Source organism: Pseudoflavonifractor sp. HNCC25GI2 (assembly GCF_058136395.1).
Window position 1 is genome coordinate 1 of the sequence record NZ_JBYUOW010000002.1, and the last position, 112,650, is coordinate 112,650.

Annotated in this window: 113 protein-coding genes, 1 other RNA gene and 1 riboswitch; of the genes, 95 read left to right on the forward strand and 19 right to left on the reverse strand. The window is 57.9% G+C overall.

Annotation, left to right across the window (positions count from 1 at the left end; all coding sequences use genetic code 11):
• Positions 1-606: 606 nt before the first annotated feature.
• From metA to AC3YUO_RS02645, 15 genes are all read left to right on the forward strand, one after another.
• Positions 607-1,521, forward strand: a complete 915-nt coding sequence (gene metA, locus AC3YUO_RS02575; RefSeq protein WP_489961498.1) for a homoserine O-acetyltransferase MetA — start codon at positions 607-609, stop codon at positions 1,519-1,521.
• A gap of 21 nt (positions 1,522-1,542) precedes the next feature.
• Positions 1,543-2,205, forward strand: coding sequence for an HD domain-containing protein (locus tag AC3YUO_RS02580; RefSeq protein ID WP_489961499.1), 663 nt, complete (start codon positions 1,543-1,545; stop codon positions 2,203-2,205).
• A gap of 147 nt (positions 2,206-2,352) precedes the next feature.
• A complete protein-coding gene (locus AC3YUO_RS02585; protein ID WP_118643692.1) occupies positions 2,353-2,730 on the forward strand; it encodes a BlaI/MecI/CopY family transcriptional regulator in 378 nt (125 codons plus the stop codon).
• Entirely contained in the window at positions 2,723-3,679 is a 957-nt protein-coding gene (locus AC3YUO_RS02590; RefSeq protein WP_489961500.1) for a M56 family metallopeptidase, read from the forward strand. The genes AC3YUO_RS02585 and AC3YUO_RS02590 overlap by 8 nt, the downstream gene beginning before the upstream one ends.
• A 41-nt stretch (positions 3,680-3,720) precedes the next feature.
• Positions 3,721-5,469, forward strand: coding sequence for a hypothetical protein (locus AC3YUO_RS02595; protein ID WP_489961501.1), 1,749 nt, complete (start codon positions 3,721-3,723; stop codon positions 5,467-5,469).
• A 35-nt stretch (positions 5,470-5,504) separates the two neighbouring features.
• Positions 5,505-6,368 (forward strand): hypothetical protein, encoded by an 864-nt coding sequence (locus AC3YUO_RS02600; RefSeq protein ID WP_489961502.1) that lies wholly within the window; start codon positions 5,505-5,507, stop codon positions 6,366-6,368.
• A gap of 53 nt (positions 6,369-6,421) precedes the next feature.
• A complete protein-coding gene (locus AC3YUO_RS02605; protein ID WP_489961503.1) occupies positions 6,422-6,733 on the forward strand; it encodes a hypothetical protein in 312 nt (103 codons plus the stop codon).
• Between the two features lie 21 nt (positions 6,734-6,754).
• On the forward strand, positions 6,755-9,070 hold the full coding sequence (locus AC3YUO_RS02610; protein ID WP_489961504.1) for a hypothetical protein: 2,316 nt from the start codon (positions 6,755-6,757) through the stop codon (positions 9,068-9,070).
• 35 nt (positions 9,071-9,105) lie between these two features.
• Positions 9,106-11,280 carry a hypothetical protein gene (locus AC3YUO_RS02615; protein WP_489961505.1) on the forward strand — a complete coding sequence of 725 codons (2,175 nt, stop codon included), beginning with the start codon at positions 9,106-9,108 and terminating at the stop codon, positions 11,278-11,280.
• A gap of 182 nt (positions 11,281-11,462) precedes the next feature.
• On the forward strand, positions 11,463-12,302 hold the full coding sequence (locus AC3YUO_RS02620; RefSeq protein ID WP_489961506.1) for a 3-hydroxyacyl-CoA dehydrogenase family protein: 840 nt from the start codon (positions 11,463-11,465) through the stop codon (positions 12,300-12,302).
• A 443-nt stretch (positions 12,303-12,745) separates the two neighbouring features.
• Positions 12,746-13,888, forward strand: a complete 1,143-nt coding sequence (locus tag AC3YUO_RS02625) for an acyl-CoA dehydrogenase (RefSeq protein ID WP_489961507.1) — start codon at positions 12,746-12,748, stop codon at positions 13,886-13,888.
• A gap of 18 nt (positions 13,889-13,906) precedes the next feature.
• Positions 13,907-14,707, forward strand: coding sequence for an acryloyl-CoA reductase electron transfer subunit gamma (acrB, locus tag AC3YUO_RS02630; protein WP_489961508.1), 801 nt, complete (start codon positions 13,907-13,909; stop codon positions 14,705-14,707).
• Between the two features lie 21 nt (positions 14,708-14,728).
• Positions 14,729-15,841 (forward strand): acryloyl-CoA reductase electron transfer subunit beta, encoded by a 1,113-nt coding sequence (acrA, locus tag AC3YUO_RS02635; protein ID WP_489961509.1) that lies wholly within the window; start codon positions 14,729-14,731, stop codon positions 15,839-15,841.
• A 128-nt stretch (positions 15,842-15,969) separates the two neighbouring features.
• Complete coding sequence (gene dpsA / locus AC3YUO_RS02640) at positions 15,970-16,887, forward strand: dipicolinate synthase subunit DpsA (RefSeq protein WP_489961510.1); 918 nt, start codon at positions 15,970-15,972, stop codon at positions 16,885-16,887.
• The gene (locus tag AC3YUO_RS02645; protein ID WP_489961511.1) at positions 16,871-17,488 is read left to right on the forward strand and encodes a dipicolinate synthase subunit B; all 618 of its coding nucleotides are present in this window, start codon (positions 16,871-16,873) and stop codon (positions 17,486-17,488) included. Before dpsA ends, AC3YUO_RS02645 begins: the two co-directional genes overlap by 17 nt.
• A gap of 45 nt (positions 17,489-17,533) precedes the next feature.
• Here AC3YUO_RS02645 and AC3YUO_RS02650 read toward each other — a convergent pair whose 3' ends face one another.
• From AC3YUO_RS02650 to AC3YUO_RS02680, 7 genes are all read right to left on the reverse strand, one after another.
• Positions 17,534-18,478: a transketolase family protein gene (locus tag AC3YUO_RS02650; protein ID WP_489961512.1), complete on the reverse strand. Its 945-nt coding sequence runs from the start codon at positions 18,476-18,478 to the stop codon at positions 17,534-17,536.
• 1 nt (position 18,479) lies between these two features.
• Entirely contained in the window at positions 18,480-19,325 is an 846-nt protein-coding gene (locus tag AC3YUO_RS02655) for a transketolase (protein ID WP_489961513.1), read from the reverse strand.
• A 171-nt stretch (positions 19,326-19,496) separates the two neighbouring features.
• The gene (gene dnaJ / locus AC3YUO_RS02660) at positions 19,497-20,648 is read right to left on the reverse strand and encodes a molecular chaperone DnaJ (RefSeq protein ID WP_489961514.1); all 1,152 of its coding nucleotides are present in this window, start codon (positions 20,646-20,648) and stop codon (positions 19,497-19,499) included.
• A gap of 151 nt (positions 20,649-20,799) precedes the next feature.
• Entirely contained in the window at positions 20,800-22,653 is a 1,854-nt protein-coding gene (dnaK, locus tag AC3YUO_RS02665) for a molecular chaperone DnaK (RefSeq protein ID WP_118643718.1), read from the reverse strand.
• Positions 22,654-22,907: 254 nt separating this feature from the next.
• A complete protein-coding gene (gene grpE, locus AC3YUO_RS02670; RefSeq protein ID WP_489961515.1) occupies positions 22,908-23,477 on the reverse strand; it encodes a nucleotide exchange factor GrpE in 570 nt (189 codons plus the stop codon).
• Between the two features lie 21 nt (positions 23,478-23,498).
• A complete protein-coding gene (hrcA, locus tag AC3YUO_RS02675; protein WP_489961516.1) occupies positions 23,499-24,563 on the reverse strand; it encodes a heat-inducible transcriptional repressor HrcA in 1,065 nt (354 codons plus the stop codon).
• 206 nt (positions 24,564-24,769) lie between these two features.
• On the reverse strand, positions 24,770-24,982 hold the full coding sequence (locus AC3YUO_RS02680; RefSeq protein WP_489961517.1) for a hypothetical protein: 213 nt from the start codon (positions 24,980-24,982) through the stop codon (positions 24,770-24,772).
• Positions 24,983-25,085: 103 nt separating this feature from the next.
• Here AC3YUO_RS02680 and AC3YUO_RS02685 point away from each other — a divergent pair, with 103 nt between their 5' ends.
• Positions 25,086-25,244 (forward strand): DUF6364 family protein, encoded by a 159-nt coding sequence (locus tag AC3YUO_RS02685; protein WP_489961518.1) that lies wholly within the window; start codon positions 25,086-25,088, stop codon positions 25,242-25,244.
• A 41-nt stretch (positions 25,245-25,285) separates the two neighbouring features.
• Here AC3YUO_RS02685 and AC3YUO_RS02690 read toward each other — a convergent pair whose 3' ends face one another.
• Both AC3YUO_RS02690 and AC3YUO_RS02695 read right to left on the reverse strand, forming a co-directional pair.
• Positions 25,286-26,653, reverse strand: coding sequence for an MATE family efflux transporter (locus AC3YUO_RS02690; protein WP_489961519.1), 1,368 nt, complete (start codon positions 26,651-26,653; stop codon positions 25,286-25,288).
• Positions 26,654-26,764: 111 nt separating this feature from the next.
• Positions 26,765-27,904: a cysteine desulfurase family protein gene (locus AC3YUO_RS02695; RefSeq protein WP_489961520.1), complete on the reverse strand. Its 1,140-nt coding sequence runs from the start codon at positions 27,902-27,904 to the stop codon at positions 26,765-26,767.
• A 187-nt stretch (positions 27,905-28,091) separates the two neighbouring features.
• On the opposite strand from AC3YUO_RS02695, the gene AC3YUO_RS02700 reads away from it, so the two are divergent.
• Genes AC3YUO_RS02700 through AC3YUO_RS02715 form a run of 4 tightly spaced genes read left to right on the forward strand, consistent with a single transcriptional unit; the run spans position 28,092 to position 31,879 of the window.
• Positions 28,092-29,627 carry a hypothetical protein gene (locus tag AC3YUO_RS02700; protein ID WP_489961521.1) on the forward strand — a complete coding sequence of 512 codons (1,536 nt, stop codon included), beginning with the start codon at positions 28,092-28,094 and terminating at the stop codon, positions 29,625-29,627.
• A gap of 22 nt (positions 29,628-29,649) precedes the next feature.
• On the forward strand, positions 29,650-30,315 hold the full coding sequence (locus AC3YUO_RS02705; RefSeq protein ID WP_489961522.1) for a thiamine diphosphokinase: 666 nt from the start codon (positions 29,650-29,652) through the stop codon (positions 30,313-30,315).
• Between the two features lie 30 nt (positions 30,316-30,345).
• Positions 30,346-31,095, forward strand: coding sequence for an NTP transferase domain-containing protein (locus AC3YUO_RS02710; RefSeq protein WP_489961523.1), 750 nt, complete (start codon positions 30,346-30,348; stop codon positions 31,093-31,095).
• Positions 31,088-31,879, forward strand: a complete 792-nt coding sequence (locus AC3YUO_RS02715; protein WP_489961524.1) for an NYN domain-containing protein — start codon at positions 31,088-31,090, stop codon at positions 31,877-31,879. Before AC3YUO_RS02710 ends, AC3YUO_RS02715 begins: the two co-directional genes overlap by 8 nt.
• A gap of 45 nt (positions 31,880-31,924) precedes the next feature.
• Here the strand turns inward: AC3YUO_RS02715 and AC3YUO_RS02720 are convergent, their stop codons facing one another.
• Positions 31,925-33,256, reverse strand: a complete 1,332-nt coding sequence (locus AC3YUO_RS02720; RefSeq protein ID WP_489961525.1) for an MATE family efflux transporter — start codon at positions 33,254-33,256, stop codon at positions 31,925-31,927.
• A gap of 17 nt (positions 33,257-33,273) precedes the next feature.
• Complete coding sequence (locus AC3YUO_RS02725; RefSeq protein WP_489961526.1) at positions 33,274-33,744, reverse strand: MarR family winged helix-turn-helix transcriptional regulator; 471 nt, start codon at positions 33,742-33,744, stop codon at positions 33,274-33,276.
• 176 nt (positions 33,745-33,920) lie between these two features.
• Here AC3YUO_RS02725 and smpB point away from each other — a divergent pair, with 176 nt between their 5' ends.
• The 32 genes from smpB (at position 33,921) to AC3YUO_RS02885 (ending at position 65,875) form a co-directional block, all read left to right on the forward strand.
• On the forward strand, positions 33,921-34,382 hold the full coding sequence (smpB, locus tag AC3YUO_RS02730) for an SsrA-binding protein SmpB (RefSeq protein ID WP_118643744.1): 462 nt from the start codon (positions 33,921-33,923) through the stop codon (positions 34,380-34,382).
• 27 nt (positions 34,383-34,409) lie between these two features.
• On the forward strand, positions 34,410-34,931 hold the full coding sequence (locus tag AC3YUO_RS02735) for a peptidylprolyl isomerase (RefSeq protein ID WP_489961527.1): 522 nt from the start codon (positions 34,410-34,412) through the stop codon (positions 34,929-34,931).
• 248 nt (positions 34,932-35,179) lie between these two features.
• Positions 35,180-35,547, forward strand: a transfer-messenger RNA (tmRNA) gene (gene ssrA / locus AC3YUO_RS02740).
• Between the two features lie 344 nt (positions 35,548-35,891).
• Positions 35,892-36,086 (forward strand): helix-turn-helix domain-containing protein, encoded by a 195-nt coding sequence (locus tag AC3YUO_RS02745; RefSeq protein ID WP_419511484.1) that lies wholly within the window; start codon positions 35,892-35,894, stop codon positions 36,084-36,086.
• A gap of 49 nt (positions 36,087-36,135) precedes the next feature.
• Complete coding sequence (locus AC3YUO_RS02750; protein WP_489961528.1) at positions 36,136-38,826, forward strand: N-6 DNA methylase; 2,691 nt, start codon at positions 36,136-36,138, stop codon at positions 38,824-38,826.
• Entirely contained in the window at positions 38,820-40,043 is a 1,224-nt protein-coding gene (locus AC3YUO_RS02755) for a restriction endonuclease subunit S (RefSeq protein ID WP_489961529.1), read from the forward strand. Before AC3YUO_RS02750 ends, AC3YUO_RS02755 begins: the two co-directional genes overlap by 7 nt.
• 11 nt (positions 40,044-40,054) lie before the next feature.
• Positions 40,055-43,165 carry a type I restriction endonuclease subunit R gene (locus AC3YUO_RS02760; protein WP_489961530.1) on the forward strand — a complete coding sequence of 1,037 codons (3,111 nt, stop codon included), beginning with the start codon at positions 40,055-40,057 and terminating at the stop codon, positions 43,163-43,165.
• On the forward strand, positions 43,158-43,922 hold the full coding sequence (locus tag AC3YUO_RS02765) for a M48 family metallopeptidase (protein ID WP_489961531.1): 765 nt from the start codon (positions 43,158-43,160) through the stop codon (positions 43,920-43,922). The genes AC3YUO_RS02760 and AC3YUO_RS02765 overlap by 8 nt, the downstream gene beginning before the upstream one ends.
• The gene (locus AC3YUO_RS02770) at positions 43,888-45,483 is read left to right on the forward strand and encodes a hypothetical protein (RefSeq protein ID WP_489961532.1); all 1,596 of its coding nucleotides are present in this window, start codon (positions 43,888-43,890) and stop codon (positions 45,481-45,483) included. The genes AC3YUO_RS02765 and AC3YUO_RS02770 overlap by 35 nt, the downstream gene beginning before the upstream one ends.
• Before the next feature lie 377 nt (positions 45,484-45,860).
• Positions 45,861-46,256 carry a sigma factor-like helix-turn-helix DNA-binding protein gene (locus tag AC3YUO_RS02775; RefSeq protein WP_489961533.1) on the forward strand — a complete coding sequence of 132 codons (396 nt, stop codon included), beginning with the start codon at positions 45,861-45,863 and terminating at the stop codon, positions 46,254-46,256.
• A gap of 76 nt (positions 46,257-46,332) precedes the next feature.
• Complete coding sequence (locus AC3YUO_RS02780) at positions 46,333-46,533, forward strand: hypothetical protein (RefSeq protein ID WP_117142106.1); 201 nt, start codon at positions 46,333-46,335, stop codon at positions 46,531-46,533.
• Positions 46,526-46,837: an rRNA biogenesis protein rrp5 gene (locus tag AC3YUO_RS02785; protein WP_489961534.1), complete on the forward strand. Its 312-nt coding sequence runs from the start codon at positions 46,526-46,528 to the stop codon at positions 46,835-46,837. Before AC3YUO_RS02780 ends, AC3YUO_RS02785 begins: the two co-directional genes overlap by 8 nt.
• Positions 46,837-47,979 (forward strand): DUF2800 domain-containing protein, encoded by a 1,143-nt coding sequence (locus AC3YUO_RS02790; protein ID WP_489961535.1) that lies wholly within the window; start codon positions 46,837-46,839, stop codon positions 47,977-47,979. The genes AC3YUO_RS02785 and AC3YUO_RS02790 overlap by 1 nt, the downstream gene beginning before the upstream one ends.
• A gap of 4 nt (positions 47,980-47,983) precedes the next feature.
• Entirely contained in the window at positions 47,984-48,535 is a 552-nt protein-coding gene (locus tag AC3YUO_RS02795; RefSeq protein ID WP_489961536.1) for a DUF2815 family protein, read from the forward strand.
• Between the two features lie 66 nt (positions 48,536-48,601).
• Positions 48,602-50,542, forward strand: a complete 1,941-nt coding sequence (locus AC3YUO_RS02800; protein ID WP_489961537.1) for a DNA polymerase — start codon at positions 48,602-48,604, stop codon at positions 50,540-50,542.
• 10 nt (positions 50,543-50,552) lie between these two features.
• Positions 50,553-50,978, forward strand: a complete 426-nt coding sequence (locus tag AC3YUO_RS02805; RefSeq protein WP_489961538.1) for a DUF7768 domain-containing protein — start codon at positions 50,553-50,555, stop codon at positions 50,976-50,978.
• Positions 50,975-53,326, forward strand: a complete 2,352-nt coding sequence (locus AC3YUO_RS02810; protein WP_489961539.1) for a virulence-associated E family protein — start codon at positions 50,975-50,977, stop codon at positions 53,324-53,326. The genes AC3YUO_RS02805 and AC3YUO_RS02810 overlap by 4 nt, the downstream gene beginning before the upstream one ends.
• Before the next feature lie 249 nt (positions 53,327-53,575).
• Positions 53,576-53,857, forward strand: coding sequence for a VRR-NUC domain-containing protein (locus AC3YUO_RS02815; RefSeq protein WP_489961540.1), 282 nt, complete (start codon positions 53,576-53,578; stop codon positions 53,855-53,857).
• Positions 53,838-55,193 carry an SNF2-related protein gene (locus tag AC3YUO_RS02820; RefSeq protein WP_489961541.1) on the forward strand — a complete coding sequence of 452 codons (1,356 nt, stop codon included), beginning with the start codon at positions 53,838-53,840 and terminating at the stop codon, positions 55,191-55,193. Before AC3YUO_RS02815 ends, AC3YUO_RS02820 begins: the two co-directional genes overlap by 20 nt.
• A complete protein-coding gene (locus AC3YUO_RS02825) occupies positions 55,190-55,603 on the forward strand; it encodes a DUF1492 domain-containing protein (RefSeq protein ID WP_489961542.1) in 414 nt (137 codons plus the stop codon). Before AC3YUO_RS02820 ends, AC3YUO_RS02825 begins: the two co-directional genes overlap by 4 nt.
• Positions 55,604-55,729: 126 nt before the next feature.
• The gene (locus AC3YUO_RS02830; protein ID WP_022189879.1) at positions 55,730-56,089 is read left to right on the forward strand and encodes an HNH endonuclease; all 360 of its coding nucleotides are present in this window, start codon (positions 55,730-55,732) and stop codon (positions 56,087-56,089) included.
• A gap of 119 nt (positions 56,090-56,208) precedes the next feature.
• The gene (locus tag AC3YUO_RS02835) at positions 56,209-56,760 is read left to right on the forward strand and encodes a P27 family phage terminase small subunit (protein ID WP_489961543.1); all 552 of its coding nucleotides are present in this window, start codon (positions 56,209-56,211) and stop codon (positions 56,758-56,760) included.
• A gap of 2 nt (positions 56,761-56,762) precedes the next feature.
• Positions 56,763-57,929 carry a methionine adenosyltransferase gene (metK, locus tag AC3YUO_RS02840; RefSeq protein WP_489961544.1) on the forward strand — a complete coding sequence of 389 codons (1,167 nt, stop codon included), beginning with the start codon at positions 56,763-56,765 and terminating at the stop codon, positions 57,927-57,929.
• Positions 57,919-59,172 carry a site-specific DNA-methyltransferase gene (locus AC3YUO_RS02845; RefSeq protein WP_489961545.1) on the forward strand — a complete coding sequence of 418 codons (1,254 nt, stop codon included), beginning with the start codon at positions 57,919-57,921 and terminating at the stop codon, positions 59,170-59,172. The genes metK and AC3YUO_RS02845 overlap by 11 nt, the downstream gene beginning before the upstream one ends.
• Before the next feature lie 10 nt (positions 59,173-59,182).
• A complete protein-coding gene (locus AC3YUO_RS02850; protein WP_489961546.1) occupies positions 59,183-60,889 on the forward strand; it encodes a DNA cytosine methyltransferase in 1,707 nt (568 codons plus the stop codon).
• Positions 60,890-60,976: 87 nt separating this feature from the next.
• On the forward strand, positions 60,977-61,687 hold the full coding sequence (locus AC3YUO_RS02855) for a virulence protein (RefSeq protein ID WP_489961547.1): 711 nt from the start codon (positions 60,977-60,979) through the stop codon (positions 61,685-61,687).
• Positions 61,671-61,895, forward strand: a complete 225-nt coding sequence (locus AC3YUO_RS02860; protein ID WP_489961548.1) for a DUF4314 domain-containing protein — start codon at positions 61,671-61,673, stop codon at positions 61,893-61,895. The genes AC3YUO_RS02855 and AC3YUO_RS02860 overlap by 17 nt, the downstream gene beginning before the upstream one ends.
• Positions 61,896-62,030: 135 nt before the next feature.
• Positions 62,031-62,981, forward strand: a complete 951-nt coding sequence (locus AC3YUO_RS02865) for an amidoligase family protein (protein WP_489961549.1) — start codon at positions 62,031-62,033, stop codon at positions 62,979-62,981.
• Between the two features lie 87 nt (positions 62,982-63,068).
• Positions 63,069-63,545 carry a gamma-glutamylcyclotransferase family protein gene (locus AC3YUO_RS02870; protein ID WP_489961550.1) on the forward strand — a complete coding sequence of 159 codons (477 nt, stop codon included), beginning with the start codon at positions 63,069-63,071 and terminating at the stop codon, positions 63,543-63,545.
• Positions 63,532-63,738 carry a hypothetical protein gene (locus AC3YUO_RS02875; protein ID WP_489961551.1) on the forward strand — a complete coding sequence of 69 codons (207 nt, stop codon included), beginning with the start codon at positions 63,532-63,534 and terminating at the stop codon, positions 63,736-63,738. Before AC3YUO_RS02870 ends, AC3YUO_RS02875 begins: the two co-directional genes overlap by 14 nt.
• Positions 63,739-63,871: 133 nt before the next feature.
• Positions 63,872-64,168, forward strand: a complete 297-nt coding sequence (locus AC3YUO_RS02880; protein WP_489961552.1) for an Nmad4 family putative nucleotide modification protein — start codon at positions 63,872-63,874, stop codon at positions 64,166-64,168.
• Between the two features lie 105 nt (positions 64,169-64,273).
• Complete coding sequence (locus tag AC3YUO_RS02885) at positions 64,274-65,875, forward strand: terminase large subunit (RefSeq protein ID WP_489961919.1); 1,602 nt, start codon at positions 64,274-64,276, stop codon at positions 65,873-65,875.
• Positions 65,876-66,060: 185 nt separating this feature from the next.
• Here the strand turns inward: AC3YUO_RS02885 and AC3YUO_RS02890 are convergent, their stop codons facing one another.
• Entirely contained in the window at positions 66,061-66,987 is a 927-nt protein-coding gene (locus AC3YUO_RS02890; protein WP_489961553.1) for a hypothetical protein, read from the reverse strand.
• A gap of 121 nt (positions 66,988-67,108) precedes the next feature.
• Here AC3YUO_RS02890 and AC3YUO_RS02895 point away from each other — a divergent pair, with 121 nt between their 5' ends.
• The 22 genes from AC3YUO_RS02895 to AC3YUO_RS03000 all read left to right on the forward strand — a co-directional run bounded on the left by AC3YUO_RS02895 (position 67,109) and on the right by AC3YUO_RS03000 (position 87,245).
• Positions 67,109-68,476, forward strand: coding sequence for a phage portal protein (locus AC3YUO_RS02895; protein ID WP_489961554.1), 1,368 nt, complete (start codon positions 67,109-67,111; stop codon positions 68,474-68,476).
• Complete coding sequence (locus tag AC3YUO_RS02900; RefSeq protein WP_489961555.1) at positions 68,373-69,110, forward strand: head maturation protease, ClpP-related; 738 nt, start codon at positions 68,373-68,375, stop codon at positions 69,108-69,110. Before AC3YUO_RS02895 ends, AC3YUO_RS02900 begins: the two co-directional genes overlap by 104 nt.
• Positions 69,111-69,125: 15 nt before the next feature.
• Complete coding sequence (locus AC3YUO_RS02905) at positions 69,126-70,325, forward strand: phage major capsid protein (protein WP_489961556.1); 1,200 nt, start codon at positions 69,126-69,128, stop codon at positions 70,323-70,325.
• A gap of 57 nt (positions 70,326-70,382) precedes the next feature.
• A complete protein-coding gene (locus AC3YUO_RS02910) occupies positions 70,383-70,661 on the forward strand; it encodes a head-tail connector protein (protein WP_489961557.1) in 279 nt (92 codons plus the stop codon).
• The gene (locus tag AC3YUO_RS02915; protein ID WP_489961558.1) at positions 70,661-70,993 is read left to right on the forward strand and encodes a phage head closure protein; all 333 of its coding nucleotides are present in this window, start codon (positions 70,661-70,663) and stop codon (positions 70,991-70,993) included. The genes AC3YUO_RS02910 and AC3YUO_RS02915 overlap by 1 nt, the downstream gene beginning before the upstream one ends.
• A gap of 2 nt (positions 70,994-70,995) precedes the next feature.
• The gene (locus AC3YUO_RS02920; RefSeq protein WP_489961559.1) at positions 70,996-71,379 is read left to right on the forward strand and encodes an HK97 gp10 family phage protein; all 384 of its coding nucleotides are present in this window, start codon (positions 70,996-70,998) and stop codon (positions 71,377-71,379) included.
• 2 nt (positions 71,380-71,381) lie between these two features.
• Complete coding sequence (locus AC3YUO_RS02925; protein ID WP_489961560.1) at positions 71,382-71,720, forward strand: hypothetical protein; 339 nt, start codon at positions 71,382-71,384, stop codon at positions 71,718-71,720.
• Entirely contained in the window at positions 71,704-72,318 is a 615-nt protein-coding gene (locus AC3YUO_RS02930; protein WP_489961561.1) for a major tail protein, read from the forward strand. Before AC3YUO_RS02925 ends, AC3YUO_RS02930 begins: the two co-directional genes overlap by 17 nt.
• Positions 72,315-72,692, forward strand: a complete 378-nt coding sequence (locus tag AC3YUO_RS02935; protein ID WP_489961562.1) for a hypothetical protein — start codon at positions 72,315-72,317, stop codon at positions 72,690-72,692. The genes AC3YUO_RS02930 and AC3YUO_RS02935 overlap by 4 nt, the downstream gene beginning before the upstream one ends.
• Entirely contained in the window at positions 72,689-72,853 is a 165-nt protein-coding gene (locus AC3YUO_RS02940) for a hypothetical protein (protein WP_489961563.1), read from the forward strand. Before AC3YUO_RS02935 ends, AC3YUO_RS02940 begins: the two co-directional genes overlap by 4 nt.
• A 59-nt stretch (positions 72,854-72,912) precedes the next feature.
• Positions 72,913-76,383, forward strand: coding sequence for a phage tail tape measure protein (locus AC3YUO_RS02945; RefSeq protein WP_489961564.1), 3,471 nt, complete (start codon positions 72,913-72,915; stop codon positions 76,381-76,383).
• Positions 76,380-77,216, forward strand: coding sequence for a phage distal tail protein domain-containing protein (locus AC3YUO_RS02950; protein ID WP_489961565.1), 837 nt, complete (start codon positions 76,380-76,382; stop codon positions 77,214-77,216). The genes AC3YUO_RS02945 and AC3YUO_RS02950 overlap by 4 nt, the downstream gene beginning before the upstream one ends.
• Position 77,217: 1 nt before the next feature.
• Positions 77,218-78,270: a hypothetical protein gene (locus AC3YUO_RS02955; protein WP_489961566.1), complete on the forward strand. Its 1,053-nt coding sequence runs from the start codon at positions 77,218-77,220 to the stop codon at positions 78,268-78,270.
• Position 78,271: 1 nt separating this feature from the next.
• Positions 78,272-80,425 (forward strand): hypothetical protein, encoded by a 2,154-nt coding sequence (locus tag AC3YUO_RS02960; protein ID WP_489961567.1) that lies wholly within the window; start codon positions 78,272-78,274, stop codon positions 80,423-80,425.
• Positions 80,426-80,497: 72 nt separating this feature from the next.
• A complete protein-coding gene (locus tag AC3YUO_RS02965) occupies positions 80,498-80,914 on the forward strand; it encodes a phage holin family protein (protein WP_489961568.1) in 417 nt (138 codons plus the stop codon).
• An 80-nt stretch (positions 80,915-80,994) separates the two neighbouring features.
• Entirely contained in the window at positions 80,995-81,459 is a 465-nt protein-coding gene (locus AC3YUO_RS02970; RefSeq protein ID WP_489961569.1) for a hypothetical protein, read from the forward strand.
• 78 nt (positions 81,460-81,537) lie between these two features.
• Positions 81,538-82,503, forward strand: a complete 966-nt coding sequence (locus AC3YUO_RS02975) for an N-acetylmuramoyl-L-alanine amidase (protein ID WP_489961570.1) — start codon at positions 81,538-81,540, stop codon at positions 82,501-82,503.
• A 134-nt stretch (positions 82,504-82,637) separates the two neighbouring features.
• Positions 82,638-83,036, forward strand: coding sequence for an RNA polymerase subunit sigma-70 (locus AC3YUO_RS02980; protein WP_489961571.1), 399 nt, complete (start codon positions 82,638-82,640; stop codon positions 83,034-83,036).
• Entirely contained in the window at positions 83,029-83,223 is a 195-nt protein-coding gene (locus tag AC3YUO_RS02985; RefSeq protein WP_489961572.1) for an SHOCT domain-containing protein, read from the forward strand. Before AC3YUO_RS02980 ends, AC3YUO_RS02985 begins: the two co-directional genes overlap by 8 nt.
• A 32-nt stretch (positions 83,224-83,255) precedes the next feature.
• On the forward strand, positions 83,256-84,572 hold the full coding sequence (locus AC3YUO_RS02990; protein ID WP_489961573.1) for a recombinase family protein: 1,317 nt from the start codon (positions 83,256-83,258) through the stop codon (positions 84,570-84,572).
• On the forward strand, positions 84,557-86,134 hold the full coding sequence (locus AC3YUO_RS02995) for a recombinase family protein (RefSeq protein ID WP_489961574.1): 1,578 nt from the start codon (positions 84,557-84,559) through the stop codon (positions 86,132-86,134). Before AC3YUO_RS02990 ends, AC3YUO_RS02995 begins: the two co-directional genes overlap by 16 nt.
• Before the next feature lie 292 nt (positions 86,135-86,426).
• Entirely contained in the window at positions 86,427-87,245 is an 819-nt protein-coding gene (locus AC3YUO_RS03000) for a restriction endonuclease (RefSeq protein WP_331904183.1), read from the forward strand.
• 289 nt (positions 87,246-87,534) lie between these two features.
• Here the strand turns inward: AC3YUO_RS03000 and AC3YUO_RS03005 are convergent, their stop codons facing one another.
• The 3 genes from AC3YUO_RS03005 to AC3YUO_RS03015 all read right to left on the reverse strand — a co-directional run bounded on the left by AC3YUO_RS03005 (position 87,535) and on the right by AC3YUO_RS03015 (position 90,286).
• Positions 87,535-87,744, reverse strand: a complete 210-nt coding sequence (locus AC3YUO_RS03005; RefSeq protein WP_489961575.1) for a hypothetical protein — start codon at positions 87,742-87,744, stop codon at positions 87,535-87,537.
• Positions 87,745-88,386: 642 nt separating this feature from the next.
• Positions 88,387-90,054, reverse strand: a complete 1,668-nt coding sequence (locus tag AC3YUO_RS03010) for a putative manganese-dependent inorganic diphosphatase (RefSeq protein WP_489961576.1) — start codon at positions 90,052-90,054, stop codon at positions 88,387-88,389.
• Between the two features lie 25 nt (positions 90,055-90,079).
• Positions 90,080-90,286, reverse strand: coding sequence for a hypothetical protein (locus tag AC3YUO_RS03015; RefSeq protein WP_489961577.1), 207 nt, complete (start codon positions 90,284-90,286; stop codon positions 90,080-90,082).
• 115 nt (positions 90,287-90,401) lie between these two features.
• Between AC3YUO_RS03015 and AC3YUO_RS03020 the strand changes: the two genes are divergently transcribed.
• A complete protein-coding gene (locus tag AC3YUO_RS03020; RefSeq protein ID WP_489961578.1) occupies positions 90,402-90,884 on the forward strand; it encodes a DUF2798 domain-containing protein in 483 nt (160 codons plus the stop codon).
• A 62-nt stretch (positions 90,885-90,946) separates the two neighbouring features.
• Here the strand turns inward: AC3YUO_RS03020 and AC3YUO_RS03025 are convergent, their stop codons facing one another.
• On the reverse strand, positions 90,947-91,888 hold the full coding sequence (locus AC3YUO_RS03025; RefSeq protein WP_489961579.1) for an alpha/beta hydrolase: 942 nt from the start codon (positions 91,886-91,888) through the stop codon (positions 90,947-90,949).
• A 29-nt stretch (positions 91,889-91,917) separates the two neighbouring features.
• Complete coding sequence (locus AC3YUO_RS03030) at positions 91,918-92,547, reverse strand: hypothetical protein (RefSeq protein WP_489961580.1); 630 nt, start codon at positions 92,545-92,547, stop codon at positions 91,918-91,920.
• 136 nt (positions 92,548-92,683) lie between these two features.
• Between AC3YUO_RS03030 and AC3YUO_RS03035 the strand changes: the two genes are divergently transcribed.
• From AC3YUO_RS03035 to mtnA, 19 genes are all read left to right on the forward strand, one after another.
• A complete protein-coding gene (locus AC3YUO_RS03035) occupies positions 92,684-93,106 on the forward strand; it encodes a PaaI family thioesterase (RefSeq protein WP_489961581.1) in 423 nt (140 codons plus the stop codon).
• A gap of 73 nt (positions 93,107-93,179) precedes the next feature.
• Positions 93,180-93,353, forward strand: a riboswitch (Lysine riboswitch).
• Between the two features lie 120 nt (positions 93,354-93,473).
• Positions 93,474-95,198 carry a Na+/H+ antiporter NhaC family protein gene (locus tag AC3YUO_RS03040; protein ID WP_489961582.1) on the forward strand — a complete coding sequence of 575 codons (1,725 nt, stop codon included), beginning with the start codon at positions 93,474-93,476 and terminating at the stop codon, positions 95,196-95,198.
• 120 nt (positions 95,199-95,318) lie between these two features.
• Complete coding sequence (locus AC3YUO_RS03045) at positions 95,319-96,320, forward strand: pyruvate kinase (protein ID WP_489961583.1); 1,002 nt, start codon at positions 95,319-95,321, stop codon at positions 96,318-96,320.
• Between the two features lie 22 nt (positions 96,321-96,342).
• The gene (locus AC3YUO_RS03050; RefSeq protein ID WP_489961920.1) at positions 96,343-96,906 is read left to right on the forward strand and encodes an NAD(P)H-dependent oxidoreductase; all 564 of its coding nucleotides are present in this window, start codon (positions 96,343-96,345) and stop codon (positions 96,904-96,906) included.
• Between the two features lie 96 nt (positions 96,907-97,002).
• On the forward strand, positions 97,003-99,687 hold the full coding sequence (gene polA / locus AC3YUO_RS03055) for a DNA polymerase I (RefSeq protein WP_489961584.1): 2,685 nt from the start codon (positions 97,003-97,005) through the stop codon (positions 99,685-99,687).
• Positions 99,688-99,976: 289 nt separating this feature from the next.
• Positions 99,977-100,279 (forward strand): permease of phosphate ABC transporter, encoded by a 303-nt coding sequence (locus AC3YUO_RS03060; RefSeq protein ID WP_489961585.1) that lies wholly within the window; start codon positions 99,977-99,979, stop codon positions 100,277-100,279.
• A 154-nt stretch (positions 100,280-100,433) separates the two neighbouring features.
• Positions 100,434-101,336, forward strand: coding sequence for a radical SAM protein (locus tag AC3YUO_RS03065; RefSeq protein WP_489961586.1), 903 nt, complete (start codon positions 100,434-100,436; stop codon positions 101,334-101,336).
• 13 nt (positions 101,337-101,349) lie between these two features.
• The gene (locus AC3YUO_RS03070; RefSeq protein WP_489961587.1) at positions 101,350-102,603 is read left to right on the forward strand and encodes a coproporphyrinogen-III oxidase family protein; all 1,254 of its coding nucleotides are present in this window, start codon (positions 101,350-101,352) and stop codon (positions 102,601-102,603) included.
• Positions 102,604-102,613: 10 nt separating this feature from the next.
• Entirely contained in the window at positions 102,614-103,069 is a 456-nt protein-coding gene (gene rimI / locus AC3YUO_RS03075; protein WP_489961588.1) for a ribosomal protein S18-alanine N-acetyltransferase, read from the forward strand.
• Positions 103,056-103,664: a GNAT family N-acetyltransferase gene (locus AC3YUO_RS03080; protein ID WP_489961589.1), complete on the forward strand. Its 609-nt coding sequence runs from the start codon at positions 103,056-103,058 to the stop codon at positions 103,662-103,664. Before rimI ends, AC3YUO_RS03080 begins: the two co-directional genes overlap by 14 nt.
• 4 nt (positions 103,665-103,668) lie before the next feature.
• On the forward strand, positions 103,669-104,679 hold the full coding sequence (gene tsaD / locus AC3YUO_RS03085) for a tRNA (adenosine(37)-N6)-threonylcarbamoyltransferase complex transferase subunit TsaD (protein WP_489961590.1): 1,011 nt from the start codon (positions 103,669-103,671) through the stop codon (positions 104,677-104,679).
• A gap of 754 nt (positions 104,680-105,433) precedes the next feature.
• On the forward strand, positions 105,434-106,021 hold the full coding sequence (infC, locus tag AC3YUO_RS03090) for a translation initiation factor IF-3 (protein WP_118643878.1): 588 nt from the start codon (positions 105,434-105,436) through the stop codon (positions 106,019-106,021).
• Positions 106,022-106,039: 18 nt separating this feature from the next.
• A complete protein-coding gene (gene rpmI / locus AC3YUO_RS03095) occupies positions 106,040-106,249 on the forward strand; it encodes a 50S ribosomal protein L35 (protein WP_050625289.1) in 210 nt (69 codons plus the stop codon).
• Positions 106,250-106,269: 20 nt separating this feature from the next.
• Complete coding sequence (gene rplT / locus AC3YUO_RS03100) at positions 106,270-106,626, forward strand: 50S ribosomal protein L20 (RefSeq protein ID WP_118643880.1); 357 nt, start codon at positions 106,270-106,272, stop codon at positions 106,624-106,626.
• Positions 106,627-106,746: 120 nt separating this feature from the next.
• The gene (gene ruvX / locus AC3YUO_RS03105; protein WP_489961591.1) at positions 106,747-107,166 is read left to right on the forward strand and encodes a Holliday junction resolvase RuvX; all 420 of its coding nucleotides are present in this window, start codon (positions 106,747-106,749) and stop codon (positions 107,164-107,166) included.
• A gap of 14 nt (positions 107,167-107,180) precedes the next feature.
• On the forward strand, positions 107,181-107,465 hold the full coding sequence (locus AC3YUO_RS03110) for a putative quinol monooxygenase (protein ID WP_489961592.1): 285 nt from the start codon (positions 107,181-107,183) through the stop codon (positions 107,463-107,465).
• Positions 107,466-107,510: 45 nt separating this feature from the next.
• Positions 107,511-108,344 carry an EFR1 family ferrodoxin gene (locus AC3YUO_RS03115; RefSeq protein ID WP_489961593.1) on the forward strand — a complete coding sequence of 278 codons (834 nt, stop codon included), beginning with the start codon at positions 107,511-107,513 and terminating at the stop codon, positions 108,342-108,344.
• 5 nt (positions 108,345-108,349) lie between these two features.
• Entirely contained in the window at positions 108,350-109,033 is a 684-nt protein-coding gene (locus AC3YUO_RS03120) for a class II aldolase/adducin family protein (protein WP_489961594.1), read from the forward strand.
• On the forward strand, positions 109,026-110,096 hold the full coding sequence (mtnA, locus tag AC3YUO_RS03125) for an S-methyl-5-thioribose-1-phosphate isomerase (protein WP_489961595.1): 1,071 nt from the start codon (positions 109,026-109,028) through the stop codon (positions 110,094-110,096). Before AC3YUO_RS03120 ends, mtnA begins: the two co-directional genes overlap by 8 nt.
• Positions 110,097-110,210: 114 nt before the next feature.
• Here the strand turns inward: mtnA and AC3YUO_RS03130 are convergent, their stop codons facing one another.
• Positions 110,211-110,690 carry an OB-fold protein gene (locus tag AC3YUO_RS03130; RefSeq protein WP_489961596.1) on the reverse strand — a complete coding sequence of 160 codons (480 nt, stop codon included), beginning with the start codon at positions 110,688-110,690 and terminating at the stop codon, positions 110,211-110,213.
• A gap of 163 nt (positions 110,691-110,853) precedes the next feature.
• On the opposite strand from AC3YUO_RS03130, the gene AC3YUO_RS03135 reads away from it, so the two are divergent.
• Positions 110,854-111,195 (forward strand): helix-turn-helix domain-containing protein, encoded by a 342-nt coding sequence (locus tag AC3YUO_RS03135; RefSeq protein ID WP_489961597.1) that lies wholly within the window; start codon positions 110,854-110,856, stop codon positions 111,193-111,195.
• Positions 111,196-111,304: 109 nt separating this feature from the next.
• Here the strand turns inward: AC3YUO_RS03135 and AC3YUO_RS03140 are convergent, their stop codons facing one another.
• Positions 111,305-112,615 (reverse strand): alpha-amylase family glycosyl hydrolase, encoded by a 1,311-nt coding sequence (locus AC3YUO_RS03140; protein WP_489961598.1) that lies wholly within the window; start codon positions 112,613-112,615, stop codon positions 111,305-111,307.
• Between the last annotated feature and the right edge of the window lie 35 nt (positions 112,616-112,650).

The window sequence follows — 112,650 nt, forward strand, 5'->3', positions numbered from 1 at the left end:
ATTCAAAGCTTTAAAACAACCATCACCTTCTGGTGCTTTTCGTGTTTGTCACGTTGTTTAATTTACAAGGTGCACACCGCTCATCGCGGCGGGTTTTTATTGTAGCACTCGGTTTTTCCTTTGTCAAGAGCTTTTTTCAAGTTTTTTCAAACTTTTTTGAGCTCTTTCATTCGCCGGTCGTCCGGGGCTATCGCATGTCGCTCTCACAAGCGACCTGCTTATTTTACCACAGCTTGTTTCGCTTGTCAAGAACTTTTTTCAAGTTTTTCAAAACTTTTTGAAGTTCTTTCAGCAGAAACTTTGCTGTGCTGCGCGCCGCTCTCGCGAGCAGCTTAACTAGGTTACCACATTCGATTCCGCTTGTCAAGCACTTTTTTCGAGCTTTTTCAAACTCTTTTGTGCTGACCGGTCTCGGTGGGGCCCCTCGTTGGAGCGCTTGCCTATACTACCAGAACATTCCTCCTTTGTCAACACCTTTTTTCAAATTTTTCATTTTTTCTTCGTCCACATCAGGCGGACACTCATCTGCCAAAATCTCGCTTGCGGAAAGACACCTTTTGTGCTACTCTCTATATACATATTATATAATAAGTAGGAGTGGCTGCCATGCCCATTAAAATCCCTGATTCACTGCCCGCCCGCGCCACCTTGGAGGGCGAGAACATCTTCGTTATGACCGAATACCGGGCCATCCACCAGGATATGCGTCCGTTGAACCTGCTCATTTTAAATCTGATGCCCACCAAGATTGTGACGGAGACCCAGCTGCTGCGCAAGCTGTCCAATACCCCTCTCCAGATTCAGGTGGAGCTGCTGCACACCTCCAGCCACGTCTCCCAGAACACCGACGCGGACCACCTCTCTTCCTTCTATACCACCTTCGACCAGATTCGGGACCGGAAGTATGACGGCATGATCATCACCGGAGCTCCGGTGGAGAATCTGGATTTCACCGATGTGGACTACTGGGATGAGCTGTGTGAGATTATGGAGTGGACCAAAACCCATGTTCATTCCACCCTGCACATCTGCTGGGGCGCTCAGGCCGGTCTCTACTATCATTATGGGATCCCCAAGTACTCCCTGCCCAAGAAGCTGTTTGGTGTCTTCCCTCACACGATTATAAAGAAGCAGTCCCCCCTGTTCCGGGGCTTTGACGACGAGTTCTATGTGCCCCATTCCCGCTACACCGAGAACCGGCTGGAGGACGTGCTGGCCCGGCCGGAGCTGGAGCTGCTGGCCGTATCCAAGGAAGCCGGCGTCTTTGCGGTAAAGAGTGAGGACAACCGCCGCTTCTTCATCACCGGACACCCGGAGTACGACCCGGACACTCTGGCCAACGAATACTTCCGGGACGTGAAGAAGGGGCTGCGCATCGACGTGCCCGCCCACTACTTCCCCAATGACGACCCCTATCAGGCTCCCATTGTCCGCTGGCGTTCCGCCGCCCAGCTCTTCTACACCAACTGGCTCAACTACTACGTCTACCAGACCACGCCCTACGACATCACCCAGATCTAAGCTGACATCACGGAGGTCACCATGAACGTCACCTTTCAGGATGTGAAAAACTCCCCGGAGATCCGCACCTATATTACACAGGCGGACGCCTCCCTGCTGGCCCTGGGCTTTACGGAGCACTCCTTTGCCCATGTGAGCAAATGTGCCGACGTGGCCGCCCGGATTCTCACCGCTCTGGGCTATGACGCCAGAGAGGTGGAGCTGGCCCGCATTGCCGCCTACATGCACGACATCGGCAATGTGGTCAACCGCCACGACCACGCCATCAGCGGAGCCACCATGGCCTTCCGGATTCTGGACAACATGGGCATGGAGCCCTCCGACGTGGCCGCTGTCATTACCGCCATCGGCCACCACGACGACTCCACCGCCTTCCCCGTCAACGCCATTGCCGCCGCCCTGATTCTGGCGGACAAGACCGACGTGCGCCGCAGCCGGGTACGCAACGCCGACATCACCAGCTTTGACATCCACGACCGGGTCAACTACGCCGTGGAGCGCTCCGAGGTACTGCTGGACCTGACCGCCAAGACGGTCACTCTCTCCCTGTCCATCAACACCCAGGTGTGCGCCGTGATGGATTATTTCGAAATCTTCCTCCAACGCATGGTGCTATGCCGGAAGGCGGCGGAGTTCTTCCACCTGCGGTTCCATCTGGACATTAACGGTCAGATTTTGCTCTAATTCCATACGTTTTCCCGCCGGACAGCCGTTTGGGCTGTCCGGCTTTTTTGCTGCGATCTGTAACCACACTGTAACTTGCTTTGTATCTACTTCAAGTGTAGTATATAATTAACAACTACAATTGTAGAGGATAAGGAGCATCCCGCTATGAAACGACTGCCTGACACCGAACTGGAGGTCATGAAGGCCCTGTGGGCCTCAGGGCCGGACACCCCCCGGGCTCAGCTGGAACAGAGCCTGGAGCCCTTTCACTGGGCGCCCAACACCATCAACACCTACCTGACCCGACTGGCGGAGAAGGGCTTTGTGTCCGTGCGCCGGGAGGGACGGGGCAACCTCTATTCTCCGCTGGTGAAGCTGGAGGACTATCAGTCCTTCGAGAGCCGCAGCGTGCTCTCCCGGCTGTACGGCAGCTCCCCCAAGAATTTCGTGGCCGCTCTGGCCCGGGAGGGGCTGGCCCGCCGGGATCTAGAGGAGTTGAAGCAACTGGTGGACGAGCTGAGTGGAGGAGAGAACGATGCCTGATTTTCTGCCCGAGCTGGGCGCGCTGACGTTGGGCGGCAGCGCCGTGGTTCTGATTCTCTCCCTGGTGTCCCGCTCCACCCGCTCCCGGTATGGGGCCCGGTGGCGCTGCTGGGCCTGGCTGCTGCTGTGCCTGCGTCTGGCCATCCCCCTGCCCCTGCTGCCCCAGGGGGAGCAGGAGACCAAGGCCCCCATTCAGCTGACCGTCCCCTCCGACCCCATTCTTTTCCAGGGCCGCCCCGCCCGTCCCAATCCGGACGGTGGCCCATCTTCCTCCGGCGATATCTCCGTTCCGGCGGATCCCAATCAGGGGGAGCAGGGTTCCTCCACCGCCGTCTCATCTCCGGGGCAGGGCCAGACAACGTCCCCCGGTGCCTCCGTCCAGTCCCCCGCCTCCTCCGGGTTTTCCCTCTCTCTGTCCCAGGTGGTGACGGCGGTGTGGCTGGCGGGGGCCGCGGCAACGCTCATTTGGGCCTTTGTCTCCCATCTTCGCTTTTTGCTTTATCTGCGGCGGTGGGCCACCCCGGTGACCAATCCCGCCACCATCCAGCTGTTCAATGAGCTGGGCAACCAGCTGCACCTGGACCGCCGCCCCCGGCTCATGACCTGCCAGGGACTGCGGGTGCCCATGCTGGCCGGCCTCATCCGTCCCGTACTGCTGCTGCCCGAGTACGTCCCATCCGACTCCGCTCTGCGGTACTCCATGCTCCATGAGCTGACCCACTTCCGCCGCAAGGACATCGGACTGAAAACCCTGGCCCTGCTGGCCAATGCCCTGCACTGGTTTAACCCCCTCATGTGGTACATGACCCGACTGGTGGAACGGGACACGGAGCTGGCCTGCGACGAGGCCGCTCTGCGGACCTTGCCCGCCCAGGAGCATCGGGCCTACGGTCAGACCATTCTGGACGCGGTGGCCCAGCTGAAGGGCACCTGCTCCACTTCATCCTGATTTTTATCATTTTGCAGCCGTTACAGAAAAAGGAGGCCGCTATGAACTCCCCTGTTCCCACTCCGCCCCGCTCCCCCCTGAGCACCCGCCTGTCCGGCTCAGCCAGGGAGACCGAGCTGCGCATCCGCAGCATCTTCCAGTGGAAAAAGAAGCGCCCGCCGCTTCTGCTCATGGCCCTGATGGGGGCGCTCATTCTTCTGTGCGGCTCCCTGGTGTCCTGCCAGGTGAAGGCCGCCGCCCCGCCCGCCGGGCCGGAATTTACCCTCACCCAGCGGGGCACGGAGGCCGTCCCCTTTGAGCACCTGCTGGGGTACAGCGGCACGGTCTCCCACACCGTCTTTGACGAGGGCCCGGATCAGTATGTCTATGAAATTACTCTTCCCGATGGAACCGCGTTCACGCTGGCGGAGCACAGCGGCGACGTATCCCACCTGGATCTGGACGGCGACGGAGAACTGGAGCTGATCTGCAGCAATCCGTCCGGTTCACTTACCGTCTTCCGGCGCTGGTCCGATGGCTCCATCCGCTCTCAGGAGCTCTCCCAGGCGGCGGCGAATCTGCTGGGTCTGGAGGGGGAGGGCTTGCAGCTGGTCACCCTCACCTTCCACCCGGAGGACCAAACCGTGACCGTTCAGCCCACCTCCGGCCAGGAGGCGGCCGTTTTCCCCCTGTCTCAGCTTCTGGAGGCGGCCCACACCGGCGACATCGTTCTCCCGGCCGACCAGCAGCCCCTGGAAGAGAGCGCAAGCATCGTGTTCTGCGACCGGGTCAATCTGGACGGCCAGGGCGGCGAGGATGACAGCGTGGTGGTCACCTCCTGCCGCGTGGACAACGCCTATGGCGGCCGGACTGACCTGGAGGTCACCCTGGGCAGCGGGGAAACTCTGAACTGGAGTCTGGATCTGGGCGCCTACTGGCCGATTCTCTCCCCCGCTTTTCTCACCTCCGCCGAGCACCAGTGTCTGGTGCTGGAGCTGGATGACCGCACCTCCAACTACGGAGGAGCCATTTACTTCGTCCTGGAGGTGGTGGACGGCCAGCTGGAGGAGCGGTTCTCGCTGGATTGGGAAAACCAGGAGGACATTACCTCTATATATGGCGCCTATGTGCGGTCCGGCCCGGATGGCCTGCAGGAGCTGCGCCTGCCCCACTTGGAGGACAAGTGGCATAATCCGGTGTGGAACACCCTGTCCTGGTCTCAGGAGAAGCAGCAGTTCCAGCTGAGCTCTGACGGCTACTTCACCGACACACTGGAGATTACCGTGGAAGAAACCCGCACTCTTACCCTGGCGCTCCGTGGGCGGCGATTCGTGGATCACAACAGCCTCTACGAGTCCAGTTATCTCTACTATGACCAGATCGAGGTGTGGGACAGGGGGCGGCTCCTTCAGACCATTCTCCCGGAGTTTCCCCTCCCGGCCTCCAATGTCTTTGACGCGGACACCCTGGCCCGGACCACTATTCCGTCGGAATGTTATCCTCCCTCTGGATTCTCCGCAGAGTCCTACAAGGAGGTCTATGTCCAGGACATCAACTTTGACGGCGCGGAGGATCTTGGCCTGCCCTGCGACACCACCAATCGGGATATGCACGCCTGGTACCTGTGGAATCCCATCACCGAGCAGTTTGAGTATTCCTTTGCTCTGGCGGGAGCGATCACTGCGGACGAAGAAAACCAGCAGCTGATTGAGCGCCCCTTTGACTCTGAACACCCCGAGGGCTCCCCCGCCGCCTACTCCTACAATGCCCGTGGGCAGCTGGTGTGGTCGGGCGCCCCGGAACAGGAATGACAATCAAAGCCTCGAATTTTAAAAAGGAGACTGTTATGACCCGGAATCCCCCTTCCCCGCCCCGTTCCCCCTTTGCCACCCGGCTGTCCGGGCGCGCCAGCGAGACGGAGCTTCGCATCCGCAGCATCGTTCACTGGAAAAAGAAACGCCCGCCGGTGTGGAGCATGGTTCTGGCGGGACTGCTGATTCTCTCCTGCGGCTCTCTGGTGTCCTGCCAGGTTCGCCGGGAGGTCCCGTCCGACACTTCCGTCTCTGCTCCTGCGTCCGACCCCGCGCCCACCACCCACCAGGAGACGGGGCGCACCGTCCGCACCCTTCGAACTGCCTCGGGCCGGGAACTCACCGTAGCGCTGGAGGAGCAAAAAATGGAGGGGGAATACCTGGAAAACTGGTATCAGGTAACCGGCATCCAGGTCTATGACGGAGAGTCTCTCATTCAGACTATCGATCCCGCCTCCCTGGAGTGGCCCCAGCCCGCCTCCCCGGACGACGGCCTGTACGTCATGGGGGAGCACGACTATATGGAGCCCCAGGTGCTGGACCTGAACGCTGACGGCTCAGAGGACCTGGGAGTCATGGCGGAGCTTCTGCCCCCCAAGTCCCCCAGTTTTGCCTGGTTTCTCTGGGACGAGGACCGGGAGCAGCTGGTTCTCTCCGCCTGGCTCAGCGACTTTCTCATCACCGCCCGGCGCGGCACATACAGCCTCTCCCCCGATCTGGAATTCTACTGCAATTTCTACACCTATAACGCCGACGGGACCTGGGAAACGGTACAGGAGAGGCAGCCCTACCGCCCTCTCATTCCCGACGATTCCTGCCCCTTTGCCTGGGCCGAGCTTTACCAGGTAACCGGGGGCAAGGAAGTTTACTTCGGCCAGGTACTCCAGCCCACGGACTGATCCCCTTCGTCTCTCCCCCACTCTTTTCTCTTCATTTGCCAAAGGAGGCCTTTATGAAACGCCTGTCCCAAACACCACCCCGCTCCCCCTTCGCCACCCACCTGTCCGGCTCGGCCAGGGAGACGGAGCTGCGCATCCGAAACATCTTCCAGTGGAAAAAGAAACGTCCGCCCCTGTGGCTCATGGTCCTGGTGGGAGCCGTCATCCTGCTGTGCGGCTCTCTGGTCTCCTGCCAGAGCCAGACGCAAACCGTGTCCCTATCCATGGACACGCAGTACTACGACGCCAAGGAAAACTACATTGAAATCCCCGTCCTCACTGGCTCCGACGAAGGGGTAACCGCCATCAACGAGGCCCTGACCTAGCTGAAGGCGAACTACCAGCCGGTGCTGGACGGCTCCGACCAGACGCCCGGAGAGAACCAATGCCTCCTCTACCCCTCGGAAACGGAGCGCTATCTCAGCCTGGTGTTCTTCCGGACGGAATACCGCACCGACCTGGTCACCGGCCACGTCACCACCCTGGTCTGCGACAAAAAAACCGGGCAGCAGGTGACCCTGGCCCAGGCGCTGGAGCTGGCCGGGCAAACGGAGGAGGGGCTGTGCCAGGCCCTGGCCCAGCAGTTTGACCCCATTGTGCAAAAGGACAACCCTGACGCCGACGTGTGCATCCAGAACCAGGCGCTGGAGGGCTTCCGCATGGGGTCGGACGGCCAACCCGTCTTCTACCTCACCGCCCGGACGGACGACCGGGACGACAGCGTCCAGGACATGGTCAGCGGATGCGAGGACCTCTACATCTGGCAGGGCGGGAGCTTTACCCGCTACGACCAATACAATGTAACCCAGCCCCAGCCCCTGGTGTCGGCAGAGGAGTGTCTCGATCTGGAGCCTCCCCTGTGGCGGCAGTGGTACTTTGCAGGCGGTCAGCCGGAGGGTGGGTTCTCCTCCGCCTCCGGTCTCAGCAACGCAAACCGCCCCCTTCTTCAGGCGCTGTATGATGCTTTAAATGGCAATATCGCCGCCGACACCATGGACGAAGCCGCGCCTACCCTGCTCCAGTCTGCCAGTCTGGACGGCTACACCTTGGCCGCCGCCTCCTTCCGGGATGACTATTCCGTCTATCTGGTCATTGGCTCCTATGAAGAGGCCTCCGGCAAACTCACCGACCCCACCCTTGTGGCTTCTACCCGGGGTGGAGCCCCTCACACCCGTCTCTTTCTCCAAGACGGGACACCCAGTCTCCTCTATACTCTGAACGGCATATCCCAGGGCCTTCTTTACGGAGACTCAGGCGCGGTCCAGCTCCAGGACGGAAAGCTCTCCTGGATTTGGCCCGTGGAGGGCAATATCATGCAGCTGGGCACTCAGGCTCAGGCCGACTATTTTTCCTACTGGGGTGATCATCTGGCCCTCATGTCTCCCGGTGGGGTGGATGTGTTCGTCCACACCAACAACGCTGTGGTCAACGGGGACGGCCCCCAGTGGGTCCCTGACCACAACGAGCAGTTCTACGCCGTTCCGGAGGACCGGCTGACCACAGGCATCTACTACCAGGTCCGGGCGTGGCTGGAGGAGTATACCCGCAGCCAATATAACCCCTGGGACAGTCAAAACGCCTCCGCCGTGTGGCAGATTGTCTCCCTCACCCCAGAAGACGGAGTGTACCGGGAGCGGAATTTTGAGGGCCAGGTCTACTACAACCTGGTGGCCCGGGCGGACAACGGCGAGGACCTGTACCTCAACGCCTCGGTCCTCTATGACCACGGCAGCGGCAGGGTCGTGGATGTCAGCCGCTGTGTCATGGGCACCGGCCCGGAGCTGGGAACGGCGGAATTCTCCGGCCTGACGGCCGATAACGCCTCCCGGGACATCCTGATCCGCACCTACCTGGAGGCCTGCCTGGACGTACCTCAGTGGTACTATCTGGAGGATCTCCCTGACAACAGCGTGGAGGGAGCCATGAGTGTGGATGCGGTAACCCCGATCAACTCCGGAGAGACAGATGGACAGCGCTGGACTGTCTTTGAGCTGGATTTCGGCATCTACTATTTTGACGGTGCTCCTCTTCGCCTGGGCTGGCACGGCGGCATCAACCACACATACATCAGCCTGGCACAGGACCAGAACGGAAGCTACACCCGGGTGCTGGGCTTTGGGAGTGACATCGGCGATCAGCCGGCGTCCCAGCCGGCCAGTTCCCTGCTGAACGAGCAGGTCTGCCTCTACCGGGACGGCTTTGATCTCCCGGTGGGTCCTGGCCTGTCCCTGTCCTTCTCCTGCCTGGACACCATGTCCATTGAGGAGGAAACGCTGGCGGACTACGAGCCCATCTACAATTCCGGCGATTACTGGTTCCGCAGCAGCGGCCAGGTGGGGGGCAAGACCTTTACCGCCCTGAGCTACCACGACAGCACCACCAATCAGGACACCATCAACACCCTGGACACCACCATGACCGACCTCCACACGCCCCAGGGCATCCAGGTGGGGGACAGCCGGGCAGAGGTGCTGGAAGCCTACCCCACCGCCGTGGCCGGGAACTACTGGGGCCGGTACCCGGACAAGGACCTGCTCTACTACATTCCCGGCCTGGCCCCGGAACAATCCGATGGCTTTTATGACGAATTGGGCCCCGCCATTCTGTTCTTCTTCGAGGGGGACACTCTGTCCCAAATCACCCTGACCAATATGTTTAACTGAAGCCTTAACTGCCCCTGATAGGAAAGGAGAGCCCTATGAACCGCACCTCCCCTACGCCGCCCCGCTCCCCCTTTGCCACCCACCTGTCCGGCTCGGCCCGAGAGACGGAGCTGCGCATCCGAAACATTTTTCAATGGAAAAAGAAGCGTCCGCCGGTGTGGCTCATGGCTCTGGTGGGGGCAATTATCCTGCTGTGCGGTTCCCTGGTCTCCTGCCAGAACCAGACCAAACAGACGTCCGCAGTTGAGCTCCAGCTTCAATACTACGACCAGCTGGGCAACTATGTGGAGGTGCCCACCCTGGCGGTACCCGAAACAGAGGATTCCCGGGCCGTCAACGGGGCACTGTCCGCCCTGGCGGAGGAGTACCGCGCCGCCATCGACCAGATCTCCCAGGGCCAGCCTGGGGACTGGTTCCGCTGTCTGTGCTACCCCACCCGGACGGACCGCTACCTCAGTCTGGTGCTCTACCAGTACGATCAGGGGGCAGCCGCAGGGCTTGCCGGCTTCTCCCCCACCCTGTCCACCTGGGTATACGACCTGCAGGAGGGCAGGCTCGTCCCGGAGGACGAGGCCTGGAGGATGGCGGGCACCAATTTGGAGGAGCTGCGTGCCCAGTTAGAGGAGGAGACCGCAGCCGCTCCCACTGACGGTCAGGCTCTGGAGGAGGTCACTCTGGCCGGTTTCCGGATTGGCGCAGAGAACCAGGTCACTTTTTATCTCTCCTCCGTCCACACCGGGGAGGACGTGGAGTTTGACCGGCTCTACCAGTGGCAGGGCGGAACACTGGAGCGCTGCCCGTCTCCTGGCGTCACCCCTCAGGCCGAAGAATATCTGGTCCCGGCGGAGGAGACCATGGAGTTCTCTCCCGCTCTGTGGTGCCGGTGGAGCGCCGACGGCGGAGAGCCGGAGGATGGCTGGGACCCAGTCCCCATGAGCCAGTCGGTACAGAACCATCAGCTGGCCCGACGGACCATCCAGTCCTATGAGTATCTCTACGGCACAAGTGAGTATCGGCTGTTCTCCCACACCCAGGGCTCCCGCACCCTGATGCTGGTGGAAAGCACGGGCGCCCCCCACGTTGCCGGTCTGGACAATCTGGTCCTGGGCGTGTGGGATGAGAATGCCCAGGATTTCACAGGAGAAAGCTATCTCATCGGCGGCGACAACGGCCTCTGGTCCACCTGGGCGGAGGACGGGGACCTGTGGCTGCTGTGCTCCAACTCCACCACCTACCAGGGGGATGAGACCTGCAGCGGTCTCGGCCTGTTCCGCTTCGCAGACGGCGAACTGGAGCGGGTGCTGGAGCTGCCCCAGGCTGCCCTGGACAGCGGCATTCTCCCCGACACCGAGGAGGCCCGATATCTTCTGCACCCCCAGGGCGACTCAGAGACGGGCTCCCTCTCCTACAACTTCTGGTTTGGCCGTCTGGCCATTCCCGGGGAGGGCGGCTTTGATCTCTACGAGAAGAATCCCGCCTGGTCTTCCCTCCAGTCCGACCAGAACCAGTGGCTGTACCGGGGCTTTGTCCCCCTTTCCGACCAAAAAGCCGCGGCCTTACCCGGGGGCGATCCCCAGGCGCGGAGCTACTACGCCTCTCTTCTGGAGGACGTGCTGACCGGTCAGCCTCTCCCGGATGCTCTCTACGACTTTTCCGCTGAAAGCCCCGCCTCCCCGTCCCAGTATATCGAGAACCGGTTTGGGGTCTATGATGTGGACGGGGACGGCCGTGAGGAGCTTTTGCTGTCCCTCTACACCACCATTGTCGCCGGGCAGGGCACCTATGTACTGGACTACCGGGCGGACACGGACACCCTCCTGCTCCAGAGCCCGGACCGGTTTGGATTGGAGCCCAGCTTTTATCAAAACGGTGCGGTATGCTCCCCCTGGAGTCACAACCAGGGCTGGGGCGGACGGTTCTGGCCCTATACGGTGTACCGGTATGAGCCCGGGAGTGACAGCTACTCCTACGCAGGCTCGGCAGACGCCTGGGACCGGGAGATTTCCGACCAAAATGCGGACTTCCCCGCCTTTCCGGAGGATCTGGACGTGAGCGGCAGCGGTTTTCTCTACTATCTGGACGGAGACGAAACACCGGTGGATGAATCAGTCTATCTCCAGTGGCTGGAGGGGCACACGGGGGGCTCCGATCCCATGCCGGTGCAGTGGTTCGCTCTCACCGAGCAGAACATTGCCCGGCTGTCCGGCTGAGCAAGTGCAGGCTCCGTTCCCTTTGCCCTATCATCTCACTAAAACATTACCGCACTTTCCTCTTGCACCGCGGCAAAAAAACAGGTATACTGTGTTTCAAGAGAGCGGGACCGGTTTATCCGGTCAGACCCTGCCAGAAGGATGCTGGCAACCATTTTACATTATTTTAGGAGGAACACAGTATGAAAGTCGCACTTTTCGGCGCCGGCACCATGGGCCGCGGTATCGCACAGGTCTTTGCCGCCAAGGGTCACACCGTCCTGATGTACGCCAGCAGCCCCGCGTCCGCCCAGCGTCATAAGGATACCTTGGGTAAGTCCCTGCAGAAGCGGGTGGAGAAGGGCAAGATGGCTCAGGAGGCCGTGGACGCCCTGATGGCCAACGTCCTCATTCCCCAGACTCACGAGGAGGCCGCTGACGTCGATCTGGTGATTGAGTGCGTCAAGGAAGAGATGGCCACCAAGAAGGAGCTGCTCCATGAGCTGGACGGCTTCTGCAAGGAGGGCACTATCTTCGCCTCCAACACCTCCTCCCTGTCCATCACCGAGATGGGCAACGGCCTGAAGCACCCCGTCATCGGCATGCACTTCTTCAATCCCGTCCCCTCCATGAAGCTCATCGAGATCATCCGCGGTGCCAACACCACCCAGGAGACCTTCGACTTCATCTATAACCTCTCCAAGGAGATCGGCAAGGAGCCCGTTGAGGTGGCCGAGGCCCCCGGCTTCGTGGTCAACAAGATCCTCATCCCCATGATCAATGAGGCCATCGGCCTGGTGGAGACCGGCGTGGCCAGCGTGGAAGACATCGACAAGGCCATGATGCTGGGCGCCAACCACCCCATGGGCCCCCTGGCTCTGGGCGACTTCGTCGGCCTGGACGTGTGTCTGGCCATCATGGACACCCTGTATACCGAGACCGGCGATCCCAAGTACCGTCCCGCCCTTCTGCTGAAGAAGATGGTCCGCGGCGGTCTGCTGGGCCGCAAGTCTGGCAAGGGCTTCTACGACTATTCCAAGTAAGGTGCTATGCTTCGAGGCCCCGGTCCACAGGACCGGGGCCTCGTTTTTCTCTCCGTTCTTTTGACGCTATTTTACGGAAATTTCACCATTTTTTGTGCCTTTTGATGCCTCTTTCTGTTTTTGCCAAAACATTTCCACAAAAACTGTGCATTTTACCAGACATCTCCCCCTTGCACTCCCCCGGGAAAACCGTTATAATTTTAACAGTAAAATTCCTTTGCCGCGCGTACATACTTTAACGCAACAGCGGGGGCTGCCCGTGTTGCGGTTTTTTCGGGCTTTCTTTGTTAAAAATATAACAATATTCCCGGCCGCGCGGTACCAAACCTCATATCGTCTGCTCCCTCGTCCAGCGCCGTCCGTCCCGGTCAGACGGGCCCCGCTTCGGCAAAGAGCGTCTACGATGATGTCAGTTAAGTATTAAAAACTAGGAGGACTGAAAAATGGATTTTCACCTGTCTAAGGAACAAGAGATGGTCCGCAAGATGTACCGCGAGTTCGCCGAGAACGAGGTCAAGCCTCTGGCCGAGGAGATCGACGAAGAAGAGCGCTTCCCCATGGAGACCGTGGAGAAGATGGGCAAGCTGGGCATGATGGGCATCTACTTCCCCAAGCAGTACGGCGGCGCCGGCGGCGATGTGCTGTCCTACGCCATGTGCGTGGAGGAGCTGGCCAAGGTGTGCGGCACCACCGCCGTTATCGTTTCCGCTCACACCTCTCTGTGCTGCGCCCCCATCTTTGAGCACGGCACCGAGGAGCAGAAGATGAAGTACCTGCCTGACCTCCTGTCCGGCAAGAAGATCGGCGCCTTCGGCCTGACCGAGCCCAACGCCGGTACCGACGCCTCCGGCCAGCAGACCACTGCCGTGCTGGAGGGTGACCACTACGTCCTCAACGGCTCCAAGTGCTTCATCACCAACGGCACTGTGGCCGAGACCTTCGTGGTCTTCGCTATGACCGATCCCAAGGCCGGCAACCACGGCATCTCCGCCTTCATCGTGGAGAAGAGCTTCCCCGGCTTCTCCGTGGGCAAGCACGAGAAGAAGATGGGTATCCGCGGCTCCTCCACCTGCGATCTGATCTTCGAGGACTGCATCGTGCCCAAGGAGAACCTGCTGGGCAAGGAAGGCCAGGGCTTCAAGATCGCCATGCAGACTCTGGACGGCGGCCGTATCGGCATCGCTGCTCAGGCTCTGGGTCTGGGCGAGGGCGCTGTGAACGAGGCCGTCAAGTACACCCAGGAGCGTATCCAGTTCAAGAAGCGTCTGAGCCAGTTCCAGAACACCCAGTTCCAGCTGGCCGACATGCACACCCGGATGCAGGCCGCTCAGTACCTGGTGTACGCCGCCGCTACCAAGAAGCAGAACCACGAGCCCTACGGCATGGACTCTGCCATGGCCAAGCTGTTCGCCGCTGAGGCCGCTAACGACGTGACCCGCAAGGCCGTGCAGCTGTTCGGCGGCTACGGCTACACCCGTGAGTATCCCGTGGAGCGCATGATGCGCGACGCCAAGATCACCGAGATCTACGAGGGTACTTCCGAGGTTCAGCGCATGGTTATCTCCCGCGCGCTGGGTGTGAAATAAGTTAGGAGGCAGATGGAAATGAAAATCATTGTTTGTGTTAAGCAGGTCCCCGATACCTCTGGTAAGGTGGCCGTGAACCCCGACGGCACCCTGAACCGTGCCTCCATGGCTACCATCACCAACCCCGATGACCTGAACGCTGTTGAGGCCGCCCTGACCCTGAAGGAGCAGACCGGCGCCGAGGTCGTTGTGGTTTCCATGGGTCCCCCGCCCGCAGAGGGAATGCTGCGTGAGATTATGGCCCGCGGCGTGGACCGCGCCGTGCTGGTGTCCGGCCGTGAGTTCGGCGGCTCCGATACCTACGCCACCTCTCAGATCCTGGCCGCTGCCATCAACAAGATCGGCGTGGAGAAGGAAGACATCGTGATGTGCGGCCGTCAGGCCATCGACGGCGACACCGCTCAGGTCGGTCCTCAGATCGCCGAGAAGCTGGGCCTGCCCCAGGTCTCCTACGCCGCCGACATCAAGAAGGACGGCGACACCCTGACCATCAAGCGCATGCTGGAGGACGGCTACATGACCATCAAGGTCAAGACCCCCTGCCTGGTCACCTGCATCAAGGAGCTCAACGAGCCCCGTTACATGAGCGTGGACGGCATCTTTGAATGCTACTCCAAGCCCTACGAGGTCTTCGATTACAACACTCTGAAGGACGATCCCCTCATCGATCCCTCCACCATCGGTCTGAAGGGCTCCCCCACCAACATCTTTAAGTCCTTTACTCCCCCCCAGAAGGGCGTGGGCATGATGCTGGAGGGCGCCGACAAGGCCACCTGCGAGAAGCTGGCCGGCATCCTTGCCGCCAAGCACCTGATCTGATAGAAGGGAGAATTGAAGAATATGTCTACTTACAACAGTGCTGCTATCGAGGAATTCAACGGCGGCGTTTGGGTATTTTGTGAGCAGCGCCAGGGCAAGATGATGCCCACCTCCTTCGAGCTGATCTCCGAGGGCCGCAAGCTGGCCGACGAGCTGGGCTCCAAGCTGTACGGCATCCTGCTGGGCCACAACATCGAGGGCATTGCCAAGGAGCTGGGCGGCTACGGCGCTGACGGCGTGTACGTCTGCGACCACCCTCTGCTGGAGAACTACACCACCGACGGCTACACCAAGGTCATCTGCGACGTGATCCATGAGTACAAGCCCGAGGTGATGCTCATCGGCGCCACTAACATTGGCCGTGACCTGGGCCCCCGCTGCGCCGCCCGTCTGCACACCGGTCTGTGCGCCGACTGCACCCACCTGGACATCGATGTGCCCAAGTACAAGGAGTTCCTGCGTTCCGCTTCCACTCTGGCTCCTGCCATGATCGACAACATCCCCGAGGATGACCGGAACCTGAAGATGACCCGTCCCGCCTTCGGCGGCCACCTGATGGCCACCATCATCTGCCCCCGCTTCCGTCCCGCCATGGCCACCGTCCGTCCCGGCGTTATGAAGAAGAACGCCTTCGACCAGGCCAAGGCTGACGCCTGCGAGATCATCAAGCCCAACTTCTCCCTCACCGAGGCCGACATGGAGACCCAGGTTGTCGAGGTGGTCAAGGCCGCCAAGAAGCTGGTGGACCTCATCGGTGCCGACGTGGTCGTCTCCGTGGGCCGTGGTATCTCCAAGGACGTGGAGGGCGGCATCAAGCTGGCTGAGGAGCTGGCTGAGGTTCTGGGCGGCGTCGTGGGCGCCTCCCGTGCCGTGGTGGACTCCGGCTGGATGTCTGCCGACCACCAGGTTGGCCAGACCGGCAAGACCGTTCACCCCAAGATCTATGTGGCTCTGGGTATCTCCGGTGCTATCCAGCACAAGGCCGGCATGCAGGATTCCGAGTGCATCATTGCCGTGAACAAGAACGAGAATGCCCCCATCTTCGAGATTGCCGACTACGGCATCTGCGGCGACCTGTTCAAGGTTGCCCCCATGCTCATTGAAGCCATCAAGGCTGCCAAGGCTGCCAAGTAAGATTTCCTTCGCATATAAAAAGCGCTCTGCCCAAAAGGCAGAGCGCTTTTTTGTTTCCGCACCTCCGTTCCTCCGGCGGCATACAGTGAAATAGAAACACATCGCCCCAAGCGCGGACCGGCACATGCTTGCCCGTCCGTCCCTCGGCGGCGAGCGGAGGTGATATCATCAAACAGGAACTAAGCTTTTGGGTGGTGGGCGGCGACATGCGCCAGGCAAAGCTGGCCCAGCTGCTGGCCGAGGATGGCCACACCGTCCACCTCTATGCGCTCCACGCAGATCCGCCTGACGACCACCCAGGCCTTATCCATACAGACCGTCTGGACCACATCGGAAACGCCGACTGCGTCATTCTGCCCCTGCCGGTCAGCGGAGAACCGGGTATGCTCAGCGCTCCCTTTTCCGCGGAGCCCCAGCCCCTGGAGCCCATTCTGGACCGGCTCTCCCCCTCTCAATTTCTCTGCGGCGGGCGGCTGGACCCGGAGCTGCTGGCCATGGCCGGTACCCGGGGGCTGATGGTCCGGGACTACTTTGCCCGGGAGGAACTGGCCGTGGCCAACGCAGTCCCCACGGCCGAAGGCGCCCTTCAGCTGGCCATGGAGCATTTGCCCATCACCATCCACGGCGCGCGGGTGCTGGTCCTGGGCTTTGGACGGGTGGGGAGGCTTACCGCCCAGCGTTTTGCCGCCCTGGGGGCCAGGGTCAGCGTGGCCGCCCGAAAGTACGAGCAGCTGGCCTGGGCCCAGGCCATGGGCTTCGGCACCGAGCATCTGGAGCAGCTGGCGGGCTGGCTGTGCAGCTACAACCTGGTGATCAATACGGTTCCCGCCCAGGTACTGGGCCAAAAGGAACTGGAGGATCTGCGCCGGGACTGCCTGGTGCTGGATCTGGCCTCCAAGCCGGGCGGCGTGGATCTGGCAGCGGCAGGGGAGCTGGGGCTGACGGTCATCTGGGCCCTCTCCCTGCCGGGCAAGGTGGCCCCGGTGACCGCCGGCGCGGCCATCAAGACCACAATCTATAATATGCTCCATGAATTGGGCCGCTGACGGCCCGGAAAGGAAGGTTCTCTTGGACAACATCACTGTGGGATTCGCCGTGTGCGGCTCCTTCTGCACCCACGCCAAGGCTATGGCTGCCCTGGAGCAGGTGCGGGCCCGCTGGCAAAATGTCATTCCCATCGTCTCCGAGTGCACCGCGGAAACGGACACCCGCTTTGGAAAGGCCCACGACCTGATGCGGGAAATGGAGCGCATCTGCGACCACCGGGTCATTGCCTCGGTGAAGGCCGCCGAGCCCATTGGCCCCCAGCATCTGCTGGACCTGCTCATCATCTGCCCCTGTACCGGCAATACGCTGGGCAAGCTGGCCTCCGGCGTAACCGACTCCAGCGTTACCATGGCCGCCAAGGCCCACCTGCGCAACAGCCGCCCTCTGCTTATTGCCCCCTCCACCAACGACGGGCTCTCCGGCTCCGCGGCCAGCATCGGCGCTCTTCTGAACCGGAAGTACATCTATTTTGTCCCCTTCGGGCAGGACGATCCCGCCAAAAAACCCACCTCCCTGGTGGCGGACTTCTCCCAGGTGGCCGACGCCGCCCAGGCCGCCCTGGAGGGCCGGCAGCTTCAGCCTCTGCTTCTAAGAACGTAAAAAAATGCCTGTGCCGACGGCACAGGCATTTTTTTATGGAATGGTTTACTTGCCGCAGAAGTCCTTGGCCACTTCCACAATGTGGTCGGCGCACAGACCGAACTGCTTGAGCAGCGCGGCGGCGGGGCCGGAGTGACCGAACTCGTCGTTGACGCCGATGCGGCGCACGGGGGTGGGGCACTTCTCGGAGAGCACACCGCACACGGCCTCACCCAGGCCACCCAGAATGTTGTGCTCCTCGCAGGTGATGATCTTGCCGCAGTTCTGAGCGGCCTTCAGCACCAGCTCCTCATCCAGAGGCTTGATGGTGGCCATATTGATGACCCGGGCCTGGATGCCCAGCTCAGCCAGGGCCTTGCCGGCCTCGATGGCCTCGGCCACCAGCAGGCCGTTGGCGATGATGGCCACGTCGGTGCCGTCCCGCAGCACCTCGCCCTTGCCAATCTGGAAGGAGTAGCCCTCCTTCTCATGGAAGACGGGAACAGCGGAGCGGCCAAAGCGCATATACACGGGGCCCACGTGCTCGTAGGCGGCCTTCACCATGGCCCGGGCCTCCACATCATCGGCGGGGGACATGACCACCATGCCGGGGATGGAGCGCATGGTGGCAAAGTCCTCGCAGCACTGGTGGGACGCGCCGTCCTCGCCCACGGAGATACCGCCGTGGGTGGCACCGATCTTCACGTTCAGGTGGGGATAGCCGATGGAGTTGCGAATCTGCTCAAAGGCCCGTCCGGCGGCGAACATGGCAAAGGTGGAGGCAAAGGGCACCAGGCCCATGGCCGCCGCGCCGGCGGCCACCGTCATCATATTCCCCTCGGCAATGCCGCAGTCAAAGTGGCGGTCAGGGAAGGCCTTCTTAAAGGTTCCGGTCTTAGTGGCGCCGGCCAGGTCGGCGTCAAAGACGATCAGGTTGTCATGCTGCTGTCCCAGCTCCACCAGGGCATTTCCGTAGCTGTCCCGGGTGGCAATTTTCTTCACGTCGGCCATCTTACTTCCCCTCCACTTCTGCCAGCTGAGCCGAGAGCTCCTTCATGGCAATCTCAAATTCCTCGTCGTTGGGGGCCTTGCCGTGCCAGCCGGCGTTGTTCTCCATGTAGGAGACGCCCTTGCCCTTCACCGTCTTCATCACGATGGCAAAGGGAACGCCCTTGGTGGCTCTGGCCTGGGCAAAGGCGGCCTCAATCTGGTCAAAGTCGTGGCCGTCGATCTCAGTCACTTCAAAGCCGAAGGCGCGCAGCTTTTCGGGGATGGGGTAGGGGCTCATAACATCGGCCACGTTGCCGTCAATCTGCAGGCCGTTGTTGTCGATGATGACGCACAGGTTGTCCAGCTTGTAGTGGTGGGCAAACATAAAGGCCTCCCACACCTGGCCCTCCTGAATCTCACCATCGCCCAACAGGGTATACACCCGGCAGTCCTTGCCCTGATACTTGGCGGCCAGCGCCATGCCGGCGGCGGCGGAAACGCCCTGGCCCAGGGAACCGGTGGACATGTCCACGCCGGGGGTCTCGTTCATGTTGGGGTGACCCTGGAGGTGGCTGCCAATGTGGCGCAGGGTGAGCAGGTCCTCCTCAGGGAAGAAGCCCCGCAGCGCCAGGGCCGCGTACAGGCCGGGGGCGGTGTGGCCCTTGGAAAGGACAAACCGGTCCCGATCCGCCCATTTGGGGTTCTTGGGGTCCACATTCATCTCTTTAAAATAGAGGTAAGTAAAGAGATCGGCGGCGGACAGACTTCCGCCGGGATGTCCGGCCTTTGCGCTGTGGACGCCGCGAATGGCACCCATACGCACCTTGCAGGCCATGGCCATCAACTGCTTTTTCTCTTGCTCTGTCATGGCATTTCCTTCTTCCTTAAAAAGTCCGGACCTCCTTCCATGCGGTCCGGCCGATGGGCTTCATCGCTCCTATTATAGCGGACGGGCCTGCAAAGCGCAAGGGTGCAAATTCCCCTTCCGGGCGCAAAAAGCGGCTTCGGGAACACACTCCCGAAGCCGCAGGCACTGCTCTTATTTCTTCTTTTTGTGCTTATCGAAGAAGGTCTTGATGGGGCGCTCCCCGGTGGTCTCGCCCATGGTCTCACCAAAGGCGCGCAGGGCGTCCCGCTGCTCGGTGGTCAGGTTGGTGGGCACCTGCACCTTGACGGTGACATACTGGTCGCCACGGCCCCGGCCGCGCAGCTCGGGAATGCCCTTGCCCCGCAGGCGGAAGGTGGTACCCGGCTGGGTTCCGGCGGGCAGGGTCCACTTCACCTTGCCGTCGATGGTGGGAATTTCCAGCTCAGCGCCCATGGCCGCCTGGTAGAAGGAGACGGGCTGCTCATAGAGCACCGTGGTGCCCTCCCGCTGGAAGTGGGGATGGGGCTTGATGCGCACGCCCACAATGAGGTCACCGGCGGGGCCGCCGTTCTTGCCGGCGTTGCCCTGGCCACGGAGGGAGACAGCCTGGCCGTCGTCGATACCGGCGGGGATGGTGACGGTGATGCGCTTCTTCTTTCTCACGCTGCCCGTTCCACCGCAGCTCTTACAGGGACTATGGATAATCTTGCCGGTGCCGCGGCAGCGGGAACAGGGGGCAGTGGAGGAGAAGGCAAAGCCGCCCGCCCCACGCTGGATGCGGATGACGCCGGTGCCCCGACAGTCGGGACAGGTCTCCGCCGTGGTGCCCGGCTGGCAGCCGGAGCCCTGACAGTCGTCACAGGGCTCGGTGCGGTTGAGCTCAATCTCCTTCTCGCAGCCGAAGGCGGCCTCCTCAAAGGAGAGTGTCAGGTTGGCCCGCAGGCTCTCGCCCTTCTGGGGGGCGTTGGCCCGCTGGCTGCTTCCGCCGCCGAACCCACCGAAACCGCCGCCGAAGAACGACCCAAAGATATCCCCCAGGTCGATGTCGCCCATATCAAATCCGCCGTAGCCGCCGCCGGCGCCGAAGTTGGGATCCACACCCGCGTGGCCGAACTGGTCGTACTTGGCCCGCTTCTCCTTGTCGGAGAGGACCTCATAGGCCTCGTTGACCTCCTTGAACTTGGCCTCGGCGGTCTTGTCTCCGGGGTTCATATCCGGGTGGTATTTTTTGGCCAGCTTCCGGTAGGCCTTTTTTAATTCATCCTCCGAGGCGCCCTTGCTGACGCCCAGCACCTCGTAATAATCTCGTTTCTGTTCTGGCATATCCTTGCTCACCTCGATCATGAAAACGCAGAAACGCAGAATGCAGAGTGGTAACCGGGGAGATTCCGCCGGAGGCGGCGTGACATTGGCCCCGTCCGCCCCCGGCGAATCTCAGAATGTCAATTCTGCATTCTGCATTCTTAATTCTGCATTACTTCTTGTCGTCGTCCACGACTTCGTAGTCGGCATCCACCACGTCGGGGCCGTCATTGCCGCCCTGCTGGCCGCCACCGAAGTTGCCGCCCATGTCGGGGCCGGGGCCGGCCTGGCCGCCCTGCTGCTGATAGAGCTTCTCGCTGACGGCGTAGAAGGCCTTGGTCAGCTCCTCGGTGGCGTTCTTGATGGCCTGGGTGTCATTGCCCTTCAGGGTCTCCTTCAGCTTGCCCAGAGCAGACTCCACATTGGCCTTGTCAGCGGCGGGAATCTTGTCGCCCATCTCCTCCAGGGTCTTCTCGGTCTGATAGACCATCTGGTCGCCCTGGTTGCGGACGTCAACCTCTTCCTTGCGCTTGGCGTCCTCGGCGGCAAACTGCTCGGCCTCCTTGACGGCCTTGTCGATGTCCTCCTTGGACATGTTGGTGGAGGAGGTGATGGTGATGTGCTGCTCCTTGCCGGTGCCCAGGTCCTTGGCGGAGACGTTCACGATGCCGTTGGCGTCGATGTCGAAGGTCACCTCAATCTGAGGCACACCGCGGCGTGCGGGAGCGATGCCGTCCAGGTGGAACTTGCCCAGAGTCTTGTTGTACTGAGCCATCTCACGCTCGCCCTGGAGCACGTGGACCTCAACGGAGGTCTGGTTGTCGGCGGCGGTGGTGAAGGTCTGGCTCTTCTTCACGGGGATGGTGGTGTTGCGGTCGATGAGCTTGGTCATCACGCCGCCCATGGTCTCAATGCCCAGGGACAGGGGGGTGACGTCCAGCAGCAGCAGGTCCTTCACGTCGCCGGTGAACACGCCGCCCTGCAGGGCCGCGCCCAGAGCCACGCACTCGTCGGGGTTGATGCCCTTGAAGCCTTCCTTACCGGTGAGCTTCTTGACCATCTCCTGAACCGCGGGGATACGGCTGGAGCCGCCCACCATCAGGACCTTGGAGATGTCGCTGCCGGTGAGGCCGGCGTCGCCCATGGCCTGACGGACGGGGCCAGCAGTGGCCTCCACCAGGTGAGCGGTGAGCTGGTCGAACTTGGCACGGGTCAGGGTCAGATCAAGGTGCTTGGGGCCGGTGGCATCGGCGGTGATATAGGGCAGGTTGATGTTGGTGGAGGTGACGCCGGACAGCTCAATCTTGGCCTTCTCGGCAGCCTCCTTCAGGCGCTGCATAGCCACCTTGTCGCCGGTGAGGTCCACGCCCTCGGTCTTCTTGAACTCGGCAGCCATCCAGTCCATGACGCACTTATCGAAGTCGTCGCCGCCCAGGCGGTTGTTGCCGGCGGTAGCCAGAACCTCGATGACACCGTCATCGATGTCCAGGATGGACACATCGAAGGTGCCGCCGCCCAGGTCATACACCATGACCTTCTGAGCGGTCTCCTTGTCCACGCCGTAGGCCAGAGCCGCGGCGGTGGGCTCATTGATGATACGCTTGACCTCCAGGCCGGCGATCTTGCCGGCATCCTTGGTGGCCTGACGCTGAGCGTCGGTGAAGTAAGCGGGAACGGTGATCACGGCCTCGGTGACAGGCTGGCCCAGATAGGCCTCGGCGTCCGCCTTCAGCTTCTGAAGGATCATGGCGCTGATCTCCTGGGGGGTGTACTTCTTGCCGTCGATGGACACCTTGTAGTCGGAGCCCATCTCACGCTTGATGGAAATCACGGTGCGGTCGGGGTTGGTGATGGCCTGGCGCTTAGCCACCTGGCCCACCATACGCTCGCCGTCCTTGGAGAACGCGACCACAGAGGGGGTAGTACGGTTGCCTTCCGCGTTTGGGATGACAACGGCGTCGCCGCCTTCCATGACGGCCACACAGCTATTGGTTGTACCTAAGTCGATACCGATAATCTTGGACATAATGTTTTCCTCCTAAATATATGAAAGATTGTTATTTACAAAATGAATTGGGAAATTAGATTGTTGCGCCGCGGTGCCTCCGCGCTTCGGGTTGTCACGCTGCAGCGGCTGCGCGCTTCGGCTTGTCACGCTGCGGCGGCTGCGCGACGCGCGGCTTCCCTTCGTCTCGGGCTGGTCTTCAGACCGCTATGCGGTCCTCCGCTCGCCCTCGCTCCGGTCCATCCTCGCTGCTCCGCACGCCTCCGCGCTTCGTTTTAATTGGCCACCTTGACCATGGCGAACCGAATGACCTTTTCGCCGCACTGGAAGCCGGCCTGAAAGACCTCAGCCACGGTGTTTTCACCCAGGGTCTCATCCTCCACATGCATCACGGCGTTGTGCTTCTGGGGGTCAAAGGCCTCGCCCAAGGCAGGAATCTCGGTGATGCCCAGCTTGGAGAGAACCTCCTTGAGCTGGTTCATGGTCATCTCCACGCCCTTCTTGTAGGCCTCGTCGGCGGTCTCCTGCTTCAGGGCCCGCTCCAGATTGTCGTACACCGGCAGGAAGGCCGCGGCGGTCTCCGCCTTGGCATCGGTCCAGATGGTTTCCTTCTCCTTGGCGGTGCGCTTGCGGTAGTTGTCGTACTCAGCGGCCAGACGGAGGTATTTGTCCTCCTGCTGGGCGTTCTGGTCCTTGAGGGCCTCCAGCTCACGGAGCAGCGGGTCCTCCTCAGGGGGTGCGGTCTGCTCGCCCTGAGGCTGCACGGTCTCCTCCTGCTGGGGAGCCGCCTGGTCCTGAGGCGTTTCCTGAACGGGATCCTGCTTTTTTGTTTCCTTTTTGCTCACGTCTGCGCGCTCCTTTTTTCTTTATTCCTTGTCCTCACTGTCCTCGCCGGGGGGCAGCTCGCCCTTGCCGAACATTCGGGTCAGGCTGTCGGCGAAGTAGGACAGACGGGCGGTCACCTTGGCGTAGTCCATCCGGGTGGGACCAACCACACCGATGACGCCCCGCATATTATCTCCAATGTCATAGCTGGCCATGACCACGCTGGTGTCTTTCAAGGCGTCGCTGACATTCTCCGGTCCAATGAGTATGTTCATGTTGGTGCCCCGGGCCAGGCTGACGGGCAGCTTCGAGCCCTCCTGCTCCTCAGCCAGATAGGTCATCAGGGGTTTGGCCTTATCCAGGCTGTGGTACTCCGGGTGCTCCAGCAGATGGGTGATGCCCGAGGTGTGAATCTTTTTCTGGCTCTGGTCGGCCAGGACCTCCACCGCGAAGTCCACCACCAGCGAGATAAGCTCAAAGGCGGCGGGAGCGGTACGGGCCTCCATCTTGTCCAGCGTCTGCTCCATCTCCTCCCGGGTCAGGCCCACGAAGGAGCTGTTGAGCACCGCCGACAGCAGCTGCAGCTGGGTGTCGGACAGGGCGTCGGGCATGCGGATGAGCTTGTTCTTCACCACGGAGTTGTCCGTCATCACCACGGCGATGAAGGCGTTTTCCTCCACCATGAGGAGGTCAAACCGCTTGACGGTAATCCGGGTCTTGGCCTCGGCCATGGTGAACACCGGATAGTCGCTGATCTGGGAGAGCACCTTGCCCGCCCGGTCAATGACCCGGTCCAGCTCCTCCATCTTCAGGTTCAGCGCCTGATTGATGCGCTCGGTCTCCTGAAGGGTGAGCTGGTGCTGATCCATCAGCTCGTTGACATACAGCCGGTAGCCCGCCGGGGAGGGAATCCGTCCCGCGGAGGTGTGGGGCTGCTCCAGAAGGCCCAGGTCGGTGAGGTCCGCCATCTCATTTCGGATGGTGGCGGAGGACACATCCAGTCCCGCCCGCTCGGCCACGGCCTTGGAGCCTACCGGCTCGGCGGTGGCGATATAGGTCTCCACAATGGCGCGTAAAATTCGTTTTTTCCGGTCACTGAGCTCCATGCTTCCACCGCCCTTTCTTTGGTTTATGGTTTTAGCACTCATTATCCCCGAGTGCTAAAGATAATGTACCACCGGGTACAAAAATTGTCAATAGGCACTTTATGAATTTATTTTAAACAAATCGGCCGGACCTTTCTTTGCAGAAAAGCCCGGCCATTGCTAAAATTAAACGCCAGAAATGGACGTGTTTCCTGGGGCAGGCGCACCTACCGCTCCTGCTCCCTCCGACGGGCCGCCCAGTCCTCCAGGCGGCCGTATATCCCCCGGAACCACTCGGTCAGCGGATTGCCCCGAAAGCCCACCACCACCGGCTTCCACTCCCCGCAGCCCTCGCACAGATCCTCCTCCAGCACCACCTGCTCCGGAGTATAGTGGGTCCCGTTCATCTCGTTCCAGCAATCCAAACAGAATTCTGCCACGGAAATCGCCTCCTTTTAAAATATTACATTATAACACAATATAATGCAATACAATATTTGAACATTGTATTACATTTCCATACAATAAAGATAAGGTGATAATATGGGAATTGAAAAAAAGACTTACAGCTTTCGTCTGGAAGAAGACTTGGTGGAACAGCTCCGGGTCTATGCCAAGGAGGAAAACCGTAACTTATCTAATATGATAGAGACAATCCTTCTGCAGTACGTGTCGAATCGTGTCGATGAGGACAAAAAATAACAGCTCGTTTGAAAAACGAGCTGTTATTTTTTCGTATTCGATTATCCCACCACAGTGAGGTCCCGGACCCACCGGCCGGACCGCAGCCGCCAGACGCCTACGGCAAATTTTCCAATCTGCTCCACGCCGAAGGCCAGATAGACCCAGAACACCGAGGTTCTCAGCAGCACGCCGCACACCACGGCATAGGGGATGGCCACCAGCCACAGGTTGCCCACATCAATAAGGGTGGCCGCCCGCACATCTCCGCCGCCCCGCAGCACGCCCACAATATTGACCGTGTTGAAGTTCCGCAGGGGCATGACACAGGCCATGACGGTAATCATCATGGTAGCCACGGAGCTGGCACCCGCAGAGAGCTTGAACAGGGGGAACACCCACTGGGGCGCCACAAACCGCACAAAGCACAGCAGAAGCCCGCACAGGACGAGGCCGCACATTACCGCAAGGGTATCCATGGTCAGGCCCACGTTCTTCAGGTTCTTGGTGCGTCCCGCGCCGATTTCCCGTCCGATGATGACCGCTGCGGTGGCGGCCAGGCCGAAGGAAAACACGGTACACATCTTTTCCACGTTGCCCGCCACGGTATAGGCGGCCAGAATCTCCGTACTGCCCTCCATGTGGCCCATAATGGTGGGCATAACCGACGTGCCCAGACCCCACATGGTCTCGTTCAGCACCACCAGGCCGCCGTAGCGGAGGAACCGGCGCACCATGGAGCCTCCGGGCCGGACCAGCAGCCCCGCCCGCACCCGGAAGAACCGGGTTTTTACCATATGGGTGACCACAATGACCACCTCCAGGCACCGGGCAATGAGGGTGGCCAGAGCCGCTCCCTGTACCCCCAGGGCCGGGGCGCCCAGGTTGCCGAAGATGAACACCCAGTTCAGGCAGGTGTTCACCGTCATGGAGGCCGCCAGGATATACATGCCCAGGGCGGGATGCTCCATGCTGCGGTAAGCCGCCACATAAATCATAGTGAATGCGTTGCACACATAGGATATACCGGCGATGCTGCCGTATTCAGCGGCCATGGCCACCACGTCCGGCTGGTTGCCGAACAGGCTGAGGAACTCCCGGGGACAAATCAAAAGCACCGCGGCAAAGGCGGAGGATACCAGCAGCACCACCCAGAGTGCCACGCCGATAACCCGGTTGATGGCCTCCATGTCCTGCTTTCCCCAGTACTGGCTAATCAGCACCGAGGCTCCGCTCTGGACACCAAAAATAAACAGCTGCACCACAAAAAGCGGAATATTGGCCAGGGTCACCGCCGCCATGGGCGCCTCGCCCAGCATACCCACCATAAAGGTATCCGCCATACTCAGGGTGCTGGTAATCAGATTCTGCAATACAATCGGGGCGGCCAGCGCCACCACCTGGCGGTAAAAGCCAGGCTCCCGCCTCATGTAAGAAAACACACGTCCACTCCTTTTTCACATTCCTTCCGCGCCCCTCCCGGGGCCCCGGGCCGCCGCCCTTCCCGCGTCGGCCCTCCACTCCTTCCAACAAACGCCCCGTCAGGACAGGGCAGTAAACAGCTGCCGGCCCGCCCGCTCCAGGCCCTGGGCCAGGGCGTCCACATCCTCCCGGGTGGTATCATAGGAGAAGCTCACCCGCAGCACCCCGTCCCGCTCCTTCTTGGGCAGGTTCAGGGCGGCAAAGACATGGCTGGGCTTGCCCTTGTGGCAGGCCGAGCCCGAGGAGACATAGATGCCCAGGTCGCTCAAAAAGCGCACCACCACCTCGCTCTTGTAGCCGGGCAGGGTGATGGGCAGAATGTGGGGCGCGCCCCCCTCGGTCAGCACCCGCAGTCCGGGCACGCTGGCGGTGAGCCGCTCCACAGCGCAGGCCTTCAGATCGGCCATGTGCCGGAGATCCGCCTCCAGCGTCTCCCGGCCCGCCTTCACCGCGGCGGCCAGGGCTGCAATCTGACTGGTGGGTTCGGTGCCCGAGCGCAGGCCGCTCTCCTGCCCTCCGCCCCGAATCATGGGCTGAATGTTCAGCCCCTTGCGCACGTACATGGCTCCAATGCCCTTGGGGGCGTGAATCTTGTGGCCGCTGATACTCAGAAAGTCCACGCCCAGCTCCTTGGGAGTAAAGGGTACCTTTAAAAAGCCCTGCACCGCGTCGCAGTGGAGCAGAGCCGGACAGCCCGCCGCCCGGATGGCCCGGGCCGCCTCCGCCACGGGCAGAATGGTGCCCAGCTCGTTGTTCACCAGCATCATGGACACCAGCACCGTGTCCTCCCGCAGGGCGGCAGCCACCGCCTCCGGGGAAATGGTTCCGTCCCGGCCGGGCTGGAGGTAGGTCACCTCGTACCCCTGCCGCTCCAGCGCCCGGCAGGGCTCCAGCACGGCGGAGTGCTCAATGGCGGTGGTGACAATGTGCTTGCCCTTCCGTTTGTTCAGCTCCACTGCCGCCTGGATGGCCCAGTTATCGCTCTCCGTGCCGCAGGAGGTGAAACAGACCTCCTCAGGCAGACAGCCCAGGCCCAGGGCCACCTCCGCCCGCCACTCCTTCAGCCGCTCTGCCGCCCGGGTGCCCAGGGCGTACCGGGCCGAGGGGTTGCCCCAGCCCTCTGTCATGGCCTCCAGGGCCGCCCGGGCCGCCTCCTGCCGCACCGGCGTGGTGGCTGCGTTGTCCAAATAGTGCGCCATAGTCTCTCTCCTTCCCCAAATTGGGGGTCTTTTGTACTCATACCATCGATATTCTATTCTCTGGCAAATGGAAAGTCAAGGACGGTTTCCCACCTCAACTTTCTGCCGCGGGCCTTGCCAAAAAAAGCGCGGGTGTATATAATGAAACCGTGTTACTTTGCGCGATTATGTGGAAGGAGCGAGGATCATGTCCTCTCCGAAGTGCTGGTCCCGCCAGGCCGCTCTTCTGATTTTTTTCCTCTGCTGTCTCTTTATCGCCTGGAATGTGCCCTATACCCACGATGACTGGGACTGGGGACTGGAAGAAAGCTGGGCTCTCTGGCGCTCCGGCGCCATGAACAGCCGCTATGCCGGTACATTTTTTGTCCTGATTATGACCCGCTCTCCCCTGGTCAAAACCCTGGTGATGGGCTCGGTCATGTTTCTCCTGCCTCTGCTGTCCGTCCGGCTGACCGCTCCTGAGACAGGCAGGGATCGGCTTCCCCTGGTCGGGCTGGCCGGCGGAGTTCTGTTCGCCATGCCCCTCTTCTGCTGGCGGCAGGTCTTTGGCTGGGTGTCCGCATTTGCCAATTTTGTACTGGGCGGTTTGTTCCTGCTGCTGGTCCTGCTGCTGTGGCAGCGGGCCTTTTCCTCCCGGAAGGGCAGCGTTGCACTGCTGTCCCTGGCCCTGTTTTTCTGCTGTCTGGTCACACAGCTTTTTGCGGAAAACATCTCCGTGATGCTGCTGGTGGCCTCTCTGGTGGTGGCAGGCTACGCTCTGGTTACCCGCCGCGCCCGGCTGCCCGCCCTGGCCTCTCTGGCCGCCTGCGCTCTGGGCACCTGGCTGATGTTTCACAACGCCCTGTACTCCGACCTGATGTCCAACGGCCAGGCTCTGGACGGCATCCGCAGGCTGGCCTTTTCCCCGGACGCCCCCCTCCCGGAAATTGTTTCCACGGTTACGACACGCTACTTTACCACATACGAAGCCCTTCCGGGGTTGTTTGAAAACTTCCCTGCCGTCTCTGGTCTGCTGGCAGCGGGCTGTGTATGGCGGCTGTCCCGGCAGGGTGCGCCCAAATGGGCGGTGGCGGCAACGGGCGTCTGGATGGGCGGATACAGCCTCTTCTGCGCCTGGATGATGCACCACCTGATTCTGAATTCCCAGTGGGTCCACCCCTGGCCCCTTCTGCGGGCCGCCGCTCCCCTTCTTCAGCTCGGCCTGACTGCTGTGATCGTGGTGCGGGACCGTCCGGGAACCCGAGCTCCCCGGCTTCTGCTGCTGGCCGCGGCGGCGGGCATGGTGGTTCCCTTTGCCCTCATTCAGGAGGGCGGTCCCAGGTGCCTGTTCCCCTCCGCTTTGTGTCTGCTGCTGTGCGGGCTGTCCCTACTCTCCGACTTCCCCTGGCCCCGCCCGTGCCGCCTGCTGGCCGGGCTGGCTCTGGCTGCCGCGGTGGGCTTTCATGTGTGGGTCTATGCCCTCATCGGAGAAAATGAGGCGGTGCGGATGGAGCAGATTGACCTGGCTGTCCGGGGCGAACGCTCCTCCGCGGTATTCCCCACGGAATCCGAATCCCTCTTCTACTTCTGGGGCCGCAACCCCGGCAACCCGGATCGGGTCCAAAGTTTCCGGCGTTTTTATGGCCTGCCGGAGCATGTTGAACTGGTATTTCTCCCCTATGGCTCCGCCCGGTATTGGCCGGACATTCCGGAAGACATGTGGGAGCAAGCTTCTCGCTTTTAAATTTGGAAAGGAAGTATGCGCTGTGGCAAATTCGTCCGGCATCTGTTATGTGGTGGGGGCCATGTCCCTGACCCCCGCTCTGCGTCCTTACCCCGCCCCCGGCGACTATGTGATCGCCGCCGACCGGGGCTACGACTCCCTCATGGCCTACGGCGTCACCCCCGACCTGGTGGTGGGGGACTTTGACTCCCTGGGCTACACCCCCTCCCACCCCAACCTCATCCAGCTGCCGGTGGAGAAGGACGACACCGACGTGGCCTTTGCCCTGCGCAAGGGGCTGGATCTGGGCTACCGCCGCTTCATTCTGCTGGGCGGCGTGGGCGGACGGCTGGAGCACACTCTGGGCAACCTCCAGATTCTGGACTGGCTGACCACTCAGGGCGCCCAGGGCTTCCTGGCGGGAGAAAAGACGGTGGCCACCGCCCTGCGAAACGGCACCCTCACCTTCCCCGCCTCCATGAGCGGCTACCTGTCCATTTTCTGCAACAGCGGCACTGCCAAGGGGGTCACCCTCAAGGGGCTGAAGTTCCCCCTGGAGGACTACACCCTGCTGGGCAGCTTCCCCATCGGAGTGAGCAATCAATTCCAGGGTCAGGAGGCCACGGTGTCCGTGGAGGACGGTTCCCTGCTGCTGCTGTGGGAGGAGAAGGGCGACTTCTACTCCCTGCTGCCCCGTCTGTGGGTGTAATTTCACTGTGTTACAAAGGAGCGTTTTGATATGACCAACATGAAAGCTCTGGTGCTGGCCGCGGGCAAGGGCACCCGCCTGCAGACGGAGGGCATCGACCTGCCCAAGGTGATGCGCCTGGCCGACGGCAAGCCCCTGCTGCACTATGTAGTGGAGAGTCTGTCCTTCCTGCCCCCCGAGGACATCATCCTGGTGGTGGGCTGGAAGAAAGAGGCGGTGCTGGCCGCCTTCCCCCAGTATCCCCACGCCGTTCAGGAGCAATTAAACGGCACCGGCGGTGCCGTGCAGTATGCCGCCCCCCTGCTGGAGGGCTATGAGGGCCACCTCATCGTCTGCTGCGGGGACACCCCCCTCATGAGCCGGGCCACCTTCCAGGCCCTGGCCAAGACCCACCTGGAGGAGGGCAATTCCTGCACCATGCTCTCCGCCCGCCTCCCCGAGGGCGGGAGCTACGGCCGGGTGCTGCGGGAGGCCGACGGCTCCTTCCAGCGCATTGTGGAGGCCCGGGACTGTACCCCCGAACAGGCCGCAGTCACCGAGGTCAACACCGGCACCTATGTCTTCCGCGTCCCCGCCCTGCTGTCCGTGCTCAATGAGCTCAACCAGGACAACGCCCAGGGCGAGCTGTACCTCACCGACGTGCCTGCCCTGCTGAAGGCTCGGGGCCTGCGGGTAGGCCTGTGCGACACCTGCTCCCCCGACGAGATGCTGGGCGTCAACACCGTGGAGCAGCTGCAGCAGGTAGAGGACCTGCTGCGCCGGGAGGCCAGCCATGGCTGAGGCGGTCAACGACAAGGACCTCCGCCTGGCCGTACTCATTGACGCGGACAACGCCTCCCGCACCGCCATGAAGGACGTGATGGCGGAGGTGGCTGTCTACGGCACCCCCACCATCAAGCGGATCTACGGGGACTGGACCTCCCCCAACATGGCCTCCTGGAAGTCCATCCTGCTGGAGTGCGCCATCACCCCCATCCAGCAGTACGGCTACACCACCGGAAAAAATTCCACCGACTCGGCCATGATCATCGATGCCATGGACATCCTCTACTCGGGCAACTGCGATGGCTTTGTGCTGGTGAGCAGCGACTCCGACTTCACCCGCCTGGCGGTTCGCCTGCGGGAGGCGGGGATGAAGGTGTACGGCATGGGGGAGAAAAAGACCCCCAAGCCCTTCATTGTGGCCTGCGACAAATTCGTGTATATCGAGGTCATCCGGGCCGCCGCCAAGCAGGCCGCCGAGGCAGCCAAAAAGCAGGAGGCTCCCGCCGTCCGGCCCGCCCGGAAGGAAAACCGGAAGGCCCAGAACAATGCTCCCGCTCCGGCGGAAATTGTGGAGCTCATTGCGGAATCGGTGGAGGACCTGTGCGAGGAGGACGGCCTGGCCCACATGGGCAAGCTGGGCAACCTGCTGCTGAAAAAGCAGCCCGACTTCGACCCCCGGAACTACGGCTTCTCCAAGCTGTCCAAGCTCATCCGGGCCCTGGACCGCTTTGAGCTGGTTCCCCTTGGGGATGAAAACATCGAATTTTACGTCCGGGACACCTGCCCCGAGGACAAATAACCGAACACCGGCGACCTCCCGTTGCGGAGGCCGCCGGTCTTTTTCTTACCAGTAGTGGTACTGCTTCCGGCGGGTGACCAAAAAGCCCAGGGATACCAGGACCCCCAGCCCTTCGGCGAAGACCACCGCCCACCAGATGCCGTCCAGGTCCCAGATAAGGGGCAGCAGCAGCACCATGCCGCCCCGGAACACCAGGGAACGGGCAAAGGAGATGAGGGCGGACACCACGCCGTTGCAGAGGGCGGTAAAGAAGGCGGAGGCGTAGATGTTAATCCCGCAGAAGAGATAGCTCAGCGCAAACAGGCGGAAACCGTGGACCGTCATCTCCAGAAGCTCCGGGTTGTAGCCCACAAAGGCGGAGGCCAGGGGGTAGCTCAGGGTCTCCGAGGCCAGCACCATAATGACCGAGGTGACGGCAATCACCCGTACGCTGGTGCGGAACACATTCCGCAGCTCCGGTCGGTTGTCCGCTCCGTAGTGGTAGCTGACAATGGGGGCACTGCCGATGGAGAAGCCCAAAAATGCCGCCACAAAGACAAAGTCTACGTACATCATCACGGAGTAGGCGGCCACACCGGTCTCCCCGATGAGGCGCATGAGCTGAATGTTATAGAGAATGCCCACCACCGAGGCCGAGATATTGCTCATGAGCTCCGAGGAGCCGTTTCCGCAGGCCTGAAGCAGCTGCCGCCCGTAAAACCGGGTGGCGGTGAGCCGCAGCCCCGCCCGCTCTCCGGTGGCAAAGTACAAAAGGGGAATAAGCCCGCCCACGCAGTAGCCCGCCACCGTGGCCCAGGCCGCCCCGGCGATGCCCATGTCCAGCACCGCAATGAACACATAGTCCAGTCCCATGTTGGTCAGCCCCGCGGCCACCGAAAAGCCCAGGCCCATTCCCGGCCGCTCCGCCACCACAAAAAAGCTCTGGAAGGTGGTCTGGAGCATAAAAATGACGCTGCCCGCCAGCATCACCCGCCCGTAGGCCACGCAGTCCGCCATTAACAGGTCGCTGGCTCCCGCCAGCCGGGCAATGGGACCCGCCAGCAGGGCACAAGCTACGGACATCACACCGCCCAGGGCGATGACGCTATACACAATCAGGGAGAAGTACCGCTGTGCCAGCTCCCGGTCCCCCTCCCCCATGGTCCGGGCCACAATGGCGCTGCCTCCGGTGCCCAGCATAAACCCGAAGGCACCGATGATCATGGTCACCGGGAACATAATGTTCACGGCAGACAGGGCCATGTCTCCCACCAGGTTGGAGACAAACAGGCCGTCCACCACACTGTAAATAGAGGCCACCACCATCATGACAATGGACGGCAGGGTAAACCGCAGCAGCCGTCTCCAGGTGAAGTGGTCCGATAACTTGATTCGCATAAAAACCTCTCAGAACATCACATACTTAGTTTCTCATCCCTGAGGAGGCGCTCCGCCTCCTCCCGCAGCAGGTCCAGATTCCGCCGCCCCAGGCGCAGAATGGCCTCCCGCTCTTCCACGGTCAGACGCTGAAAAGCCCGCTCCTCCATGGCAAACACCGGGTCAACCGTCCGCCGCATCAGCTCCTCGCCCGAAGGCGTCAGACAAATTTCCTTGCTCTTCCGGTTGTCCGGAGGGCTCTCCAGCCGGAGATAGCCCGCCCCCTCCAGGTTCTTCAGGGCGGAATTCACCGTCTGCTTGCTGAGATACAGCTCGTCGCACAGCTGCTTCTGGCTCACCGGCCCTTCCGCCTCCCGCAGGGTATATAAAATCCAAAAGGCGCTGTCCGACAGGCCGCAGTGCCGGGCCAACCGGTGATAAACTTCATTGCTCGCCTTGTACTGACCGTTATAAATCCGGATAAATTCCTCGAAGCTCATATCCGCCATGGTATCGCCTCCAAATAGTCCGATTTCGGACTTTATGCCGCTCCAATAGTATAGTCCGGTTTCGGACCTTTGTCAAGTCCTCAGCAATCTGCGCAATTCCCCCTTGCTTTTTCCCCTGAAACATGGTATATTTATTTACCATTCATCCGACCTGCTCGGAAGAAGGGAGGTGCCCTATGGCAGAATCGGTCAAGGTGGTGGCCAAAAACAGCAAGGCCTATCACGACTACTTTATCGAAGAAAAATACGAGGCCGGCATTGAGCTTGCGGGCACCGAGGTCAAGTCCATCCGGATGGGCAATGTGAATCTGAAGGATTCCTTCTGCATCATCAAGGACGGACAGCTTGCCGTTCACGGCATGCACATCAGCCCCTACGAGAAGGGCAACATCTTCAACAAGGACCCCCGCCGTCCCCGCCGGCTGCTGATGCACAAGCGGGAGATCATGCGCCTGTTCGGGCGCCTGAAGCAGGACGGTCTGGCTCTCATCCCCCTGTCCATCTACTTCAAGGGGCCGCGGGTCAAGCTGGAGCTGGGGTTGGCCCGGGGCAAAAAGCTCTACGACAAGCGGGAATCCGCCGCCCGGCGGGACGCCAAGCGCGAAATTGACCGGACGATGAAAACCCGGAACCGATAAAATCTCACATCAGAAAGGACGATTGACATGGCTCAGAACCCCATTGTCACCATCGAGATGGAGGACGGCGGCATCATCAAGGCCGAGCTCTACCCCGATGTGGCTCCCAACAGCGTGAACAACTTCATCAGCCTCATCCAGAAGGGCTTCTATGACGGCCTCATCTTCCACCGGGTCATTCCCGGCTTCATGATTCAGGGCGGCTGCCCCGACGGCACCGGCATGGGCGGCCCCGGATACTCCATCAAGGGCGAGTTCACCCAGAACGGCTTTGCCAACAACCTGGCCCACGACCGGGGCGTGCTGTCCATGGCCCGGGCCATGAACCCCAACTCCGCGGGCAGCCAGTTCTTCATCATGGTGGAGAAGGCTCCCCACCTGGACGGCCAGTACGCTGCTTTCGGCAAGGTCATCGAGGGCATGGAGGTGGCCGACGCCATCGTGTCCACCAAGACCGACTGGAACGACCGGCCCCGCCAAGATCAGCGCATGAAGAAGGTCACTGTGGATACCTTCGGCGTGGACTATCCCGAGCCTGAGAAGGTCTAACGTTTCAAATGGAATCTTCTCCTCCCCGCGCGGGGAGGAGAAGTTCCCACCTTATTCTCCCGTAACGGCGGCGCAGCCGCCAACCAAATCGAAGCCCGCCGGAAACCGCCGGCCGCTTGTCCCCGTACCAAACCAAATCGAAGCCCAGCTGAAAGCGGGTTCGATTTGGAGAGGAGAGGCAAGGGAGCGGCGTGAGGAATAGCCGCCTTTGGCGGATGTTCCGAATGGAGCGGACTTTGCCTCGACGAGGGGGCGTACCGGTTTCGACGGGGACGTTGAAGTGGGAATAGCGGGCGGTGGCGCCTGGCCACCTTAAAACGGGCATTCTTTATAAATTAAAGAACAACAACGAATACGCTTACGCTGCCTAATTAAAGGCGGCCGTCCGACCCGGAAGGACCACGAGCCGGGATCGGGCGTCGATTAGTGGTGCACGTGCGTACGCTAAGCTTTGCGCGTACCATGAACCATGAAGCTTACCCAACCCCTGGGCGTGACGGCTTGCCTGGGGCGCGGGGAACAGGGAGAGCAAGACTCCCGCAATAACCGTCTGCGCCCGGAGAAGTTCCCATGGATGCGTTTTCGGACGGGGGTTCAACTCCCCCCGCCTCCACCAAAGAAGCACCGCAATTTTGATACAAAGCGTATCAGGATTGCGGTGCTTTCTTTTTGCCCAAAAGCCCTGATTGCAAGTGCTTTTGGGCTTTTGAGGATTCTGCTGATGCCCAGTAGATTGATAGCCCACTGGTAATCCGCTCCTCGAAGGTATCGGATGACAGCGGGCTATCGTTTGTTTTTAGGGCTACCGTTTAATTTGTGGGCTATCGTTTGTTTGCCGAATGCCAATGATTTAAATAGCATGAAACACATTAAAATAACAGGAAACATATTGAAAACCGCATCCAAATCCGCTATAATTAAAATGGTTTTTTATACTTTGTAGTATCCGGAGGTGTAGAGATGGCGGATATCGCTAACGATAAATGGATAAACATTGACGAAGCTGCGGAATATCTGGGAGTCAAGCCCGGAACCATTCGTGATTGGATAAGAAAAGACAAAGGCATTCCTGCCCACAAGATAGGAAAGCAATGGAAATTCAAATGCTCTGAATTAGACGAGTGGGTAGCAAGCGGAAAAAGCGCAATGCAATGAAACTTGTTTCGATAATAATGACTAAAAAGAATGGAGATCAAAGAGGGCTATGGCAGTGAAAAAAACAGAATTATATTCTCTCTTATGGGAGGCTTGCAATAAGCTGAGAGGCGGCGTGGAACCGGCAAGGTACAAGGATTATGTGCTTGTCCTGCTGTTCTTCAAATATGTATCGGACAGATACAAGGGTCAGCCTTTTGCCGAATTTACCGTCAGCAAGGGGGCGTCCTTTGATGACTTGATTCTCGCGAAAGGAAAGCCAGATGTCGGGGAGCGCGTGGATAAGATTATCCAGAAGTTCCTTGAGGACAACAGACTCCAAGGCTCCCTTCCCGATGTCAGTTTCAACAATCCAGACGAACTTGGCTCCGGCAAAGAACTGGTCGATAAAGTGTCCGGCTTAATCGCCGTATTTCAGAATCCGGCGATTGACTTCAAAAACAACCGTGCCAGCGGCGATGACATCATCGGCGATGCTTACGAGTATTTCATGATGAAGTTTGCGCAGGAGTCCGGCAAGAGCAAAGGGCAATTCTATACGCCGAGTGAGGTGTCCCGTATTATCGCACGGCTTATCGGCATTGGCAACATCCGTCAGATGCCGACCAAGAAGTGGACTCTGTACGATCCGGCCGCAGGCAGCGGAAGCCTTCTCATCAGGGCAGCGGACGAGGCTCCAGTGGATGAGAACGGCGATTCTATCGTGACCATCTTCGGTCAGGAAAAAGACCATGCCACGGCAGGCTTGGCAAAGATGAACCTTATCCTCCACCAGAAAGGTACAGGCGAAATCAAGCGCGGAAACACACTGGTAGATCCCGCCTTTACGGACGATTTCGGCGAATTGAAGAAATTTGATTTCATCGTCATGAATCCGCCTTTCTCCGATAAATCCTGGAGCGATGGCATCAAGACATCTGAAGACAAGTATAAGCGTTTTGACGGCTATGGCATTCCTCCCGAAAAGAACGGAGACTATGCCTGGTTCCTCCATGTCCTGAAATCCCTGGATAGTAACGGCAAGGCGGGCATCATTATGCCGCATGGCATTCTGTTCAGAGGCAATGCAGAAGAAGCCATCCGTATCGAAGTGCTGAAGAAGAGATACATTAAAGGCATTGTGAGCCTCCCCGCAAACCTGTTTTACGGAACGGGTATTCCCGCCTGCATCATTATCATAGACAAAGAGGATTCCGAAACCAGGGAGGGCATCTTCCTGATTGATGCAAGTCGCGGATTCAAGAAGGACGGCAACAAGAACAGACTCCGCGAGCAGGATATTGAGAAAATCGTCCAGACATTTACTAGCCACCTGGAAATACCAGGCTATTCCCGCTTTGTAAAATATACAGATATCCTGGAGCAGAACGCAGGCAATCTGAATGTCCCCCGCTACATACAAAAAATTGATGATACGTTGCCGCAGAATATCGCGGCGCATCTGAAGGGCGGCATTCCGGGAACGGACATTGAGTCGCTGAAGAGGCTGTGGGATATCTCCCCGGCTCTAAAGCAGGAAATCTTTACCTGCGTGGATGAGGCACACGATGTATATAACCTTGCTCTCCCGTCAGGCGAGATCGAGGGTGTGATCGGTCAGGACGCCAGCATCCTTGCCGAGAAGCAGAAAGAAACCGATGCGATATTCGCGCAGTGGCGTGATTCAGTAAAAGACATCCTGCTCGGTATCGAGTCCGAGACCAATCCGAAGGAACTGATCCGCATGATTGCGGTCATGCTCCTCAATGCTTATGGATCCGCACGGCTTCTCGACAACTATGATGTTTACGACTGCCTGCTGAATTACTGGAACGCAAAGCTGCAGGATGATGTTTACGCCATCAAAGCCAGCGGTTATGAAGTTGGTCGGGAAATCGAATACGAGTACGCGCAGAAGAAAGCGAAGGATGAAAACGGCGAGACGATCTCCGTGGACGATACTTCAAAGGTAAAGTCCTTCGAGGGCGCACTCATTCCGAGAGAGATTATCGAGGCGGTCTATTTTGCTGACGAGCTTGCCGCTATCAATGAACTGATGGAACAGTCTGCGGCTCTTGAGGCGGAACTTGACGAGATGCGCGAAGAGGAATCCGGCGATGAGGGCTTGCTGAAGGATGTGCTGAACGATAAGGGTGACAGCATTCCGAAGGCAAATCTCAATAAGCGGCTCAAAGAACTGGACGCTAAAAAGACGTCCGCTGTCATGGACGCCATGACGCGCCTTGTCACGCTCTTTGACGAGGGCAAGACCGATGAGATGGAGACGCTCATCCGCGAGATGCCGGAACTGGCCGAGTTTGATATCCGCAACAAGAACGGCACATTCGGAAAAGCAAAGCTGAAGGCGGCGCTAAAGGCGACAGCTGATTCCGCAGTTGTGCCGGAGATTTACAAAGACGAGTACGATGCACTTACTGCTTATGCTGCCAAATCTGCCGAAAAAGATGAAGCGGACAAGGCGTGGAAAGAGGCCCGCAAAGCCCTGGATGATAAGGTCGAATCAAAATACGGTGAACTGACTGTAGATGAGATTAAACATCTCCTCTTTGACATGAAGTGGATGGCAAAGCTGGAAGCAGATATCCGAGACGAAATCGAACAGGTGTTGAACAGTCTGTCCTCCAAGGTCCTTCTGATTGCCAAGCGATATGAGCATACGCTTGGTGAAATCGAGGATAGAACCGCAAAATCAAGAGCGGCGGTAGTGGAGGCTCTGGAAAGGATGGGATACAAATGGTAACTTATCCGCTGGAATGGACGGAGAAGCCGTTTAATGACTTTATGAAAATAAAGCGTGGCGCTTCCCCACGTCCGATTGAACGGTATCTTACAAAAAGTACAGATGGTGTGAACTGGATAAAAATCGGCGATGCTCCGCGTTTTGGGAAAAATATCACATCCACGGCAGAAAAGATCACGCCACATGGTGCTGTGCAGTCCGTGAGTGTATATCCAGGAGATTTTATCCTTTCCAACTCGATGAGTTTTGGAAGACCGTATATTTTGAATATTGGCGGATGCATTCATGACGGATGGCTTCGCTTATATGATTTTCAAGCAGAGGCAAATGACGAGTTCCTATATTATCTGCTGTCTTCATCATATGTGAAAAAACAGTACGAGGCTTTTGCAGCTGGAAGCGGAGTTCAGAATCTGAACAAAGAAGTGGTAAAGAAAGTGACGGTACATCTTCCTTCTTTGCCTGAACAAGAAGAAATCGCCAGGACTCTTTCGCAGTTCGACACCTACATCGATGACCTTGCCGAGTTGATTGAGAAGAAGCGCGGCATCCGCGATGGTGCTTTGGAAGACTTGATTCGTCATCAGACACGAATTGAAGGCTTTAATGACGAGTGGACAACGGTATCATTTAATCAGGTTATTACTCCGAAGGCTCGAATTGGCTGGCAGGGATTGAAAAAGCACGAATACTTGAGGTCTGGATACAGTTATTTGATTGGCGGTACGGATTTCTCTCATGGAACCGTCATCCTTGATAATATTTGGTATGTCTCTAAAGATCGCTATGATATGGATGCAAATATCCAGGTGTCGGAGAATGATGTGCTTGTGACGAAAGACGGCACTATCGGAAAAGTGGCACTTGTTCCAGAACTTGAAAAGCCGGCAACGCTGAACAGCGGTGTGTTCGTATTTAGAACGAACAATAGATTATTACCAACATTTTTATTCAGAGTTTTGTCCTCTTCTGTATTCAGAGAATTTATCGATACTCTTTCTGCAGGGTCGACGATAAAACATCTGTATCAAAAGGATTTGAAGAACTTTGAATTTGAAATTCCTGTGGACAAGAAGGAGCAGGAGGCAATCGCAGATACGCTGACTGCAATGGACGAAGAAATTGAAGCATTGGAAATCGAACGGGATAAGATAATTCAAATCAGAGAAGGCGCAATGGATGATCTGCTAACAGGTCGTGTCCGCCTGAGTATATAAGGAGGCGCAAGATGGCAACGGTAGATGCTGAAAAGAAATTACAGAACAGGGTCCTGCATTGGCTCGTTGACGATCTGGGCTATACCTACCTTGGCAACCTGGAGGATATCGATAATACGCCTGTCAAAGAAGAACTGTTGAAGGCGAATCTCAAAAAGCGCGGATACACCGATGACCAGATCAAGACCGCTATCAGCGAGCTTGTGGGCAAGGTCAACAACCAGTCCGATACGCTCTATCAGATTAACCGCAGCGTGTACTCCCTGCTCCGTTACGGCAGACAGGGAGCGAAGGACGCGAACGGACATCGCCAGACCGTCCATTACATTGATTGGGATGATATCGGCAAGAACGACTTTTTCGTAGCGGAGGAGATATCCGTCCTGCGCTTCGACAAGGTAACAAGGAAGCGTCCCGATGTGGTGCTTTACATCAACGGAATCGCTCTCGGCGTGTTTGAACTGAAGAGTTCCTATGTCAGCGCAGGTAAGGGTATCCGTCAGCTTTTGCAAAATCAGAAGCGTGAAAATATCCTGAACTTTTTCAGCACAGCGCAGTTCCTCTTCGCAGGCAATGAGGCGGAGGGGCTGTTCTACGGCACAATCAATACGCCGGAGAAATACTATCTGAAATGGAAAGAGGACAAGAAAGCCACCGATGACCTTTCAGCTAAAGTCAAGCTGCTGCAAGTTAAGGAAGTCAACCGTCTGCGTGACGGCGTGGTGTCTCTCTGCCAGAAAGAGAGGTTTCTTTCTCTCGTACACGACTTTGTGATTTATGATGCGGGAATCAAGAAGGTCTGTCGCCATAACCAGTATTTTGCGAACATCGCCGCCCGCAAGCGTATTCAGGACGGCGAGGGAGGCATCATCTGGAACACGCAAGGTTCCGGCAAATCGCTCATAATGGTTTGGCTCACCAAGTGGATCATCGAGAACATTAACGACAGCCGCGTGGTCATCATTACTGACCGTGACGAACTGGACGATCAGATTGAGAGCCTCTTTATCGATGTGGAAGAAAAGGTGCGCAGGGCGAAAAGCTGTGCCGATCTCCGTTCTATCCTGGATAAAAACGAGGATACCATCGTCTGTTCTCTTATTCACAAGTACGGCCATAACGCCGGAAGCCAGTCTGATATCGACCAGTACCGAAAAGAACTGCTGAAAGACCTGCCGAAGGACTTCAAGGCGAAAGGCAACATCATCGCCTTTATTGATGAATGCCACCGTACCAATTCCGGCAAACTTCATGAGGCGGTAAAGGTGCTGATGCCGGACGCTATCCTGATTGGCTTTACCGGGACTCCGCTGCTGAAGACTGACAAGAAGTCCAGCATTGAAACCTTCGGCACATACATCCACACCTATAAATTTGATGAGGGTGTGGCTGACGGCGTAGTTCTCGACCTGCGCTATGAAGCGAGGGATGTTGACCAGGATTTGTCCAGCCAGGATAAAGTCGATTTGTGGTTTGAGCAGAAAACGCGGGGCTTGACCGAGCGGGCAAAACTCCAATTGAAGCAGAGCTGGACATCCATCAATAAGCTATACAGTTCCAAGCAGCGTTTGGAGAAAATCGCATCCGATATCGTGTTTGACATGAGCCTGAAACCGAGGCTTAAGGATGACCGCGGTACGGCTATGCTTGTGGCGGGCAGCATCTATGAAGCCTGCAAGTATTGGGAAATATTCATGAGCATGGGCTTCACCAAATGCGCCATCGTGACTTCCTACGAGCCGACTACGCAGAGCGTCAGAACGGCTACCTCCGATCTGTCGCAGGAAAGCGAAGAAGAATACAAAAAGAAAATATACGAGCGGATGCTCGGGGATGAAAAACTCGCCGAGTTTGAAAAGCGTGTCAAAGAGCAATTCAAGGATGAGCCGGCGCAGATGAAGCTGCTGATTGTGGTGGACAAACTGCTGACTGGCTTTGACGCTCCGAGCGCGTCCTATCTGTATATCGACAAATCCATGCGCGACCATGATCTGTTCCAAGCTATCTGCCGCGTCAACAGACCGGACGGCGAGGATAAGGATTACGGATACATTGTGGATTACATGGACTTGTTCCGCAATGTTCAGCTTGCCGTTGCCGACTACACATCCGAGGCGTTTGACGGCTACGACAAAGAAGATGTCGAGGGCCTTATCAAAAACCGCTATGACGAGGCGAAATCCGAACTGGAAGGTACACTTGCCTCTCTTGAGGCGTTGATTGAAAATGTACCCGCTCCACAGGCGGATACCGACTTCATCGAATACTTCTGCGGCGAGGACAGCGAGGATGATGAAAAGACTGCACGGAGAGATACTCTCTATGCGCTTACGGCATCTCTTTCTCGTTCCTTTGCGAACTGCTGCGACCGTCTTGTAGCGGATTATGGGTATACCGAGGATGATGTCAACCATCTCCGCGGCGAGATTTCCGGGTACAATAAAATCAAGGAAATGATCAAGCTGGCAAGCTGCGACTATATCGACCTTAAGCCATATGAAGTGGATATGCGCTATATCCTCGACACATACATCCGTGCCGAGGACACCAGGGTTGTCAGCGAACTTGGCAATATGTCTATCGTTGAACTGCTCCTCCAAGGCAAGACTACCACGCCTGTTGACCTGGTAAAAGACCTGCCGGGTAACGATGAGGCGAAGGCGGAGACGATTGACAACAACCTGCAGCATGAGATCGTAAAAAAGATGAGTTCCAACAGCGTGTATTACGGCAAGCTGTCCGAGATGCTCAAGAAGATCATCATGCAGCGTAAGGTTGAAGCGATGAGCTACGAGGAATATCTGCGACAGGTTGTGGAACTGGCTGAAGCAATCCTTCATCCCGAAACGAACGGCAGTTATCCCGATGAAATCAAGGACAGTGCGGCAAGACGCGCTCTCTACGACTATTTTGAAGAAAATGTCGAATTGACGATTGATGTGGACGGTGCGATCCGTGTTTCTATCCAGCCTGACTGGAAGCGGAATTTCCAGAAACAGCAGAAAATAAGGCTTGCTATTTACCGGAAGTTATTGCTTCATATGTATACCGAAGACAGAGCCACCGAGGAAACCAACAATGTCTTCGATATTGTACAAAGGCAGGAAGAATACGATGCGTAATGATGAAATGCTTATCGGCGGATTGTTGATAGAGGTAATCAGGAAGAAGAACCTGAAAAACCTCTATGTCAGGGTCAATCCGCCGGAAGGAAATGTAACTGTAAGCACACCAATGGAGCTATCAAACGAGGATATAAAACTCTTTGTCCTTAAGAAGCTCCCGGAAATTACGAAGGTCAGGGACAGGATGCTCTCGCAGGAGAGACAGAGCAAGCGGGAATATGTTTCCGGCGAATCCCACTATCTTTGGGGAAAGCCCTACCGCCTGCAGGTCGTTTACGAAGGAACACAGCATAAGATCGTAAAGTCCCCTACCAAAATCATTATGACTGTGCCGGAGGGAACGGATGCCGATGCAAGAGAAAGGCTGTTCGCCGAATGGTACAGACAGGAATTAAAGCGTGTGCTTGAGTCCGTAATAATCGGATGCGAAAAAAAGACGGGCGTTTATGCGGATGAGTTCCGCATAAAGAACATGAAGACCAGATGGGGAACCTGCAACATTGAAAAACGCAGGATATGGATCAATCTCCAGCTTGCCAAAAAACCGATGGAATGCCTCGAATATGTGGTGATACACGAACTGGTGCATCTGCTGGAAAAAAATCACACTCACAGATTCCATGCGCTTGTTGAGGAGTATTGCCCGACATGGCGAGAGGCAAAGAAGATGCTTGCCACCATGCCTCTGGATTACATGGAAAAAGGAGAGTCGGATACGGATGACGAACAAACCGACATCGAGCGATATCTTTGATATAAATAAGAAAACGGGAGCCTTGATTCTTGGTAAGAATCGCCTTGATGATTATGCGACTAAGTATCTGACAAGGCATTGCAAAAAGGCTCTTGAAACGCCGATGCCGTTGCCTGTTGATGAAATATTGCAGAAAGCAAATCTCACGGTCAAGGAAGTCTCTCTGTCCCGCAATCTGGACATTTTCGGGTGCTGTCTGCTTCTCGATGGTGAAGTTGAAATTTACGATCACGAGCAAGGCACATCCAAAACCGTATCTTTTCCGGCGGGAACAGTTCTGATCGATCCGGATTCCGAGGCAATGTACGGGGAAGGCGCAAAACGAAACACGCTCATCCATGAGGCTCTTCATTGGGAAAAGGATAAAACATATTTTGAAATATTGGCGGTGAAGAATGCGGCGGCATCCGAAAAACTGTATCCGATTATGTGCCGCCTGTCCGAAACATTCTACGAGCCGCCGGAAGGGAAAAAGACCAAAGAAAACGAAGTAAAGTGGCTTGAGTGGCAGGCGCACCGACTGGCTCCGCGAGTGCTGATGCCGTTTGAGATGTTCAAGAATAAAGCGCTTGAACTGATCGACAGCTATCAGAATCCGCAGAACGACATTATTCCGTCCTGCGACACATTGATTGAGGATTTGAGCACCTTCTTCATTGTGTCTCGCGTGTCTGTCAAATACCGCTTGATTGAGGTCGGGCTGCTTGGTCGCATATCCGGCTTCGAGGATTTTGATGCTGTTTTTGCAGAGATCAATAACAGCAAGGAACTTGTCGCGCTGACTCCTGTGGAGGCGTATCAGCTATTGAGTCTGGACTCCTCCCTTCGGGAATGGGTCAGCGGCGGTCAGTTTGTTTTTGCTGACGGATACTTTGTGCTGGCGGATAAGAAATACATAACCGCAAAAGAAGACGGTCTGCATCTGACGGCGAAAGCCAAAAAGAACTTGGCGCAGTGTGTTATCAATATCCGTGAGCATAAATATACGACCTACCGAAATATACAGAAGGACTTCGTAGGATTTGCCGTTCTTTATCATGGGGAAGGAATAGATCAGCGTATGCTGACATTCCATCCAAAATACCAGGCAAATTTCAAGTACGAAGAAGATGATGTGTATTCAGCATTCCGAGATCATATTCTCACTTACGATGAGAACGAAGAAATCGAACTGGTTAAGCGGCTGGGTGATCCGACCACTACGCTCTGTCAATGCCTGTGGTACCTGATGGAAAACAGAAAGTGGAACTACCCGGAAACATTTAACGACAGAACAGGTCTGCATAAGAATTATCACGGCAAAATAAAGAACGACAAGTACAATAATATGGGGACAGAGGTTCTGATGGCCATCTGTGTCGGCTTGCGGCTGAACCTCCGCATCGTGGAGAAGATATTCGACAAGTCCGATAACAAACTGAATTATTATCAGGACCCCGACAAGACATATATCCGTATTTTAGAGAATATGCCCGGATTATCCTTGCAGGATTTCAACGGCGTTTTGAAACAGGCAGGCATCAAAGAACTGGGCAGCACAATAAAAGATGATCCCGATTAAAAATCCGATAACTCACTGAGTTGGTTTTGGACCCCGAAAGGGGTCCTTTTTTTATGCCTTGAAATGGGAAAGCGGCTTAGTTTCTGAGCTTTATGACCAACTCGATGAGTTGCTCTTCAAAAAATAAAAACTGCGATAATAGAGCCAGGCAATTGAATGATCGGTTGCCTATATCAATCTCAATAGTCCGAGATGGCCATTAGGACGATGGGATGCATAAGACCTTGGAACACAGTGATATAAACTGCGTTCCGAGTGAAGATGCCCCACCGTTGACTTTTGGCGTTCATTTTCGGATTGGCAGAGTCTGTGGGTGTCTTCAGCCACAGGCTCTTTTGTGTCCCACCGTCCTTTGACCCGGACGGAAAGGACACAAAATGAAGATTACCTACAAATTTGTCACTGGGGAAGTCGCGGAGGTCGAGGTTTCTGAGGAAATCGGTGCCGTGATTGTCGACCTGGATCGCCAGGAGTACAACAACGACCACAAGGAGACCCGCCGGCATTATTCGCTGGAGGGCAAGGTCTACGAAGGTATGGACTACGCCGCAGAGGATTCCGGCCTGGAAGCCCTCTTTGCCGGCCCCACCGATGAGGAGCGGCTTCATGCCGCCATCCGGCAGCTCTCCCCTGACCAGCAGGAAATGGTACGGGCTATCTATTTTGAAAACGTAAGCGTCAACGACTACGCCGCCCGGATGGGCGTGACGCAGTCCGCCATTTCCCACCGTTTGCAGACTGTGAAGAAAAAATTGAAAAAACTTTTGGGCTGACCCTCATATTCAGCCCTTCTCCTGGCTGTACTTCGGAAGGAGCAAGAAAAGCAGCCTTCCAGAAAGGATGAACGCCATGAGGCACAAGCTGAAGATCAGCGTGTCCAAGGAGCCGCAGAACGGCGGGGTGGTCAGATGCCGCAGTGTGACGCTGCGGGAGAAGATGCTCACCCGGCTCCTGGGCCGCAAAGAGCGTGTGATGATCCTCATTCCCGGCAACACCGTGGAATCCCTGGACATCACCGAGCTGTCGGAGGGAGGTGCGGCCTGTGAGTAAGATCAAGCTCCTCCTGGATGTGGTGGAGGATATGCGCTCCCTCGCTGACAGTCTCCAGTCATTGGCGGACGCCATGATCCAGGGAGAAGCCCCGGAAGCCGAGCCTGTACAGAAGGCCGCTCCGCCCCATCCAAAGGAGCCGGTGGTCACGCTGGAGCAGGTTCGGGCAGTACTGGCTGAAAAAAGCCATGACGGGAAAACCGAAGCGGTTCGGGAGCTGCTGCAGAAGTACGGCGCTCCGAAGCTGTCGGCGGTAGACCCCAAGCACTACCCGGCGCTGCTGAAGGATGCGGAGGTGCTCTGATGCCGCCCTCCAAACACGCCGTTCTCTCTGCCAGCGGCGCCCATCGATGGCTCCACTGTAACCCTTCGGCACGACTGGAGCTGGAGTTCGCCGACCGGGAGACGGAAGCCGCAGCCGAAGGCACCGCTGCTCACGCTCTGGCTGAGCACAAGCTCAAAAAGGCGCTGAAGCTGCGTTCCCGGAAGCCCGTCAGCCCATATGACTGCGATGAAATGGACGCCTATACCGATGGGTATGTGGAGTTTGTGCTGGAACAGCTGGAGGAAACAAAGGCGCTCTGCGCCGACCCTCTCGTCCTCATCGAGCAGCGGCTGGACTTCTCCTGCTATGTGCCGGACGGCTTCGGCACTGGCGACTGCCTGATCGTGGCGGACAAGCTCCTGCACATCATTGATTTCAAGTATGGGCAGGGCGTCCTGGTGGACGCGGAGGAGAATCCCCAGATGATGCTGTACGCCCTGGGCGCCCTCCGGCAGTTCGACCACCTCTACGACATTGCCCAGGTCGCCATGAGCATCTACCAGCCCCGCCGGGAGAATGTGTCCACCTGGACAATCTCCGTGGAGCAGCTCATGGAGTGGGCGGAACAAACCCTCAAGCCCAAGGCGGAAATGGCCTACAAGGGTGAAGGGGACTATGTCCCTGGCCCCTGGTGTACCTTCTGCAAAGCGGCGGTGAAGTGCCGCGCCAGAGCGGAAGCCAAGCTCCAGCTCGCCAAGTACGAGTTCGCCATGCCGCCGCTCCTCACCGATGCGGAGATCGAGGACATACTCTCCCGTCTGCCCGGCCTGACCAAGTGGGCCGGCGAAATCGAAGCCTACGCCCAGGACGCTGCCGTTCATCACGGCAAGGTGTGGCAAGGCTTCAAACTGGTGGAGAGCCGCACCAACCGCAAATACACAGACGAGGAAGCCGTGATCCGCGCTGCCAACGCCGCCGGGTACCACGACATCTTCAAGAAGACCCTCATCCCCATCACCGAGATGGAGAAGCTCATGGGTAAAAAGGCCTTTGCTGAGATCCTCGGCAGCCTGGTCGAAAAGCCCAAGGGCAAGCCGACCCTGGTTCCGGTATCCGACCGGCGTCCGGCCATCACCACGATGGATGCCGCCCAAGAATTTACTGAAATTACGGAGGTATAACGATATGTCTATCAATCACAAGAACCCGACCAAGGTGGTCACCGGTGTTGTCCGCCTGTCCTACGCCAACGTCTGGGAGCCGGCTTCCATCAACGGAAGCAACCCCAAGTACAGCGTTTCCCTCATCGTCCCCAAGACCGACACCAAGACCATCGATGCCATCAACGCCGCCGTGGACGCCGCCATCAAGGACGGAGCCGCCAAGTTCGGCGGTAAGATCCCCAACAAGGCTGCGTTGAAGCTCCCCCTGCGGGATGGTGATCTGGAACGGGACGATGAAGCCTATAAAGGCGCCTACTTCGTCAACGCCAACAGCACCACCGCGCCCCAGATCGTGGACCGCTCCGTGCAGCCCATCCTGGACCGCGCCGAGGTCTACTCCGGCTGCTACGCCCGTGTGTCCGTCAACTTCTACGCCTTCAACTCCAACGGCAATCGCGGCATCGCCTGCGGTCTGGGCAATATCCAGAAGGTGCGGGACGGTGAACCTCTGGGCGGTCGTTCTTCCGCCGCGGATGACTTCGCCACCGATTTCGATGACGATTTCCTTTCCTAACAACAATTCGGCAAGGGTGGTGGAGGGCAACCTCTGCCGCCCTTATGCCGCAGGAAAGGAGACCTTATGAAAACCTTATCTATCGACATTGAAACCTTTTCCCCGGAGCCGCTGGCCAAGTGCGGCGTGTACCGCTACTCCCAGGCACCGGAGTTTGAAGTGCTGCTGTTCGGCTATTCCGTGGACAGCGGCCCTGTCCGGGTGGTGGATCTCACCGCCGGCGAATGCATCCCCGCCGATGTGCTGGCGGCGCTGACAGACCCTGCGGTGTCCAAGTGGGCCTTCAATGCCCAGTTCGAGCGGGTCTGTCTCTCCCGGTACCTGGGATACCCTGTCGGACAATACCTGGCTCCTGACTCCTGGTACTGCACCATGGTGTGGTCTGCGACCCTGGGTCTGCCCCTCTCTCTGGAGGGGGCCGGCGCCGTGCTGGGTCTGGAGAAGCAGAAGCTCAAGGAGGGCAAAGACCTGGTGCGCTATTTCTGCACGCCGGCAAAGGCCAGGGATGGCTCCGCCTTCCGCCGCCTTCCTACAGATGCGCCGGAGAAGTGGGCCGCCTTCAAAGCCTACAACCTCCGGGATGTGGAGACAGAGATGTCCATCCAACAGAAGTTATCCCGTTTCCCAGTCTCCCAGGAGGAGTGGGAGAACTACCATCTCGACCAGCGCATCAACGACCGGGGCATTCTGCTGGACCGTACCCTGGTGGTCCAGGCCATCCGCTGTGACGAGCGGTTCAAGCGCACCCATCTGGAACAGGCCCGCTCGGTCACCGGGCTGGAGAACCCCAACAGCCCCGCCCAGCTCAAAGCGTGGCTGGCGGAAAAGGGCGTGGAAGCCGAGTCCCTCTCCAAAGCATCCGTACTGGAACTTCTGTCCCATGCGGAGGGCGAGGTGGAGCTGGCCCTGTCCCTGCGGCAGGAGCTGGCCAAGAGCAGCGTCAAGAAATACACCGCCATGGAGTCAGTGGTCTGTCCGGATGACCGCGCCCGTGGGCTGATCCAGTTTTACGGAGCCAATCGGACCGGCAGATTTGCCGGGCGGCTCATCCAGGTGCAGAACCTTCCTCAGAACCATCTGCCTGATCTGAAACAGGCCAGGACACTGGTGCGGGATGGGAGCTTTGACGCCGTGGAGCTGCTCTACGACTCCGTCCCGCTGGTGCTTTCCGAACTAATCCGCACCGCCTTTATCCCCAAGCCGGGATGCCGCTTCTTCGTGGCGGACTTTTCGGCCATCGAAGCGCGGGTCATCGCCTGGATCGCTGGGGAGCAGTGGCGGCAGGAGGTGTTCGCCCAGGGCGGTGACATCTACTGCGCTTCGGCCAGCCAGATGTTCCATGTCCCCGTGGTCAAACATGGGGTCAACGGCCATCTCCGGCAGAAGGGCAAGATCGCAGAGCTGGCCCTGGGCTACGGCGGCTCGGTGGGGGCGCTGAAAGCCATGGGTGCGCTGAACTACGGCCTGACCGAGGAGGAGCTGAAGCCCCTGGTGGACGCATGGCGGCAGTCCAACCCCCGCATCGTGAAGTTCTGGTGGGATGTAGACCGTGCCGCCGCCGCCTGCGTCCGGGACAGAGTCCCCGCCGAGACGCACGGCATCCGCTTCTTCTACCAAAGCGGCATGATGTTCATCGTGCTCCCCTCCGGCAGAAAGCTGGTGTATGTGAAGCCCAAGATGGGCGTCAACCGCTATGGCAGCGAGTCCGTCACCTACGAGGGTGTGGGCGAACAGAAAAAGTGGCTGCGGCTGGAGAGTTACGGTCCCAAATTCGTGGAGAACATCGTCCAGGCCACCGCCCGCGACATCCTGGTGGAAGCCATGCGCCGGCTGGAAGCGGCGGGGTACCCAATCGTCATGCACGTCCATGACGAAGCGGTCATCGAAGCCCCGGCGGACACATCCCTGGATGACATCTGCGCCATCATGGGCCAGACCCCCTCCTGGGCGGAGGGACTGCTGCTCCGGGCAGACGGTTATGTCTGCGACTTTTATCAGAAAGACTGAGGTGACCCTTATGGGAATCAACAAATTCAACTGTGAGGGCTACTACGACCCTACGGCCTATGAAGCCCTGACCCGGATCGAGAACGAGGCGCGCAAGCTCCGCTCCTTCCGTCCGGTCGTGTATATCTGCTCACCGCTCTCCGGGGATCTGGAGGGCAACCAGGAAAAGGCGGCGCGCTACTGCCGCTTCGCCGTGGACGCCGGGTATATCCCCATTGCGCCTCATCTGTACTTTCCCCGGTTCATGGATGACGCCAACCCCAGGGAGCGGGATCTGGCCCTGTTCATGGACATCGTCCTGCTCACCAAATGCGCCGAGCTGTGGGTGTTTGGGGACACCATCTCCAAGGGCATGAGCATCGAGATCGAGAAGGCCAGGCGGAAGGGCCAGCCAATCCGCTATTTCACGGAGAACTGCCAGGAGGTGGCCATATGAAAATCGCTGTCGGCAACAGCCGCATGGACAAGAAATGGAAGAACCGGGACATCTCCTGGGAAGACCTGTGCGCCAGGGTCGGCTCCACCATCCGCACCACGGAGACCGTGGAGGAGTACCGCAAGCTGAAGAAGGGCGCCCAGGACAACATCAAGGACGTGGGCGGCTTCGTGGGCGGTCAGCTCCGGGAGGGCCGGCGCAAGAACGGCATGGTGCTCTGCCGCTCCATGCTCACCCTGGACATGGACTACGGCAAGCCTGGGGTCTGGGACGAGATCGACCTGCTCCACGACTTTCAGTGCTGCGTCTACTCCACCCATAAACACACGCCGGAGCATCCTCGGCTGCGGATGATCATCCCCCTTGCCCGCGACATCACCGAGGAGGAGTACCCGGCGGTGGCCCGGATGGTGGCCAAGGAGATCGGCATTGACCTGTTTGACGATACCACCTATGAAGCCTGCCGCCTGATGTACTGGCCCTCCACCTCCGCAAACGGCGAGTTCTTCTACAAAACCAAGGAAGGCCCGTTGCTGGACCCGGACGCCTATCTCGCCAAGTACGCCGATTGGCATGACGCTTCCACCTGGCCGGTTTCCTCCCGCCAGTCCGAAGCGGTGCGCCGGAACATCACTCAGCAGGCCGACCCTCTGAAAAAGCCCGGCATCGTAGGCGCTTTCTGCCGCGCCTACACCATTGAGGAAGCCATCGAAGCCTTCCTCTCCGATGTCTACGAACCGTCCGCCATGAACGGGCGCTACGACTACATCCCCGCGGACTCCGCCGCCGGCGTAGTGGTGTACGATGGGAAGTTCGCCTACAGCCATCACGCCACCGACCCGGTCTGCGGCAAGCTGTTAAACGCCTTCGACCTGGTGCGGCTCCACAAATTCCGGGAGCTGGACGAGAACGCAGGGCTGGACACCCCGCCGGGCAAGCTGCCCTCCTTCAAAGCCATGAGCGACCTCGTCCTGGGAGATGATAAGGTCAAAGCAGTCTTCGCCGAAGAGCGCATCGCCCAGGCCAGCGCCGAGTTTTCCGATGAGGACTGGCAAAACGGCCTGGAACTGGACAAGTCCGGCCATGTGAAGAACACCCTGCACAACCTGACCCTCATTCTGGAGAACGACCCCAACCTCAAGGGCGTGGTGTTCAACCAGCTCCTGGACGGGATGGAGATCAAGGGCGAGGTACCCTGGAAGCACCCATCCAAGTTCTGGCGGGACGCCGATGACGCCCAGCTCATCAGTTATGTGGACGCCCACTACGGCACCTTCTCCGCTCGGAACTACGATATTGCCGTGACCAAGGTGGCGGATGACCGGGCCTATCATCCCATCCGGGAGTTCATCGAGAGCCTGCCGGAATGGGATAAGGTCCCCCGCGTGGACACCTTGCTGGTGGACTATCTGGGCGCCGCCGACACCGCATACGTTCGGGCGGTGACCCGGAAGACCCTCTGCGCCGCCATCAGCCGGGTACTGCGTCCGGGCTGCAAGTTCGACTCCATGCTGGTGCTCAACGGCCCCCAGGGTGTGGGTAAGAGCACCCTCATCGCAAAGCTGGCCGGAGAGTGGTTTTCGGACAGTTTGAACCTGGGTGACACCAAGGACAAGACCGCCGCCGAGAAGCTCCAGGGGTACTGGATCTTGGAGATCGGCGAGCTGGCCGGGCTGAAGAAGGCCGAGGTGGAGACCCTGCGTTCCTTTCTCTCCCGGCAGAACGACATCTACCGAGCTGCGTTCGGCAAACGGGCCACGCCCCATCTGCGCCAGTGCGTGTTCTTTGGCACCACCAACGCCGAGTCCGGCTATCTGCGCGACACCACCGGCAACCGCCGCTTCTGGCCGGTCAAGACCCCCGGCAGCGGAAAGAAGCAGTCCTGGAATCTGACCCACGAGGAGATCCTACAGATCTGGGCGGAAGCCCTCGTGTATGTGCGGCAGGGTGAGAAGCTCTACCTCTCTCCCGAAATGGACGCGCTGGCCAAGGACGAGCAGCGGGAAGCCATGGAGTCCGATGAGCGCGAAGGGCTGGTGCGGGAGTATCTGGACACCCTGCTGCCGGAACGCTGGGCGGAGATGGACCTCTTTGAACGCCGCAACTTCCTCACCGGCTCCGACTTCGGCGGTCTGCAGGAGAAGGGGACGGTGAAGCGCACCAACGTGTCCAATATGGAGATCTGGTGCGAGTGCTTCGGCAAGGAACGGGCCAACCTGCGCCGCACCGACAGCAATGAGCTGACGGGCATCCTGGCGCGGCTGGGCTGGAAACGGGAGGAGAGCAAGGTGCGCATCCCCCTCTATGGGCCGCAGTACGTCTTTGTTCCGAAGGGGTGTTCCCAATGAAGATATGCTCAGGCACAAAATCCGGGAACAAGTTCCCAGGGGCAGCTCCGCACTTTGGAACCCCCGCCGGAACACCCCATGGGAACGGTGGAAGCCCCATAAGCGGCAAGGAAAACCGGCTTCCTTGTTCCTGTGTTCCCAACATTTCTTATATATCGAAAGATGTAAGAAATAGAGGTCATCAGCACGCGAAACACGCATATACGCGCATAAGGGGATTTTTCGGTTCCCGGAACACAGGAGGCCGATATGCGGGAGAAAGCCATTGAAGCCAAGCTGGTGAAGGCCGTCCGAATCATGGGCGGTCTCGCACCCAAGTTTATAAGCCCTGGGTTTGATGGAGTGCCAGACCGCCTGGTGCTCCTCCCCAAGGGGAAAATCGCCTTCATTGAGCTGAAAGCGCCCGGCAAGGCGCTCCGGCCTTTGCAGATAAGGCGGAAACAGCAGTTGGAAGCCCTGGGCTTTCCGGTGCATCGCATCGACAGCCCAGAGCAGATTGGAGGGATACTGGATGAAATACAGTCCTCATAAATACCAGACCTACGCCACGGACTTCATCCTGGAGCATCCCGTTTCGGCGGTCTTCCTCGACATGGGTCTCGGCAAAAGTGTCATCACCCTGACCGCCATCTTCGACCTGTGCCTGGACAGCTTCCTGGTCCGCAAGGTGCTGGTCATCGCCCCGCTCCGCGTGGCTGCGGACACATGGCCCGGTGAGATCGAGAAGTGGGATCACCTGCGAGGGCTTACCTACTCGGTTGCGGTCGGCAGCGAAGCCCAGCGCAAGGCGGCGCTCCTGCAGAGGGCCAGCGTGTACATCATCAACCGGGAGAACGTCCAGTGGCTGGTGGAGGACAGCGGGCTACCTTTCGACTACGACATGGTGGTCATCGATGAGCTGTCCTCTTTCAAAAGCTACCAGGCCAAGCGGTTCCGCGCTCTGCTGAAGGTGCGGCCCGGCGTCAAACGCATCGTGGGCCTGACCGGCACGCCCTCCTCAAACGGACTCATGGATTTATGGGCGGAGTTCCGGGTGCTGGACATGGGCAGACGCCTGGGTCGGTTCATCACCCGGTACCGCAGCGCCTACTTTCAGCCGGACAAGCGCAATGCCCAGGTGGTGTTCTCCTACAAGCCCCTGCCGGGAGCCGAGGACGCCATCTATGAGAAGATCTCCGACATCACTATCTCCATGCGGGCCGGCGACTATCTGGATATGCCGGAATGCGTGGTCAACGAGGTCAAGGTCGACCTCTCCGAAAAGGAACGGCAAGCCTATGACACCATGAGGGCGGAGCTGGTGCTCTCCCTGAACGGTGAAGAGGTGGACGCCGGGAACGCGGCGGCTCTGGCGAACAAGCTCTCCCAGATGGCCAATGGCGCGGTGTACGGGGAGGACAAACGGGTGCTCCGTCTGCACGACCGCAAGCTGGACGCTCTGGAGGACCTCATCGAAGCCGCCAACGGCAAGCCCGTCCTGGTGGCCTACTGGTTTAAACACGATCTGGAGCGTATCCGGGAGCGGTTCATCGTCCGGGAGATCAAGACCAGCCGGGACATCGCCGATTGGAACCAGGGCAAGATCCCGGTGGCGGTCATCCACCCGGCGTCCGCCGGCCATGGGCTGAACCTGCAGTCCGGCGGTTCCACCCTCGTCTGGTTCGGACTGACCTGGTCGCTGGAGCTTTACCAGCAGACCAACGCCCGGCTCTGGCGGCAGGGGCAGAAAGACACAACTGTGGTCATCCACCACATTATCACGAAGAACACCATTGACGAGCGGATCATGTCCGCCCTTCAAAAGAAGGAACGGGCGCAGTCGGCTCTGATCAACGCAGTCAAAGCGGATCTGGAGGTGCGAAAATGACAGCGAAAGAATATTTATCCCAAGCCCGGCTGCTGGATGCCCGGATCAACGCCAAAATCCAGCAGGTTTCGACTCTGAACGATTTAGCGACCCACGCAACTGCCACCCTGACGGGGATGCCCCACAATCCCAACCGGTCCGAGTCCCGCATGGCGGAAGCGGTGGTCAAAATCATCGACCTGCAGAATGAAATCAACCACGACATCGATGAGTTGGTGGACTTGAAGCGGGAGATCACCCGCCGGGTGAAATCCATCCCCAACGACGAGTATCAGCTCCTGTTGGAGAAGCGGTATCTGTGCTTCATGCCCTGGGAGAAGATCGCCGTGGACATGGGCTATTCCATCCAGCACATCTACCGTCTCCACGATTGGGCGCTGCGGGAATTTCCCGTCCCCCAGGAAACATGATAGTTCGATGTATTGAATGAGAGTAGCTCCGTAGTGTATCATTAAAATTGCCAAGAGAATCAAGCGAAGCCATCGTGGGGCCACCCCCTGCGGTGGCTTTTCTTATGCCCGGAAGGAGGTGGAACGGTGCCTACAAAGCCCAAGCGCCCCTGTTCGTACCCCGGCTGTCCCAAGCTGACGGACGGCAGGTTCTGCGAGGAGCACGCTAAAGCGGAAGCCAAACGCTATGAGAAGTACGACCGTGACCCGGCTGTACGCCGCAGGTATGGCCGCGCCTGGAAGCGCATCCGCGACCGGTACATCCAGGAGCATCCGCTGTGTGAGCTGTGCCAGCGGGATGGCAGGCTGACCCCCGCCGAAGAGGTGCATCACAAGGTACCTCTCTCTGAGGGCGGCACACACGCACGGGACAACCTCGTTGCCCTCTGTAAATCCTGCCACGCCAGAATCCACGCCCAGTGCGGGGACCGCTGGCACAAGCACTGACCCGGTAGGGGGATAAAAATCTCTACAGCCTGTGGGCCGTGCAACGGGCCGGGGGTCTCGCGCACAAAATCGCGGTTTCAAAGGGGGTATATACCCCAGGCCGAGAAAGGAGGTAGCCTGTGGCCAAAGACGGTACCAACCGCGGCGGCGCCCGTGCTGGTGCCGGCGCAAAGAAGAAGCCCCTCGCAGACAAAATTGCCGAGGGCAATCCCGGCAGAAGGAAGCTGACTGTCATCGACTTTCAGGACACAGCCGATTTAGAAGGTCAGCCCATGCCGAAACCGTCAGCCATGCTGTCCGCCACCCAGAAGGATGGCAAGACACTGGTCGCCGCCGAGATCTATGAAAAGACCTGGACCTGGCTGGCGGAGCGGGGCTGCGCCGCTCTCGTTTCCCCGCAGCTTTTAGAGCGATACGCCATGAGCGTGGCCCGCTGGATACAGTGCGAGGAGGCCATCACCGAGTACGGCTTCCTCGCCAAGCACCCCACCACGGGGAACGCCATTCAAAGCCCCTATGTGGCGATGAGTCAGAACTTCATGTCCCAGACCAACCGCCTGTGGATGGAGATCTACCAGATCGTCAAGGAGAACTGTTCCAGCGAGTACGGCGGGGCCACGCCCCAGGACGATGTGATGGAGCGGCTGCTGTCCGCTCGGAAAGGAAAATGAGTATGACCAAATATAAAACAGCTGAAAGCGTCCGGCGCGGTCACCCGGATAAGCTGTGCGACCTGATCGCCGACAGCATTCTGGACGAGTGTCTGCGGCACGACCGCTATTCCCGCTGCGCCTGCGAGGTTATGGCCACCAAGGGGAAAATCTTTGTCTGCGGGGAGATCACCTGCGCGGCAAAAATCAACATCCGCTCGGTGGTTCGGGAAGTCCTCCGTAAGGTGGGCTACAACCCCATGAAATTCATTGTGTTCGTCTATGTCCACCGGCAGAGTTCCGACATCGCCGGCGGCGTGGATTCCGCGCTGGAAGTGCGAGATAGCGGGAGTGGTGATGTGTTCGCCACCACCGGCGCCGGCGACCAGGGCACCGTGTACGGTTACGCCACCAAGGAGACCTGGACCCGTCTGCCCGTCCCGGTGGTCTTCGCGAATGAAGTCTGCAAAGGGCTGGACGAAGCAATGCAGGATGGAACCATTCGTGGCATCGGTCCCGATGGCAAAGCCCAGGTGACCGTGGTGTATGAGGACGGGAAGCCTGTGGGTGTGAAGAACATTGTGGTGTCTGTCCAGCACGATGCGGACAAGGATTTGGAGGAGCTTCGCCGGGAGATTATCTCCGAGGTGCTGTATCCCATTCTGGACCGTTTCGGTTTCCCCAAGGATGTGGAGATTCTCATCAACCCCTCTGGCAGATTTGTGGAGGGCGGTCCCGCCGCCGATACCGGGCTGACCGGCAGGAAGCTGATGGTGGATACCTATGGCGGTCTTGCCGCCCATGGCGGCGGAGCCTTCTCCGGGAAGGACCCCACTAAGGTGGACCGCAGCGCCGCTTACATGGCCAGAGCCATCGCCCGGAACGTGGTGGGCGCGTGGCTGGCGGAGGAATGCCAGGTGTCCATCTCCTACGCTATCGGTAAGGCGGAACCCACCGCTGTGGAGATCGACACCTTCGGCACCGCCAGGGTGGACGAGGATGTGATTCGGCTGGCGGTGCTGGATGTGTTCGACCTGCGGCCCGCTGCCATCATGTCCCTGCTGCATCTTCGCGCTCCCATCTATGCTGACACCGCCGCCTACGGCCACTTCAACGGCTACAAGTTCAACTGGGAGAACCTCGACAAGACCGAGGAGCTGAGAAAGGCGGTGGAAAAGTATGCTGATTGAGCGCAAACACACCGCCGACCTTATCCCCGCCGACTACAATCCCCGCAAGGACTTAAAGCCCGGCGACCCGGAGTACGATAAGCTGAAACGCTCCATGGAGCAGTTCGGCTATGTGGAGCCGGTGATCTGGAACAAGGCCACCGGTCGGGTGGTGGGCGGTCACCAGCGGCTGAAGGTGCTTATGGACATGGGCGTCACCGAGGTGGAGTGCGTGGTGGTGGAGATGGATGAGGAGCGGGAAAAAGCCCTCAACATCGCCCTCAACAAAATCTCCGGCGATTGGGACAAGGACAAGCTGATGCTTCTCATCTCCGACCTGCAGGGCGCCGACTTTGATGTGTCCCTCACCGGCTTTGACCCCGCCGAGATCGATGACCTCTTCAAAGGCAGCCTGAAAGATGGGGTCAAGGATGATGAGTTCGATGTGGACGCCGAGCTGCAGAAGCCTACTATCACCAAGGCCGGGGATGTGTGGACGCTGGGGCGGCACCGGCTTGTCTGCGGGGACAGCACCAAGCCGGAAACCTTCTCTCTGCTGATGGACGGTCTGAAGGCCAACCTGGTCATCACCGACCCGCCCTACAATGTCAACTATGAGGGCGGCGCCGGGAAGATCAAGAACGACAACATGGAGAACGCCGCCTTCTATGACTTCCTGCTGGCGGCGTTTCAGAATACCGAGGAAGCCATGGCGGACGATGCCTCCATTTATGTGTTCCACGCGGACACCGAGGGACTGAACTTCCGAAAGGCGTTCTCAGACGCCGGCTTCTACCTCTCCGGGACGTGCATCTGGAAGAAGCAGTCCCTGGTGCTGGGCCGCTCTCCCTACCAGTGGCAGCATGAGCCGATTCTCTTCGGCTGGAAGAAGAAAGGCAGACACCAGTGGTATACCGGGCGGAAGGAGTCCACCATCTGGGAGTTCGACAAGCCTAAGAAGAACAAGGATCACCCCACCATGAAGCCTATCCCACTCCTGGCCTATCCTATTCTGAACTCCTCCATGAGCAACGCCATCGTGCTGGACCCCTTCGGCGGTTCCGGCAGCACCCTCATCGCCTGTGAGCAAACCGACCGCGTCTGCCGCACCATCGAACTGGACGAAAAGTTCTGCGATGTCATTGTGAAGCGGTACATCGAGCAGGTGGGCAAAGCGGACGGTGTATCCCTCCAGCGGAACGGCCTGACCTACCGCTATGAAGAGGTGGCCGGGGACGATGCGGAAGATATCCCACTGTTCTGAGGAGGTGCCCATGGAATCGAATACGACTTTGACCCTCGGCAGCCTCTTCGATGGCTCCGGGGGTTTTCCTTTGGGCGGTCTGCTCTGCGGGATCACCCCGGTGTGGGCTTCGGAGATTGAGCCGTTCCCCATCCGGGTGACCGCCAAGCGGCTTCCCTTTATGAAGCACTACGGCGACATCTCCCAGATGGATGGCGGGAAGATCGAGCCGGTGGACATCATCACCTTCGGCTCCCCCTGCACCGACATGAGCATCGCCGGGCGGAGGGCCGGTCTGGATGGAAAACAGTCCGTCCTTTTCTACCAGGCCATCCGCATTATTCAGGAAATGAGGGATGCCACCCATGGCAAATATCCAAGATACATCGTATGGGAGAACGTCCCCGGCGCGTTCAGCTCCAACCACGGAGAGGACTTCAAGGCCGTCCTCGAAGCGGTCATCGGGATCAAGGAACCGGGCGCCCAGGTGCCTATGCCTGAGAAAAACCTCTGGCCCTACGCCGACCTGTACATGGGAGAGCAGTGGAGCGTTGCGTACCGCACTCTTGACGCGCAACACTGGGGAGTCCCCCAGCGAAGACGCCGCATCTTCCTTGTCGCAGATTTTGCAGGCTGGGGTGCCGGACAAGTATTATTTGAGTCCGAAGGCCTGTCAGGGTATTCTGCGGAGGGCTTCCGTGCGTGGCAAAGAGCTGCCAGAGATCCTGCGGCTGGCTTTGGAGCGGCAGGCATCTGCCTGAACGACCAGGGCGGGAGCTGCATGGATGTGTCCAGTGAAGTTACCGCCACCCTCCGGGCAGAACACCATGGGCATCCACCCTGTGTACTGGATGCCGCCGGCTTCTGCACCGAACATTCAGCGGACAGCCGGGGTATCGGTTTTGAGCCGGAGCGCGCCCCTACGCTTCGGGCCGGCGTGGTTCCCGCCGCTATTGCGCTGGAGAGCCACCCCATCGACAGCCGCATCAAAATCGCCGATGACGGTACCGTCCAGACGCTGACCTCCCGCATGGGGACAGGCGGGATGAATGTGCCTCTGGTGCTGAAGATCTGCTCCGGCTGCGAGGGCGGCGGGAAGGGAACGCTCATCCAGAAGGACAAGTCCGCTACACTGGGCTGCAACAACGACCAGACCCTTTTCGAGCCTGTGGCCTTTGGCATCTCCTCCGACCAGTCCAAGGCCATGCTCTCCAGCAATCCCCACGCCGGCATCTACAAAGCCCGGACATCCCGCACCCTGGACACCGGAGGTGGAAACCCCGGCTGCAATCAAGGTGGGATTGCCGTGGTCACACAGGAGAAGTCCTACGCCATGACCATGAATAGCTATGTCCAGGTCGAGGAGGAAAAGGCGCCGGCGTTGCTCTCAAGGGATTACAAAGACCCCACCGCTGTGAACAGCGGCTACACCGTGCGGCGGCTGACACCCACTGAGTGCGCCCGGCTGCAAGGCTTCCCGGACTGGTGGTGCGCCGGCCTGGAAACCCCGGAGCCGACCGTGGACGACATCGCATTCTGGACGGAGGTCTGGGAGACACACCGCAGAGCCGTGAATCCCTCCGTGAAGCCCAAGACGGAGCGGCAGATCGCCAAGTGGCTGAAAACCCCATACTCCGATGCGGCGGAGTACAAGATGTGGGGCAACGGTGTGGCACTGCCCTGCGTCTGGTTTGTCCTCTCCGGCATTGTGTTCAGTACACAATTATCTCCCACATAATTCTACAATCCCAGGTCTCTATTTGACTTGATATTTGGGGGCCGCAGAGCGAATATGTGACTACCAAAAATCAAGGAGGAACGAGAAATGACCCTGCGATACAACCTGACCGGCGCCGACCGCAAACGGCTGGTGACCGCTATCAGCGAAATCACCGGCGCCCCTGCCAAATACCTGGGCGCACCCAGCTTCGCCTACCAGGTGGACTACTTCACCATTGACCGCAACGGCGGCGTCACCTTTGATGACTGTGCCGACAGCGAGGAGATCGAAAACCTCATCGAAACGCTGGACAGCCAGGGTTTCACCGCCGAGCCGCAAGCGGTCGAGACATCCGAGAATGCAGAACCGTCTCCCGCCGAGGTGGACGGGCTGTGCATCTCCATGCCCGCCAGCCTGTTCTCCGAAACGGCGCTGCAAAACCTCAAGGGCATCACGGCGGCGAAGGGCAGCTTGATCCGCAAAGCTCTGGGGGTGGAGGAACTGCCCATCGAAGTCGGCGAGACGAAGGTCTCCTTTCCCTGGTTTGCCGGGACGCCCGCGCCGGAGGAGGTCAAGGCCTACGACCACTTCATCTGCGCCCTGTGCGAGATGGCCAGGAACCAGAAGCGCATCACCGCCAAAGAGCGGGACACAGGCAATGATAAGTATGCCTTCCGCTGTTTCCTACTACGATTGGGTTTCATTGGACCAGAGTACAAGCAGGAGCGCAAGATCCTCCTTCGGAACCTGACCGGCAGCTCCGCTTTCAAGACGGTACCCCAGAAGGAGGTGGCAGACGATGCGGCTTCCGAGTAAAGAAACGCTGACGCTCCTCCGCTCGCGCTATCCCAAGGGCGCACGTGTGGAACTCGTCCACATGGATGACCCCCAAGCCCCTCCGGTTGGGACGAAAGGCACGGTGCTGGGCGTGGACGATGTGGGGAGCATCCTGGTAGCTTGGGATAACGGCAGCGGCCTGAACGTAGCCTTTGGCGAGGATATCTGCCGCAAGGTTAAGGGATAAGGCGCTGTAAGATGCACAGTTTTTAGACCACAATATCGTGTAGTTTATGGCTCAGATATTCCTGGATATAGTGTACCTTCAGAGGTAATATGACACTACCGAAAGAGAAAACAACACCAGCCAGGAGGTAGAACCATGAACGAGAAAACAAAAACCCAGATCGAAGAAATGAAGAAGCAGACCATTGGGGTCGAGGTCGAGATGAACAGCATCGACCGCAGCCGGGCGGCAAAGATCGCCGCCGAGTTCTTTGGCACCGGGCGCTATGAGAACACCGCCCACCGCAACGGGTACAGTACCTGGAGCGCATGGGACAGCCAGGGACGCGAGTGGAAATTCCAGAAGGACGTTTCCATTTCCGGCCCGGACAGCGAAAAATGTGAGCTGGTCACCCCGATCCTGACCTACGCCGACATGGAAACCCTACAGGAGCTGATTCGCCGACTTCGCAGGGCGGGCGCCAAGAGCGACTCCACCAGGGGTTGCGGAGTACACATCCACATCGGTGCCAAGGGTCACACACCGCAGACCCTGCGCAACCTGGCCAACATTATGGCCAGCCACGAGAGCCTGCTGGCCGAAGCCCTCAACCTCGACCATTACCGCATGAGCCGGTACTGCCGCACGGTTGACCCCCGCTTCCTGGAACAGCTCAACCGCAGGAAGCCCACCACCATGGCAGACCTTGCCGACATTTGGTACGGGAGTCAGGGTGCGAACTACGGCAGAAGCCACCATTATAACGACAGCCGCTACCATATGCTCAACCTCCACGCCACATTCACCAAAGGCACGGTCGAGTTCCGGCTTTTCCAATTCGATGCCCCCGCCAACGGTAAGCGCAACGGCCTTCACGCCGGCCAGCTGAAGAGTTACATTCAGCTTTGTCTGGCGCTCAGCCAAATGTCCAAGACGGTGCGCACCGCCAGCCCCAAGCCCCAGCAGAACGAGAACCCCAAATACGCCATGCGTACCTGGCTCCTCCGCCTGGGTTTCATTGGCGAGGAGTTTGAAACCGCACGAGACATCCTGACCCGCCGCCTTTCCGGTGACGCGGCCTTCCGCAACGGCAGAGCAGCCGCTTGAAGGACGCCGCCCAGAGGCCCCCGAACCCGCTGATGCGGGCTTTCGGTGGTAGAAGGGGTATGCGCCCCGGAAAGGAAGGTTCACAGAATGAAACGCTACTACATTGCCTACGGAAGCAATCTCAATGTCCAGCAGATGCGCTGGCGCTGCCCAGGGGCGAGAATCATCGGCACTTCGGAGCTGCAGGACTACCGGCTCCTGTTCAAGGGAAGCAAGACCGGCTCCTACCTTACAATTGAACCGGAAGCGGGATGCACGGTTCCGGTTGCGGTATGGGAGGTCACCGGTCAGGATGAATTGGCACTGGATCGCTATGAAGGATTCCCCAGCTTCTACTACAAAACCGAGATGACGCTCGATGTCAAAGGCATCCGCACCGGCAAGCTCCGGCGCTGGAGAGCTTTCGTGTACATCATGCGCGAGGAGCGGCCCTACGGCATTCCCACCAGCAGTTACATGAGCATCTGCGGACAGGGGTACCGATTCTTCGGGTTTCCCGTTGACAAGCTCCTGGAAGCCTGCCGCTACAGCAGAGAAAGGATGAAGCCCCATGAAAGAAGATAACGTCACCCGCCTGATAATCTGCCCCCGCTGCGGCAAGGTCTACCACGAGCCGCCGGCGCTTTCCCGGCTGGACAACGAGACCCTTATCTGCCCGGACTGTGGAACGCGGGAAGCTCTGGACAGCATTGGTGTTTCGCCAGATGAGCAGGACGCCATTATCCAGACCATCCACCGCTACCAGCGGTCGGAATGAAGCTGTAAAACACACAATATCCAAGCGCCATGTTTGTGTAATATATTCCTTCGAATTGACTTGCTATTATTCGCTTTTAGAGCGAATATGTACACACCAAAAGGGAAAACGCACCGAATTGGAGGACACGAACATGAAGAAAACTACCGCTCAGAAGGCCGCAGCCTACCGCCTGCCCGAAGTCACCACCCCGGAAAACCTGGAAATGAAGCTGATGAACAACCTGGGTACCATCCTTACCTTTGGCGACCGCATCCTCGCCGCCGGGTACTTCTACAATCCCAACGGGCGCAGCTACTACGGCGCCGTTTATCGGTTCACCACCGGGGATCACACCTGCGAAGGCGACATCAAACTGGTCGGCATTTCGGATGATACCTTCACCGATAACGGGCACGCCATTGCCTGGGCGATGACTAGGGCAAACTAAAGCAACCACAACATAACACCCAAAGGGATGGAGCCGGAAGGCTCTGTTCCTCGTTGCAGCCGCGCAGGGCTGTTTTTTTATGCTCATTTTACGGAGGTGACAGACATCAGAAAGCTCAAGAAGTACATCCCAACGCCCTTCATGGCCAAGGGGTCCCACTATGATAAGGTCCTGGCGGACTATGCCATCAGCTTCATCCAATGTCTCTGCCACACAAAAGGCACCTGGGCGGGAAAGCCCTTCGAGTTGATTGACTGGCAGGAGCGTATCATCCGCGACCTGTTCGGCGTGGTCAAAGAGAACGGCTATCGGCAGTTCAACACCGCCTACATCGAAATCCCCAAGAAAATGGGCAAATCGGAGCTGGCCGCTGCGGTGGCGCTTCTGCTCACCTGCGGGGACGGTGAGGAGCGCGCCGAGGTATATGGCTGCGCTGCCGACCGCCAGCAGGCGTCCATCGTTTTCGAGGTGGCGGCGGATATGGTAAAGATGTGTCCGGCTCTCTCTAAGCGGGTCAAAATCCTCGCTTCCCAGAAGCGCATTGTCTACCATCCCACCAACAGCTTCTACCAAGTGCTCTCGGCGGAGGCCTACTCAAAGCACGGCTTTAACATCCATGGCGTGGTTTTTGACGAGCTGCATACCCAGCCAAACCGGAAGCTTTTTGACGTTATGACGAAGGGCTCCGGGGATGCCCGGATGCAGCCCCTCTACTTCCTGATCACTACAGCGGGGACGGATACCCGCTCGATCTGCTACGAGACACACCAGAAAGCCAAGGACATCTTGGAAGGCCGGAAGATTGACCCTACCTTCTACCCGGTCATCTACGGCGCCGATGAGGAAGATGACTGGACAGACCCCAAAGTGTGGAAGAAGGCCAATCCCTCTCTCGGTATCACGGTGGGCATTGACAAGGTCAAAGCGGCCTGTGAATCCGCCAAGCAGAACCCCGCCGAGGAAAACAGCTTCCGCCAGCTCCGGCTGAATCAGTGGGTCAAACAGGCGGTGCGCTGGATGCCCATGGAGAAATGGGATCGCTGCGCCTTCGCTACCTCGGAGGACGATTTGGAAGGCCGGGTCTGCTACGGCGGTTTGGATCTGTCCAGCACCACGGATATTACCGCCTTTGTGCTGGTCTTCCCGCCGCTGGACGAGGAGGACAAATACACTGTACTACCTTACTTCTGGATACCGGAGGACAACATCGACCTGCGCGTCCGCCGCGACCACGTGCCTTATGACGTCTGGGAGCGGCAGGGTTACCTCCGGACCACAGAGGGAAATGTGGTTCACTACGGCTACATCGAAAAGTTCATCGAGCGGCTTGGAGAGCGGTTCAACATCCGGGAGATCGCCTTTGACCGCTGGGGCGCCGTGCAGATGGTGCAGAATCTGGAGGGCATGGGCTTCACGGTGGTTCCCTTTGGGCAGGGCTTTAAGGATATGTCACCGCCAACCAAGGAGCTGATGAAGCTGGTGCTGGAGGAGCGCATCGCCCACGGTGGTCACCCCGTCCTGCGCTGGATGATGGACAACATCGACATCCGCACCGACCCAGCAGGAAACATCAAGCCAGACAAGGAAAAATCCACAGAAAAAATCGATGGCGCCGTTGCCACCATCATGGCCCTTGATCGGGCCATCCGATGCGGCAACGACACCAGCGAATCGGTCTATGACAGCAGGGGGCTGCTGTTTTTATAAATTGCCTGTTAACGAAATTCTAATGTCAGTTGTGAGGTGTAATCCCGTACTCGATGCCACTGGTTCTTAAAACGGAAGTACAGCTCACCATCGATTTCCTTCATGGGGCAAGTATATCGGCGTCCCATATTCGTTATTTGAACCCAGTCACAGGCGTAGTTGATACAAAGCACCAACATTGCTGATCACTCCGTTTCGATTACTTCATAATCGGGATCTTCATAGTCCTCCAGAGGGTTGTCGCCTGGGTTAGACATATAAAGTGTCTCCGCACCTTCCCGTGAACAGGAGATCATGTAGTCCCCGTACTCTTTTGCCTCCTCTTCGGAATCGAAGAGTTCATCCTCTTCTTCCTCAGTGCCATCTGGGTACTTCATTAGGAGTTTGAATTTGCGGCCAGAGTCATCGCCCAGGGATTCCGGCTCAAAGTCATCTGCCGATTCATCGGAATCGCTGGCTCCCTTTGTTGCCAAGTACGCAGCGCCCACCGCTACGCCAATAATACCAACAATCTTTGCCCCGGCCTTTAGGCGTTCCATCCACTTGGCTTTGCGTTTTTCACGGCAATCGGGACAGAGCTTCTGTTTTGTACCCGGCTCAAGTACTGCACCGCAGTCACGGCAAACGATAGCGTGAGTTGTTTCGTCTGGCAAAGGTTCGATAGGTGCCACCTTGAGACTCTCAGCGTTGAATGCTCCAATGGGGTACTCACTAATATATCCAGACACCGTGAAGGACCGTCCGCAACTATGGCACTGACACTCCACATTCTCAAATTCGTAAACTACCTCATCACCCATCTGTCGTTCGGAAGTAGAAACTGTCCCTTCATCTTCCAGGTCGATGCGATTTTTTGCTTTGCAATAGGGACATTCAACAGCGCGCTGTAGACTAATACGGTCATCTTCCCATAATGTGTCATCCCCAATTTCTTCTGCTGCCTGCTGGAGTTTTACCTTTTCACAGTACTCCTGCAGAGCTTTTCTAAAGATTTCAGACTTTGGAACGCCAGTCGCATTGCTGGCAAAAGCTAGCATTTCATCCTCTTTGTCATTGAGACGGACACGGTATTGCTTTTCGCGGCTGTCTTCCTTTTTAGGCCTACCGAGCATTTTATCATCTCCTTCGCTTTAATGGATATCCATAAAGTCTGTAACCAAAGAATACATCTTTCTCCTGGTTCTGTCAAGTATTTGGATATCCAAAAACAAAAAAGAAAGTGAGGTCGAGCCTATGGGCATCTTTTCCAGCTTGTTCAAATCCCGCGACAAGCCCCAGAATCGGACATCCGGCAGCGGGTACAGTTTCTTCTTTGGCGGCTCCACCGCCGGCAAGAACGTCAACGAGCGGTCCGCCATGCAGATGACCGCTGTGTACTCCTGCGTCCGCATCCTAGCAGAGGCGGTGGCAGGTCTGCCGCTGCATCTCTACCGCTACAAAGAAGATGGCGGCAAGGAAAAGGCATTGGATCATCCGCTGTACCACTTGCTCCATGATGAGCCGAACCCGGAGATGAGTTCCTTTGTGTTCCGGGAAACCCTAATGACCCATCTGCTCCTGTGGGGCAACGCCTATGCCCAGATCATACGTAATGGCAAGGGTGAGGTTATCGCCCTCTATCCGCTGATGCCAAACCGCATGGTGGTGGATAGGGACGCCAAAGGCCGGCTTTACTACCAATACACCACCAGCACCGAGGACGCGCCCACTATGAAGGGCGTCACCGTCAACCTGCCGCCCTCAGATGTACTGCACATCCCCGGTCTGGGATTTGACGGGCTGGTAGGGTACAGTCCCATTGCCATGGCCAAGAACGCCATTGGCATGGCGATTGCCTGCGAGGAGTACGGAGCTAAGTTCTTCGCCAACGGCGCAGCCCCCGGCGGAGTATTGGAACACCCCGGCACCATCAAAGACCCCCAGCGGGTGCGGGAGAGCTGGCAGTCCACCTTCGGCGGCAGCGGCAACAGCAATAAGATCGCCGTTCTGGAGGAGGGTATGAAATACACGCCTATCGGTATCTCGCCGGAACAGGCGCAGTTTTTGGAAACGCGGAAATTCCAAGTCAATGAGATCGCTCGAATTTTCCGAGTGCCACCCCACATGGTTGGCGACCTGGAAAAGTCGAGCTTTTCTAATATTGAACAGCAATCTCTGGAGTTCGTGAAATACACCTTGGACCCATGGGTGATCCGCTGGGAGCAGACCATTCATCGGTCGCTCTTATTGCCGGACGAAAAATCCCAGTATTTCGTGAAATTCAATGTAGAGGGGCTGCTTCGCGGCGATTATCAGAGCCGCATGAACGGGTACGCCATCGGTCGGCAGAATGGCTGGATGTCCGCCAATGACATCCGGGAGCTGGAGAATCTCGACCGCATCCCCGCCGAGGAGGGCGGCGAATTGTACCTGATCAACGGCAATATGCTCCCGCTCAAGGACGCAGGGGCTTTTGCAAATACCGAATCCAATGATGACGGAAAGGAGGAAAATGCCGATGAAGAAGTTTTGGAAGTGGAAGAATCAGGCCCAGACGGAGACAGCTCCGGCGGAACGGACGCTGTATCTGAACGGCACCATCGCCGAAGAAAGCTGGTTTGACGATGACGTCACGCCCCAGCTTTTTAAGGAGGAACTGATGTCCGGGAATGGGAATATCACCGTCTGGATCAACTCTCCCGGCGGGGACTGTGTGGCAGCGGCCCAGATCTACAATATGCTGATGGACTACCCCCACGATGTAACGGTGAAGATCGATGGCATCGCGGCATCCGCCGCATCCGTCATCGCCATGGCAGGTACCAAGGTCCTCATGTCCCCGGTGTCCATGCTCATGATCCACAACCCTATGACCGTGGCAATGGGTGATACGGTTGAGATGCAGAAGGCCATCGAGATGCTCTCCAGTGTCAAGGACTCCATCATTAACGCCTACGAAATCAAGACCGGCCTGTCCCGCGCTAAGCTGTCCCATCTGATGGACGCCGAAACCTGGATGGACGCCGGGAAAGCAGTAGAGCTGGGCTTCGCCGATGCGGTGATGAAACGGCCTGCTAAAGCGGAGGATGTAGAATCCCCGACAGTCACCATGCTGTACTCCAAAGCATCGGTAGTCAATTCCCTCATGGATAGGATAGCCGAAAAATGCAGAACCGCTCGTCCCGCCTCCAAGGCGGAACCCAAGGGCCGCTCCGTAGACGTTCTCTACGAGCGGCTCAATCTTTTGAAACATTAAAGGAGGAAATCTACCATGACTATTTTGGAACTGCGCGAGAAGCGCGCCAAGGCCTGGGACGCTGCCAAGGCTTTTCTGGACTCTCACCGCACCGACAAGGGCACCCTGTCCGCCGAGGATGACGCTACCTACTCCCGTATGGAGCAGGACATCTCCGACCTGGGCAAGGAGATTGCCCGTATGGAGCGCCGCGAAGCCCTGGACGCCGAGCTGAATCAGCCGGTCAACCACCCCATTACCGGCAAGCCCCGTCAGAGCAACGGCGAGGAGAAAACAGGCCGCGCTACCAATGAGTACAAACGGAGCTTCTGGGATGTGATGCGCTCCAAGGCCCCCGCACCGGGCGCCATGAACGCCCTGCAGATCGGGGCTGACTCGGAGGGCGGCTATCTGGTGCCGGATGAGTTCGAGCGTACACTGGTGTCTGCTTTGGAGGAGGAGAACATCTTTCGTCAGATCGCCAAGGTGATCCAAACCTCCAGCGGCGACCGTAAAATTCCCGTGGTGGCCACCAAGGGAACGGCAAGCTGGATCGATGAGGAGGGCGCTTTCACCGAGAGCGATGATGCCTTCAGCCAGGTGTCCATTGGGGCCTATAAGCTGGGAACGCTGATCAAGGTGTCCGAGGAACTGCTGAACGACAGTGTATTTGACCTTGAGAGCTATATTTCCACAGAATTTGCCCGGCGGATCGGGGCAAAGGAAGAGGAAGCCTTTTTCATCGGTGATGGCAGCGGCAAGCCTCTGGGCATTCTGGCGGAGTCCGGCGGAGCGGAAATCGGCGTGACCTCCATTTCCGCTGCCACCATCACAGCAGATGAGCTGATGGATCTGTTCTACAGCTTGAAAGCCCCCTACCGCAAGAATGCTGTGTGGGTGCTGAATGATTCCACCATCAAGGCCATCCGAAAGCTGAAGGACAACAGCGGTCAGTACCTGTGGCAGCCCTCCCTGGTGATGGGCAACCCCGACACCATTCTGGGCCGTCCGGTCAAGACCTCTGCCTTTATGCCTGCGCTGGCCGCTGGCAGCAAAGCCATTGCGTTCGGTGACTTCAGCTACTACTGGATCGCAGATCGACAGGGGCGTTCCTTCCGCCGTCTGAACGAGCTGTATGCCGCCAACGGTCAGGTGGGGTTCCTGGGTTCCCAGCGTGTGGACGGCAAGTTGGTTCTGCCGGAAGCCATCAAGGTCCTGGTACAGAAGGATGCGTAAACATGAGCGGCGCCAGGGGATTGCTTCTGGCGCCGCTTCTCATAAGGAGGTGCGGTCATGCCTGTGACCCTGGAGGAAGCAAAAACTTATCTCCGCATTACCTTCGAGGATGAGGACGCCCTGATTCAGTCCCTTATCCACTCTGCCGAAGAGCTGTGCGCCAGCGTGATCCGCGTCCCGGTATCGGAGTTGACGGAACAGGATGACCCCAATATCCACACGGCGGTGCTCTACGCTGCGGCATACCTTTATGAGCATCGGGAGGAGGCAGATCACCACGCTTTGTTGCTTACCCTCCGCGCGCTGCTTTTCAGTCTGCGGAAGGAGGCGTTCTGATGGAGGTTGCGCTGCTCAATGTAAAGGTCACGATTCAGAAAAACACTGTCACCATAGATGAAATCGGCAACCATCGGAATCAGTGGACGGACTACTACACCTGCTACGCTACAGTTAGCGGCGAGGGTGGTACAGAGACGTTTGCTGTTGGAACTACTGTGGAAAATTCTGAGATTGCTTTTACTGTCCGCTACTGCGGCGCGGCGATGGCAGTAAACTCTACGGAATACCGTATCGTATTTTGCGGAGAGATCTACAACGTCCTCACCGTGGACCACATGAACTTTACCCGAAAAGCGGTAAAATTCCGGTGTCAGAAAGCGAGGCGGTAACAATGGGACAAAACATTGAGATCGACCAGCTTTCCAAGGCGGTCATGGAGCGTTTGCGCGCGTATGCCGCTCTTACCACCGAACAGGTCAAGCAGGCTGTAAAGGAGACAGGCGATTTTGTTCGGGATGAGATTAAGGCATCCGCTCCCAAGGATACCGGCGCATATGCGGACAGCTGGGTGGTAAAAAAGCAGACAGAAACCTCCAACTCCCTGTGCGTTGTTGTCCACTCAAAGAACCGATATCAGCTGACACATCTGCTGGAGTTTGGTCACGCTAAGCGCGGCGGAGGCCGGGTCGCTGCCCAGCCCCATATCGCACAGGCGGAAGAATCCGGTATCCAGCAGTTGGAGGACAATCTCCAAAAGGCTCTGGAGGAGGGTTAAAGTTGGAGGAACTGAATCAATTATTGGCGGCTCTGGAGCTCCCTTTCGCCTACGACCATTTTGCGGAGGGTGAGTCCCCGGAACCGCCATTTCTCTGTTATCTGCTGCCGGGAAGCAATAACTTCGCCGCTGATGGCAGGGCATATTTCAAAAAGCAGGAGGTGCGGCTGGAACTGTACACCGACTGCAAGGACCCTAAGCTGGAGCGGCGGATCGAAACCGCCCTGGACGCCCACAGTCTGTTCTACAACAAGACCGAGACCTGGATTCCCAGTGAAAAGCTGTATGAGGTCCTATACCAATTTGAAACGGAGGTAATCGACCATGACGAAGAAGAATAAGGTCAAGTTCAACATCTGCAATGTGCATTATGCGCCGTTGACCCTCTCGGAAAACGGCACACCCACCTATGGTACGCCGGTTCCTATCCCCGGCGCGGTATCCCTGTCCCTGGACCCTAACGGTGAGCCGTCTATTTTCTACGCTGATGGCTATGCCTACTACACCATCCCCAACAACATGGGCTACGAGGGCGACCTGGAGGTGGCAATGGTGCCGGACTCCTTCCGCACGGATATTCTGAAGGAGTCGCTGGACAGCAACAGCGTGTTGGTGGAGGACGCGAAAGCGGAAACGGAACGGTTTGCTCTTCTTTTTGAGTTTGACGGCGATGTGAAGAAGATCCGCCATGTGCTCTATAATTGCTCCGCCACCCGTCCGGGGATTGAGTCCACGACCAACGAGGATGAAATCGAAGTGCAGACTGAGACGCTGACCATTACCGCAGCCCCTTTAGAGAGCGGCTATGTTAAGGCGAGAACCTCGGATACGACTACCGATGAAGCCTATGAAAACTGGTATACTGCGGTTTACCTGCCGGATTCGATGGCATCTGTCCCCGGTACGGATGTTGATGATGAGGAGGAAGGATTGGTATGAGCGTAAATAAAATGATTGAAATCGATGGTCAATCCGTACCCTTTCGCGCCTCCGCTGCCATCCCCAGAATCTACAGGAGTCGATTCCAGCGGGACATTTTCCGAGATTTAAAAGCCCTGGAGAAATCCGTGGACAAAGGCAATGAGGAGAACTCTGATTTAGATGTCTTTTCTCTGGAAATGTTCGAGAACATCGCTTATGTGATGGCGAAACACGCCGACAGCACAATCCCGGACACGCCGGAAGAGTGGCTGGATGGGTTCAATACCTTCTCCATCTACCAGGTGCTACCCCAACTGATCGAGCTGTGGGGGTTGAATCTCCAGACCGATATTCAGTCTAAAAAAAACGCCGCCCAACGGAGCGGGAAATGACAACGCCCCTGTTCCTGCTCCGTTGTGTGCAGCTCGGCATCGCCATTGGAGATCTGGGACTGCTCACCATCGGCATGGTCAATGATATGTACACCGAAAGCGGGAATGATGAATATAAATACAGGGAAATTGCCACACAAGACGACTATAACCGATTTTAACGGGCATTGACTCTCATGGGGTCAATGCCCTCGCTTTTTGAGGGAAAGGAGGGCTTTTCATGGCAAACCGCATCAAGGGCATTACCGTAGAGATTGGCGGTGATACCAGTGGACTGGAGCAGTCCTTGAGCAGCGTCAACGACGCCATCAAAAACACACAGAGCCAGCTCAAGGATGTCAATTCTCTGTTAAAACTGGACCCTTCCAATATCACGCTGCTGGCGCAGAAGCAGGAGCTTTTGACGGATGCTATTGCAGAAACCACGCGGAAACTGCAGGCCCTCGAACAGGCGCAGGGCCAGGTCGAGCAGTCATTCCAGCGAGGTGACATTGGCAGGGAGCAGTACATGGCCTTTCAACGTGAGGTGGAAGCCACCCGCAGCACTCTGAATCGGTATCAGGCGGATTTGTCCGGCCTGCAAATCGATCAGACCCAGTTTGCGGTCAATACAGAGCGCCTGTCTAAGCTATTTGACACCACAGGAAAAAACCTGGACGATTTTGTGGATGTGCTGGGAACGCGGCTCACATCCGCCATTCGCAATGGTTCCGCGTCCGCCGACCAGATGCGGCAGGCGGTGGAGAAAATCGGAAAGGCGGTCAGCGGCGGCAAGGCCGATATACAGCAGCTGACCGATGCTCTGGACACCGTGGATGACGGCGAGGCACTGCACAATTTGATTACAGACCTGGGTGATGTCGGCGATGCTGCCCAAGACGCAGCGGACGATGTTGGCGAGATCGCCGAGGCCACCAAGGGAACCGCAATCATGCAGGCGTCAGACCAATTATCTGCTGTGGGCGATAAGCTGCAGGAATTTGGATCAGCGGCAGTCAATGCCTATTCGGAAGCTGAAAACGCAGCCTCCAAGGTCAGCGCCTACTTCGGCGAGACAGGGGCTGCAGCGGAAGCCTCTGCAGGCATTGTAAAAGAGGTCTACGGCTCCGGCGTGGGAGACAGCATGGATGCGGTTGCGGACGCTGTAATTATGGTGAAAAAGAACCTGGGTGAGCTGTCTGGTGCTGACCTATCCCACCTGACACAGCAAGCACTGACCTTGGATCAGCTCTACGGCATCGACATGAACGAGACCCTTCGCGGTGTCAATTCCCTCATGAGGCAATATGGTCTGACAGCGCAAGAGGCTATGGACTACATTGTTACCGGCACCCAGAACGGCCTGGACAAGACCAACGAGTTGGGAGACAACTTGTCTGAGTACGCAGGGAAGTTCGCCCAGGCCGGCTATTCTGCTTCTGAATACTTCCAACTGCTGGATAACGGTCTGCAGGGCGGCGCCTACAATCTGGACAAGGTGAATGATGCCATCAATGAGGTAACCACCCGCCTGGCAGACGGCACTATTGAGGAGAATATCGGTCTTTACTCCACGAAAACGCAGGAGTTGTTTCTGGCTTGGCAACAAGGCGGCGCCACACAGAAAGAGGTGATTGACTCCATCGTGGCGGATATCGCCAGCTGCACCAGCCAGCAGGATGCCCTCAATATGGCGGCGCAGGCGTTCGGCACCATGGCGGAAGATGGCAACCTGAAATTCATTACTTCGTTGACCTCGGTGGGGACAGCCTATGAGAGTGTCAAAGGTTCTGCTCAGGGAATGTTTGACGCCGCTCTCACACCAACGCAGCAGATGGAGGCAAACACCAGGCAGCTGCAGCAAGCTCTAGTGCCTCTGGGAGAAAAGCTGGTAGAGCTGGCTAATGTGATCCTGCCGCCGCTGGTAGCAATCATCACTGCTGTCAGCAATGTCTTTTCCGCCCTGCCTGAACCAGTGCAGAATTTTATCATCATCCTCGGTGTGCTTCTGGCGGCTTTTACTGCGTTGACCCCGGTCATCGCGGCGCTTTCGGTGGCCTTTGGGGCGCTGAATATATCCATTTTCCCTATCATTGCCATCATTGCTGCAGTAGCCGCTGCCATAGTTGGAATCATTGCCCTCATTCAGAATTGGGGAACCATTGTGGAGTGGCTTGGCGGCGTTTGGGAAGGGATGAAAAGTGTGGTCACCACTGTGGTCAGTGCCATTGCAGACTTCCTATCCGCCGCGTGGGAGGGTATCAAGTCCGTTACAGAAACAGTATGGAACGGCATCGCTTCCTTCTTTGAGGGCCTGTGGGATGGCATCCGCTCCACCGCCGAAACAGTGTGGAACGGCCTGGGTTCCTTCTTCTCTACTATTTGGAGCGGCATCACCTCTGCGGCACAAAGTATCTGGAACGGCTTGGGCGGTTTCTTTTCTACGCTCTGGTCCGGTATTCAGAGCACGGCCCAGACGGCATGGACAGGAATCAGCAGTTTCCTGTCCGCAACCTGGAGCGCTATCTCCACTACCGCCCAGACCGTTTGGAACGGTATCAGCGGTTTCTTCTCTGCGGTGTGGTCTGCGATTTCTAATACGGCCCAGACTGTGTGGACCGGCATCGCATCGTTTTTCACCGGATTGTGGTCTCAAATCACCGGGATTTTTTCGTCTGCCCTGACCGGCATCCAAACCGCGCTCGGCGCCGCTTGGGAAGCAATCACCACCGCTATCACCACAGCTTTTACGGTGATTCGGGACACCATCTCCAATGCCTGGGAGCGGATCACAGCAACAATCCAAGCGGCGCTTGAGACAATTAAGGCGGCGGTTTCCGCTGCTTGGGAAGCCATCAAGACTGCCATCCTGACGGTTATGGAGACAATCAAGGCTGGTATTACAGCCGCCTGGGAAGCAATCAAAATAGCGGTAACAACCGTAGTCACTGCGATAAAAGATGCTGTCATAAAGATATGGGAGGCTATCAAAAACACAGTAATCTCTATTATGGGTAGCCTGAAAAATGCACTGATCAACGCATGGAATGCCTTAAAAACAGCAGTAGTGACCGTTGTAGAGAACATCAAAACAGCGGTCGTTCAAGTCTTTACCAGCCTTAAAGTTGGTGTGTCCAATGCCATGAAAAATGTGTTTAATGCGGTAAAGCAAGGTTTCACTATTGTGAAAGACCACATTGTAGGGCTGGCAAAGAGTGCTTTTAATTGGGGCAAGGATCTAATTATGGGCATTGTCGATGGTATTAAAAGCGCCTTTTCCGCAGTAAAAAACGCAGTCTGCAATGTAGCGGACACCATCCGCTCCTATTTGCACTTCTCTGTACCGGATGTGGGGCCGCTGACCGACTACCAGTCTTGGATGCCGGACTTCATGAGTGGACTGGCTGAAGGGATTGAGAAAAGCCGAGGGCTGGTGCAGTCTGCCATCGGGAAAGTGGCCGGGGACATGACCATCAACCCACGCCTGACCGGTTCGGTGGACTCCTTGCTGGATGGCGGGTGGGCGCACGGACAGGGTTCCGGCACTGATTTCTCTGACGCTGGTTTGGGCGCCAAGCTGGATGCTATGTGCGCCGTCATGACAAGGTATTTGCCCAAGCTGGCAAACTGCAAAATTGTGCTGGACTCCGGTACTCTGGTCGGAGAACTGACCGATGGCATCAACCGGGAACTGGGGAGGGCTTACCTATGATACGAAAATTCAGGCTCACAAACCGTGAGGGCGCTACTTGGGACTTATGCAGCCGAACTTCTTTTTTTCATGACATTGACGGCTTTGGATATGCGGACAACACACAGTTTGAGCAGGTCGGCGCCGAATTTATCCCTCTGGAGGAGCTTTTCGCCCAGGGAGAGTTGACCGGACAAATTCTCTTTGCCGGGCAGGATGCTTACCGAACCTATCGGGAGTTTTCACGGTTTGTCCGTGCCGTCCCACTGGTTCTCACCTACCAGACCGATGAAACCTACCGTGTGCCGGTACGACTCACACTATTGGAAAAGGGGGAGCGGATGGAAGGCGGAAACGGACTGGTTTGCGGCGTTACATTTCTGACCACGGGGCAGTTTTATAAAACGGTGTCCGCCCAGAGCGGGGCTATGTCTATTGGGGGAAAGAACTATCCCTATCAGTACCCATACTCCTATGCCGACTTTTCCACTAACACTCTGGTCATTGACAGCGACAGCTATGAGGACAGCCCCTGTAAGATTTCCATCTTCGGACCGTGTGTAAATCCTGTGTGGATGCAGTATGTAGACAATGTGCTCTACGCCACCGGGCGGTATGCAGGGACGATTCCCTCAGACAACCGCCTGGTCATTGACGCCACCCAGATTCCCTACCGCATTACCGAGCTGGGTGCCGGCGGTAATGTGGTGGCGGATCGCTACCAACAGTGCGACTTTACCACAGAGAGATTCTTCCACCTGCAGCACGGCAGCAACCGTATTTCAGTCACACATGACGGTCTTAACATAGTCAGCATGATTGTGGAGGGAAAAATCAGCTATGAAACCGTATAATGTGGAAATCTTTACTCCTGCCTTTGAACTGGTGGGTAATACCAATGTCAGTGAAGTGGACTACAAGGAGGACTACCTCTCCGCTGATGAGAACAGCGTCACTGTGCTGGCATTGCCGGGGGTGCAAAAGCAGGACTATATCCGAATTAGTCGAGGGACGGAGGAATATGCCGGAGTGATTACGGAGATCAGCTACGGCACGGAGAAATCCAAGCAATTGCAGATGATCTCCTACAAACCGCTGGTAGAGCTACTGAACACACAAATCCTTTTTGACACCGATTTGCAAGGCAGCGGCACCATAGAGGAGTTCATCTGCAATCGCATTCGTGAGACCTTTATGGAGAACAGCGATGCCCTGCAAAACATTATCGGTCTGACCCTTTCCACTTCCAGCGGTACGGAGGGATGGGACTTGCACATCACCCCTTCGGAAAGCGGAGGACATTACAACATTGTCAATCTAATGGATTCGGTTGTTATACCGGCCCTGCAAAAATACGGCATTGTGATCAAAGTCAGACTGGATGTCCAGCAACGGCAGCTTCACATGATAGTGGGAAGGGCAGCAACCGGGGTAATGGTGATTGAGAGCGATCTGCCCAATGTTATCCAGAAGTCCGTCACCATCAAGCAGGTCAGCGCCGATGTCAATAAGCTGGTGCTGTATAACGGTCAGGACTACACACAAACCCGTACCTACTATCTCCATTCCGACCTGAGCTACGATACAAGAGACACTGACCGGGTCACTCCGGTGATTTGCGAATTGCAGGTGGTGGGTGGCGAGGAGGAGAACTTTGAATCCGCCGCCATCAGCGCGGCACACAACAAGTTCTCATCGCTGGCCTATTCCAATCTGATTGAACTGACCATGTCCAATGAGGATGAACTGCTCAAGCCGGAGACGCTAGAGTTTGGGCAGGAGGTGGATGTGGTATCGGACGGAAAAACCTATCGCAGTATTCTTACCGGACGGGAACGCAGCGGTACTACCAAGTTGATTTTCGGGACTGTACGACTGGATTTGACAAAAATTCTAAGGAGGGAGTAACTTGGCGGACATTGTTTTGAAAACCTTTCGCGGCGGCAGCGTGACACCCCAAGATGATGCGATTATCCACCAGACGGTCATTGCTACAAACGGCATCTTCAAAGGGTGCCAGGTGACCTATTCCCGCGGCAATGTACTGCAGCTGTCCCAGGGCTTCGGCATGATCAAGGGGCGCTTTTTTGAGGTGTATGACACGGAGATTCCGGTTCAGCTCAATAGCACCTCGGAAAAACTGCAGGGCCGGGTATATATCCATTTGGACTTATCCAACGGGGATGAGCCGATTCAGATTCTGACCGAAACCGCTCCAGTGCTGGGAAGTCTGACAGGCGATGAGGATATTAACTACAACAACACCACCTACGATATGGAGCTTGCAACTTTCAGCGTGACTAATACCGCCCTGTTGGATTTGTTGCAGACTTCCTCTAAAATCACCGGAGCTTCATCAGGTGGTGGCGCCAGCAGTCTGCAAAGACTGACGCAGTACAATGTCGGTGACTTTGCAACCTGCGGAAGCACGCCGGGGTGGGTCACTCTCTACTGTACAAAGGCGGGTGAGACAGCGGCAAAGGAACCTGCGGAGTATGCCAACATTGCTGAAGTGGGTGATGTTGTGCAGGACGGCACTTGTATGTTCACTGCTCGTGATGTGATTGGTGAACTGGATATTCTGAAGGACTCGTACACCGAAGCAGCTGCAGATATTGCAGATCTGCAGGAGGAATTAATGAATCAGATTGATAATCTGCCGCCTCCCGTAGGTACCATTAAATATAGTGCCGGCACTGATTTAGGAGAAGAATGGTTACGATGTGATGGAAGTTTTGTCAGCGCAGCGGACTACCCGGAACTGGTTGCCGTGCTGGGCAAAAATGTTCCCAATGGAGATAAGTTTAAACTCCTCTCCAGCGGAGAGATTCCAGTCCAGATTAGTAATGGCGTGATATATGGCGGAAAACTATGGGTCTACTCCTATTCAACCAGAAAACTGTATGGCGTAGATTTAAAAGGCGAGGCTCCTATTCAAGTCGTTACACTTACCAGCAGCAGCGCCTACTTCTCGGATTTTGTGGCTCCAAGCACTGCAAAACCCCTTGCGCTGTCCATTGTTCCTCATGTACTTGGCACAGGAGCACGGCTGTTTTTGGCGCAGATTCTTAATGATGGGACGGATACATCCATTCCGGAGGAATTTTCTTGGTGCGATAAATTCCTGATCTTTGGGGCGGACTTTACCGGGACCGAGGACAGTCTGGCCATGGAACCTCCGTTCTCTTCCATTGAAAAAGTATCCAGTGCCATGGGCAGCAAAACTTATTACTATTACCCGGCCTTCTACGCCGCAAAGTGTGTTCCGTATGTAATCTCAAAAATTGTCTCCGGGGTCGAGACCTATTATTGCGCGATTGGAGATCGGTCCTATTCTTATGGATCGTCTTCCGAAGGAAGTCTGACATGGAGCGAAGAAAGTACCCAAGCAGATTTAATTTACAGCGGCGTATCTGAGGATACCGCTGTCTTCAAAAATCAGCGCGCAGCGTACAGCAGGAAAAGCAAGGGGGAGATTGTTACAGTAACGGCATCGTCCAGCAGCAGCCGAAACTATAGCATCCACTCTGCCCCGGATGGTATCTTTGAGACTCCCTCCCGTTCTTACAGCAGTAAGAGCATTACCGCGCGAACCATTGCGGGTCCGCTCAATATTGCCGGAGAGGAAAAAGTCATTGCTACCTTCGACAAAATGAACATTCCTTGTGCTTCTGTCCTCGAGGCCCAGATTGATAACGTGATACCGGCGGTGACGCTACCCAGTGCGGCAAAGGTTTTTGTAGACGCAGGCGCTTACTTGTGGAGCAAGCGGGTCTATTTGATTTTCGTGGGAACAGGCATTTTGTTTTCCAGTGACCTGACAGCTGCCGGCTTTGGCTATCTGGATACCACTTCTGTTATGGGGGTGATCTCCCAGTATGGCTTTATGGCCCAGTCCGAGGATGAGAGTGAATTGTATCTCATGGGCCAGGATTCTATGAACCAAATTCAAGTGGCTAAAATGACGCTGAATCGTCTCTTTGACTATGCAAATGACGGTGTATGGCTCCCCATGCTGGTCAGTGACGGTGTTCCAGCCTATATTAAAGCCAAAACAGTATGAGTTATAAACTGACTATCTCCTGTCAAGGTATTTTGTTTGTTACATTACGATAACTGAAAGGGAGGAATCAACATGAAGGAATTCTGGAGTGTCATTCAACTGATAATTGCCGCTATTGGTGGCTGGCTGGGGTGGTTTTTGGGTGGCTGTGATGGCCTGCTCTATGCGCTTATTGCCTTTGCCGTAGTGGACTATCTGACCGGCATTATGTGTGCAATTGTAGACAGGACACTATCCAGTACAGTAGGATTTAAGGGTATTTTTAAGAAGCTCCTGATTTTTATTTTGGTAGGTATTGCCAACGTGATAGACGTTCAGGTGATAGGAAACGGCAGCGTCATTAGAACTGCAGTTATCTTCTTCTACATCTCCAATGAGGGAATTTCTCTGCTGGAAAATGCAGGCCGTTTAGGGCTGCCTATCCCTGTATCTATTAAAAATGTCTTGCAACAGCTTCATGATAAAGCAGAGAAAAGTGGGACTGACTAAGCCGATAAAGTAGGTGCTCATTGCTCCGACTGTGTAAATGGTGTATAATCTCTCCAAAGATGCAGAGGAGAACGACACATATGGGTATTGCATTTCGGCATACTGCCGGCTTCGGAAAACGTATGGAGTATAAAATCGTTGGTGATATGCTAATGGAAGGGCTGGATTGTTATCTGCCCTTGGTTGATGACCATGGTGTTGACTGCGTCATAAAGAAGCCGGACGGAACATTTATAGAAATCCAGATTAAAGCGAGATCCCGCGAGGTTGCATTTGGCGATGCAGCCCTTTTCTCTGCCATAGAGCATACTAAAACCCCTAACTTTTATTTCATTTTCTACTCTGAACGCATGGAAACGATGTGGATATTGTCATCCCAAGAATTTTTAGAAGAATGTGTCACAAATAGAAGTGGAAAGAATACGGGTAAACATAGCATATGGTTTAATGGCAGACGAACGAATCCCACTACAGGTGAGCGAGAAGAATATTGTAAGGAGCGATTTAAAAAGTACATTTGTACGGATTTTTCCAGGTTCACATAACAGTTCAAAATGATCAATGTATGGATGGCTTCGCACAGCTAGTGTGCGAAGCCATTTGTTTTAATGGAGGATTATACTATGAATCTGCATCAGTGTATTTTAGAAAATAATCTTTGCTATCAGGCGGGAAATAAGATAAACCCAAAAGGCATTATGGTGCACTCAACGGGTGCAAACAACCCCTATCTTAAGCGATATGTTGGTCCCAATGATGGTTTGTTAGGCAAAAATCTATACGGTAATCATTGGAATACCGCTACACCTGGCGGCAAAAAGGTCTGTGTCCACGCCTTCATCGGCAAGCTGGCCGATGGGACGGTGGCCACCTACCAGACCTTGCCGTGGGATCACCGTGGTTGGCACGCCGGCGGTTCCGCCAATGACACCCACATCTCCTTCGAGATCTGCGAGGACGATCTCACGGACGCCGATTATCTGGACAAGGTCTATCATGAAGCGGTGGATCTCTGCGTGTATCTCTGCGGACTCTATGGTCTGACGGAGCAGGACATCATCTGCCACTGCGAGGGCTACGATCTGGGCATCGCGTCCAATCACGGGGACGTGCTTCATTGGTGGCCGAAACATGGGAAGAACATGGACACCTTCCGTGCGGAGGTCGCGGCCAGGCTGGGCGGCTCTGAGCCGGATACCTCTGTGGAGCCGGTTCAGCCCAGTGGCGGCATCAAGGCTGGCGATCTGGTAACCATCACCGGGACGAAGTATTACGGCGGGCAGACCATCCCCGCCTGGGTCAAGAAGCAGCGGTGGTATGTTTGCGAAGTGTGCGGCGACCGAGCGGTCATCAACAAGAACGAGAGCGGCACCAACGCCATCATGTCTCCGGTACGGGTTTCCAACCTGGCTCCGGCGGAAAGTGCATCGGTGATCTACCGCGTCCACACCGCAGTCAAGGGAGATACTCTCTGGGGCATCGCCGAGAAATATCTGGGCAGCGGCGCCCGCTGCAAGGAGATCCAGACCCTCAACGGCCTTGATACTGACACCATCTACAGCGGTCAGAAGCTGAAGATCCCGAACTAAATATCCGTTCCAGCCGAAGGGGTGCAGTCATGTTTTGTGGCTGCACCCCTTTATTTTTTTATCCTCCTCATATTTACCCTTTCCCGTGGCCATATGGTGAGGAGCATCCAGAGCTTCTCGGAAAGGGGCAAGTCATGACAGAAACCGAAAAGCTCAAAATCAGTAAACTCAGACGGGATGGGCTGGGGTACAAGAAAATTGCTGCGGCTCTCGACCTGCCGGTCAATAGTGTCAAAACCTATCTTCGCCGCCATCCCACTGATGAGAATGCCGCCGCTATTTCAGACTTTTGCGAGATGTGCGGGAAGCCTATCGTCCAAACACCGCACCGTAAACAGAAGCGTTTCTGCTCCGACTCGTGCCGCATCTCCTGGTGGAACGCCCACCCGGACAAGGGCGGGAAGCGGACGCTCCACAATTTCACTTGCGCCTATTGCGGGCGCACATTTCAAAGCAGCGCGAGAGATCGCCGTTACTGCTCCCGCGATTGTTATGCCGAGGCTCGGAAAAGGGCGGTGAGTAAGAATGGATGATTTTCGCGAGAGACTGACTGCCTATCAGACCGCCATGAGCCTTGCCCGGAATATGCTCCGGCAGGGCATCATCAGCGAGGATGACTACCGCAAAATTGATACAATCATCGCCAAAAAGCATGGAGTATCTTCGTGTAGTATATTCCGCTTTGAATCGCCAAAATTGCTGGATAACAAGCACTTTTAGAGGTAATATGCAGTGGACAAGGAGGTGACAGAATGGCAAGAACCATTCAACAAATTTCATTTCCCGCACCCATGCGGCCCCGCCTGAAGCGGGTTGCGGCCTACGCCAGGGTTTCCTCCGGCAAGGATGCCATGCTGCATTCTTTGTCCGCACAGGTAAGCTACTACAGCGCGCTGATTCAGAAGCACGCCGGCTGGCTTTACTGCGGGGTGTACGCAGATGAAGCGTTTACCGGCACCAAGGACAGCCGGGAGGGGTTCCAAAGCCTGCTGGCCGAATGCCGCGCCGGAAATATTGACATGGTCATCACGAAGTCCATTTCCCGCTTTGCCCGGAACACGGTGACCCTTCTGGAGACCGTCCGGGAGCTGAAGGCTTTGGGTGTTGACGTCTATTTCGAGGAGCAGAACATCCACACCATGAGCGCCGATGGGGAGCTGATGATAACCATTTTGGCTTCCTACGCCCAGGAGGAAAGCCGCTCCGCCAGCGAAAATCAGAAGTGGCGGATTCGTCACGGCTTTGAGCGCGGTGAACTGGTCAACCTGAGGTTTCTGTTCGGCTACAAAATCCAAAAAGGCTGTGTAACCATTGACCCGGAAAAGGCAGAGGTGGTGCGGAAGGTATTCCGCAGGGCTTTGGAGGGAGAATCTCTAACCAGTTTGGCCATCGACCTAAATCGGCGAGGGTTCACTGGTGTTCTGGGCGGAAAGTGGAACTCCATGCGAATCCGCGAGATGTTGTCCAATGAGAAATACCTGGGCAACGCGCTCCTGCAAAAGCAATACCGGAACAACCATCTGGAGAAAAAGGAGATTCCAAATCGGGGCGAACTGCCCCAATATTATGCGGAGGGAACCCATGAAGCCATCATTGACCGGGCCACCTTCGATGCCGTCCAGGAACTTTTGGCCGGGATCACCGAGAACAGTCCGGTCAAGCGGCCCCAGCGGCGGTCGGCCTTTACCAGCATGATTACCTGCACGGTGTGCGGTCGCAACTACAAACGATGCACCGGAGGGAAGCGACATTTCTGGAACTGCCCAACTGCGGTGCAGACAGATCTGCCTTCCTGCGGCACATCCCAGATCCCGGAGAAGCTGCTCTACGACCTTGCCGCCCAGGTACTCGGCCTTGCAAAGTTCGATGAGGAGGTCTTCCGGGCAAGGGTCAAGAGTATTGATGCCCTTCCTGAGAAAGTTCTGGTGTTCCACCTCTATGACGGCTCTGCCGTGGAGCGGCATTGGGAACACATATCCAGAGCTAAGAGCTGGACACCGGAGATGAAGGAAATTGCCCGGCAGCGGGCGCTGGCTCAAAGGAGGGGTGAGAAATGGCAAGAGCAGTAACAGTTATCCCACCCAACATTCAGCCCATCACACACCTGGCGCGAAATGCTGTGGTACGCCGGCGGGTAGCGGCTTACGCTCGTGTATCCACATCCAGTGAGGAGCAGCTCACCAGCTATGAAGCCCAAGTAGACTATTACACCCGCTTTATTCAGTCCAAGCCGGAGTGGGAGTTCGTAAGGGTCTATACCGATGAGGGCATCTCCGCTGTGAACACGAAAAAGCGCGAGGGCTTCAACCAGATGGTGCGGGATGCGCTCGATGGAAAAATCGACCTCATCGTGACCAAATCCGTCAGCCGATTTGCCCGGAACACCGTGGACAGCCTGGTGACCGTCCGCAAGCTGAAGGAAAAGGGTGTGGAGGTCTACTTTGAGAAGGAAAACATCTACACCCTGGACAGCAAGGGTGAGCTGCTGATCACCATCATGTCCTCCTTGGCGCAGGAAGAGAGCCGCTCCATTTCGGAGAACGTGACCTGGGGACAGAGAAAACGCTTCGCCGATGGGAAGGTCAGCTTACCATACAGTCACTTCTTAGGTTACAGGAAGGGCGTGGACGGACTGCCGGAGATAGTACCGGAAGAAGCAGAAACTGTCCGCCGGATTTATAGCCTGTTCCTTGGCGGCAAGACCCCTGGCTCCATTGCAAGTCTTCTCACAAAGAATGGGGTACCCACCCCCGCAGGCAAGAAAAAATGGGCGGCAAGCACAGTGGAGAGTATTCTGAAAAACGAGAAGTACAAAGGGGATGCCCTCCTACAAAAGGCGTTTACGGTGGATTTTCTCACCAAGAAGCAGAAGAAAAACGAGGGCGAGGTGCCACAGTATTATGTGGAGAACAGCCACCCGGCCATCATCGACCCCGCCGAGTGGAAGCTGGTGCAGCAGGAGCTAGAGCGCAGGAAAGCCATCGGGCGCAGCTATAGCGGCAACAGCATCTTTTCCTCCCGACTGGTCTGCGGAGACTGCGGTGGTTACTTCGGCTCCAAGGTCTGGCATTCCAACGACAAATACCGGCGCACCATCTGGCGGTGCAACAGCAAGTTCACCGGTGAGGAAAAGTGTCAGACCCCACATCTGACCGAGGATGAGATCAAGGCCCGATTTTTGGATGCCTTCAATACGCTGGTTGCGGACAAAGAGCGGCTGATGGACGAGTGCCGCACCATGCAGGCAGCGCTTACCGACACTGGCTCCCTGGACAGCGAGATTGCGGCACTCCTTTCCGAAATGGAGGTGGTGGCCGAGCTGACCAAGCGGTGTATCGAGGAGAACTCTACCACTGTCCAGGATCAGGCCACCTATCTGGAACGCTACAATAGCCTGGCAGAGCGGTACGAAACCGCCAAGGCCAAGCTGGAAAATCTCCAGACGGTGAAGGCAAAGCGTGAAGCCAAGGCCGAGGATATCGGCGGCTTTATGTTCGAACTGGCGGAGTACGGAGAGTCCCTTACGGAGTTTGATGACCGGCTTTGGCTCACGGTCATCGACACCGTGACCGTTCACCGTGACGGGCGGCTGACCTTTAAGTTCCAGACGGGGCATGAGATTACGGTCTGACTGCAGAATAGCGCAAAGACCACAGGTTTATCGGCCTGTGGGCTTTCTGTTGTAATAAGGGTGGAACTGTGCGATGGGCTATGCTAAACTAAGGTTAGTGTACTGCTGGAAACACAGTGGTTGCCAAAGGAAAGGTGCCTCTTGTGATGCTGAGTAACTTAAATTTACAGGACATTTAAATTAGGCTCGTACCAGCAGAAATGATGTATCGGCACTATCTTGAGGATACAAAATTGGATGTGGGTGCGCTGTTGCTATAATGATTTTATATGTAAAAATTGGGGGATTGCCGATGATTCTTGATTATAATGAATATGTGACCGAAAGTGGCCATAAAGGCGTGGTAAATTATGTCTCAACCGAGTCAAGGCTTCCACTATTTTCCCACAAATCAATTTGCCCATTTTGTCACACAGATATCAAAACCGTTATTTATCAAAAATCGCAAAGAGATTACCCGGAGTGGCTATTTGGATCTTTTGACCAGCTGGAAGAAGTAATTCAATGTCCGGTCTGTGGGTGGTGGGAGTATAAATATCAAAACAATAGTGACGCAGTTATAGATGGAATCAGGGCTTCTGATATTGAGTATTCTTCCGCTATATTAAAGCGGTACGATAATTCGTCATGCGAAGTACCTATTGATGCTTTGAGACAGCAATTGTTAAAAACTCCAGATATCATTTATTCTATCGACCCACACAAGATGGAAGATTTGGTCCGCTCTGTGTTTTCTGATTTTTATCCATCCTGTAAGGTATATTCTTTTGGAAAAACCCGCGATGGAGGTAAAGACGGCATACTGGTTGATAATGATGGGGCACAGATATTGCTACAGATCAAACGGCGTGAAAACCCAAAATCCACGGAGGGAGTAATTCCCCTCCGTGAACTCATGGGGGTCTCTCTGATGTACGACAATGTTAAAGGTTGCATATTTGTAACTACAGCTGACCATTTCTCTCGTGATGCTACCAAATACGCTAAAGCCATGGAAACAAAGCGTAGGGTTGATAAATTTGAGCTAATTGATTGCCGAGAATTTTTAAAGCGCATTGATTTAACAACGGATAAACTACCAACTGCATGGGAATCTTTACTAAAGTTATGATACCGTTTGCCCTCATCCCGATAAAGAAACATAGTCGCAAAAGAAAATCTCTTCAAATTGTTAAATTGTTCCAGCGTAAGATATGGTTATGAACCCCCTTGGCGCAAAATGAACCCCCTAACGCCAAAGGGGGTTCACTTGTATCACAATTAGGGTCATTTGCCATAAAAATCCCGAATGCTTTCGCATTCGGGATTTTTACTTATGTTATCTATTCACTTTTCTAATTTCTGCTATCTATCTTGGATTTGGATAATGAAGGCCCAAGAATACATAGCTCACGTACTGTTCAATCATCCCATTCAGGATAATCCGGTGCCCATTCTACGTACCCCAACTTTTGACAACGCCTTTGTGCATCGTGTTTTTGCTGATGTGTACGATTGGGATTGAGCTGGCTGCTGTGATTGTTTAACTTAGCCCTGTAAGCTTTATTGTTTGGATTGTTTTGATTGGCCCAGGCGTTCAGCTGTTCTTGAGTATGGGTTTTGCCAGACACTTTTTTCGTCGTGGTTGCCTCCTTTCTGAGCCAAAAAAGCCACGCTCTTTGTAATGAGCGTGGCAGCAAATAACGAATACCGTTGCTTTACACGCATCAAAACAAAGCCAACGACGCATATCCTTTGGCTCGATTTTGCCGTGTAAAGCGATGAAACATAGGGGGACTACTCAAAGTCACACGCAACTACTTTTTCAATTCATAACGAGCATCCGAAAGAATTGATTAGTTTCATAGCTTACCCGTTTCATTGTAAGGTATTCAAAGTTATTCCCAAATCCTGTTTTATGTGCTCGTTGCATAAAGACAGAGCCAGTTAAAAACTAATAAGAATACTTATTTGTAGTATAACTCAAAAATGCTACAAAATCAACTTATTTGAGGAACCGAACGAAAACGTATGGTGTGCTGTTGAGACTATGCCTAACGGAAATACCTTATGCAGTGTTCCAAATCCGTTTTTCTGTGCGGGGCCCCACGTTTTCCTGTCATCTATACTGTACTGTTTCGATAATGCAAACAAAAAGAAAGACATCTGCTTTTAGCAGATGTCTTTCTTTTTCCACGGCATCTTTTTCGATAATCATAGACACGCCGCCGGAATTCGGCGGCGTGTCTATACTTACATTTTGGGAGTCAGTTTTACTCCGCTTCCTCGCGGAGGGCGCTGATGATTCTGGGCAGCAACTGGATCTTCCGGCTGACCACCCCCGGCAGGACGGCCAGGCCATCGCGGACCTCTACCTGGAAGGCCCGGGATACCAGGGCCTCGGCTCCCTTTCCTGCCATCAGCAGTTCCGTGCTGGCTCCACGCACATCGGTGAACATATAGAAGATGAAATCCAGCCCCTGCTTTTCCAGCGCCACCGGCAGGTAAGGGGCAATCAGGGCTTCGCTGGCTTTCCGGTTGCGCTCCACCATGAAGCTGCCCTGGCCTACGCCGAACCGGACGGCTCCACTGTCAAAGATTTTGTAGTCGGTGTTGAAGAGCTCTTCCGCCGTCTTGCCGCTCACGTCCCCGCCGTGCTCAAACATGGCGTCGGCGTAGGCCTCCAGCTCCACACCTGCCAGCTCGGCCAGCTTCCGGGCTGTGCGCTCATCCACGGAGGTACAGGTGGGGCTGCGGAACATCAGGGTATCGGACAAGATAGCCGAGAGCATCAGGCCCGCGGTGGTCCGGTCAATCTCCACGCCGTTTTCCTCGTACATCTGGTAGATGATGGTGGACGTGCAGCCCACGGGCACGTTGCGGAAGTAGACCGGTCCGTCGGTCTCCATGGATCCGATGCGGTGGTGGTCGATGATCTCCAGGATCTCCGCCTGCTCAATGCCCTCCACCGCCTGGTTCTTCTCGTTGTGGTCCACCAGAATGAGCTGTTTCTTATGTAAGCCCATCATGTTCCGGCGGGACACCACGCCCACATACCGCCCGTCATCGTCCAGCACCGGGAAGTAGCGGTAGCGCACCGAGGTCATGACCTTGGTGGCCGCCTCCACGGAGCTGTTCAAATTGAAGGTCAGCAGTCCGTCCTCTGTCATGTAGTGGCGGATGGGCGCCGCCTGGCTGATCATCTGCCCGGCCACATAGGTGCTTTTGGGGGTGCCGATCATGATGCAGCCCTGCTCCTCGGCCAGCATACGGATGGTCCGGGAGACCTTGCTGTCGGCGCACACCACCACGCAGCCCGCCCCCATCTCGATGGCGGCCAGCTGGCTCTCGCTGCGGTTTGCGACAATGACGATATCTCCCGGGGAGATGGACTTCTCGATCTGCTCAGCGCTGCCCGAGCCGATGATGATCCGGCCCTTGACCCGTTTGCCCTCGATGTTGCCCACCAGGACCTCCCCTTCCAGGATGTCCAGAATATTCTGATAGCTGGTTTCGGCCTTTTCCAGAATGTAAGTGTCCAGGCCGTCCATGTTGGCGGTGGCCACATCCTTGACGGTAATCACGCCCTTGAGCCGCTGCTCCTGGTCCACAATACACAGGGTGTCGATCTGCTGGTCTCGCATGATCATCCAGGCCCGGCGCAGGCTGGTCTCACCATCCACGCCCTCCATGCTCCGGATATCCACGTCCCGGATCTGGGGGCTGACATCCGTATAGAGCTGGGGGGCAGGAACCTGGAAGTAATCCAGGACAAATTCGGTCTCCCGGTTCAAAAGCCCCGCCCGGCAGGGCTTGCAGGGGCGCTCCGGGTTCAGGATATTTTTCAGGCGGCTGTAAGCAATGGCGGAACAGATGGAGTCCGTGTCGGGGTTACGGTGTCCGATGACCTTGATGGCGCGGAGATTTTCTTGACTGTTCATAGGCTGCCTCATCTCTCCCCCAATATTAGGAGGTGCTGTTTTTTTTATTATACCATGTCCGGGTGGTTCCGTCTGGAAAAAAATACTCGTTTTTCTGCTTTATCTTGCCTTTTCTGAAAATCGTCCCGCCATGATGCGCCGCCGCCCAGAGACGGCGGCCCCCTTCGGCCATTTCAATCTCCACGGATGCAGCTGCCCCGCTCGGACCTTCCGCCACAATCCGGCGCTTCATTGTAAAATTACTGGAAGAAACTGCCTTTCAAATTTAGAAAAACCCACAATTACGAAAGAGTGCCGCAGTGTGCTATGATAGCGGCATTCTGTGTGTAGGAAAGGACGTTTGAACGATGCCTCAAAACAAGCGGGAAAGTCTCATTTATACTGTCATTATGTGCGCATTCATGGTACTTTGGATGAGCATTTACAATGTATCCCTCCAGTACGGCACTTTCAGCCTGGAGGCGGTCATCGCGGGCTGGATTGGATTCCCCATTGCCTACGTCTTTGCCATGTGCTGCGATTGGTTCGTGGTGTCCAAGCTGGCAAAGGGCATTGCATTCCGCTATCTGGTCAAGCCGGAGGACTGCGCTCTGAAGAAAATTCTCTGCATTTCCGGCGGCATGGTGGTGGGCATGGTGATCATCATGTCTCTCTACGGTGCCTGCGAGGGGGCCTTCCACACCGGAGCCTGGGCCTCTGTCCCCTCAAATTGGCTGCGCAATATCCCCCGCAATTTCATCATGGCCCTGCCCGTCCAGTTCTTGATCGCCGGACCTCTGGTTCGCCGTCTGTTCCGCGCCGCCTTCCCGGTGGGCAAAGTACTGGCATAACACCCCTTCCCGGTCAAAACGAGGACCGGCTTGCCGCTGACAAGCCGGTCCTCGTTTTGTTTTCACTCCGCCGGGCACACCTTGGCTTCCAGCCAGGCCAGCAGGTTCTCCATGACCTCCTGCCGGTTCGTCTCGTTGAGCATCTCGTGCCGTCCTCCCGGGTAGAGCTGCACGGTGACGTCCCGGCACCCGGCCTCCCGGAAGAGCTTCTCCACCTTCCGCACCCCTTTGCCCATGGAACCCACCGGATCCCGGTCCCCGGAGAAGAAGTAGACCGGGATATCCAGGTCCATCCGGGTGAGATTGGCCGAATTTCCAATAAACTGAATGCCGCCCAGCATATCCCGGAACATGGACACGGTGGGATGGAAGGTACAAAGGGGATCCCGGAGGTTGGCCTCCACCATGCTCCGGTCCCGGCTCAGCCAGCTGGTGGTGTCCGTCTCCTTGCGGAAGGGACGGCCGTAGCCGCCCAGGGACAGGCCGTAGACCAGCTCACTGACATAGTCCGGCCCCCGCAGGGTGCAGAGCAGGCTGGCCAGCGCCTTTCCGCCCGCCACCAGCGGCCCCTTCTCCTGCCCCGTCCCCGAGAGGACCACCCCGTCCAGGGTGCCTGGGTAGAGAATGAGGTAGGTCCGGGTAAGGAAGGACCCCATGGAGTGACCCAGCATCACATAGGGCACCCCCGGATACCGCTCTCCCTCCAGCTCCCGCAGGCGGCGGATGTCCCGCACCAGCAGCTCCCAGCCCCCCTTGGGGGCAAAATAGCCGTACTTTCCGTCCTCCGCGGTCTGTCCGTGACCCAGATGGTCCTCGCCGCACACCGCGAAGCCATGCTCCTGAAGAAATCGGGCCACATGGTCGTACCGCCCGATGTGCTCGGCTACCCCGTGGACAATCTGTACCACCGCCCGGGGCTGCCCCTGGGGCACCCAGCGCCGGGCATGTATGGTGTGGACGCCGTCGGCGGAGGGATAGGTAAAGCTCTCGTTCTGCGCCGTCATTCCGGTCACTCCTCTGCTGTTCTTTGGATTCAGTTTACTCCACGGGCTCGGCCTCCGTCAAGGCCGGGGGCCTGCATCTGCTCCAGGGCGCCCCGGATGATGCCCAGATGGATCTGCCCGGTCTGGGACAGACGCTGAAAGAGCTGCTGCACATAGTCGTCCTGGGCCTGCTCCGCCGCCTGGAGGCACTGCCGGCTCCAGTCCCGCTCCCACCAGTACAGCTCCCGCAGGCCCTGGGCAAGGCCGGTCCCCGCCGGAACTGTGGGGCTGTCCCAGAGCTTCTGCTTCCCGGTGGCCAGGAAATAGGCGGCCCCCAGCTGCCGGGCGGCCCGGCGGTAGTCGGCCGTCAGCGCCGCCAGAGCCGTGCCCCGCCCCCCGGATTTTCGGGACAGGGCGCGGGCCAGAGCCAGCCCCCGGCTCACCCCGCTGAGCCCCTGCTCCAGCAGTTCCCCGTCGCCGGGCGCAGGCGTCTCCGCCGGCTCCGGTCTCTCCTCCCGCTCCTGCGGCCGGGCCTCGGGCACCGCGGAAGCGGACGTTTTCCGTTCCGGCTCCACCGCGATGGGACTGCTCTCCTCATCCGCCATGACCCGGCTCCATACCCGGCGGAACACCTCCGGGTCCACATCCCCGCTCAGCGGGGCAGACTGTGTCTGCTGCATATCCTGTCCTCCTTAAACAACGAATTGGTTTCTTCTCCCGCCATTCTATGCCAAACGCTGAAAAATGGCCCAACAGCTTGTTTTTGTGAAAATTCTGTGCTAGAATGGCCCCACTTTGTCCAAAGGAGAGACCATTATGTCGCCGGAATCCCACAGCGATTTTATTGTGCGCACCGTCAATACCCCCCACCAGTTCTCCTATGAAAACGGCGTTCTGGTCACCGATGTCACGCCGGGCCGGGCCGTGGGGGAGCTGACCGTGGGTCCCAACAGCATCAATCCCCACGGGAATGTCCATGGCGGCGCTCTGACCACCCTGGCCGACACGGTGGCCGGCTGCTGTGCCTGCTCCAAAGGCGGCAGCTGCGTGACCGCCGGCTGTACCCTGGAGTACCTGCGTCCGGCCAACGGCTCCAAAATCTTCTGCGAGGCCACGCCCAAGAAGCTGGGGCGCTCCCTCTCCGTGGTTCAGGTCACCATGACCAACGACCAAAATAAGGTAGTTGCCACCGGAACCTTCACGTTTTTCATGCTTCCGGAGGAAAATACCGGGAAATAAGGGGGATTTCCCCGAATTGGGCTTGACAAGCATGCAGGAGCGTGATACGATACCTGCACTTCCAAAATTAAATTGTTCGGATAGAGGCGCGGCATACATGCGTACCGCGGGACACCCGGCCCTGGCAGGCCGTCCCGTGGGAGAGGGTCTGCCGCCGAAGGTTTTCGTTTTGCCAGTGAGCGGGGGCCTGGGCCGTGGGGAAAACATCCCCCGGACTGTCACAATGCAGTGGAGCGCTATCCAGAGAGGCCCCCGGGATACGTGGGGCCCTCCGGCTTTTGCCATGGGCGCTTGCACCCATGGCTTTTTTGTTTGCGCAAAAAGGGGCTTAGTGTGGGCCCCAAAGATTTAAGTGGAGGGAAAACAAATGAAAGCGAGAAGATCCTGGCCGGCACGCTTCATCCTGATTCTGATGCTGCTGCTGGCTCTGGCTACCACCGCCTTTGCCGAGGACCCCACCGAGGCCACCGGCACCAAGATGATTGAGTGCTCCGACTGCGGCACTCTGGGCATTGTCCTCAGCGACGAGGGCGAGGCCGTCACCTGCGAGGCCTGCGGAGGCACCGGCTATGTGGAATCTCCCAGCCAGTTCTATAACACCGCTCTGGCCCTGCTGCCCCCGGTCATCGCCATTGCCCTGGCCCTGCTTACCAAGGAGGTCTACTCCTCCCTGTTCATCGGCATTCTGGTGGGCGGCCTGCTCTATTCCAACTTCTCTTTCGAGGGAACCTTGAACCATGTGTTCAGCGGAGGCATTGTGGCTTCTCTGTCCGATGCCTACAATGTGGGCATTCTCATCTTCCTGGTTATTCTGGGCACCATGGTGTGCCTCATGAACAAGGCCGGTGCCTCTGCCGCCTTCGGCCGCTGGGCCAAGACCAACATCAAGTCCCGGGCGGGTGCTCAGCTGGCCTCCATTGTGCTGGGCTGCCTCATCTTCATTGATGACTACTTCAACTGCCTGACCGTGGGCTCTGTCATGCGTCCCATCACCGACAAGCACCAGGTTTCCCGGGCCAAGCTGGCCTACATCATCGACGCCACCGCTGCTCCCGTGTGCATCATCGCCCCCGTCTCCTCCTGGGCCGCCGCTGTGGCCAGCTTTGCGGAGGAGGGCCAGGGCCTGAACCTCTTCATCCGCGCCATCCCCTACAACTTCTACGCTCTGCTCACCGTCATCATGATGCTGGGCCTGGTGTTCCTGAAGGTGGACTTCGGCCCCATGGCCAAGTTTGAGCGCAACGCCATTGAAAAGGGCGACCTCTTCTCCGGCTCCAACCCCTACGCCATGATGGACGAGGAGATTGTGGAGGACAAGGGCAAGGTCATCGACCTGGTGCTGCCCATCGTGGTGCTGGTTGTCTGCTGCGTCACCGGCATGATTTACTCCGGCGGCTTCTTCTCCGGCGCCAGCTTCGTGGAGGCCTTCTCCAACTCCGACGCCTCTGTGGGCCTGATGCTGGGCTCCGCCTTCGGCCTGCTCTTTGCTCTGATCTACTACTTCCTGCGCAAGTCCATGACCTTCAAGGAGATGATGGGCTGCATCCCCGAGGGCTTCAAGGCCATGGTGCCCGCCATTCTCATCCTCACCTTCGCCTGGACCCTGAAGAGCATGACCGACTCCCTGGGTGCCAAGTACTTTGTCCGTGACTTCGTGCGCAGCGCCGAGCATCTCCAGATGTTCCTGCCCGTCATCGTCTTTGTCATTGGCTGCCTGCTGGCCTTCGCCACCGGCACCAGCTGGGGCACCTTCGGCATCCTCATCCCCATTGTCCAGAACGTGTTCTCTATGGACAGCCCCCTGGCCATCATCTGCATCTCCGCCTGTATGGCCGGCGCCGTCTGCGGCGACCACTGCTCCCCCATCTCCGACACCACCATCATGGCCTCTGCCGGCGCTCAGTGTGACCACGTGAACCACGTGTCCACTCAGCTGCCCTACGCCATCTCCTGTGCCGTAATTTCCGGCATCAGCTATCTGCTGGCCGGTCTGCTGGCCATCAATGGTCTGCCGGGCATCATCGCCCTGCCTGTGGGCATCGTGCTGATGCTGGGCTTCCTGGTGGTCATGAAGAACCGTCAGCGCGCTTAAGTCTTATCGTGTTTTCTGCGGCGGCTTTCCAAATGGGAAGCCGCCGCTTTTTCTATTGACTTCCCCGCCCAAACGGCCCCATAATGAGAGAGAACAACGGAGAAACGAGGAATCCAATCCATGGAATTTTACGGAACCCTGGGCGGCAGCTGCCAGAGCCGCGATGTTCTGGACCAGCTGTTTCAGGCCGGTATGACCGGCGCCCGCCTCAATCTGTCCCACACCACCCTCTCGGCCTGCGCCCCGCTGCTGAAGGAGGTCTACCAGCCCGCGGCCCGGGCCGCCGGAGTGGAGCCCCACCTCATTATTGACCTCCAGGGCCCAGAGCTGCGAGTGGGCACCCTGCCCGCCCCCATTTCTCTGGAGGAGGGCACCCAGGCCATTCTGGGCGAGGGGGGCATCCCGGTCCCCGCCGCCGTGGTAAAGGCCGCCCGGCCGGGCCACTCCATTTCCCTGGACGACAGCGCCCTGCTGCTGGAGGTGGAGGAGGCGGAGCCCGCCCGTCTTCTCTGCCGGGTGCGCCAGGGGGGACTGCTGAAAAGCCGGAAGAGCCTGGCCATTCTGGGGGTGGAGGTGGACTCCCCCGCCCTCACCCAGGCGGACCTGGACAACCTGGACGTGGCCGCCTCCTTCGGCGTCACCCACATTCTCCAGCCCTTTGTCCGTGGAAAAGAGGACGTACTGGCTCTGCGCCGGGCGCTGGAGGAGCGGGGGCTTGACCGGGTCCAGATCATGGCCAAGATTGAAAACCGCCGTGGGCTGGAGCATCTGGACGAGATTGCTGCCGCTGCCGACCAGATCTGCATTGCCCGCGGGGACCTTGGAAACGCCATCCCCCTGTGGGAGCTGCCCGGCATCCAGAAGGACATCGCCCGGCGCAGCCGGGGGGCCAAGGTGCCCTTCTGCCTGGTGACCCAGCTGCTGTGGTCCATGGAGGAGCGGCCGGTGCCCACCCGGGCGGAGGTGAGCGACATCTATAACGGCGTGCTGGACGGGGCCGCCTCCCTCATGCTCACCGGAGAGACCGCCGCGGGCAAATACCCCGTCCAGGCCATGGAATATCTGGTCAAAACCGCCCGGAGCGCCTTGCAGGATCTGGAAAGGGGAACTGTGGAATCATGAAGGACATTTTATTTGTGGACGCCTGTATGCGGGGACGGAGGTCTCCCGCACCTGGCTTCTGAGCCAGAGCTTTCTCTCCGCCTGTCAGGCCCGGTGGCCCGGGGTAAACATCCGGCGGCGTGATCTCACCGCCTGCTCCCTGCCGCCCCTCACCGCCGCCCTGGCGGAGGAGCGTGACCGGCACTTTCTCAATCAGCCTCAGGACCCCATGTTTGACCCCGCTCGGGAGATGCAGGGGGCGGATCTGGTGGTCATCGCCGCTCCCTACTGGGACCTGTCCTTCCCCGCGGCCTTAAAAATCTATCTGGAGTGGGCCAGCGTGCTGGGCATCACCTTCCACTATACCCGGGAGGGCGTGCAGGAGGGGCTGTGCCGGGCATCTCAGCTGGTCTACATCACCACCGCCGGCGGCCCTCTGGAAGGCCAGAACTTCGGCTTTGACTACGTCCGGGCCCTGGGGCAGATGTTCGGCATCCCCCGCGCCCACTGCCTGTCCGCCCAGGGACTGGACATTCAGGGGAACGACCCGGAGGCCATTCTGGCCCGGGCCCGGGAGGAGGCCCTGCACCTGGCCGGCCGGCTCTGAGCCGGGCTCTGTTTTTTCTTGTTCCCCAAGGGGAAGACTGTTATACTAAAAGCGAGAACACCCGCCCCCTGGGGCGAACTACGGGAGGATACCCACATGAAGAAGCTGATGGTCCTGGACGGCAACTCCATTGTCAACCGGGCCTTTTACGGGGTGAGCCAGAACCTCACCACCCGCTCCGGACAGCCCACCAACGCCGTTCTGGGCTTTCTCAACATTCTCAATAAGCTGCTGGACGAGGAGCACCCCGACGCCCTGTGCGTCACCTTCGACCGGAAGGCTCCCACCTTCCGCCACCTGGCCTATGAGGGCTACAAGGCCCAGCGGAAGGGCATGCCCGAGGAGCTGGCCAGCCAGATGCCCATCCTGAAGGATGTGCTCTCCGCCATGAACATCCCCATGTACGAACTGGACGGGTGGGAGGCGGACGACCTCATCGGCACCATCTCCAAGAAGGACACCGCCGCCGGCTGGGCCACGGTGATCGTCACCGGAGACAAGGACTCCCTCCAGCTGGTCACCGACACCGCCACCGTCAAGCTGGTGTCCACCCGCATGGGCCGAACCACCACCCGGGACATGACCCCCGACGCCTTTCGGGAGGAGTACGGCTTTGACCCCATCCACATCATCGACCTGAAGGCCCTCATGGGGGATGCCAGCGACAACATCCCCGGGGTGAAGGGGGTGGGAGAAAAGACCGCCATGGCCCTGGTCCAGCGCTACCAGACGGTGGACGCCCTGTACGAAGCCATGCCCACCCCTGAGATGGCCCCCGGTGTCCCCGCCAAGCCCGGCGTCATCAAGAAGCTCCAGGAGGGGGAGGAGCAGGCCCGCATGTCCTACGACCTGGCCACCATCCGCTGCGACGCCCCCATCGAATTCGACCCCCAGGACAACCTGCGCCGGGAGGTGGACAATGCCCGCCTCTACCAGCTCTTCCTGGAACTGGAGTTCTCCAAGCTTATTGACAAGTACCACCTCACCGCCCCCCAGGGGGAGGGTGCACCCCGGCAGGAGGCCATGGTGGAGGGCACCTGCACCAGCGAGATTGTGGAGAGCGCCCAGCGCCTCCAGGAGCTGCTGGAGCTGTGGCGGGGCCAGGACTGCGTCGCCGTCCTCCCTCTGCCCTCTCTGGATGTGGTGTGCGTGGAATGCGCCCCGGCGGAGAACCAGGGCCACGCCGCCCTCCTGCGGTCTGACCGGCTGGAGGGGTACAACGAAGCCCTGAAGGCCCTGTTTAGTCCGGATATTCGCAAGGTAGTCCACGGCTCCAAGGAGCTGTGCCGGGCCCTGCTGGCCGAGGGGATTGCCCCCGATGGCATCGTCTTTGACACCGAGGTGGCCGCCTACCTGCTGGCTCCCACCGACGGAAGCTACGATTTGGAGAAGCTGGGCCTCACCTACTACAACCAGGAGTTCCCCAAGGCTGCCGCCTATCTCAGCGACGGAGCCTTCGGGCCTCTGGCCGACCCCACCGCCCCCATGGCCGCCCTTCTGTCCCACACCGCCCTCATCCACTGCCTGCGGGACACCTTGGCAGAGCGCCTTGGCGAGCTGGGCATGGACAAGCTTTACTCAGAAATCGAGCTTCCCCTGTGCCGGGTGCTGGCCGAGATGGAGCTGGAGGGCTTCCGCATCGACCGTGGTGCCCTGGCCTCCTTCGGGGAGATGCTTGCCCAACGCATTGACCGGGCTCAGGGTTCCATCTACCAGCTGGCCGGGGAGGAGTTCAACATCAACTCCACCCAGCAGCTGGGTCACATCCTCTTCGACAACCTGGGCCTGCCCCCGGTGAAGAAGACCAAGACGGGCTACTCCACCAACGCCGAGGTGCTGGAGAAGCTGCGGGGCAAGCACCCCATCATCGAGGAGATTCTGGAGTACCGGCAGCTCACCAAGCTGAAATCCACCTACGCCGACGGTCTGGACAAGGTGATTGCCCCCGACGGGCGCATTCACACCTCCTTTCAGAATACCGTCACCGCCACCGGCCGCCTCTCCTCCACCGAGCCCAACCTCCAGAATATCCCCGTGCGCACCGAGCTGGGGGCTGAGCTGCGGAAGATGTTTGTGGCCGGGCCGGGGATGGTGCTGGTGGATGCCGACTATTCCCAGATCGAGCTGCGGCTCCTGGCCTGCATGGCCGGGGACCAGGCCATGATTGACGGCTTCAACTCCGGCGCGGACATCCACACCATTACCGCTTCCCAGGTCTTCGGCGTGCCCCAGGAGGAGGTCACCCCCCTCATGCGCCGCAGCGCCAAGGCGGTGAACTTCGGCATCGTCTACGGCATTTCTCCCTTCTCCCTCTCCCAGGACATCGGGGTCACCGTCCAGCAGGCCAAGGAGTATATGGACAAGTACTTTGCCCACTACGCCGGGGTAAGGGCCTATATGGACGGCGTGGTGGAGCAGGCCAAGAAGGACGGCTACGTGTCCACCCTCTTTGGCCGCCGCCGCTGGGTGCCGGAGCTCAAGTCCTCCAACTTCAATACCCGCTCCTTCGGCGAGCGGGTGGCCCTCAACGCCCCCATTCAGGGTACCGCCGCCGACATCATCAAGCTGGCCATGATTCGGGTGCGGGACCGTCTCCTGCGGGACGGCCTGAAGGGCCGTCTGGTCCTCCAGGTCCACGACGAGCTCATTGTGGAGTGCCCGGAGGAGGAGGCTGAGGCCGTGTGCGCCCTGGTGAAGGAGGAGATGGAGGCGGTGACCTCCCTCCCCGTCTCCCTGCTGGCCGACACCAGCTCCGGCAAGACCTGGGCCGACGCTCACTGAGTTCCTTTTCTTGTAAGAAAAGGAACCAAAAGAACGTTCTGCGAAACTGCGTTTCGCCTCTTCCCCCGCCTGGGGGTCGTTCATTTGAGAAAATGTTTCCCCGCCCTGTTCGCTGTTCAAGGTGAAGGAAGGGAATCAAAAGAACGCTCTGCGAAACGACCTTTCGCCTCTTCCCCCGCCTGGGTGCTGGTGTTTTGGATGAGCATATACCCCGCCGCGTTGGCATTTCCATGTATGAAACTATATCGGAAGGAAAAAACAGAACAAGTTTGGAAATGGAGGTATTATTATGAAATTGCTGACCTGGTTGTTCGACCGCGCCGACCGCTACGCCGCCCAGTCCACCTGGCGGGACTTCGCCCTGGTGAAGGCCTGCCTCTTCTCCATGGGCGTACTCATGGGCCTCCTCGTCCCCTTCCGGAAGAAAAAATGGGCTGCTCTGGGGGCGGGGCTGGTGTTCCTGCCCACCTATCTGATTTTGCTGCGCCGCTTCCTCCCCTTCCTGCTGGAACGGGATGAGTGGGAGGAGGAAGAGCCGGAGGAGGGCTCCTTCTGCGGAGAGATTCCCAATGAGCCCACGGTTCAGGAGTAAACACAAACAGATTTTTGCGGGCCCCGGTCAAGACCGGGGCCCGTTTTTTTGCCGCCTGTCCCGCCAAAATGACCGATTGTCCCCTGTCTCTTGCTCGCCCCGCTCCTCTGTGATAGTCTCAAGGTGGATTATAATCTGGAAAGGAGCGGCTGCCATGAAACTCTCGTCCTTTCTCACCTTTTCCGCCTTTGGTGTGAGCACCATCCTCCTGCGCCGCAAGGACCCCATTCTGGGCACCATCATCCTCACCGACCGCTGCAACCTCCACTGCAAGCACTGCTCAGTGAACAACATCGTGGCCCGGGACTACCCCTATAAAGACATCCGCCGGGAGATGGAGGCGCTTTACACCATGGGGGTGCGGATTCTCTTCTTCTGCGGCGGAGAGACCTTCCTGTGGCGGGACGGAGCGAAAACCCTCCGTGACCTGGTGGCGGAGGCCAAGGAGATGGGATTTCTCATTGTCAACGTGGTGACCAACGGCACCTTCCCCATTAACCTGCCGGAGGCGGACCTCATCCTCCTCTCCCTGGACGGGGACCGGGCGGTCCACAACACCATCCGGGGCGACACCTACGACACCATTTTGGAAAACATCCGCGCCGCCACCTCGGACAACATCTGCCTCTACATGGCCATCAACCAGCTGAACAAGCACACGGTCTCCCACGTGTGCCGGGTAGCCCGGGAGGAGCCCAATGTGCGGGCGGTGTCCTTCAACTTCCACACCCCCTACCCGGACACCCGGGCGCTGGCCCTGAGCCGGGCGGAAAAGGCTGCCATCTGCCGGGAGCTGAGGGAGCTTATGAAGGAGGGCTATCCCATCTTCAACCTGCGCTCCGCCTTCCCCTACCTCATTGATAACTCCTTCCCCACCCCCTGCCACCAGTGCGTGGTGATGGAGCGGGGCAAGCTGTCGGTGTGCGGGCGGTGCGTAGAGGTGCCCGGACTGTGTCAGGAATGCGGCTACTTCTTCGCTGCCGAGTACGCCCTGGTCTTTCAGGGGAACCTGCCTGTCATCGTGGATATGCTGTCCACCTATCTCAAATACATCTGAGAGGAGGAGTTCCATGTCCTTTCCCATTACCGCCGCCCGCATGTGGCTCACCCGGGGGACCGCACCCTTCCGCTTCACCCCCGACTACGACCAGCCCCTCTCCCTGGAGGGGGCCGACCCCCTGGGGCTCTACGTCCACATTCCCTTCTGCCGCACCCTGTGCTCCTTCTGTCCCTACTGCAAGGTACCCTATGAGGAGGAGCTGGCCCGGGCCTATGTGGAGGGCCTTTTGCAGGAAATCCACCTAGTGGGCGGAACCTGGACGGGGCGGCGGCAGGCCACCAGCCTCTACTTTGGGGGCGGCTCCCCCGCCCTGCTGGCCCACCGGCTTGGGGAGATTGTCCGTGCCCTGGAGGAACATTTTATCATCACCGACGGCATCGGAGTGGAACTCCACCCCCGGGATGTCACGGTGGACACCCTGTCCCGGCTGAAGGAGGCGGGGGTAAGCCGGGTTTGCGTGGGAATACAGTCCTTCCAGCCCCTGACCCTCCAGAGTCTGGGCCGGGAGCGCCCCGACCCCGGGGTCTTGGGGCAGGCTCTGGCCGCCGTGCCCTTTGATACCGTGTCCGCCGACTTCATCTTTGCCCTGCCCGGCCAGACCTTTGACCACCTGCGCCGGGACATTTTGCTGGCCGAGGAAATGGGGGCCAACCACTTGGCTTTCTACCCCTTCATCGACTTCTCCTTCACCCCCGGCCCCAACCAGGGGCTGTCCGGCCGGGAGAAGTGGGCCCTCCTGAAGGAGCTTACCGCCTTTCTTCGGGAGAGAGGCTACACCCGGGACTCCATCTGGACCTTCGCCCGGACGCCGGGGAAGGGCTACTCCTCCATGACCCGCACCAACTACCTGGGCTTCGGCTGCTCCGCCGCCTCCCTGCTGAAGGGGCAATTTAAAGTGAATACCTTCTCCATTCCCGCCTATCTGGAGCGAATTTCTCAGCAAAAGCTGCCCACCGCCCTCACTTGCCGCTTTACACAGCGGCAGCGGATGGTGTATGATTTGTTCTGGCGGGCCTATACCACCCGCATTTCCCCCGGGGAATTTGAGGCCTGCTTCGGCCGCTCTCTGGACGGGGCCTACGGCCTGGAGCTGCGGGCGGCCCGTCTTCTGGGCTGGCTGAGGCGGGAAGGAGAGGACTGGGTGCTCACCGACCGGGGCGCCTTCCGCTTCCACCTCTTCGAGGGGCATTATACCCTGGCCTACATCGACCGCATGTGGTCCCTTATGGGCCGAGAGGCCTTTCCCCAGGGCATGGATCTTTAGGAGTGTTTTTATGTATTACCAAGTTGTCCCCATGGACCGCAGCCATATCCCCCAGATTGTGCAGCTGGAGCAGACCTGCTTCTCCGTGCCCTGGACGGAGAACATGCTCACCGACGCCCTCTTTGACCCCCAGGCCAGCTTCATCGTGGCCGAGGACGACGAGGGGAACGTGGTGGGCTACGCCGGCCTCCATGTGGTACTGGACGAGGGCTACATTGACAACGTGGCCGTGGAGCCCGACGCCCGCCGCCACGGGGTGGGCTCCGCCCTGCTGGAGGTGTTCTGCCGCTTCGGGGCGGCCAATCTGGCTTTCCTCACCCTGGAGGTGCGGGCCTCCAACGAGGCGGCCATCGGCCTCTACGAAAAGCACGGCTTCCACCGGGCTGGTCTGCGGCCGGGGTATTACCAGAAGCCCAAAGAGGACGCGGTCATTATGACCAGGGAGTTCGCCCATGCGTCTGAATGAGTTAAACCGGGAGGAGCTCTCCGCCCTCTACCGTTCCCAGATGACCCGGGACTTCCCGCCCCAGGAGCTCAAGCCCCTCAAGTCCATGCTGGAGCTGATGGAGGAGGGGCGCTATCAGGCCCTGGGCCTCTTTGACGGGAAGGAGCTTTTGGGCTACGCCCTTGTTTGGCGGGAGCCCGGGGTGCCCTTTGCCCTGCTGGACTACCTGGGCACCCTGCCGGGCGTACGCAACCGGGGGCTTGGCGGGCAGATGCTGGATCGGCTGGCCGACTACTACCGGGAGGAGCGGGGCATCTTTGGGGAGGCGGAGTCCGACGAGGGGGGCGACCCCGCCGACCGGGAACTGCGTCATCGGCGTCTGGGCTTTTACCTGCGCAACGGGTTCCGCTACGGGGGCTATGACTGTGCTCTCTTCGGCGTCCACTACCAGACCCTCATCCGTGGAAAGGAAGACGTGAGTCCAGAGGAGCTGCTGGAGGTCCACCGCCGCTTCTACCAAAGCCGGTTCCCCGCCCACATTTATGAGCGATTTGTCCAGCTGCCCCTGGCCCCTGGGGAGACCCCCAACCCGCCAGGAAACTGGATGGAGGAGTGATACCATGAACATTTTAGCCATCGAGTCCTCCTGCGACGAGACCGCCGCCGCTGTGGTGAAGGACGGGCGGACGGTGCTGTCCAACTGCGTGGCCTCTCAGATTGAAATGCACACCATTTACGGCGGCGTGGTGCCTGAGATTGCCTCCCGCAAGCATGTGGAGGCCATCACCGGTCTGGCTGACCAGGCCATTACCCAGGCGGGCCTCAGCCAGGATGACCTGGACGCCGTGGCCGTCACCTACGCTCCCGGCCTCATTGGGGCGGTGCTGGTGGGCGTGAACTTCGCCAAAGGGGCCGCCATGGCCCTCAATCTGCCCCTCATCCCCGTCCACCACGTGCGGGGGCACATCGCCGCCAACTACCTCACCCACCCCGACCTGGAGCCCCCCTTCGTCTGTCTGTGCGTCTCCGGCGGCACCACCGCCATTGTGGATGTACGCTCCTATACGGAGATGGAGGTGCTGGGCAGCACCCGGGATGACGCGGCGGGAGAGTGCTTTGACAAGGTGGCCCGGGTGTTGGGCATCGGCTATCCCGGCGGCGCCCCCATGGACCGGCTGTCCGACGGCGGAGACGACGGGAAATATGAGCTGCCCCGGGCCCATGTGGCCGGCCATGAGCTGGACATGTCCTTCTCCGGCCTGAAGACCGCCAGTCTGAATCTCATCCACAACACCCAGCAGAAGGGGGAGGAACTGGACCTTCCCTCTTTCGCCGCCAGCTTCGGCCGGGCGGTAAGCGAATCCCTGGTTCCCCGGATTATGGCTGCCGCCCGCATGCGGGGCTACGGCAAGGTGGCTGTGGCGGGGGGCGTGGCCGCCAACCGGCGCATCCGCGCTGATTTGCAGGAGGCCTGCCGCCGGAGCGGGGACAAGCTGTTTCTCCCGGAGCTCAAGTACTGCGGCGACAACGCCGCCATGATTGGCTGCCAGGGCTTTTACGAGTATCAGGCCGGCCACCTGGCCGGCCGGGATCTCAACGCCTACGCCACCCGGGACATCTCTCTGGGGTAAGGCGGCGTTGTCGCCGGGGCCCCACACGGTGGGGCGGCCGCCAGGCCGTAAAATGTCCCGCTCTGCGGGACATTTGCGCAGGGCGAATTCATTTCGCCCGAGCATTGAAATTCTCTCGGGGGCCCCGCGGAGCCTAGCTCCGTGGGGGGCCAACGCCGCCATGGTCGGCTGCCAGGGCTTTTACGAGTATCAGGCCGGCCACCTGGCCGGCCGTGACCTCAATGCTTATGCGACCCGGAATATCTCCCTGGGATAATCCATATGGGTACCCACCGCCGGACGGTTCTGATCCCGTTCGGCGGTGTTTTTCTTTCCTCCCAAACATGCTCATTTTTAGCATTCTGACCACTTCCCCAACCCCATTTTTGCATTATGTAACCTTGTTTTTGCTTGGATTTTACATTTACTTAATTTACCAGCCGTCCAGCAGCCAAAAAGGTTTTCACATTCTCCCCCTTTTTCCACAGCCTTGTGGAAAACCGTGTGGAAATTGTGCACAACTCATTCTCTCTGTTTTTTTCGACAAAACATTATGTTAATTTTAAGGTACCGCCGCACTCCGTTTCCCCGGAAGACAGCCCCGTTTTTTTCAAAGATTCTACTGGTTTTTCCCCTTTTTCCCTTGACAAGAGGTCATGTGGATGCTAGAATAGCCGGGTACAAGAAAGCAGGAACGGTCCCCCGTCCTCACCCCAGGCCAGAGCCAACGGGTTAACATGGAAAACTTCCGCCGGAATTCCGGCGTTGTTTTGCTGTGAGAAACGGGAGCCGCTTCGGCTGCCGTATTTTTTATGTCTGGAGGTGCTTTCCCATCGCTAACACAGGTCATCAAACCAACGAAGAAATCCGGGACAAGGAGGTCCGCCTGATCTCGGAAACCGGCGAACAGCTGGGCATCATGTCCTCCCAGGAAGCTTTGCGCCTGGCCGAGGAGCGCAATCTGGATCTGGTTAAAATCTCCCCCAACGCCGTGCCCCCCGTGTGCAAGCTCATGGACTACGGCAAGTACCGGTTCGAGCAGACCAAGCGCGAGAAGGAAGCCCGCAAAAATCAGCGCGTGGTGGAGATCAAGGAAGTCCGGATGTCCCCCAGCATTGACGTCAACGACTTCAATGTCAAGCTGAAAAACGCCCAGAAGTTCTTGTCCGAAGGCAACCGCTGCAAGGTCACCGTCCGCTTCCGCGGCCGTGAAATGGCCCACACCAACATCGGCCAGGACCTGCTGATGAAGTTTGCTGAGGAGTGCGGCGAGGTCGCCGTGATGGATAAGAGCCCCAAGCTGGAGGGACGGCATATGTCCATCTTCCTGTCCCCCAAACCCGCTAAGGATGCGAAAAAGTAAGTAAAGGAGTTACCTGTTATGCCGAAGATCAAGATTAAGACTCACAGCGGCGCCAAGAAGCGTTTTTCCCTCACCAAAACCGGCAAGGTCAAGCGCGCCATGACCAAGAAGCGTCACCTGCTCAACGGCCACGGCAAGACCACCAAGCTGAAGCGGGCTCTGCGCGGCACTACCTACGCCGACAAGACCAATGAGGCCGCCATCAAGCGCATGATCCTGTATAAGTAAGACGAGGGAGGTAACGAACAATGGCAAGAGTCAAGGGCGCAATGATGTCCCGTAAGAGAAGAAACAAGATCCTCAAGCTGGCCAAGGGCTACTGGGGTTCCAAGTCCAAGCACTACAAGATGGCCAACCAGGCCGTTATGAAGTCCGGCGTTTACGCCTACACCGGCCGCAAGCTGAAGAAGCGCGACTTCCGTCAGCTGTGGATCACCCGTATCAATGCCGCCTGCAAGCTCAACGGCATGAACTACTCCACCTTCATGAACGGTCTGAAGAAGTCCGGCATCGTCATCAACCGCAAGATGCTGGCCGAGCTGGCTGTCAACGACAAGGCCGCCTTCACCCAGCTCACCGAGACTGCCAAGAAGGCCCTGGCCTGATTGCGCATTATCTGAATGAAAAAAGACGCCGCAGCGCTGCTGCGGCGTCTTTTTTTCTGCCTTTGGAATTGTAATTTGTTCCCGTTTCCTGTATCATGTGGGGGAAAGGAAGTGTAGCCCTTGCGCATTATGGCCATCGACTACGGCGACGCCCACACCGGCGTGGCCCTGTCCGACCCCACCGGCTTTCTCACCGGAACCACCACCACCATCCACAGCCGCAAGGCAGAGGTGGTGCTGGAGGAGCTTGCCAAGCTGGTGCAGGAGTACCAGGTGACCGAGCTGGTCATGGGCTTTCCCCGGAACATGGACGGCACCGAGGGGCCCCGGGCCCAGCTCTACCGGGAATTTGCCCAGCGGGTGGAGGAGGCCACCGGCCTCAAGCCCACCCTGTGGGACGAGCGCCGCACCACCGTGGACGCCCACCGCATCCTCTTTGAGGCGGGAAAGAACGCGAAGAAACGGAAGAAAACCGTGGACGCTGTGGCGGCCTCCCTTATTCTGGAGGGCTATCTGGACAACCGCCGTCTGCGCGGTTAAAAGGAGGCAGTGACATGCTGGGATTGAATGTAACCTACATCATGAAGCCAGGCATGCGGGAGGAGTTCCTCCGCCGCCTGGAGGAGGGCAAGTTCCGTCAAGCCGCGCTGGGCGATGCGGGCTGTCTGGGCTATGACTACTACCGCTCGGTGGAGGACGAGGACGTCCTGCTGCTGGTGGAGCGGTGGACGGATCTGCAGGCCCAGCAGGCCCATCTGCGGCAGCCCCACATGGCTCTGGTCCGCTCCGCCAAGGATGCCTGCGTGGCGGAAACCCGGCTGGAACAGTACGAGCTGTAATTCATTTTTCAATACTGGAAGGAATTTTAGGGAGGATACATACAAATGGAAATCAAAACCGTATGGGCCGTCTACTTCAGCGGCACCGGAACCACCCAGAAAGTGGCCACCACCCTGGCCAAGTCCGTGGCCCAGTCCCTGGGGGCGGGGTATGAGGAGTACTGCTTCAACCTGCCCGCCGCCCGGGAGAAGGAGCTCACTTTCACCCCCGAGGATCTGGTGGTGCTGGGCGTGCCCGTCTATGCCGGACGGGTGCCCAACCTGCTGCTGCCCTACGTGCGGGACAGCATTCACGGCGGCGGCGCTCTGGCCGTTCCTGTGGTGCTCTACGGCAACCGGAACTTTGACGACGGCCTGATGGAGCTGCGGAATGTGGCCCGGGACAACGGCTTCCACCCCATCGCCGCCGGCGCCTTCGTGGGCGAGCACTCCTTCTCCACCGTGCTGGGCGCCGGCCGTCCTGACGCCGACGACATGGCCCTGGTTCAGGAGCTGGCGGACAAGACCGCCGACAAGGCAAAGGCCTTGACCGAGGCTCCCGCCCAGGCGGTTGAGGTGGAGGGCTGCGACCCCATCCGCCCCTACTACACCCCCCGGGACCGCCATGGCGAACCCATCAAGGATTTCCTCAAAGCCAAGCCGGTCACCGACCCCGACAAGTGCGTCAAGTGCGGTCTGTGCGCCCGTCTGTGCCCCATGGGCTCCATCGACCCCAATGACGTGTCCAACGTGGCGGGCAAGTGCATCAAGTGCTGCGCCTGCGTGAAGAAATGCCCCAAGGGCGCCAAGTACTTCGACCACGAGGGCTATCTGTACCACCAGCACGAGCTGGAGGACCAGTACGCCGGACGCCGGGCGGAGAGCAAGATTTTCCTGTGAGCGTCATGGAACAACAGTCTTTCCAGGAACTTCGGGAAGCCCTCTGCCGGGTGTGTGGCCTGCTCTACCAGCGGGGCTATGTGGCCAGCAACGACGGCAACGTCTCCGTCCGGGCGGGTGAGGGACAGATCCTCGTCACCCCTTCCGGGGTGAGCAAGGGTCGGCTGACCCCCGACATGCTGGTGCTGTGCGATTTGGAGGGCCGGGTGCTGGAGGGAAACCGCCACCCCTCCTCCGAGACGCCCATGCACCTGCTCCTCTACCGGGAGCGGCCCGACGTGGGTGCGGTGGTCCACGCCCACCCCGCTGCCGCCACTGCCTTCGCCGCCTGCCGCCGTCCTCTGGACGTGCCCTACCTCACCGAGGTGGTCAGCGGCCTGGGTCCCATCCCCGTGGCTCCCTATGCCCTGCCCTCCACTCCGGAGGTGCCGGAGAGCATCCGTCCCTTTGTCCGGGACCACAAGGGCGTGCTGCTTTCAAACCACGGTGCCCTCACCTGGGGCAGCAACCTGTGGTCCGCCTTTGACCGCATGGAGCAGCTGGAGCACACAGCAAAAATTTACTGCAACATCGCCCTGCTGGGGGCAGGCGTTCCCCTGACCGAAGGGCAGGTGGAGGCTCTGCGGGGGCTGGACGGGCACTACCGTTCCCTGGCCGGGCTGCGGAGCAAGGAGGAACCCCATGGCTGAATCGTTGGACAATGTCCGTCTGTCCCCCGACGGAACAAGCGTCATCCTTCTGGACCAGTCCCTGCTGCCGGGCCGGGTGGAGGAGCGGCAGGTCCGCTCTTTGGACGAGATGGTGGAAGCCATCCGGGCCCTCCGCGTCCGGGGCGCCCCGGCCATCGGCATTTTTGCCGGGTACTGCCTGTATGTGCTGGCCGGACAGCTGGAGCGGCAGGGCCTGACCGGCTCGGACTTCTTTAAAGAGCTGGAGCGGCAGGGGAAAATCCTGGCCGCCGCCCGCCCCACGGCAGTGAACCTGGCCTGGGCGGTGGAACGGCTGAGCCGACGGGCCGCCTCCATGGCGGGCGCTTCCGTTTCGGAGATTGTCCGCGTCCTGGGCGAGGAGGCCCGTGCCATCCACCGGGAGGACATGGAGATGTGCGAAGCAATCTCCCGGTACGGCCTCTCCCTTCTCAAAGAAGGAGACGGGGTGCTCACCCACTGCAACGCCGGGCCCCTGGCCACCTCCCGCTACGGAACGGGGCAGGGCCCATTCCACCTGGCCGCCCAGCTGGGCATGAAGCTGAAGGTCTATGCCGACGAGACCCGGCCTCTCCTGCAGGGGGCCCGGCTCACCGCTTGGGAGCTGCAGCGGGCAGGGGTGGACGTCACCCTGATCTGCGACAACATGGCCTCCATGGTGATGAAAAACGGCTGGATTCAAGCCTGCATGGTGGGCTGCGACCGGGTGGCCGCCAACGGGGACGTGGCCAACAAAATCGGCACCAGCGGGGTGGCCATTCTGGCCCGGCACTATGGAATCCCCTTCTATGTGCTGGGGCCCACCTCCACCATTGACCTGAAGTGTCCCGATGGGGACCACATCCCCATTGAGGAACGGGACGGGGAGGAAATCCGCTCTCTTTGGTACCGGGAGCCTATGGCCCCGGAGGGTGTGAAGTGTTATAACCCCGCCTTCGATGTCACTCCCAACGAGCTCATCACCGCCATCATCACCGAGAAAGGCATCTGCCGCCCGCCCTATACGCAATCGCTGGCGGCTCTGTTTGCCCCTGAATCCCGATAAAAACGTCACACAGCCGACGGACTTCCATTCCGCCGGCTGTGTGTTTTTTATGTTCTATCTCCAGATACGGGTTTCCCAGTTTCCGCTGTCTTTGAATAAACCGCTTTTCCGCAGTTATTCTGTTACGATTTCAAAGTCATGTGCATCATCCAGCTCTGTATTGACAAAGCTTTCTCCAACCGTGCCAACGACCTGTACTTTTGTACCTTTTGTAATGGCCGTAAAGTCCATATCTTGATAAGAATCATCTTCCATTACAACCCAAAATTCGATGCCCCTTGTTCCGTTGTATCCCTCAAGGGTAATCTCGGCCGTGTCTGCCCAAACGTTTTTAAATATTTCTCTGCGGTCTTGCTCAATTTCTAATACATATCCCACTACGGTTGCTTCGCAGCCCCGGTAGTTGTTATTGTAATTTATCTCATTATCGCCATAAATATCCATGAGCTCTTCAGAGGTTACCGTTTCTTCGGTTCCATCCGCTTTTGTAATTGTCAAGGTCGCATCCCTTGTTTCGCTTTCCCCATTGCCGCCACAAGCCACAAGGAATAAGGACAGAGCCGCCGCGAGCAATAACGCGATTCGTCTTTTCATGTTCATCAGATCCTTTCTTTGTGCGTTGTCTGCATTGCTTTGCGTTGTGCGCCATTTATGCCACATAATATAGCATGGTTTAATCTTTTGGTCAATATGTTTTAATCTTATACATTGTTTAATGACGGTTATAATCACCCTAAAATAAAGCAGAGGTGGTTAAATGGACTACGCAGCACTCGGAAAGCGCATTCGAGATGAACGACTTATGCAACGCTTGACCTTAGAGAAGTTGGCAGAGAGAACCGATAAGAGCATTAACTTTATTGGCCAGATTGAGCGAGGCGAGGGAAAACCAAGTCTTGAAACGCTTGTCGATATTGCGAATGCGCTGGGTGTAACCGTTGACAGCCTCCTATCTGATAATATAAAAGCGTGTGACAATAGCATTGATAAAGAAATATCCGCTTTACTCCATAAAATGAATCATAGCGGAAAGCGGTTTATATTAGACGTTGTGAAGCGATATTTGTATTATCACAGCGAAGATTATATGGGGTATTGAATCTGAATTGTGGATTACCTGCCGGGCCGCATATCGGTGCAAAAGCCCTATCTCCGCGGATCACAAAACGCGCCGGAAAGCGTTGCTTTCCGGCGCGTTTTTCTCTTGTTTACCGCTCCATCTTCCAGAACTGGGCGCTGTACGGCGGCAGCTCGCTGCCCCCGCCGAAGTCGTGCTTCTCCCCGGTGATGAGGTCCCAGGCCAGGCCGCAGCCGGCGTCAAAGTGGGCCGTGTAAGGCTCCCCGTCGGCGTTGATGGCCACCAGCACCCGCTCCTCGGCGCACTTGCGCTCGAAGATAATCTGCCGGTTGGTAAGCATCACGTTGCGGTAGTCGCCATAGCACAGGGCGGGGCTTCCCTTCTTGGAGGCGGCCAGCTTGGCAATCCAGTCGGTGAGGCTGCTCCACTCCGGCTCCTCCAGGGCAGGGCGGAGGGCACCGTCCCCGTCCTTCTTCTCCCCGCGGATGCCCCACTCGCTGCCGTAGTACACCGCGGGCACGCCGGGCATACCGAACATAAGGGCGTAGGCGGGCTCCAGGTGACTGGGATTATTGAGCTGAGAGGCAATTCGGGTGACGTCGTGGTTGTCCAGGAAGGACAGCAGGTGGGCGCCCTTATAGAGGGTCCACTGCTCGGGCCCAAACTGCCGGGCCAGGGAGTGGCCGATCTCAAACATATTCATGGAGTTGAAGGAGGACCACAGGCCCTTGTAGCACTCATAGTTGGTGACGCTGTGGCAGAGCTCCGGCCCCATCCAGCGGTTATAGTCCCCGTGGAGGGTCTCACCCATGAGGACAAAGTCGGGCTTCAGGCTCTGGGTGAAGGAGCGCAGCTGCTTTAAGTACTCCGGAGGCAGGCAGTAGGCCACGTCCAGCCGAAGTCCGTCGATGTCAAAGCGCTCCACCCAGGAGCGGATTGCCTCAAACTGGTGCTCCACCACCGCCGGGTTCCACAGGTTCAGCTTGACCAGCTCGTTGTGGCCCTCCCAGCCCTCGTACCAAAAGCCGTCGTTGTAGTTGGTGTTGCCGCCGAAGTCCACATGGAACCAGTCCTTGTAGGGGCTGTCCCACTTTTTCTCCTGCACGTCCCGGAAGGCCCAGAAGCCCCGGCCCACATGGTTGAACACCCCGTCCAGCATCACCCGGATGCCTGCGTCGTGGAAAGCCTTGCACACCTGCTCCAGGTCGCTGCTCTCCCCCAGCCGGGGGTCCACCCGCAGGTAGTCCCGGGTATCATACCCATGCTTGTCGCTGTCAAACAGGGGGTTCAACAGCACCGTGTCGGCCCCCATCTTCTTGATGTGCTCCACCCAGGGGAGCAGCTTTAAAATCCGGGGCTGCACCACGCCGTCGTTGTACTCCGGCGCGCCGCACAGGCCCAGGGGATAAATCTGATAGATTACCGCTTGATCAAACCACATAAGCAGGCTCCTTTCCGCTCCCTCCTCTGGAAGGA

Excerpts from the sequence above, each read along its gene's own strand:
- metA (WP_489961498.1), top strand. The coding sequence starts at position 607 with ATGCCCATTAAAATCCCTGATTCACTGCCCGCCCGCGCCACCTTGGAG.
- AC3YUO_RS02580 (WP_489961499.1), top strand. The coding sequence starts at position 1,543 with ATGAACGTCACCTTTCAGGATGTGAAAAACTCCCCGGAGATCCGCACC.
- AC3YUO_RS02585 (WP_118643692.1), top strand. The coding sequence starts at position 2,353 with ATGAAACGACTGCCTGACACCGAACTGGAGGTCATGAAGGCCCTGTGG.
- AC3YUO_RS02590 (WP_489961500.1), top strand. The coding sequence starts at position 2,723 with ATGCCTGATTTTCTGCCCGAGCTGGGCGCGCTGACGTTGGGCGGCAGC.
- AC3YUO_RS02595 (WP_489961501.1), top strand. The coding sequence starts at position 3,721 with ATGAACTCCCCTGTTCCCACTCCGCCCCGCTCCCCCCTGAGCACCCGC.
- AC3YUO_RS02600 (WP_489961502.1), top strand. The coding sequence starts at position 5,505 with ATGACCCGGAATCCCCCTTCCCCGCCCCGTTCCCCCTTTGCCACCCGG.
- AC3YUO_RS02605 (WP_489961503.1), top strand. The coding sequence starts at position 6,422 with ATGAAACGCCTGTCCCAAACACCACCCCGCTCCCCCTTCGCCACCCAC.
- AC3YUO_RS02615 (WP_489961505.1), top strand. The coding sequence starts at position 9,106 with ATGAACCGCACCTCCCCTACGCCGCCCCGCTCCCCCTTTGCCACCCAC.
- AC3YUO_RS02620 (WP_489961506.1), top strand. The coding sequence starts at position 11,463 with ATGAAAGTCGCACTTTTCGGCGCCGGCACCATGGGCCGCGGTATCGCA.
- AC3YUO_RS02625 (WP_489961507.1), top strand. The coding sequence starts at position 12,746 with ATGGATTTTCACCTGTCTAAGGAACAAGAGATGGTCCGCAAGATGTAC.
- acrB (WP_489961508.1), top strand. The coding sequence starts at position 13,907 with ATGAAAATCATTGTTTGTGTTAAGCAGGTCCCCGATACCTCTGGTAAG.
- acrA (WP_489961509.1), top strand. The coding sequence starts at position 14,729 with ATGTCTACTTACAACAGTGCTGCTATCGAGGAATTCAACGGCGGCGTT.
- AC3YUO_RS02645 (WP_489961511.1), top strand. The coding sequence starts at position 16,871 with ATGAATTGGGCCGCTGACGGCCCGGAAAGGAAGGTTCTCTTGGACAAC.
- AC3YUO_RS02650 (WP_489961512.1), bottom strand. The coding sequence starts at position 18,478 with ATGGCCGACGTGAAGAAAATTGCCACCCGGGACAGCTACGGAAATGCC.
- AC3YUO_RS02655 (WP_489961513.1), bottom strand. The coding sequence starts at position 19,325 with ATGACAGAGCAAGAGAAAAAGCAGTTGATGGCCATGGCCTGCAAGGTG.
- dnaJ (WP_489961514.1), bottom strand. The coding sequence starts at position 20,648 with ATGCCAGAACAGAAACGAGATTATTACGAGGTGCTGGGCGTCAGCAAG.
- dnaK (WP_118643718.1), bottom strand. The coding sequence starts at position 22,653 with ATGTCCAAGATTATCGGTATCGACTTAGGTACAACCAATAGCTGTGTG.
- hrcA (WP_489961516.1), bottom strand. The coding sequence starts at position 24,563 with ATGGAGCTCAGTGACCGGAAAAAACGAATTTTACGCGCCATTGTGGAG.
- AC3YUO_RS02685 (WP_489961518.1), top strand. The coding sequence starts at position 25,086 with ATGGGAATTGAAAAAAAGACTTACAGCTTTCGTCTGGAAGAAGACTTG.
- AC3YUO_RS02690 (WP_489961519.1), bottom strand. The coding sequence starts at position 26,653 with ATGAGGCGGGAGCCTGGCTTTTACCGCCAGGTGGTGGCGCTGGCCGCC.
- AC3YUO_RS02695 (WP_489961520.1), bottom strand. The coding sequence starts at position 27,904 with ATGGCGCACTATTTGGACAACGCAGCCACCACGCCGGTGCGGCAGGAG.
- AC3YUO_RS02700 (WP_489961521.1), top strand. The coding sequence starts at position 28,092 with ATGTCCTCTCCGAAGTGCTGGTCCCGCCAGGCCGCTCTTCTGATTTTT.
- AC3YUO_RS02710 (WP_489961523.1), top strand. The coding sequence starts at position 30,346 with ATGACCAACATGAAAGCTCTGGTGCTGGCCGCGGGCAAGGGCACCCGC.
- AC3YUO_RS02715 (WP_489961524.1), top strand. The coding sequence starts at position 31,088 with ATGGCTGAGGCGGTCAACGACAAGGACCTCCGCCTGGCCGTACTCATT.
- AC3YUO_RS02720 (WP_489961525.1), bottom strand. The coding sequence starts at position 33,256 with ATGCGAATCAAGTTATCGGACCACTTCACCTGGAGACGGCTGCTGCGG.
- AC3YUO_RS02725 (WP_489961526.1), bottom strand. The coding sequence starts at position 33,744 with ATGGCGGATATGAGCTTCGAGGAATTTATCCGGATTTATAACGGTCAG.
- smpB (WP_118643744.1), top strand. The coding sequence starts at position 33,921 with ATGGCAGAATCGGTCAAGGTGGTGGCCAAAAACAGCAAGGCCTATCAC.
- AC3YUO_RS02735 (WP_489961527.1), top strand. The coding sequence starts at position 34,410 with ATGGCTCAGAACCCCATTGTCACCATCGAGATGGAGGACGGCGGCATC.
- AC3YUO_RS02745 (WP_419511484.1), top strand. The coding sequence starts at position 35,892 with ATGGCGGATATCGCTAACGATAAATGGATAAACATTGACGAAGCTGCG.
- AC3YUO_RS02750 (WP_489961528.1), top strand. The coding sequence starts at position 36,136 with ATGGCAGTGAAAAAAACAGAATTATATTCTCTCTTATGGGAGGCTTGC.
- AC3YUO_RS02755 (WP_489961529.1), top strand. The coding sequence starts at position 38,820 with ATGGTAACTTATCCGCTGGAATGGACGGAGAAGCCGTTTAATGACTTT.
- AC3YUO_RS02760 (WP_489961530.1), top strand. The coding sequence starts at position 40,055 with ATGGCAACGGTAGATGCTGAAAAGAAATTACAGAACAGGGTCCTGCAT.
- AC3YUO_RS02765 (WP_489961531.1), top strand. The coding sequence starts at position 43,158 with ATGCGTAATGATGAAATGCTTATCGGCGGATTGTTGATAGAGGTAATC.
- AC3YUO_RS02770 (WP_489961532.1), top strand. The coding sequence starts at position 43,888 with ATGACGAACAAACCGACATCGAGCGATATCTTTGATATAAATAAGAAA.
- AC3YUO_RS02775 (WP_489961533.1), top strand. The coding sequence starts at position 45,861 with ATGAAGATTACCTACAAATTTGTCACTGGGGAAGTCGCGGAGGTCGAG.
- AC3YUO_RS02780 (WP_117142106.1), top strand. The coding sequence starts at position 46,333 with ATGAGGCACAAGCTGAAGATCAGCGTGTCCAAGGAGCCGCAGAACGGC.
- AC3YUO_RS02790 (WP_489961535.1), top strand. The coding sequence starts at position 46,837 with ATGCCGCCCTCCAAACACGCCGTTCTCTCTGCCAGCGGCGCCCATCGA.
- AC3YUO_RS02795 (WP_489961536.1), top strand. The coding sequence starts at position 47,984 with ATGTCTATCAATCACAAGAACCCGACCAAGGTGGTCACCGGTGTTGTC.
- AC3YUO_RS02800 (WP_489961537.1), top strand. The coding sequence starts at position 48,602 with ATGAAAACCTTATCTATCGACATTGAAACCTTTTCCCCGGAGCCGCTG.
- AC3YUO_RS02805 (WP_489961538.1), top strand. The coding sequence starts at position 50,553 with ATGGGAATCAACAAATTCAACTGTGAGGGCTACTACGACCCTACGGCC.
- AC3YUO_RS02810 (WP_489961539.1), top strand. The coding sequence starts at position 50,975 with ATGAAAATCGCTGTCGGCAACAGCCGCATGGACAAGAAATGGAAGAAC.
- AC3YUO_RS02815 (WP_489961540.1), top strand. The coding sequence starts at position 53,576 with ATGCGGGAGAAAGCCATTGAAGCCAAGCTGGTGAAGGCCGTCCGAATC.
- AC3YUO_RS02820 (WP_489961541.1), top strand. The coding sequence starts at position 53,838 with ATGAAATACAGTCCTCATAAATACCAGACCTACGCCACGGACTTCATC.
- AC3YUO_RS02825 (WP_489961542.1), top strand. The coding sequence starts at position 55,190 with ATGACAGCGAAAGAATATTTATCCCAAGCCCGGCTGCTGGATGCCCGG.
- metK (WP_489961544.1), top strand. The coding sequence starts at position 56,763 with ATGACCAAATATAAAACAGCTGAAAGCGTCCGGCGCGGTCACCCGGAT.
- AC3YUO_RS02845 (WP_489961545.1), top strand. The coding sequence starts at position 57,919 with ATGCTGATTGAGCGCAAACACACCGCCGACCTTATCCCCGCCGACTAC.
- AC3YUO_RS02850 (WP_489961546.1), top strand. The coding sequence starts at position 59,183 with ATGGAATCGAATACGACTTTGACCCTCGGCAGCCTCTTCGATGGCTCC.
- AC3YUO_RS02855 (WP_489961547.1), top strand. The coding sequence starts at position 60,977 with ATGACCCTGCGATACAACCTGACCGGCGCCGACCGCAAACGGCTGGTG.
- AC3YUO_RS02860 (WP_489961548.1), top strand. The coding sequence starts at position 61,671 with ATGCGGCTTCCGAGTAAAGAAACGCTGACGCTCCTCCGCTCGCGCTAT.
- AC3YUO_RS02865 (WP_489961549.1), top strand. The coding sequence starts at position 62,031 with ATGAACGAGAAAACAAAAACCCAGATCGAAGAAATGAAGAAGCAGACC.
- AC3YUO_RS02870 (WP_489961550.1), top strand. The coding sequence starts at position 63,069 with ATGAAACGCTACTACATTGCCTACGGAAGCAATCTCAATGTCCAGCAG.
- AC3YUO_RS02875 (WP_489961551.1), top strand. The coding sequence starts at position 63,532 with ATGAAAGAAGATAACGTCACCCGCCTGATAATCTGCCCCCGCTGCGGC.
- AC3YUO_RS02880 (WP_489961552.1), top strand. The coding sequence starts at position 63,872 with ATGAAGAAAACTACCGCTCAGAAGGCCGCAGCCTACCGCCTGCCCGAA.
- AC3YUO_RS02890 (WP_489961553.1), bottom strand. The coding sequence starts at position 66,987 with ATGCTCGGTAGGCCTAAAAAGGAAGACAGCCGCGAAAAGCAATACCGT.
- AC3YUO_RS02895 (WP_489961554.1), top strand. The coding sequence starts at position 67,109 with ATGGGCATCTTTTCCAGCTTGTTCAAATCCCGCGACAAGCCCCAGAAT.
- AC3YUO_RS02900 (WP_489961555.1), top strand. The coding sequence starts at position 68,373 with ATGAAGAAGTTTTGGAAGTGGAAGAATCAGGCCCAGACGGAGACAGCT.
- AC3YUO_RS02905 (WP_489961556.1), top strand. The coding sequence starts at position 69,126 with ATGACTATTTTGGAACTGCGCGAGAAGCGCGCCAAGGCCTGGGACGCT.
- AC3YUO_RS02910 (WP_489961557.1), top strand. The coding sequence starts at position 70,383 with ATGCCTGTGACCCTGGAGGAAGCAAAAACTTATCTCCGCATTACCTTC.
- AC3YUO_RS02915 (WP_489961558.1), top strand. The coding sequence starts at position 70,661 with ATGGAGGTTGCGCTGCTCAATGTAAAGGTCACGATTCAGAAAAACACT.
- AC3YUO_RS02920 (WP_489961559.1), top strand. The coding sequence starts at position 70,996 with ATGGGACAAAACATTGAGATCGACCAGCTTTCCAAGGCGGTCATGGAG.
- AC3YUO_RS02930 (WP_489961561.1), top strand. The coding sequence starts at position 71,704 with ATGACGAAGAAGAATAAGGTCAAGTTCAACATCTGCAATGTGCATTAT.
- AC3YUO_RS02935 (WP_489961562.1), top strand. The coding sequence starts at position 72,315 with ATGAGCGTAAATAAAATGATTGAAATCGATGGTCAATCCGTACCCTTT.
- AC3YUO_RS02940 (WP_489961563.1), top strand. The coding sequence starts at position 72,689 with ATGACAACGCCCCTGTTCCTGCTCCGTTGTGTGCAGCTCGGCATCGCC.
- AC3YUO_RS02945 (WP_489961564.1), top strand. The coding sequence starts at position 72,913 with ATGGCAAACCGCATCAAGGGCATTACCGTAGAGATTGGCGGTGATACC.
- AC3YUO_RS02950 (WP_489961565.1), top strand. The coding sequence starts at position 76,380 with ATGATACGAAAATTCAGGCTCACAAACCGTGAGGGCGCTACTTGGGAC.
- AC3YUO_RS02965 (WP_489961568.1), top strand. The coding sequence starts at position 80,498 with ATGAAGGAATTCTGGAGTGTCATTCAACTGATAATTGCCGCTATTGGT.
- AC3YUO_RS02970 (WP_489961569.1), top strand. The coding sequence starts at position 80,995 with ATGGGTATTGCATTTCGGCATACTGCCGGCTTCGGAAAACGTATGGAG.
- AC3YUO_RS02975 (WP_489961570.1), top strand. The coding sequence starts at position 81,538 with ATGAATCTGCATCAGTGTATTTTAGAAAATAATCTTTGCTATCAGGCG.
- AC3YUO_RS02980 (WP_489961571.1), top strand. The coding sequence starts at position 82,638 with ATGACAGAAACCGAAAAGCTCAAAATCAGTAAACTCAGACGGGATGGG.
- AC3YUO_RS02985 (WP_489961572.1), top strand. The coding sequence starts at position 83,029 with ATGGATGATTTTCGCGAGAGACTGACTGCCTATCAGACCGCCATGAGC.
- AC3YUO_RS02990 (WP_489961573.1), top strand. The coding sequence starts at position 83,256 with ATGGCAAGAACCATTCAACAAATTTCATTTCCCGCACCCATGCGGCCC.
- AC3YUO_RS02995 (WP_489961574.1), top strand. The coding sequence starts at position 84,557 with ATGGCAAGAGCAGTAACAGTTATCCCACCCAACATTCAGCCCATCACA.
- AC3YUO_RS03000 (WP_331904183.1), top strand. The coding sequence starts at position 86,427 with ATGATTCTTGATTATAATGAATATGTGACCGAAAGTGGCCATAAAGGC.
- AC3YUO_RS03010 (WP_489961576.1), bottom strand. The coding sequence starts at position 90,054 with ATGAACAGTCAAGAAAATCTCCGCGCCATCAAGGTCATCGGACACCGT.
- AC3YUO_RS03015 (WP_489961577.1), bottom strand. The coding sequence starts at position 90,286 with ATGAAGCGCCGGATTGTGGCGGAAGGTCCGAGCGGGGCAGCTGCATCC.
- AC3YUO_RS03020 (WP_489961578.1), top strand. The coding sequence starts at position 90,402 with ATGCCTCAAAACAAGCGGGAAAGTCTCATTTATACTGTCATTATGTGC.
- AC3YUO_RS03025 (WP_489961579.1), bottom strand. The coding sequence starts at position 91,888 with ATGACGGCGCAGAACGAGAGCTTTACCTATCCCTCCGCCGACGGCGTC.
- AC3YUO_RS03030 (WP_489961580.1), bottom strand. The coding sequence starts at position 92,547 with ATGCAGCAGACACAGTCTGCCCCGCTGAGCGGGGATGTGGACCCGGAG.
- AC3YUO_RS03035 (WP_489961581.1), top strand. The coding sequence starts at position 92,684 with ATGTCGCCGGAATCCCACAGCGATTTTATTGTGCGCACCGTCAATACC.
- AC3YUO_RS03040 (WP_489961582.1), top strand. The coding sequence starts at position 93,474 with ATGAAAGCGAGAAGATCCTGGCCGGCACGCTTCATCCTGATTCTGATG.
- AC3YUO_RS03045 (WP_489961583.1), top strand. The coding sequence starts at position 95,319 with ATGGAATTTTACGGAACCCTGGGCGGCAGCTGCCAGAGCCGCGATGTT.
- polA (WP_489961584.1), top strand. The coding sequence starts at position 97,003 with ATGAAGAAGCTGATGGTCCTGGACGGCAACTCCATTGTCAACCGGGCC.
- AC3YUO_RS03060 (WP_489961585.1), top strand. The coding sequence starts at position 99,977 with ATGAAATTGCTGACCTGGTTGTTCGACCGCGCCGACCGCTACGCCGCC.
- AC3YUO_RS03065 (WP_489961586.1), top strand. The coding sequence starts at position 100,434 with ATGAAACTCTCGTCCTTTCTCACCTTTTCCGCCTTTGGTGTGAGCACC.
- AC3YUO_RS03070 (WP_489961587.1), top strand. The coding sequence starts at position 101,350 with ATGTCCTTTCCCATTACCGCCGCCCGCATGTGGCTCACCCGGGGGACC.
- rimI (WP_489961588.1), top strand. The coding sequence starts at position 102,614 with ATGTATTACCAAGTTGTCCCCATGGACCGCAGCCATATCCCCCAGATT.
- AC3YUO_RS03080 (WP_489961589.1), top strand. The coding sequence starts at position 103,056 with ATGCGTCTGAATGAGTTAAACCGGGAGGAGCTCTCCGCCCTCTACCGT.
- tsaD (WP_489961590.1), top strand. The coding sequence starts at position 103,669 with ATGAACATTTTAGCCATCGAGTCCTCCTGCGACGAGACCGCCGCCGCT.
- rpmI (WP_050625289.1), top strand. The coding sequence starts at position 106,040 with ATGCCGAAGATCAAGATTAAGACTCACAGCGGCGCCAAGAAGCGTTTT.
- rplT (WP_118643880.1), top strand. The coding sequence starts at position 106,270 with ATGGCAAGAGTCAAGGGCGCAATGATGTCCCGTAAGAGAAGAAACAAG.
- AC3YUO_RS03110 (WP_489961592.1), top strand. The coding sequence starts at position 107,181 with ATGCTGGGATTGAATGTAACCTACATCATGAAGCCAGGCATGCGGGAG.
- AC3YUO_RS03115 (WP_489961593.1), top strand. The coding sequence starts at position 107,511 with ATGGAAATCAAAACCGTATGGGCCGTCTACTTCAGCGGCACCGGAACC.
- AC3YUO_RS03120 (WP_489961594.1), top strand. The coding sequence starts at position 108,350 with ATGGAACAACAGTCTTTCCAGGAACTTCGGGAAGCCCTCTGCCGGGTG.
- mtnA (WP_489961595.1), top strand. The coding sequence starts at position 109,026 with ATGGCTGAATCGTTGGACAATGTCCGTCTGTCCCCCGACGGAACAAGC.
- AC3YUO_RS03130 (WP_489961596.1), bottom strand. The coding sequence starts at position 110,690 with ATGAAAAGACGAATCGCGTTATTGCTCGCGGCGGCTCTGTCCTTATTC.
- AC3YUO_RS03135 (WP_489961597.1), top strand. The coding sequence starts at position 110,854 with ATGGACTACGCAGCACTCGGAAAGCGCATTCGAGATGAACGACTTATG.
- AC3YUO_RS03140 (WP_489961598.1), bottom strand. The coding sequence starts at position 112,615 with ATGTGGTTTGATCAAGCGGTAATCTATCAGATTTATCCCCTGGGCCTG.